Source organism: Siphonobacter sp. SORGH_AS_1065 (assembly GCF_030818595.1).
Lineage (GTDB): Bacteria > Bacteroidota > Bacteroidia > Cytophagales > Spirosomataceae > Siphonobacter.
Map to the genome: position 1 here is coordinate 1 of NZ_JAUTAM010000009.1, position 82,879 is coordinate 82,879.

The 82,879-nt window shown below is 36.3% G+C and carries 73 protein-coding genes and 3 pseudogenes; 35 read left to right on the forward strand and 41 right to left on the reverse strand.

Annotated elements, in window-relative coordinates:
• The 3 genes from QE390_RS24040 to QE390_RS24050 form a co-directional block, all read left to right on the forward strand.
• A partial coding sequence (locus tag QE390_RS24040) for a helicase-related protein (RefSeq protein WP_307144250.1) occupies window positions 1-1,162 on the forward strand: 1,162 nt, incomplete at its 5' end.
• Window positions 1,163-1,349: 187 nt separating this feature from the next.
• The gene (locus tag QE390_RS24045) at window positions 1,350-1,796 is read left to right on the forward strand and encodes a hypothetical protein (protein ID WP_307144251.1); all 447 of its coding nucleotides are present in this window, start codon (window positions 1,350-1,352) and stop codon (window positions 1,794-1,796) included.
• A 24-nt stretch (window positions 1,797-1,820) separates the two neighbouring features.
• Window positions 1,821-3,260 carry a M43 family zinc metalloprotease gene (locus tag QE390_RS24050; protein WP_307144252.1) on the forward strand — a complete coding sequence of 480 codons (1,440 nt, stop codon included), beginning with the start codon at window positions 1,821-1,823 and terminating at the stop codon, window positions 3,258-3,260.
• A gap of 196 nt (window positions 3,261-3,456) precedes the next feature.
• On the opposite strand, the gene QE390_RS24055 is transcribed toward QE390_RS24050, so the two are convergent.
• The gene (locus QE390_RS24055; protein WP_307144253.1) at window positions 3,457-5,499 is read right to left on the reverse strand and encodes a DUF3945 domain-containing protein; all 2,043 of its coding nucleotides are present in this window, start codon (window positions 5,497-5,499) and stop codon (window positions 3,457-3,459) included.
• Window positions 5,500-5,644: 145 nt separating this feature from the next.
• Here QE390_RS24055 and topB point away from each other — a divergent pair, with 145 nt between their 5' ends.
• The 3 genes from topB to QE390_RS24070 all read left to right on the forward strand — a co-directional run bounded on the left by topB (window position 5,645) and on the right by QE390_RS24070 (window position 10,791).
• Window positions 5,645-7,717 carry a type IA DNA topoisomerase gene (gene topB / locus QE390_RS24060; protein ID WP_307144254.1) on the forward strand — a complete coding sequence of 691 codons (2,073 nt, stop codon included), beginning with the start codon at window positions 5,645-5,647 and terminating at the stop codon, window positions 7,715-7,717.
• A gap of 1,151 nt (window positions 7,718-8,868) precedes the next feature.
• The gene (locus tag QE390_RS24065) at window positions 8,869-10,218 is read left to right on the forward strand and encodes a hypothetical protein (protein WP_307144255.1); all 1,350 of its coding nucleotides are present in this window, start codon (window positions 8,869-8,871) and stop codon (window positions 10,216-10,218) included.
• A 6-nt stretch (window positions 10,219-10,224) separates the two neighbouring features.
• Window positions 10,225-10,791, forward strand: a complete 567-nt coding sequence (locus QE390_RS24070) for a hypothetical protein (RefSeq protein ID WP_307144256.1) — start codon at window positions 10,225-10,227, stop codon at window positions 10,789-10,791.
• A gap of 143 nt (window positions 10,792-10,934) precedes the next feature.
• Here the strand turns inward: QE390_RS24070 and QE390_RS24075 are convergent, their stop codons facing one another.
• Window positions 10,935-11,177, reverse strand: coding sequence for a hypothetical protein (locus tag QE390_RS24075; protein ID WP_307144257.1), 243 nt, complete (start codon window positions 11,175-11,177; stop codon window positions 10,935-10,937).
• An 83-nt stretch (window positions 11,178-11,260) separates the two neighbouring features.
• On the opposite strand from QE390_RS24075, the gene QE390_RS24080 reads away from it, so the two are divergent.
• The gene (locus tag QE390_RS24080) at window positions 11,261-11,509 is read left to right on the forward strand and encodes a hypothetical protein (RefSeq protein WP_307144258.1); all 249 of its coding nucleotides are present in this window, start codon (window positions 11,261-11,263) and stop codon (window positions 11,507-11,509) included.
• 22 nt (window positions 11,510-11,531) lie between these two features.
• Here QE390_RS24080 and QE390_RS24085 read toward each other — a convergent pair whose 3' ends face one another.
• The 6 genes and pseudogenes from QE390_RS24085 to QE390_RS24110 all read right to left on the reverse strand — a co-directional run bounded on the left by QE390_RS24085 (window position 11,532) and on the right by QE390_RS24110 (window position 15,759).
• Window positions 11,532-11,672: a hypothetical protein gene (locus QE390_RS24085; RefSeq protein ID WP_307144259.1), complete on the reverse strand. Its 141-nt coding sequence runs from the start codon at window positions 11,670-11,672 to the stop codon at window positions 11,532-11,534.
• Between the two features lie 109 nt (window positions 11,673-11,781).
• A complete protein-coding gene (locus tag QE390_RS24090) occupies window positions 11,782-11,922 on the reverse strand; it encodes a transposase (protein ID WP_373424576.1) in 141 nt (46 codons plus the stop codon).
• Between the two features lie 191 nt (window positions 11,923-12,113).
• Window positions 12,114-12,254: pseudogene (locus QE390_RS24095) on the reverse strand (IS5/IS1182 family transposase); the annotation flags it as partial.
• 231 nt (window positions 12,255-12,485) lie between these two features.
• The gene (locus tag QE390_RS24100; RefSeq protein WP_307144261.1) at window positions 12,486-13,214 is read right to left on the reverse strand and encodes a LytTR family DNA-binding domain-containing protein; all 729 of its coding nucleotides are present in this window, start codon (window positions 13,212-13,214) and stop codon (window positions 12,486-12,488) included.
• A gap of 17 nt (window positions 13,215-13,231) precedes the next feature.
• The gene (locus QE390_RS24105) at window positions 13,232-14,671 is read right to left on the reverse strand and encodes a sensor histidine kinase (RefSeq protein WP_307144262.1); all 1,440 of its coding nucleotides are present in this window, start codon (window positions 14,669-14,671) and stop codon (window positions 13,232-13,234) included.
• An 11-nt stretch (window positions 14,672-14,682) separates the two neighbouring features.
• On the reverse strand, window positions 14,683-15,759 hold the full coding sequence (locus QE390_RS24110; protein WP_307144263.1) for a hypothetical protein: 1,077 nt from the start codon (window positions 15,757-15,759) through the stop codon (window positions 14,683-14,685).
• A 265-nt stretch (window positions 15,760-16,024) separates the two neighbouring features.
• Here QE390_RS24110 and QE390_RS24115 point away from each other — a divergent pair, with 265 nt between their 5' ends.
• Window positions 16,025-16,318: a hypothetical protein gene (locus QE390_RS24115; protein ID WP_307144264.1), complete on the forward strand. Its 294-nt coding sequence runs from the start codon at window positions 16,025-16,027 to the stop codon at window positions 16,316-16,318.
• Between the two features lie 41 nt (window positions 16,319-16,359).
• Here QE390_RS24115 and QE390_RS24120 read toward each other — a convergent pair whose 3' ends face one another.
• From QE390_RS24120 to QE390_RS24130, 3 genes are read right to left on the reverse strand one after another with little or no spacing between them, the layout of a single operon-like run.
• Window positions 16,360-18,717 (reverse strand): toprim domain-containing protein, encoded by a 2,358-nt coding sequence (locus tag QE390_RS24120; protein WP_307144265.1) that lies wholly within the window; start codon window positions 18,715-18,717, stop codon window positions 16,360-16,362.
• A 29-nt stretch (window positions 18,718-18,746) separates the two neighbouring features.
• Window positions 18,747-19,043, reverse strand: a complete 297-nt coding sequence (locus QE390_RS24125) for a hypothetical protein (protein ID WP_307144266.1) — start codon at window positions 19,041-19,043, stop codon at window positions 18,747-18,749.
• 7 nt (window positions 19,044-19,050) lie between these two features.
• Complete coding sequence (locus tag QE390_RS24130; RefSeq protein WP_307144267.1) at window positions 19,051-20,214, reverse strand: hypothetical protein; 1,164 nt, start codon at window positions 20,212-20,214, stop codon at window positions 19,051-19,053.
• 75 nt (window positions 20,215-20,289) lie between these two features.
• Between QE390_RS24130 and QE390_RS24135 the strand changes: the two genes are divergently transcribed.
• Complete coding sequence (locus QE390_RS24135; protein ID WP_307144268.1) at window positions 20,290-20,904, forward strand: M23 family metallopeptidase; 615 nt, start codon at window positions 20,290-20,292, stop codon at window positions 20,902-20,904.
• A gap of 18 nt (window positions 20,905-20,922) precedes the next feature.
• Here the strand turns inward: QE390_RS24135 and QE390_RS24140 are convergent, their stop codons facing one another.
• From QE390_RS24140 to QE390_RS24155, 4 genes are all read right to left on the reverse strand, one after another.
• Window positions 20,923-21,249, reverse strand: a complete 327-nt coding sequence (locus QE390_RS24140) for a hypothetical protein (protein ID WP_307144269.1) — start codon at window positions 21,247-21,249, stop codon at window positions 20,923-20,925.
• 174 nt (window positions 21,250-21,423) lie between these two features.
• Window positions 21,424-23,520, reverse strand: a complete 2,097-nt coding sequence (locus tag QE390_RS24145) for a type IV secretory system conjugative DNA transfer family protein (protein ID WP_307144270.1) — start codon at window positions 23,518-23,520, stop codon at window positions 21,424-21,426.
• 2 nt (window positions 23,521-23,522) lie between these two features.
• A complete protein-coding gene (locus tag QE390_RS24150) occupies window positions 23,523-23,831 on the reverse strand; it encodes a hypothetical protein (protein ID WP_307144271.1) in 309 nt (102 codons plus the stop codon).
• Window positions 23,824-24,597: a ParA family protein gene (locus QE390_RS24155; RefSeq protein WP_307144272.1), complete on the reverse strand. Its 774-nt coding sequence runs from the start codon at window positions 24,595-24,597 to the stop codon at window positions 23,824-23,826. Before QE390_RS24155 ends, QE390_RS24150 begins: the two co-directional genes overlap by 8 nt.
• Window positions 24,598-24,807: 210 nt before the next feature.
• On the opposite strand from QE390_RS24155, the gene QE390_RS24160 reads away from it, so the two are divergent.
• Window positions 24,808-25,494 carry a hypothetical protein gene (locus tag QE390_RS24160; protein ID WP_307144273.1) on the forward strand — a complete coding sequence of 229 codons (687 nt, stop codon included), beginning with the start codon at window positions 24,808-24,810 and terminating at the stop codon, window positions 25,492-25,494.
• Between the two features lie 35 nt (window positions 25,495-25,529).
• On the opposite strand, the gene QE390_RS24165 is transcribed toward QE390_RS24160, so the two are convergent.
• Window positions 25,530-27,872 carry a relaxase/mobilization nuclease domain-containing protein gene (locus tag QE390_RS24165; RefSeq protein ID WP_307144274.1) on the reverse strand — a complete coding sequence of 781 codons (2,343 nt, stop codon included), beginning with the start codon at window positions 27,870-27,872 and terminating at the stop codon, window positions 25,530-25,532.
• A complete protein-coding gene (locus QE390_RS24170) occupies window positions 27,869-28,528 on the reverse strand; it encodes a hypothetical protein (RefSeq protein ID WP_307144275.1) in 660 nt (219 codons plus the stop codon). The genes QE390_RS24165 and QE390_RS24170 overlap by 4 nt, the downstream gene beginning before the upstream one ends.
• A gap of 689 nt (window positions 28,529-29,217) precedes the next feature.
• Here QE390_RS24170 and QE390_RS24175 point away from each other — a divergent pair.
• The 15 genes from QE390_RS24175 to QE390_RS24245 all read left to right on the forward strand — a co-directional run bounded on the left by QE390_RS24175 (window position 29,218) and on the right by QE390_RS24245 (window position 42,726).
• Entirely contained in the window at window positions 29,218-29,991 is a 774-nt protein-coding gene (locus QE390_RS24175; RefSeq protein ID WP_307144276.1) for a ParA family protein, read from the forward strand.
• A 149-nt stretch (window positions 29,992-30,140) separates the two neighbouring features.
• Window positions 30,141-30,794 carry a hypothetical protein gene (locus QE390_RS24180; protein ID WP_307144277.1) on the forward strand — a complete coding sequence of 218 codons (654 nt, stop codon included), beginning with the start codon at window positions 30,141-30,143 and terminating at the stop codon, window positions 30,792-30,794.
• Between the two features lie 50 nt (window positions 30,795-30,844).
• The gene (locus tag QE390_RS24185; protein WP_307144278.1) at window positions 30,845-31,180 is read left to right on the forward strand and encodes a DUF4134 family protein; all 336 of its coding nucleotides are present in this window, start codon (window positions 30,845-30,847) and stop codon (window positions 31,178-31,180) included.
• A gap of 3 nt (window positions 31,181-31,183) precedes the next feature.
• A complete protein-coding gene (locus QE390_RS24190; protein ID WP_307144279.1) occupies window positions 31,184-31,741 on the forward strand; it encodes a hypothetical protein in 558 nt (185 codons plus the stop codon).
• A 1-nt stretch (window position 31,742) separates the two neighbouring features.
• Complete coding sequence (locus QE390_RS24195; protein ID WP_307144281.1) at window positions 31,743-32,264, forward strand: hypothetical protein; 522 nt, start codon at window positions 31,743-31,745, stop codon at window positions 32,262-32,264.
• Between the two features lie 208 nt (window positions 32,265-32,472).
• Window positions 32,473-32,778: a DUF4133 domain-containing protein gene (locus QE390_RS24200; protein WP_307144282.1), complete on the forward strand. Its 306-nt coding sequence runs from the start codon at window positions 32,473-32,475 to the stop codon at window positions 32,776-32,778.
• A 29-nt stretch (window positions 32,779-32,807) separates the two neighbouring features.
• On the forward strand, window positions 32,808-35,318 hold the full coding sequence (locus QE390_RS24205; protein WP_307144283.1) for a TraG family conjugative transposon ATPase: 2,511 nt from the start codon (window positions 32,808-32,810) through the stop codon (window positions 35,316-35,318).
• A 25-nt stretch (window positions 35,319-35,343) separates the two neighbouring features.
• The gene (locus tag QE390_RS24210) at window positions 35,344-35,865 is read left to right on the forward strand and encodes a hypothetical protein (protein WP_307144284.1); all 522 of its coding nucleotides are present in this window, start codon (window positions 35,344-35,346) and stop codon (window positions 35,863-35,865) included.
• Window positions 35,846-36,913, forward strand: a complete 1,068-nt coding sequence (locus tag QE390_RS24215) for a hypothetical protein (protein WP_307144285.1) — start codon at window positions 35,846-35,848, stop codon at window positions 36,911-36,913. The genes QE390_RS24210 and QE390_RS24215 overlap by 20 nt, the downstream gene beginning before the upstream one ends.
• A gap of 6 nt (window positions 36,914-36,919) precedes the next feature.
• On the forward strand, window positions 36,920-37,534 hold the full coding sequence (gene traK, locus QE390_RS24220) for a conjugative transposon protein TraK (RefSeq protein ID WP_307144286.1): 615 nt from the start codon (window positions 36,920-36,922) through the stop codon (window positions 37,532-37,534).
• 12 nt (window positions 37,535-37,546) lie between these two features.
• Window positions 37,547-38,578, forward strand: a complete 1,032-nt coding sequence (locus tag QE390_RS24225; RefSeq protein ID WP_307144287.1) for a hypothetical protein — start codon at window positions 37,547-37,549, stop codon at window positions 38,576-38,578.
• 220 nt (window positions 38,579-38,798) lie between these two features.
• Complete coding sequence (gene traM / locus QE390_RS24230; RefSeq protein WP_307144288.1) at window positions 38,799-40,232, forward strand: conjugative transposon protein TraM; 1,434 nt, start codon at window positions 38,799-38,801, stop codon at window positions 40,230-40,232.
• Window positions 40,233-40,253: 21 nt separating this feature from the next.
• Window positions 40,254-41,321, forward strand: coding sequence for a conjugative transposon protein TraN (traN, locus tag QE390_RS24235; RefSeq protein ID WP_307144289.1), 1,068 nt, complete (start codon window positions 40,254-40,256; stop codon window positions 41,319-41,321).
• Complete coding sequence (locus QE390_RS24240) at window positions 41,318-41,908, forward strand: conjugal transfer protein TraO (RefSeq protein WP_307144290.1); 591 nt, start codon at window positions 41,318-41,320, stop codon at window positions 41,906-41,908. The genes traN and QE390_RS24240 overlap by 4 nt, the downstream gene beginning before the upstream one ends.
• Window positions 41,905-42,726 carry a hypothetical protein gene (locus tag QE390_RS24245; protein WP_307144291.1) on the forward strand — a complete coding sequence of 274 codons (822 nt, stop codon included), beginning with the start codon at window positions 41,905-41,907 and terminating at the stop codon, window positions 42,724-42,726. The genes QE390_RS24240 and QE390_RS24245 overlap by 4 nt, the downstream gene beginning before the upstream one ends.
• Window positions 42,727-42,827: 101 nt before the next feature.
• Here QE390_RS24245 and QE390_RS24250 read toward each other — a convergent pair whose 3' ends face one another.
• Together QE390_RS24250 and QE390_RS24255 are read right to left on the reverse strand one after the other, a co-directional pair.
• The gene (locus QE390_RS24250; RefSeq protein WP_307144292.1) at window positions 42,828-43,646 is read right to left on the reverse strand and encodes a zeta toxin family protein; all 819 of its coding nucleotides are present in this window, start codon (window positions 43,644-43,646) and stop codon (window positions 42,828-42,830) included.
• 71 nt (window positions 43,647-43,717) lie between these two features.
• Window positions 43,718-44,020, reverse strand: a complete 303-nt coding sequence (locus QE390_RS24255; protein ID WP_307144293.1) for a hypothetical protein — start codon at window positions 44,018-44,020, stop codon at window positions 43,718-43,720.
• Window positions 44,021-45,075: 1,055 nt separating this feature from the next.
• Between QE390_RS24255 and QE390_RS24260 the strand changes: the two genes are divergently transcribed.
• On the forward strand, window positions 45,076-46,071 hold the full coding sequence (locus QE390_RS24260; protein ID WP_307144294.1) for a replication initiation protein: 996 nt from the start codon (window positions 45,076-45,078) through the stop codon (window positions 46,069-46,071).
• Window positions 46,072-46,127: 56 nt separating this feature from the next.
• Here QE390_RS24260 and QE390_RS24265 read toward each other — a convergent pair whose 3' ends face one another.
• Window positions 46,128-46,343 carry a hypothetical protein gene (locus QE390_RS24265; protein ID WP_307144295.1) on the reverse strand — a complete coding sequence of 72 codons (216 nt, stop codon included), beginning with the start codon at window positions 46,341-46,343 and terminating at the stop codon, window positions 46,128-46,130.
• A 775-nt stretch (window positions 46,344-47,118) separates the two neighbouring features.
• On the opposite strand from QE390_RS24265, the gene QE390_RS24270 reads away from it, so the two are divergent.
• Entirely contained in the window at window positions 47,119-47,520 is a 402-nt protein-coding gene (locus QE390_RS24270) for a hypothetical protein (protein ID WP_307144296.1), read from the forward strand.
• A 105-nt stretch (window positions 47,521-47,625) separates the two neighbouring features.
• Here the strand turns inward: QE390_RS24270 and QE390_RS24275 are convergent, their stop codons facing one another.
• Together QE390_RS24275 and QE390_RS24280 are read right to left on the reverse strand one after the other, a co-directional pair.
• A complete protein-coding gene (locus QE390_RS24275; RefSeq protein WP_307144297.1) occupies window positions 47,626-48,012 on the reverse strand; it encodes a type II toxin-antitoxin system HigA family antitoxin in 387 nt (128 codons plus the stop codon).
• A gap of 12 nt (window positions 48,013-48,024) precedes the next feature.
• A complete protein-coding gene (locus tag QE390_RS24280; RefSeq protein WP_307144298.1) occupies window positions 48,025-48,318 on the reverse strand; it encodes a type II toxin-antitoxin system HigB family toxin in 294 nt (97 codons plus the stop codon).
• Window positions 48,319-48,772: 454 nt separating this feature from the next.
• Here QE390_RS24280 and QE390_RS24285 point away from each other — a divergent pair, with 454 nt between their 5' ends.
• Window positions 48,773-48,991 carry a hypothetical protein gene (locus tag QE390_RS24285; protein ID WP_307144299.1) on the forward strand — a complete coding sequence of 73 codons (219 nt, stop codon included), beginning with the start codon at window positions 48,773-48,775 and terminating at the stop codon, window positions 48,989-48,991.
• On the opposite strand, the gene QE390_RS24290 is transcribed toward QE390_RS24285, so the two are convergent.
• Entirely contained in the window at window positions 48,988-49,491 is a 504-nt protein-coding gene (locus QE390_RS24290; RefSeq protein ID WP_307144300.1) for a TlpA disulfide reductase family protein, read from the reverse strand. The two genes, QE390_RS24285 and QE390_RS24290, sit on opposite strands and share 4 nt — an antisense overlap.
• Window positions 49,492-49,640: 149 nt before the next feature.
• Window positions 49,641-50,734, reverse strand: a pseudogene (locus QE390_RS24295) (IS3 family transposase).
• 138 nt (window positions 50,735-50,872) lie between these two features.
• Between QE390_RS24295 and QE390_RS24805 the strand changes: the two are divergent.
• The 4 genes and pseudogenes from QE390_RS24805 to QE390_RS24310 all read left to right on the forward strand — a co-directional run bounded on the left by QE390_RS24805 (window position 50,873) and on the right by QE390_RS24310 (window position 53,991).
• Entirely contained in the window at window positions 50,873-51,136 is a 264-nt protein-coding gene (locus tag QE390_RS24805) for an IS1-like element transposase (protein ID WP_373424577.1), read from the forward strand.
• Window positions 51,135-51,590, forward strand: a pseudogene (locus tag QE390_RS24300) (IS1 family transposase); the annotation flags it as partial. The gene QE390_RS24805 and the pseudogene QE390_RS24300, both read left to right, overlap by 2 nt.
• Window positions 51,591-51,708: 118 nt before the next feature.
• Window positions 51,709-53,085, forward strand: coding sequence for a S41 family peptidase (locus QE390_RS24305; protein WP_307144301.1), 1,377 nt, complete (start codon window positions 51,709-51,711; stop codon window positions 53,083-53,085).
• A 144-nt stretch (window positions 53,086-53,229) separates the two neighbouring features.
• The gene (locus tag QE390_RS24310; protein WP_307144302.1) at window positions 53,230-53,991 is read left to right on the forward strand and encodes a response regulator transcription factor; all 762 of its coding nucleotides are present in this window, start codon (window positions 53,230-53,232) and stop codon (window positions 53,989-53,991) included.
• Window positions 53,992-54,846: 855 nt separating this feature from the next.
• Here QE390_RS24310 and QE390_RS24315 read toward each other — a convergent pair.
• The 10 genes from QE390_RS24315 to QE390_RS24810 all read right to left on the reverse strand — a co-directional run bounded on the left by QE390_RS24315 (window position 54,847) and on the right by QE390_RS24810 (window position 68,649).
• Window positions 54,847-55,626, reverse strand: a complete 780-nt coding sequence (locus QE390_RS24315) for a hypothetical protein (protein WP_307144303.1) — start codon at window positions 55,624-55,626, stop codon at window positions 54,847-54,849.
• 23 nt (window positions 55,627-55,649) lie between these two features.
• Window positions 55,650-56,540 (reverse strand): beta-1,6-N-acetylglucosaminyltransferase, encoded by an 891-nt coding sequence (locus QE390_RS24320; RefSeq protein ID WP_307144304.1) that lies wholly within the window; start codon window positions 56,538-56,540, stop codon window positions 55,650-55,652.
• Between the two features lie 8 nt (window positions 56,541-56,548).
• Window positions 56,549-57,634: a hypothetical protein gene (locus QE390_RS24325; RefSeq protein WP_307144305.1), complete on the reverse strand. Its 1,086-nt coding sequence runs from the start codon at window positions 57,632-57,634 to the stop codon at window positions 56,549-56,551.
• Window positions 57,622-59,340 (reverse strand): galactosyltransferase-related protein, encoded by a 1,719-nt coding sequence (locus tag QE390_RS24330; protein WP_307144306.1) that lies wholly within the window; start codon window positions 59,338-59,340, stop codon window positions 57,622-57,624. The genes QE390_RS24325 and QE390_RS24330 overlap by 13 nt, the downstream gene beginning before the upstream one ends.
• 1,569 nt (window positions 59,341-60,909) lie before the next feature.
• Window positions 60,910-63,123, reverse strand: a complete 2,214-nt coding sequence (locus tag QE390_RS24335) for a peptidase domain-containing ABC transporter (RefSeq protein ID WP_307144307.1) — start codon at window positions 63,121-63,123, stop codon at window positions 60,910-60,912.
• A 12-nt stretch (window positions 63,124-63,135) separates the two neighbouring features.
• Window positions 63,136-64,494: a radical SAM/SPASM domain-containing protein gene (locus QE390_RS24340; RefSeq protein ID WP_307144308.1), complete on the reverse strand. Its 1,359-nt coding sequence runs from the start codon at window positions 64,492-64,494 to the stop codon at window positions 63,136-63,138.
• 90 nt (window positions 64,495-64,584) lie between these two features.
• The gene (locus QE390_RS24345; protein WP_307144309.1) at window positions 64,585-64,755 is read right to left on the reverse strand and encodes a hypothetical protein; all 171 of its coding nucleotides are present in this window, start codon (window positions 64,753-64,755) and stop codon (window positions 64,585-64,587) included.
• A 133-nt stretch (window positions 64,756-64,888) separates the two neighbouring features.
• The gene (locus tag QE390_RS24350) at window positions 64,889-67,291 is read right to left on the reverse strand and encodes an outer membrane beta-barrel protein (protein WP_307144310.1); all 2,403 of its coding nucleotides are present in this window, start codon (window positions 67,289-67,291) and stop codon (window positions 64,889-64,891) included.
• Window positions 67,292-67,913: 622 nt separating this feature from the next.
• On the reverse strand, window positions 67,914-68,333 hold the full coding sequence (locus tag QE390_RS24355) for an IS1 family transposase (RefSeq protein ID WP_307144311.1): 420 nt from the start codon (window positions 68,331-68,333) through the stop codon (window positions 67,914-67,916).
• Between the two features lie 43 nt (window positions 68,334-68,376).
• Window positions 68,377-68,649, reverse strand: a complete 273-nt coding sequence (locus QE390_RS24810; RefSeq protein ID WP_373424578.1) for an IS1-like element transposase — start codon at window positions 68,647-68,649, stop codon at window positions 68,377-68,379.
• Window positions 68,650-70,299: 1,650 nt separating this feature from the next.
• Between QE390_RS24810 and QE390_RS24365 the strand changes: the two genes are divergently transcribed.
• On the forward strand, window positions 70,300-70,425 hold the full coding sequence (locus QE390_RS24365; RefSeq protein WP_307144312.1) for a hypothetical protein: 126 nt from the start codon (window positions 70,300-70,302) through the stop codon (window positions 70,423-70,425).
• A gap of 319 nt (window positions 70,426-70,744) precedes the next feature.
• Here the strand turns inward: QE390_RS24365 and QE390_RS24370 are convergent, their stop codons facing one another.
• The 7 genes from QE390_RS24370 to QE390_RS24390 form a co-directional block, all read right to left on the reverse strand.
• Complete coding sequence (locus QE390_RS24370; protein WP_307144319.1) at window positions 70,745-71,356, reverse strand: IS630 family transposase; 612 nt, start codon at window positions 71,354-71,356, stop codon at window positions 70,745-70,747.
• Window positions 71,286-71,501 (reverse strand): winged helix-turn-helix domain-containing protein, encoded by a 216-nt coding sequence (locus QE390_RS24375; RefSeq protein WP_307144313.1) that lies wholly within the window; start codon window positions 71,499-71,501, stop codon window positions 71,286-71,288. Before QE390_RS24375 ends, QE390_RS24370 begins: the two co-directional genes overlap by 71 nt.
• A 290-nt stretch (window positions 71,502-71,791) precedes the next feature.
• Window positions 71,792-72,100 (reverse strand): transposase, encoded by a 309-nt coding sequence (locus QE390_RS24815; RefSeq protein ID WP_373424579.1) that lies wholly within the window; start codon window positions 72,098-72,100, stop codon window positions 71,792-71,794.
• A gap of 675 nt (window positions 72,101-72,775) precedes the next feature.
• Window positions 72,776-73,393 (reverse strand): hypothetical protein, encoded by a 618-nt coding sequence (locus QE390_RS24380; protein ID WP_307144314.1) that lies wholly within the window; start codon window positions 73,391-73,393, stop codon window positions 72,776-72,778.
• 927 nt (window positions 73,394-74,320) lie between these two features.
• Window positions 74,321-75,091 carry a ThiF family adenylyltransferase gene (locus tag QE390_RS24385; RefSeq protein WP_307144315.1) on the reverse strand — a complete coding sequence of 257 codons (771 nt, stop codon included), beginning with the start codon at window positions 75,089-75,091 and terminating at the stop codon, window positions 74,321-74,323.
• Between the two features lie 2,276 nt (window positions 75,092-77,367).
• A complete protein-coding gene (locus QE390_RS24820; protein ID WP_373424580.1) occupies window positions 77,368-77,625 on the reverse strand; it encodes an IS1-like element transposase in 258 nt (85 codons plus the stop codon).
• 480 nt (window positions 77,626-78,105) lie between these two features.
• Entirely contained in the window at window positions 78,106-78,243 is a 138-nt protein-coding gene (locus QE390_RS24390; protein WP_307144316.1) for a hypothetical protein, read from the reverse strand.
• Between the two features lie 582 nt (window positions 78,244-78,825).
• Between QE390_RS24390 and QE390_RS24395 the strand changes: the two genes are divergently transcribed.
• Complete coding sequence (locus QE390_RS24395) at window positions 78,826-79,035, forward strand: hypothetical protein (RefSeq protein ID WP_307144317.1); 210 nt, start codon at window positions 78,826-78,828, stop codon at window positions 79,033-79,035.
• Window positions 79,036-79,046: 11 nt separating this feature from the next.
• On the forward strand, window positions 79,047-82,879 hold a 3,833-nt coding region (locus QE390_RS24400), incomplete at its 3' end, for an N-6 DNA methylase (protein ID WP_307144318.1).

An 82,879-nucleotide genomic window follows, 5' to 3' on the forward strand; every position in this document is an offset into this window, starting at 1 on the left:
CCATGAAGGCACAAACACAGTAAAACGGGGACAGTTAATTTCAGATACTAATGAGGGAAAGATACGAGTGCTCATGGGTTCTACTGAAAAGCTGGGTACCGGAGTAAATGCTCAAAAGCATATGGTAGCAATGCATCACCTGGACGTACCATGGAAGCCTTCCGATTTTGAGCAGCGTGTAGGCCGGGGATCACGTAGTGGAAATGAAGTGGCCAGGGATCATTTTGGTAACGAAGTTAAAAACTTTGTCTACGCCGTTGAAAATAGTCTCGATAACTTCATGTTTAACCTGCTGCAGAATAAAGCCTTATTCATATCGCAGATCAAAAATAGCAACATTGGGGTTCGGCAAATTGATGAAGGAGGATTGGACGAACAGAATGGCATGAACTTCTCGGAGTATGTAGCCTTGCTTTCAGGAAATAAGGATCTGCTTGAAAAGGCCAAAATTGAAAAGCAGATTACTTCTCTGGAGAGTGAGAGAAATACCTTTGCTTTAGACGCTTCTAAGCAAACTGAGAAATTTGGGCGGCTTGAATCGGATCTCCCTAAAAGCAAAGCTACCTTACTAGCTCTTCAGGAAGATTTAAAGCTGGCCCAACCCTATTTGGAATCCGCTGGTGCTGCCAAACAATCTATACTTCAACAATCACCTGAGGAGTTAGGCCGGATCATGCTGCATGTCCATCAACAGAAGTATCCTGAAGGGAAAAAAGTGGTCACCCTTAAAGGTGGTTTTGTGTTACAGGTAACCACGGAGAGGGACTTAGATTTAGAATATAATAAGTGGACCATAAAGTCACCAAACGGAATCTCCTACACTCATAATCATGGCAATCTTCAAGCCATCAAAGCTGAAACAGCGGGTCTATACCCCGAGAAGGCTTTGAGTAAACTCCCCGATTTAGTTGCAAAACAAGCTAACCGAGTCGCTACTCTGGAGAAAGATATTCAGGAACTCAGAACTCAGATCAGTAAACCCTGGCCCAAGCAGGAAAAGCTGGATCATTTAAGGCTGGAGCTGAAGCAAATTGAGGCAACTCTAACTAAATCGTTGGCAACCTCCGGCGACGGGGTTACAGTTCAAGAAAAGGCTGTTAAACAGGAGAACTCAAGTGCTTTAGAATCTGAAAAGCCAAAAGTAAATCGTTTAAAATTATAGTATTAACTAATACACATAAAGACTCCTGATTTCTTAAGTAATTACCTTATTCCTTATCTGTATATATGTTATGCTATTTATTATATGATGATGCATTTTATTATAAATATAGGTATATATTTTTGAATTATTCCAACTACACGTACTGTTTCGGTGTCTAATTAATAGATCATTAACAGAACCTCTTATGAAACGTAATACTGCTTTCCTGACCCTTATAGGGCTATTTTTCCTATTGTGCACATCTTCTAGTTGCCACAAAGAGGATAAAGAATTAACAAACTTCACTACACTTGAATTAGGCTACGGCCAAACAAAAACACTATCCTTATCTGGGCAATCTCTCAGTGTCAAATTTATTGACTTGAAAGAAGAAAGGTGTGCGGATTGTACTATATGTTACAAACCTAATGGCATCTATGCTGACGTAATACTGGAGGTTAATAATACACCTCAAACCTTACGTGTGAGGACTTGTACACTTACTGAGGAAATATCTTGGGAGCAGGTTCAGAAGGATCGCAATGTAAGTAGTATAAATTCAACTATTCTGGCAGGAGTTGTTAAATTAACACCTAGTGATACATCACTGGTAAAAGGTAGCTATTCTACAAAAATTATCTTTAACTATTAAATTCTAACCTCTAAATCTACTTTTATGAAAGTATTTTATCTTTTTACTGCTCTTGCAGTTGCTAGCTTGGCATGGTCAGCAAATGGTCAAACATGTGGAACAAACCCAAATGTTCCTAACAATGATTTTGGAGCATCAAGTAGTTATGCTGATCCTACGAATGATTGTGAAATTAGAGTAAACGTGTTTATTCACCTTGTCGGGCGATCTGATGGTTCAAATCGTCCTAGTAGCTCTCACGCCTATAATATTGCCTATAAACTTGGAACATCATTTAGTCCTTGGAAAATAACCATTGACTATCTAGGGTATGATGAAATAAATAGTGATACATATGGTTTACCTAACAGTTTGACATTATTTAATTACACTAACCTTTTTAGTGTAAATGCTCATTCAAACGCAATAGACATTTATGTAGTCCCACAAGGAACTACCACATTCGGAGCTGCTGCGGCAGCTATACCAAGCAAAGCTTTAGTTGTACCCTTAGATTTAGCTGTTAATGCTAGCGGCTTTCCAACAGAAGTAACATCTCATGAATTAGGTCATTGTTTTAATCTATTTCATACCTTTCATGGAACTGCTGAAGGAGGGTCAACGCCAGAACTAGCTAATGGCTCAAATAATACAACTGCTGGAGATTTTATTCCTGATACTCCAGCTGATCCAGTTAATACAATTGGAGCATGTGTAAATAACTGTTCGTATTCTCCTAATTGGTTACAGTGTAATACTACGGATGCAAACGGTCACTCTTATGCTGCTGATCTAACTAATATCATGTCTTACGGTCCAATTAACTGCTTATCCCATTACACACCTCATCAAGCTCACAGAATGAGAACGGCACTAAGAAATGCTTCAGTGCTAGCAGGTGTAAGAACCCTAGCCTCAAGTGCGTTCGATAACAATGCGATTACGGTTGACAATGTTCGTGTTACTTCTACTCCTGTCTTTGTTAGTCCCGGCAGTCACTCCGTTCGCTTAAACACTTTTGGTAACTTACAAAGTATATCATGGAGTGCAAACCCTTCCTGGATACCCATTTATACATTGGGTGCTCAATGCGATTTCACCATTAGTAGCGGTCAGAGTCTAACGTTAAATGTTACTGCAACAACAAGTTGTGGGGGGCCGCAATCACGTTCAATTTCATTTTCAGTGCCTTACTCTTACAAAGTATACCCTAACACTGCAACCAATGTTCTGAATGTAGAGTTTGAAAAGGTTGAATATGAAGAAGGTTTACCTGATGAAGTGGCCCTCATTAGTGAACGTTCGCAGAAAATTGTGAGATCAGTAAAAGTTAGAGAGGCATTTAGAAATAAGAATCTCGAAAATCAGAGCAAAGTAGTGTTTGATGTGAAAAATTTAGCTAGAGGGCGATATTACCTAAAAGTCAATAGTGATCACCTTAGGAACAGTGAATCATCTACCACTCGAATTTTATTAGTTGAGTAACTTTAAATTACGTAATGGATAGGAGATTGTTAAACGAAGGGTTGCCGGATTCATTACCTGCCAACCAAAGTACTGATTTCCAAATACTTAACAAAATTTGCAAAAAATTAAGCCCTGCATAAGCAGGGCTTAAAAAGAGCTGTTTTATCCACAAAGCAGCAGTGTTTATATGAATAGTGCTCTTTTATTTACTAGACTAGTGACGTATTCGTGGACGCACACTCTCTTTAAGTTCTTCCCCTACTTTGATAGGGGCTGGTAATTTATTTTCTTTATTCAGTTCTTGGTTCTGTTTTGTTTCAGTCTTCGTTTGGGAATTATGAATTTGTTCAGAAATTGTATTTTTCCGAGTTTCCCCTATGATTCCTCCATCCTTCCCCACTGTAACGACTAATTCTTGTCCTTTAACAGTTACAGGACTTGGTAACTGATGAGTGTTATATAATATATTTAGTTGGTCTGGAGTTAGAGCCTTATAAATATCTCTTGCTGTAATTTTATCATCTTCTTTCGTATTAGACAAATTCATATGGTTTTTTAATAAACTTACTTCTGTTACCCCATTTTTGCTGGCAGCAGATAGTTTTAGCCACAAGCTGTCTAAATTTACAATTTCCCCCTTTGAGAGCGATTCTTTTTGTTCAACTGTCAATAGTGTTCCATTAATTTTTGCTGGAATTTTAAAATCCTCTATATTTCTGCTAATAATCTGATTATCAGAAAACATAGACACAATATGCTCCTTGCCATTTATAGGAATTAAACCAGGCAGCTCGCGGAATTTTGTAAGAGTTGAATGTTGCTCTTCTGTGAGTTGCTGTTGTACCTCATTTATTGCAACCGAACTTTGAGTGTTAATCTGATTATCTAATGGAGGTATTACTTGGCTTTGTGGTTTCTGGTTTACTTCTTCAGTTTCCTTATTTGAAATAATGGGGCTGTTTGGCTTTATCAACTCCTCGCTTGATATTTTTTGACGATAATTAATCATCCCACTTACTTCTGCAATTCCTGTAGGCTGGCTAGCCGAAAGTTTTACATTTATAACCTTATGACTATCTGAATTTTGGAGTTCTACTACCTTACCCTTTGCTAGTGTATCTTTTTGTTCAGGTGTAAGAGGTATCCCTTCAATCTTCGTTGGAATTTTAAATTCATCTAAAGGCTTTGTTACTAGCTTATTATTAGAAGAAACGGATACGACATGAGTTTTGCCATTTGCCTGGATAAGACCATTCATTTCCTTATGAGTCGATAGTGCTTTGTATTCCTCAGGCGTAAAGGTCTGGCCATAAATACTTTGCGGTAACTTATTCTCTTGTAGGCTCCTTGGTTTACCATTCTCTTGGCTTATTACTAAATCCTTGAGTCCTTTTTGAAGGCCATCTAGAATTCCACCTAAAATTGGATCAACTTGCTTGATTTCATGGCCAGATATGGGTATCAATTTGTCTAATCCATTTATAATACTTTGAGAACCTTTCTGATTATTCTCTTTTGTCTGAATGGAGCTAGTATCAAGCTTTACATTCTGACCTGTGAAAGATTCAAGTATATTATTCTTTGCCTGTTCTAAAAAGTTCAACTTCTTAGTCTGATCCATTTTCTCAGGAAAAGTGATCTCTGGATAAATCTGAGGGGATTCTTTACTAAGAAGCAGTTTAATTGCCCGAGTGATGTCAGGTTCTATGAGTGATTCTATCTGTTGCTTCTGTTGGCTTGTAATCTGGAAAATTTGGTCATACCGTGGCACTTCTCCTTTGTCATTAGCTTGAGTCAACTCAGCAATATTCTTCCGAATATGAATTTCTTGACCGCTTATTCCCAAATAATGCAGATCATCCGTACTGGATGGATAGTTATCCTTTACTACTGCATATGCCTTTTGGGCGTCTCTTTCATCTGTATAAACTTGAATGTTCCGTTGACCTGGCTCTTTTCCTTTCTCTGTAAGTATGTATAAGGGCCTTTGGTCAATAGTATCATCTCCTTTACCCTGAATAAAAAGCTTATCGAAATTTAACGATTGCTGAGCTGCTTTACCGGTAGCAAAGCTTGCCTTATCTAAGGGAGTAATATTGATAAAATCCAGTTTTAAAAAATCTTCTCTAGTTAGACCGTAGAACTTAGCTTGTTGATTTTTGGCACTTTCTCTTAACTCATTTTCCAATTCCTTATTTATTGGAACAAGTTGCTCAGCCTGTTTCTGAGCTAATGATTGAGTTTCATTGAGTGGCATATGGATTCGCGATTAGTTAGTAACTGAGCAAGTCAAAAAATAACAATAAATATCTATTTGTAACTATTATTTTGTAATAATAAATAATTACAAGTGATTTATATCAGATATTTATACAAATAATATACACAAATAGATATTTTATATGAAAGTAATACTTGCCGAAAAGCCCTCTGTAGCGAAAGAGATTGCGAACTTTCTAAACGCCAACGTTAGAAAAGATGGGTGGTTTGAAGGGGATACTTATGTAGTGACATGGGCATTTGGTCACTTAGCTGGAATTGCACCTCCGGAGGAACACGGATTCTCAAAGTCTTGGTCTCTTGGTGAATTGCCAATAATTCCTACGTCCTTTAAAGTTATACCTATAGGTGATGATTCTGCTTTAAAACAGTTTCATACTATAAAAAGCTTACTTGAAAGAGCTTCAGAAATTGTTTGTGCAACTGATGCTGGCCAAGAAGGAGAGTTAATTTTTCGTTTTATTCTGCATTGCACAAACGCAAAAGCTCCCGTAAAACGGTTATGGGTATCGAGTCTAACGAAAGAAGGAATCGCAAAAGCATTTAACAATCTCCGGCCCTCTGGTGAATATGACAATCTATTTTTGGCAGCAAAGGCCAGAAGTGAAGCAGATTGGCTAGTAGGGATGAATTTGACCAGGGGTTTAACTTTATCGAAGGCAAAAGACGGGAAGATTCTGACTGTTGGAAGAGTACAAACCCCTACCCTATCCATGATCTGTTCACGTTATCTTGAGCATGTCAACTTCAAAAAGACCAACTACTTCGTGCCGATGCTTGAACTTCAGCACTCAGGAAAAACCTTTTGGGCTAAGCATCAACAACAGTTCACTTCAGTAGAAGCCTCAGATCATGTAGTCAACGTAATTAATCAGATTACTACCATTATCTGTAATGAGGCTAGTACAAAGAGAGAAGTGGAAAATCCACCAACTCTTTTTGATTTGACTGCTTTGCAAATCATGGCTAACAACCGGCTCGGTTTAACAGCAGATCAAACCCTTATTGCAGCCCAAAAGCTATATGAAGCCAAGTTAATTACTTACCCCAGAACTGATAGTTGTTATCTAAGTACGGACATGGAGGCGGACGTGAGACGTATACTTTTAACCTTAGTTCATCAATATCCGCAAGCAGGAGCCATATGCTCACAACGAGTAAGTCAGCGTGTATTTAATGATGAAAAAATTACCGACCACCATGCGATCATTCCAACTTCCACAAGATCTGCTATTACGCTTACCGGATCAGACAAACAGATTTTCGAATTAATTATTGAGCGATTTCTACAAGCCTTATCATTTGAGTGTCTTAGAGATAAAACGTCTCTATCTTTTTTAAGTAATGGCCATCTATTCACTTCATCGGGATCAGTAATAGTTCAGCCTGGTTGGCGATCCATAGAATCGGTCAGGTCAAAGGCAGAGCTGGACGAAAGCAAAGAAGATGGCGATTCAAAAGATTTACCACCGGTAAATAAAGGTGATACTTGTCTAATCGTTCAAGCAGTAACAAAAAAAGGAACTACTATTCCTCCTGACCTTTTAAAGGATTCAACACTTCTTAGGCAAATGGAAACGGCTGGAAAATTAGTGATAGGCGATACACTGACTACAGAACAAAAGAAGTTTGGGCTGGGTACTCCGGCTACAAGAGCAAATATTCTAAATCTGCTGATCAGTCGCCAATTTGTGGTTCGTGAGGGTAAAAAACTAATTCCAACTCCTTTAGGTCTATCTGTGTATAATCTAGTAAAGGATTTTCCAATAAGCAATCCCGAGGAAACCGGAAAGTGGGAATACTTACTATCACAAATACAGGATGGACAGATAAGCTATCAAACATTCATGTCAGGTATTGCATCTTTCACTCGTGAAGCTTTTACTGCCATAACTAGTCAGCAACAACAACTGAAAAGTACAAGTACTCAGCTAAAGAGCATCACCTGCCCTATTTGTCAAAAAGGTCAAATTCTTTTAAAGAAAAGTTTTTGGGGTTGTAGTGAGTACTCTAAAGGGTGCAAATTTTCAATCTCGGCTGAGATTGCCAGCAAGAAGCTTACTGAGGCACAAATTAAAAAGCTCTGCGAAAAGGGGAAGACTGATGTCATTAAGGGTTTCTACTCTTCTAAGACAAATACTACCTTCGATGCAGCTTTAGAGATAAAGGGTGATAAAGTATACTTTTCATTCTAACGCCATTATATTGTCAAATATCAACTTAATTAATTTCACTTGACAATATGAAATCAATTTATGAACCTGTTTAGTTTTTTTATTTTTAGAAATCTTACGAAAGAAAATGATAAAGAAGGCCATAAAATGTAAGGTCTTCCAGTTGCGAACCGAAAACTCAAAGTGTACCCATATCTAGCCAAGCATTCGACCTTTCAATGGCCACCCGATCCGCATATAAGGCATCATCGAGCACATGTTGACCCGGCTCATAAGCTACGAATAAACCATTATGTGTGTTAGGCCGCACATTCAAGACGATTTGCTGAACTTCGCAGGCGGCTCGCAACTCATCGGCATCAAAGCCCACATCAGCCTTTAGAAAAAACCCCGCTCCGGCCTTTAGGTTTCAGATAGATGCCAGACTCTTTCTCGATCAGGAAATCCGAGCTGCCCACTAGAAAGGATGAAATTTCGCCGATCATACCCCATTATCTGGCGACAGAACAGAACAAGAGGCTTTTATGGCATGATGGCCGACCTTTAAGGACGGCCATCATGCCAGAGTTTGTTCATAGTCCACTTCAATTACTCTCCCGTACAGAAACCTCCCTACAAATGCTTTGCAAGCCATTCCCACTGCTCATTGGTTAACCACCCAGCATATTCACCTTTGTTCACTTTACTAACAAAGAGGCTGTCATTTTTATCGATTTGCTTACTTAATCGATCGTTCAATTGTACAGCAGTCTCTGTTGTCCAAACCAACTAGGTGGAGTCCATAATGTGAGAATACTCTCCGGTTTCTTTTATTGCAGCCCAAAGGCCTTCATAATTTTGACCTGCCTTGTTCAGATCATAGGAAACAGAACAAACAGCCATTAAAATAAAATTTGGTACAAACCATTCGGTACAAAATTTTATTCTACCCATACCCTCGTACAGTTTTCTGTCATTTTGTCTTGCTCCTTACAGTTGCATTTTTCTACTGACCATTAGCCTATACGTTAAGAATTATTATAATTTTTCTTATCCGCTAGGTTACATTTTATCGTCTTGATTGATATATGGATGATTTCGGTGAAATAGCCGGGTCGATAGGTGATCTCGCTGAAAATCAGCATCTTTAAGTAAACACTAGTTCTGGTACTTTTTTAAACCAACCAAAACTTATGAAATTCTCTACCTGCCTGACAATCCTGTCATGTTTCCTGCTCCTCCCTTTTTTGTCCAACGCCCAATCCAACCAAAGTTTAATTATAGCCCCACAATCGGAAATCACCTACCGCGTATCCGTTCGATCCGATCAGCAACTACGTTTATCTGCACGGGTAAGTGCTGTAACAAAAAGACGGGGCCTGTCTGACGTTCGCGTGTCGGCAGGCTTACCCATTATTCTGCCGACTGCCACACCCTCCGGTGGAGAGACAAAGAAAACTCATTCAGGTGTATCCGTTTGGGTACCTGCTCTCCAACTCAGCAAATACAAGGGGCATGGCTACCTGAAGATTTCGGGGTTCGCACCATCTGGTGCAAGGATACAAAGTAAGTCGGCAATGGCCAGACTGAACTCGAAAGGCGGTGAATTGCGGATCGATATGCTCCATCCGAACGCCGGCGACGTAGAAATCACCGTTGGCAATACTGGGAAAACACCCATGAAAGTGGACGACCTTCAAATGAATGCGACGAGCAGCTCGAAAATCATAAAGCGCTCCGGTAACGAAACAGCCAATTTTACCATGCCCGCGGGCCAGCCTGACGGCGATTGTTCAACCTGGTGGTCGGCCTGTGAATGCTGGACAGCCTGTGACCCGTATAATACAGGCGGTACTTTTGGTATTCCGGTAATCGTTGTTGGTTCCGGAGGTAGTGGTAGTGGATCTGGGAGTGGCAGCGGAACTGGTGGGGGAGGAACCGGTACGGGAGGCAGTAGTGGCGGCGGTGGCGGCGGTGGAGATGGTAGTGACGGAGGCACAGGTGCCGCGATTGAAGATGTTCCAGAAAAACAGTTGCGATCCTTCATCGCCCGAAAATTTAATTGCTCAACCTCAGTACCGTTGTATGTAAACGTCGGTGATAGTCCCAATCTGACGAAATTAGGTGTGACCGTTAATCCAGACGGAGATTACCAAAATACCATAACCGGAACGAATACATTAGCAATAGCAAACCCAATGGGAACATCAACAGGAGCCCTTATTGGCATGACTATAAATGTCTCCCCCATTGTTTCGGCAAATGCATCTGATTGTGAGAAATTTGTCATCTATGGACACGAAATGATCCATATCATGCACTATACTGAACACTGGGCCGAAGCAAAAGCGAATAGTAACCTGTTTGATAAGTGTACAGAGTATGCAGCTTACAAGTGGACACTTGACGCCATCGCAGCAGCTCCTTGTACGTCCGCCCTTCTCACGCAAATAAAGAATACGGCGAATTCGGTTCTTGCTGATGCAAACCAGACACAGAACTGCAACTGGAACTATAACTATTCCTGTATTCCTAAACGGTAGTCTAGCATGAAGCCTCGATTTGTGAAATTCTTATTTGCTCCCCTTGTACTGATTTCAACGCTTGCTGCAGGGCAGTACCCCTTATCTGCACAATACATGTGGAATACGGGACTTGTTAGGGAGAAAGGATCTGAAGGCGAGATTTATAGATATTTCGTGATGGAAATACATTCAGATGCGACGTTTGAACTCCGCGTGTGTATGGTTCCTAAAGGCAGTACGCGAGTTGCGTACGACCCTCTCGCAGCAGGGTCTGTTTTAGCAAAAGGGGATACCTTGCTATTGACGGACACGTTGGGAATCAAGCCTGGTGCTTATTTTAATGTATTAAGCCAGAAGAAAATGGCCTTCGTCCAAGGCAAGGAATCTGGCAGGATAATCACCTCTGACCCCCTGCTAGCGGGTAATCATTTCTACCAAACCATGTATTTCTATCCCGAAGGACAAAAATGGAAGTACGGAGGCAGAGATCCGGAAGGCAGAAAGCACAATTGGTGGGCAATCTACGCACGGGATGGAACGCCAATTCATTGGACTCAGTATGATCATGGGGTTATTTTGAAGGAAAAATAGATTCTAAGAAATGATAGACAAGGGAGATGCCAGCATGCCGACAACTCCCCTGTCCCGCCAAACGGATTGGGACGCGGTCGGTTGAAGGCGGCTTCTCTTAGCAGACTCGCTGCTTGCTCATCCAGTCGATGATCCTCACTGGTTCATTCCACACGCCAGTTGGCCTGCATTTCAATCGCCGTTTTCCGCTGCCATTCCCAGATCGGGTTCGTCGGTTTGGCCGGCTGAAATCCTGGCGGGTTGTAAAGTTTGGGCTTCTCAAACGTTCTTGGCGTCCGGTCAAGCTGTTTGTCGATATACTCGATCTTTGTCCGGGCCTCGCTGACGATGTATTCGTAGCCTTCCGGAAACGGATATTCTTCCTTTTCCTCCCTGTCTTTTTTCATGTTCGTAGGGATTTAATTTTCTTGAAATATCCTCCGGTTTTGATAGAATAAGTCTGCATGTCATATAAGGATGGGAGGCGACGATGGACTTTGACGAACACCTGCTGGTCAACGTATTCAACGGCGACAGGGACCGGTTCGAAGCAGCGAAAGCACTCGTTATCGCCAAAAGCCGGAAAGACACCGTCACCTGGCAAACGCTCATTACCGATGCTCCTTATCAGAACCAGACACTCAACCTGGAATCCATCGAAGCTTACACCGGACTTGCGTACCGGCTCGAAAACGTGAGCTTCTCCCCTTTCCTCTCGTTCTTAGTCTGGAAGAAGTAGGCCAGTGCCCATACGATTTGGTCTACCTGGCCCGTATGACACTGAAATGATCCAGTAACGCTTTTCGCTGACCTGTCGGAACGGGAATCCGGTGCTGAACATACTCGACTTCGGGAGCGGAGTAAGCACTTACGAGATAAGATTTGAGAGTGCTTTTTTCCACTTGTACGGGATTTGCACAACGACTTTAGGAATCTGTCCCATTTAGAGGGCAATTCGCCAAACGTCCCTAGTTTGATATTTATTATCCTTTTACTAGGGTGAGTTGACAATTAAGCCAATAAAATAAAAGCTGAAGCTAGATAAATGAAAGCAGCAAAACAGACGGCTGTTTTCTCATACCGAGTCGATACCCGTCGATACTGTTTTAATCGGTTAAAGTAACGCTCCACTTTATGGCGATCTTTGTACAAATTCTTGTCAACAGGCCGCAGGACTAACCTATTCTTTTTAGCGGGAATTCATTGGGTTAACCAATCCAATAAGGTATTGGAATCATACCCTCAATCAGCTATGACCGCACCGGTTTTATACTCAGCTAATAAGTTTTTCACTTGCTTGATGTCAGCCTGTTGGCCTACGCTTAGAATAATATTCATGGGATTACCCAGAGCATCCACAACCGCATAACGGCATTGATAAAGAGTCGGTTATCGGTAGCTGACCGCCCCACATCTCCGATTTTGCCCGGTAGTAAAGCAGCGATTCGTTCCCATTGTTGATCTGTAATATCGTAGCGACGCATCAAGCAATTGTACTCATTATCGAGGGGGCTACCTAATTGTCAACACACCCTAATTTTCTTTATATGCATCCTTGATGTATAAAGCCATTAAGCGAAAATCCTTATGGTTACATATATCAAGGGAGACTAATTACATCGCTCCCTATCAAAAATTAGTCTTCGTTAAGCCTATTGAAAGTAAGAGCAGTAAAACAAAGGGCCGTGTAAAGCCCTTTGTTTTACTGCTCTTACTTATTTTTTACTATTCAAGATACGCTGATCAATCAAATCCGTAAACGACTTACGATAAGATTCTCCTAAAGGAATGCTAGCAAAGTTACTCTGACGTCGAATGATTATAAGATCTTTTTCTATAGTATGGACCTTATTCAAAGCAATTACGTACTGTTTGTGAACTCGTGAGAATTGATCTGGGGGCAGCTTGCTTTCTACCTCGCTAATGGAGAGAATGGTATTAATTCGATCATTTTCAGTGTAGATTGATATATTATTTCTTTCACTTTGAATATAACATATATCCTCATATCTAAGGCTTTGCAGCTTACCATCGGCTTTAATGAAGATGTAATCTGAATCGAAACCTTTGCCCTCGTTCTTGAGTGAGTGCTGAACCCTTTGGACCCCTTGCAAAAAGCGGTCAAATGAGAAAGGCTTATGTAAAAAGTCAGCTACATTTAATTCATACCCATTCAACGCGTATTTGGCATAGGCAGTCGTGACAATGAACTTCAAATGTTCGCCACTCATGATTTTGATAAAATCAATTCCATCAATCTCGTAATTCGGCATCTCTATATCAATAAAGACCAAATCAACTGGCGTTTCCTTTAAGTACTTAATAGCTTCAGTAGGATTTGTAAATGAGCCCCTTAGAATCAAGTAAGGTACTTTCATTATAAATTTTTGCAGGTGCTCAACTGCAAAGTCTTCATCATCAATAACTATACAGGAAATATTCATACTGCTTCGGCCCTTCTCTAGGATGTCATCTGGTTGGGTACTTTCAGATAACAAGTAAATGATAGTTCGTCCATGTCCACTTTGAAACTATGGTTTGACGGGTATGTTAATGATAGTCTTTGCCTGATATTCTCAAGACCTACATGCGTTGAATCCACAGAAGGCCTAGTACTCCGCTTATTACGCATGTTAAACTCAAAACTTTCCTCCGAACACTCCATCTTGATAGAAAGAGGAAACATTGGATCATTAGTAATTCCATGCTTAAACGCATTTTCCACCAAACTTATTAAAATAAATGGTATTATTTGAGTATTTTGTACATTTCCATTTAAGTATAAATCCACAAATAGCTCTTTGTGCCTCAGTTTATGTAACTCTATATATTTCTCAATGTATTTAACTTCCTCCAGAAGGGGTACAAATTCAGAGTTCTCTTTGAGGCTATATCTCATGATATCTGAAACCTTAAGGATTGCTTCCGCTAATTCTTCAGAATAGCTACAGCTCTTTGCATAAAGGAAGTGTAGTGTATTATATAGAAAATGAGGATTTAATTGGGATCTGAGAAAATTGACTTCAGACTTAAGTTGAGACTGCTTCAATAGCATTTTTTGCTCTTCCTCAAGATTTTTCTCTCGCTCTCGATCTAATTCAGTTTGATTAAACGCTTCGATGGCTGCCTGAATATCACTTGTAGCCTCTGGAATCATTTTAATTATGTCATGAGAAATTCCCGTAAAGAAATATGCGGTAAAGAATGCTATCAGTATAAAGACGACCCACATATTAAAATACCGAAAAACGGTAGGGGGGTTTAAGCCTTCGTTGCGAAGAATCTGTTGCCGTTTTAAGGCTTCAGGATTTTTAATTTCAAGGGCATGCTCGTAACGTATTGCTTCTTCTCTGGTCAGATAGTGATACCTGTAATCGAAGCCGATACGATTAGAAACATAAAACAGAACAACCATCACCACCAAAAACCATATAAAAGCCGGTTTTCTACCTAATAAAATCGCTACCAAAACAATTAAACTGTGACCAAAAGCAAAGTCACCCATTATAGAATCATAGGACGGGTTACCTACACCAAGCATTAATAGACTGGACATGAATAATAAGACCAGCATACTAGCATACCTTAAAGCAATGTCCAATTTGCTATCCGCCTTTGTAATAATTCCTAAAACGACCTCTTTTCCGCGGATGATACTATAACTATATAAGGCTGAAATAAAGTTGATTAGCCCCACAATGACATACACAACCCCTAAAAGTGTAGCAGGTACAAAATAACCATTACTTAGTTTCTCACTAGTTACATAGAATAAGCAGAGAATTATGTAGCAACAATTAAGTGACAATAGTAATTTACGCTGGGTCTTATCGAAAGGTTGTAGTAATTGACTACGCAGTTTCTCCAAAGGGCTTGTAATAAGGCTCGATGTTTTTTCCATTGTGTATGAAATCAAGTAAAATCAAAGGAAGAAATGTAAACGGGCACTTGGCTAAGCTGCTGTAATTGTTCTTCGGTTAACAGATTACCTTTAATCATAACATGCGTAGTTACCCCCCCCTGAAAGCCGCTGAGTAAGCCCATCTTTCCTTTAAACAGCTCCTGAATTGGATTTTTTTCATCTGCTTGTACTAGAGCTGTATACAATTTGAAATGGGCCAATAGGCTTTCTAATAATAGTGGTACCAGATCCTCTCTGCCTTTTTTATAGAAAATGCCTTCTAATGCTAGAAATGAATAAGTTGGTTGAAAGAGCCTTCTCAACCCAGGCACTTTAGGAAACAGATTCATCATTAGCTTCCCTACAAAGCCAGGCATCTGTTTAAATTTCCATGTTACTGGGTTTGCCTGTACACCTGCCATGTATTCTTCTCCCTCTTTCAATACGAAATAGTTATCCTGATAGCCAATTTTTCCAAACGTTTGTAGACCATAATGGGAATAGAAGCTTTCGACTTCATTCATGAGTTTTGGCTCTTCTAAAGGATATGCCTGTACAAACCTTCGATCCTTGGAAGGGAACATTCGTCTAAATACACAAGTTTTCAGTTGTGCTATAGACTTAAAATCCAGCTTTTTAGATAGGGCTATTGACCGAGTGTTCTTTCCCTCGATGTAGGAGTACAGTAGATACGGGAATTTGCAGCTATCCTTTACAAATGCTACGGCTACGTTTTTGAGGAGCTGTCCATAACCATTCCCTTGACTGCTTTCGGCAACTGCTAAATATCTACCATAAAATCCTTCTATTTCCCATGGGCACTGAATGGTTCGTTGGTCCAAACAGTAAATCCCCTGTAATGTGCCGTCTACGTATAGATGGAAAAATAAAGGATTGTACAAAAGTCCAATTTTCCTTTCCTGGCCAGTTTGCTGATATCGGATTCCCTTTGTTCCGTATAGAGTACTTTGCAATAGATCAATAGCCGGTGGATCTGCTATCGGTTTTACAATGATCTTTAGTTGTTGAACTGGGTCACTGAGCAATACCTTTTCCTTAGTTAAGATGTCTTTGTTTTGTGGGGACATGAATCAGGTTATCGTTATTACTTCTATATAAGATTCCTTTTCTAGTTTAATCAGAGTTAATGGGCTAGATACAATAAATATATTTTAAAAAGCGAGAGGCAAAAAACAAGGCTTGGGCAGAGAGGCATCCATTCAGCATCTATGAAGTGATTCGTCCTCTATTGTGGCTATAATGTCCTTTGAAAAGGGGGGTTAAGCATAGGCTAATTTTATTTATTTTTTTTTCTTACCACTTTAGCATCATAAATCAATCCACTGCATTCCTATGGTATCATCATTATGCACCCATTCAAATGCCTTAGAAGAAGTAAGTTCATTTGAATCCCTGCTGCCTAAAAAAAGCAATCTTCAAATCAATTCGGAGGTTGAAAATGAAGCCCTACGTTACTTGCTGGAAATAGCACCTGTATTGATCTCCACACTACGTGAAGTTGCATCAAATCCTGATTTTGATAGGACTCGCGTCAAAAGTGTTGTTAATAGTATAAATCTACAAACTCAAATACTCCTCTTAAATTCTGACTTTGGAGAAGCTAGCTTAAGTGTTCTTGTTGCATAACGAGTAATCAAAAAAGGAGAGACGTGCTTGTCTCTCCTTTTTTACAACCGAGGTTTCGGTCGTTTTACTGGTTTATCTATATCCTGAATAGAAGGTGGGTCAGCCACTTCTACGCTTGAACTCTGCTTGTCTGAAATGGTACGATCAGTAGTCTTCCCCCCCGCTTGGTTAATACTTTTTGCGTAACTGAAAGTTGATAATTCAAGTAATGTCTGCACATCAGCCTTAGTGACATTCAAAGTATTTCTTTTTTGAACGTGTGGAATCTCACCAAGTTCGTAGGAAATACTCGATTTTTTCTGCTGTATTTCTTTAAGATCTTCGTTGAAATCCTTATTTAAGGGTCGAACGATCTTAAAGATTTCTGCCTGAGCATTTTGAGAAGAAATAGACACTAATTCTTTTTGTACTAGTAACAGATTCTTTTCCTCCTTTGGAAATACGATAGCAATTTGACTGCTGATCCCAGGATCAGATTTTAGGACTTCAACGGATGCTGACTTGCTTAAACCTTCAGGCACATAACTATTGATCCGCGAAGCTATACGGTCTGCTACTCCGATCAATTCAGCGATAGGCCGATCCGCCTCTAACGTCAGTACAAATTCTTTGGGTTTTGTGATTGCTTCTGCATCATTTATTTCCCGCTCTCTCACAATAGATCGAATACGCAGCTCCTGAGGGATAGCTGGATGTTGGATTCCTCCCAGTAATAAAATATTAAATTTCATTCCCTCTTTCTCATTATCCATCCCAAGCAAAACCTGATTTGGTTGTACTTCTTTGATAATTCGATTCAGATACTCAATCTGTTTATGAGAAGGTTGTCCTCCCGTAGAGATGTACATCCGATTCTCGTCAGTAGCTGGTGGACTGATTTGATGAAATGATATAGCATCGATAGGGTTTTCAGTTACTACGATTCGTTGAACTTGTAAAGGGTGAAGAGCCTTAGTTAATTCATCCAATTGATTACCTGCAACCGTAACTTTATTGTAGGGAACTTCTCTGCCGACCTTAGCTGGATCATTGAAATAAAAGGTGAATTTTTCAACGTCGTTATCCTGATTCTTGAGCAAAACCCCCTTCGTACCTTTAGGCAGAGTTATGTCCACAGGTTCCCCACTATTATTTTTAAGCTGAAATTTCAAGTCACTTTTGGTACGTAATACTGGATTCGAAATCCACAATCCATCACGTCTTTCTCCTGCCGGGAAGCCCTTGAAATTTGCATTTCTAAGGATGAGCGTAGTAATACCATACTCATTCCGCATGGGGAATGCGGTGTTATGAACTTCAACACTTTGCTTTGTCGAGAGATTAAACCCTTTCGAATCAACGATTTGCTTATAAAACTCAGGACTATAGATCGTTGGCAATGCTAATGCCCGTTGCTTTACCAGGTATGCCGGGTTATTAAGAACAGTTCTCACCTGGTAGTTTTCCTGAAGTTCTTTTAGTCGAATCTGAGCGAATTCCTGATCAGTTAAATGACTAGTAGCATGAGACGTAGACTTTTTGTAGTGGTCAGAGACCGCTACGGGAACGGCCTTCTTATAATTTTCAATACCACCCAAATACTGGATTAAATACTGGTTGACTGCTGCATAGTTGTTTTTGTATACCCATGTCAAGAAGTCAATGGGTCCACCGCGACGAGAATTGGTTTGATCCAGAAAGAAAGGAAGTCGGCCTCCATCATTGTTTGGATACATAACTACCTTGGTATCTCCATTCGTAAAAGTTTGACTCCGAGAAGATCCTATTAACCCTTTAGCGGGGATATGTTTAAATCCTGAATCTGTTAGAAGCCGGTATGGATCAAGTTGTGGGGCTACTTCATTCCAATTGATGGCTACTGGCTTTCTGACCTGATTAGTTTGATGGCGGTCTTGAAGTAGTTGTGGGTATTTACCCTCCAGGAGTTGAATATCAGCCCCCTTTTTAGGTGTCTGTAACAGTGTACGATACAGATCATTTTCATTGAGGACAGGAACGGCTATTAAACCAGCACCTAATATTTTTTTATTCTTATAGATGTGATTGAAAAAATCAGGGTGTAAACCAGGAGCTGAGTTATAGATTTCTACCTGTTTAGAATGAGGTCCCACTGTCAGTAACGGCTTTTCAGTCCGGGTATAGAACTTATTTTGTTCTAAAGGCAGGATCTTATTAACAAGCTTAAAAGCGTCCTGTAGCTTTTGATAGTTTCCCTCCGTGGGATTTACCCAAAGCTTAATAGTATTGAAGTACCTACTATCCACGTATTTCCGTAAAGCGAAATCCGAAAATGCTATGTATTCTACCCCCCCTAAATTGAGTGTAGAAAGTACTTTCTTCTGCGTATCAGAAGTAAGGTCCGTCATAAGGGAAAAGTTATGTCTAGTACCAATATTCATGTGTTCAAACAGTTAATGAGGTGAAAGACTTACTTTTCCTTTGACATTGGTCCCACCCATTCTGCATTGAACTCTTCACTATCAGGCAGCAGCTTGGTATGAGTCTTATTTCCTTTTAGAATAATGTCTTCGTTAAGAACGAAGCTGTCCCATTCTCCATTTTTGACCTCTAGACTCTCTAAACCACATTCTAGGTTATGAATTCGTAGCACTAGGTCTTCTCTGTCTTCTCTTGTATAGCTTTCCCACTCCTCTGGGTTTTCTAAGGCGACCTGAGGAATAGGAGTGTTATCTTCTGTCAATACAATCATAAGTGGCTTGCCCATAATCTCATTAAATATTATTTAGGTCAATGTGTGCTATTTCTTTTAGTCGCTCTAGAACGATCTGAAGTGACGGTTTGTGCAGACGATCAACCGGAATAAAGTGTAAATGTAATCCATCATAGAAGCCCAACTGTAGCGGAAACAGAGAATCAATAATTTGGTATAAAATTGATTGTTGTCCTTCAGTCAGCCCGATGTGTTTGGATGTATTCGCAATTATCTCCTCTAAAAATGAAGGGTAACGTTCTATGGCATCAGCTACTTTCAAAAGTATGGCCATATCTACATCCAGCCTTTCTTCTTCGCACTGTTCAAGAACAGCTTTAAGTCCTGAAACAGTATTCTCATCTGAAATTCTTCGGTCAATGATACGCTTGAGCATTAAGCCTGGCTTCTGCTCATGTATATTAGTTTCCTCCCTTACATTGAGTCGAATATCTGGAATAGCAGGTAATACCCCTGATAGCATTTTAACTTTAATTTGGTCGATACCGACAACTTCAGATTTGAAAACTACCTTTAAGCTTGTATGATCATCTACATCAATCTGCGAATATACAGGTAGAAGATTCTTGAGTCGATTAATTTGAGCTGGCTCAAGCTTCTTTAAATTCAATATTTGATGTAGGTTTATAATTTCGATATCCCTCTCATAACGTTCTACGCTGCTGGCATCATCCAACTCCTGATTGATCTCATTTACTTCTTCATTTACGAAGTAATTTTCGTAATCATCTTGATTTTCAAAGGTTTGTTTTTCCTTTTCTTCAAAATGAACTACGTTAAGATCATTTAAGTACAGCATATGTAAATCATCTCTTCTTTTCCAAGCAGCTTTTGTTTCTTCAGTGCTGAGATTCTGAAGATAGTCTCGAAAAGACCGATTAAAATCCTCCTGAGGTGATAACTGATCAAAGAATTGTTTATGCTTCTCGTATAAACTTTCTAAAAGAGTGGAAACATGCTGTTCTTGCTCATTTTGAATAAGCTGATTTTTCCTTAGCAATTTATGATGATTGTAAAGCTCTTCCCTAGCATTCCAGAGTTTGTCATTATCTGTTTGAGGTATAGTTTTTCCATAATCTATTAGAGCTTGAAAGGATTCTAGCTCAGCAGGTAAAGAAGAGAAGAAAACTGAGTGTTGTAGATACAATTCCGATATACGATCCATAACTAAAATACAAAATTATTATCAATAGATATTTTAATATTAAAAATGCTTATTTTTACTTTATAAATCTAATTTATGAGCAAAAAATATCTACACATAGTCTTTTTATTGAGTTTTTCTCAGGTAATTGCCTCTTCTCCAGTAAGAACGGTATCTGATTCTTCTAAGCAGCAACCATCACTATTGTGGGCACGCACCACAATTATGAAAAGCTGGGAAAGATTTAATGAAAAAGAAATGCTTCAGTATTATATCAAATGTCCAGATCCGGTATTGAAGAGTTACTTTCCAGCAATATTACCACTGGTTCTAGAGGAAGGAGATATGAACCTGTCTTCGAGCTTTGGCTTTAGAGTTCACCCCATAGACGGTCATATTCGTAAACATTTAGGAGTTGACCTTACGGCTTCCAAAGGTCAGCCCGTGTATGCAACGCTAAGAGGCATAGTTCAGACTGGATACCAATCCGGCTATGGTTTATATGTAAAAATTTCTAATCAATTTTATTCAATTATTCTTGCTCACCTCTCTTCGATCATAGTTAAAACAGGGGATGTTGCATTACCTTATACCTGTATTGGCCAGGTGGGTTCCTCTGGAAAATCAACTGGTAATCACCTACATTACGAGGTACGATTTAAAGGTCAACCAACTGATCCTGGCCAATATATGTTTTTAAATTACCAATAGGCAACGCACTATCTATCTTCAATCTTCTCCCTCATTCAGATTAGAAATCTCGTCAAGCACTGTATCACTAATCGTTTGTTTATCAAACACTTCGTTTATATCGAACCCATTTTGACGCAAGAATACAAGTAATCGCCATAAACGTAGCTGAGTAATTTTTCCTTCAAAAATGCGTTGTGTTGCATTCTGTGGCAAGCCCATATACTTCGCTATATGAGAAATCTTTGGTTTAGTCGTACCTTTCAGGAAAGGTTGAATTCGCTCCATTAATTGTTTCTCCCAATACTCCAGGGCTGCCTTTAGGCTCTCTTCGTCTTCCTGCTGGGTAGTTAAAAGTTTTTTCATGTTTCCCTATCAATTCCACCATTGCTTTGTGTAAAAATAAAGGAATTAAAGCCATAGATGGAAATAAACTCAATTATCTATAGCTTACCTCCCTGTAAAGTGAGACTTAGGTAAGAAATGAAAAAGGAGTTACAAGTTTCTCTTGCAACTCCTTTAAGTAGGTCATGTATTATATCACTTTAATACTGGTTTCTGACGAAGAGGCTCATTTTCAAGCAAATACTTTATATCTGACTGTATTTTTAAAAAATTCTTCTTGAGCACTAAGTCTATAATCTTCTTTTCACTAAGTCCTTCCCGCTCTTGATCTGTTAGCATTTCTGAAAAATCGTAAATGGTAGGAATTTGTACCTTTTCGCCTGGCACAACGTCTCTTACAACTTCTGCGTGAAACATATTCTGAGATAAATCAAACTCATTTTCTTCTGCCACAACACCTACAAAATGGCCTTGTTTTAATTTACCGATTTTATCAGGAGGAACTACATCTTGCAACTGGGTACTAAACTGGATACTGGTATCGTGTTTAGAATGGGTATGCGTTTCCTTGAGCTGGTTAGTTTTACCCATTAAAGACGTCATATGCTTAGCCGATTCACCCGTTACATTACCTGCTATAACATTAGCACAGAGATGCTTAATCACTTCTGCCTGTTCTTTACCATAGTCGCGATTCAATTGAGTAAAATCCTGAATCCCCAATACGATAGCTACTTTATTACTTCTAGCCACGGCCATTAAGTTATCTAATCCTCTAAAGAACATTGTAGGCAATTCATCAACAGCCAATATGCATGGGTTTTTATCAGGTTGATTCAGAATGGTTGCAATCTTGTTCATATAAAGACTCAAGGCTGCACCATAAATATTTTTCCGCTGATCGTTATTACCGAGGCAAATAATTTTAGGGTTTTCCGGCGAGTTAATGTCGAGTGTGAAATCGCTTTCGCTCATAACCCAGTACAGAGTTTGAGACGTGAGCCTAGACAAAGCTAACCGAGCGGAAGCAACCTGACCTTCCAACTGTTCTACTGCCCCTTTCTTATGAGCGGAAAGAAACATCTGTACATAGTTGAAAATCTCTGGATACTCATTTAAACGAGAGAAAAGCTCATCATAATCCAGGTTAATGAATTCTATAAGGTGAGGAAGTGAACAGATATGAGCTAACGGGCTTTCTTCTGGCTTGGAGCCCTGGCTACCATCCAATTTCCACTTCTCCAGTTCTTCTTCATACTGCTCACGGTATTTGACCGAAACTTGCCGCAAATACCAAATACAGGAGGTAACTAATGCTATGGGAGAAGCCACGAAAAACTCACCTTCCTTTTTAATCCAGTCTTTCACCAGATTAGTCAACATATTATAAGAAGCCTCGGAAGCGTCCAGAATATCAGGTAGATAAATGGGATCTAATGGATTACAACGATGGCTTTTGGTTACATCATCAAAATTGATCACGCAAAACTCTGGAACTTTGGCGATATCTTTCTGATGACGTAATAGTGACCATAAGGAAAATGAAGTCAATACCGGAAACTTAAAGTCATATACAACTGCTGAGAACCCCTGCCCTATAGATTGATCAATGGCTGGCTCAATGAAAGAAAAAGTCTTTCCTGAACCTGGCTTCCCCATCACCAATACACCCCGAAATGGATTCAGAACGTTAATATACCCAGCAACACGCTTTTTTTCATACCTAAAAAAGCTTCTATAATTGTAAGAATACTGGTTACCGATCTTGCGAGTTTCCTGCGGAAATGTTTCATTTTCATCATTAAACAAATCTTCCTGAAGATCATTGGCCATCAACCTTTTGTATAGGGTCACTCCCTTGATGAAGAGTACCTGACCTAAACTATGACAGACTAAATACAAAAGAAAGAATATCTCATTAGTCTCGATCAGTAGACGATACATATAGCATGCACCGGTAGCCAAGATCACTAACAGAACCCCAACTACTAAATGACCGATGACAGAGTCTTTACTAATACCAGGTCTTTTAACACCTTTAATCCCTAAACTGAACATTATCAGTAGCCCTGATACGATCCCCAGTACAATAAAAGGATTAAAAGCCCAGCTCATTCGATATAGAAAGAAGTCATAAGTACTTTCTGCTACCGATTGGCCAAGCTTGGACAGCTTGGGATGAATGAAGTTCATCCCAATTAAAGCGTAATGAAGAAGACTAATTGCAACCGCAGATAGTAAAAACCAATAGTGTTGCGTTAAGGATGAATCCTTTTCTTTGGAGGTAAGCATGCCTATTTCTTTCGTTTGGGCCCGCGTTTTTGCTTTTGATCGGGGGGCCGTTTAGCTGGATTTTTTTCAATAATTTCATGATTTACAAGTCCCATTAAATATTGTCCAAGAGTAAGACGCTCCCAATACAAAATATCTTTGAGGCGTTCATACTGTGATTCTGGTAGGTCGAACCGTACACTAATGGTTTTCTCTATCCTATTTGCAATTTCCTCATTAGTGGATAATTGGGATTCGGAAGTAGAAAGAAGTGTTTTAGTTGGAGCTATATCTTTTAAAAGAGGTATCTCTATTTTCTTAGGTTTAGCCATTGCCTATTTTTAATTTTTCCAAAACCTCACTGGCTAATGCTTTATAATCAGCAGCACCATTTGCCTTTTCTTCGAAAACGAAGATGTCTTTACCCATTAGCTGGGCTGCGGATAGAGCTGAATTATCTCTAATATATGTAGAAAGTACCATTTCTCCCAATTGTTCATGAGTCTTATCAATAATTTGTTTACTCAAGTTACGGTTGCTTTTAGGGTTGAAACGAGTAGCTAAAACCCAGCCATTTTTTAAAAAGCTATTAACTTCTTTGATTTCGTCAGCGAATTGAACAAATTTTGCTAATCCTTCATAAGCATAGGCTTCTGCTTCTAAAGGAATTAAATATCGATCTGATGCACACAAAGCTAATCGTGTTAAATCACCAATAGCAGGCGGGCAATCGATGATTACATAGTCATAAAAATCCGATATTTTTTTAAGTTTAATACGAAAAGTAAAAGGAAAATTACCCAATTGTTTAATAGCTCCTTCCTTATTTACTAAAAAACCGCTAGCTGGTAATAAATCCACATTTTCAGATACTTCTTTTTTTACGATTTTATCAAAATCATCTCCTAAAATGAAATCTCCACAATCTAGTACAACACCTGATTTGATTCCTGCTCCACTTGTCAAATTAGCTTGAGGATCTAAATCGCATATTAATACTCTCTTTTTGAAGTAACGGCCTAGAGCGGCTGCTAGATTTTGAGCTGTAGTTGTTTTACCAACGCCGCCTTTATTATTGGCTACTGCAATTGTAATCATTGTCTTGGGTGTTTTTTCAGATGGTAAAGTAAATGTAAAAAAATATAATTAAATATAATTTTTTTATAAAATACACAATCAATTGATTATCAATAATTTAATAATATAAATAGGTCAACTAAGTTCATTAGGTTAAGTGGGTCAACTAGGTCAATAAAATTATTTCCCTTATTTTGCCAACAAAAATTCGGTAACTCAAAATACTGTACTATGAAACTCACTACTCAGGAGATCTTGGATCGACTACCCAAGGAAATTTTAGATTCTTTAGAGCAAGTCAGAAAGAAATACTCAACCAAAAATACTCTGACTGAATTGGCTCACTTTATAGCTACCGATTTCGAGTCTAGAGATATGTATTTTGGTGAAGATTTTATCAATGATATTAAAATCAAACAGGCCTTACACCTTTTAACTACTAGTCACCCAGAATACATCTCTTACGATGAATTTAAAAAGACTGGCAAAATTAGAAGCAGCGAGGAAGATGTTGAAGGTAAACTTGGTCCTTTAAATTTTGATTTATTAGTTCCACCTAAGAAGGAATCACTTAATAAAGTAAGTAGTGACTCAGAAGTATCAATAAATCGGCAAAAAATACCAACAGAATCACAACAAACGCAGATTGATCAACCAGAAAGTAACTCTGATAAATCTTCAAAAAAAGCATCTAACAAATCAAGCAAAACAGATAATAAAACACTCAATAGTACTAGTAAATTAAGGAATACACCATTAGAAGATAGTGTAGTTGTTAGAATCCATGTACCTTTAGAAGACTATTCTTTATTAACGTTACTAGCTAGAAAAGAAGGGCTTACAGTTCCTGCTTACTTCCTCAATTTATACCAGAATGATTCGAAATTTCAAAAGGTTAAACACTTACTAAATCAATAGTACAAAAGGGTGAGGCTTTTTTCTCACCCTTTATATTACACTCCCCTACTCCGCCGTGGTCTAGTTTGCCGTAAAGCTTTTGCAATTTTTGCCATATCAGATTCTTCTTCACCATAAACCCTCTTGGGATGGATATCAGGTTCAAAATCGGAAGTGAGATTACGCAGTCGATCATGAATTGTCACTTCACTGAGGTCTTCAGCAATTGGTATCAGGGTCTGATCAACTCTTCCGAATCTATTTAAGAGAGATTGGGCAGAATATTCGTTCCCTAAATAACTCCCAGGAACTTGAACAAAGGCATGCTCGTCTTTAGGATTTTGAATCAAAAAGGAAATCCCCAGAATATTCCCGTTCGAATCAATCCCAACTGGAGGGATGACAACTTTGATACCATGACGGTTCAATTCCTCACTGAAATGAGTCAATACTGCAAACTTATCTATGTAAGAATCCGTTTTGCCCATAGGTGGCATTTTGGCAACTACTGAGTCGATGGTCAGCCTTAATGAAGAGACTTGCTGAAAATCCTCCATTTTCAGTATCCTAGTCGTTGGAGAGACAGTATCAGTAATAGTGTGTTTCCCCTGAGTTTCTTTGGCAATCTGTTTAATAAACGTGGGGAGATCCCTTGCTGTAAATTTTCCTAGGGGCATAGCAGTAATAAGTTTATTAAGCAAGTCACTATGCTCGTTGACCTTAGAGTAACCCTTTAGAGTTTGAAATTTAAGTACAGGTCTAACGCCTTCCTCTCTAATGGCATTTTTGTATAACTGCCAAATAGAAGAGAACTTATCCCCGGCGGCTCCCTCTGATTCACTTGTCTGTATTTTTTGTTTAGGTGATATGCAATCCCTCAATATGAACTCTATAGCTTCTCGATTTGATACACCTAAATCAACACCATTAGTTAAGAGGGTCTGGTGAAATAGTGTCCAAGATGATAAAAAGCTCATCGAGGTTTGTTTGTGATTTTCATTAACTAACCTAAGCCCATCTCTGACTACTTGATGTGAATCTTTAGGTATTAGTTTCCATAAGTTCGACTCATTTATAATTCTCGATGCTTTCTCGTAGGCTTCCTGTTTTGGCTGATTAAATCTTCCAGCCATAATGGTAGATTCTACCTGAGATAACGTTAAAGCCTTAGCTGTTAATGCATTCTTATTTACTAATACTAACTTATCATTAAATGAAAAATCATGTAAATGAATAGGGCGTGCAGAATTTAACACTGCTTGTGATAAAATAGAATCGAATTGAGTCGTAATAAAATTAGTTTTAATTTGATCTTTTATACCATTTAAAGAATATTCCCTAGAAACATCACTTCCTTTAATAATTACGGGTTCCTTTCCATCTAGTAAGTAGAAACTAATACCTCTCTCCATTCTTACACCTATCCGATTTTTCTCCATCTCTCTTACAAAATCTTTAATACTTGTACAGAAAGGTATCGTAGAATCAATAATTGGTTTGATCTTCCTTATTACATTAATTTCAATTGTTGATTTAATACTTTCGTAAGAGTAATTTTTACTTAGATCCGATTCATTTACTGCAATATGGCCTTGGTGGCTATTACGAAAGACTAATCCCACCTTTGAATACAGATTATACCCATTTGCGTTCATTAGCTCTTTCAGTTCGTTTAATGAAGTTACCTTTCCAATTCCTTCTTTTAAAATATATTCAATTTCAGCTATACGTCTTTGTTTTTCATTAAAATTTTTCGGAAAAATATCAGGTATGTGAATCTTCCAACTTTTCTCAAGGGCTTCCGAAAATTCAACTAATGGCCCTTTACTGTCAAGTACCATTTGAACCTCTTGATGTAATTGCTTTACTTGTTCATAATCTTCCAGAGGTTTCAGTCCATACTTTTTCTCCATCTGTCTGCAAAAATCTTCATTCTTGCGATAGTTCATTTTATCAGTCGCAGTGTTTTTTCCCGTGGAAAGGTCAATTCGGTTGGCAATGATATGGACATGAGAATGAGCTGTATCGTTATGGCGAATTGCTAAGAGTTGGTTATCGGCAAACCCATATTTCTCGGCAAAATCTTTCACGATTGCTCGCATGAGATTGTTATCTATTTTGTCGTCTGGATGAAAGCTCAGGGTTTGATGCCATAAAAACTTATTTGTTTTGGTATTCATTTTCGCAACCTTATTGAACTCATTAGCTAGTGCGTTGGGATTAACAATACCACTCTTCAAATCTCTCATCTGAGCAGTGGAAAACCCTTGGTGATAGATTAATTCCCCACGAAGTACATGTTCTTTTTTTTTGTACTTTTCCAAGCCATCTAGTTTCTCTTGCATGCAGTAAGCTATCAACCCCGCTGCCCCCTTACCCAGACCTGTTTTACCAATCATAGTTCTGGTTCTATCTTATTATAATTACCGATCACCTGAGTCTCAGAAATCATTTCTTGAAAGATTCTTTTTAACTCATCGAGCTCAGCAGACTCTTTTTTTCCAAGTTTACCCTCTTGTATGGCAACTTGGGATAATCCAATTATTAAGCTTTCACCTGTCCTAACCAAAGCTTCAAGATTTTGTATATTATCTGCCTTTCGCAATCCTTGAGTAACATATATCTCGGTTTGCTCTATAGTTCTGACAAGACCAATTTCTGCGTCAAATAAATAACTTTTCTCCTCTGAAGTAATTTCTTTTTCTTTCCAGGCCATGACTTGAAGCAGTCCTGTTGATCTCCTTAGATCACGTAAAACTTCTAAAACCTCCTGAGGAAATAGCTTCGGAACAGGAACCCTGATGGGCTGTTTCAGCAACAGAGTGCGAAAAATATCAGCTGTAGATAATCCTGATTTTTCTTTTAATTTCTCTAGTAACCTAATCTCCTTTCGATTGAATCTTATATCAGTAACCCGATAAGACCGTATTTCATCTGGCGGAAGAAGCTTTCGCCCTCCCTTCGCTCGGTTTGCTGAGCCCATGGATTTAGGCTTCTTCTTTCTTCTCTTATCCGATTTTAGTTCTTCTTCATTTTTACTTCCTTTTTGCGGCATAGCATCTATCAATGGGGGTTGTTAAAAATCATCAATTCATTTACGAATTATTACTCTTGAGCTGCTAGCGAATGTAACTCTCACTAAACAAGCCTGTAAGTGAGGAAAAGTGGTTTTTGTCCGGACAAAAACATGGCTTGCTACCAAACTCTACCCAAAATGAATAATGTCTTTTTTAGTTTAATTTGGCCATTTTTCATTTGTGTAAATGGATCATCATACATTCTGCTTTCATTCTTCAGCCTTTCCCTTGAATCGTATTTTGTTCAAACTGAATAAGATTTACTCCTACCCCAATTAACCTATTTGTCTTATCTAACCTGTTTATATCAATTAACCTATTTGACCCACTTGACCTATTTGATCAGTTTGTATAAATTAACCTATTTAATTTAATTAACCTTTAAAATACAGTTACCCCACTTACATACCCTATTCTAAGTATTTACTTTAGTTAACCCAGTTAGTCTAGTCAACCTACTTAACCCATATAATCTAGTCAACCCACTTGACCTACTTATCCAAATGAACCCATTTAACCTAACTAGTATATTAGGTTCAGTTAACCTACTTAGCCCACATGACCTATATTTTGAGATTAAATATATTTAATTATAATTTTATATATTTATTTTGTAGCTATCTAAGATTATTTACATTTCAAACATATTTCACATTCACCTTTCTTTATGAAAACAATAGCTGTCTATACTACAAAGGGAGGGGTAGGAAAATCAACCCTAACACTTACCCTCGCCTCCGAGCTCTCTTATACTCATAACCTATCAACCAGAGTTCTTGATTACGATCCTTCCCAGCTTAGTTGCTTGAAAATTAGGAGTAAAGAGGTAGAATGGATTAATCAACCAGATTTTGGAAAATTCAAAGAAAATAGATTGCCAAACTATATACTCAATAAGCTGAAATTAGGACCTCACTACCCTATAACTAAGATTCCCGCAAAACGCCTACCCCAATGGGTACAGGCATTTAAGGTAAAGGCGGAAGAGAATCATGAGGATATGTACCTTCTAATTGATGGCTCTTCTGGGTTTGGAGAAGGCAACGCCGAACCACTCCTAGATTTCTTCTCTGAACTTGATTATCTTTTTATTCCTATTGAATTGTCTCCAATAGTACTAGAGGGTACAATGACCTTTTTAAAATGGCTTTTTGAAAATCCAGACCAACTACCTAAGCTTAAACATATCTACCTGTTTTGGAACCGTTTCAGAGTTGAAAAATCTGCCAACTATCAAAGTGCTCAACCCAAAGTATTGAGCTATAGGGATAAATTCTTTCCTGATTTCCCTATACCAGTATCCTTCATGAATTGTAATATCAAGAGCACAGTGACTGTGGACATAGGGAAAACTGTAACATCATTAGGAAGTCTACTCCAATATGACCAAGCAGGCCTGGCAGATTGGACAAGAGAGATATATAAAATAATCCATACGTAGATATTTTGTTATAGATATTTCAAAGGTACATAAAAATAAGAGGCTTTAAAATAAAAAATATCTATATATAGTGTTTTTATTTTTGATATTATCATTTTTTGCTACATCTTTAGGGGCATAAACAGCGTTTTACTCTAGGTGTAGCTAAAATGAAACTAACTGATTTCCTATTCTATGTCGGGGGGCCGGTGGTACTGAGCCATTGGTCCTATGTCTTTTACTTTTCTAAAAAAACGGGTAGAAGATCAGCTCCGACTCCCACAATGGCTAAAAAGTCAGTTGACCAGTCAACATCTTCCTCATTATTAGCTGCCAACTCCCAGAAGAGAAATGCACAGGTTTCAGTCGTACCAGAAGCCAGTACTTTTAAGGACACCCCTATTGAAGACCAAGAGCCACCGCATGGTTTACCCCTAGTACCAGATCCGCCGATTACTGATTCCTACTCAGTTAACTCGGAAGAAGATCAGACGAGACTAGTTGCCGCTGTGTTAGCCCAAACACCCCAAAGCCCATATCAAAAAGTAATAGAAGATACATCTATACCATCACCTAAAGAATTGCTAGTAGAATTTAACGAGGACATTCCTATAGAAATAAGTCAACTAGCGGGTAAAGACTTAATTGAAATAATAACTAAAATAAAAGCGAACATAGCTAATCCAATAGAAAAGGAATTACTACTAACCTTAGCCACGACTCCTTCACAAGATCATGAAATAATATTTGAAAAAATATTTTCAAATATTATTGATGATGAACAATCATCTTTTTTAAAAGACTTAATGAATGATGCATTTTAACAAAAAACATCTAATCTAAAATCAATTTTACAATTTAAAATACAATGCTTATGTTAAAGTTATCCCAAAAACAAATAATCGTTCTCTTCGTAGTATTTATTGCTTCAAATTTTGCGATTCATGCTTACAGTCAATCAGCTGAATTGTCAACCTTAACAACTCAGCTTAATCAAACTAACACTGGCATACGTGCCATGTATACTACTATTCGTAACCTAATCTTTGTTATATGCGGAGTGGTAGCTTTGGTAGTACTACCTTCAAAATACCAAAAAATGAATTCAGGTGATCCTGACGCAGGCAAGTCTATGCTTAACTGGGGTGGCGGTATCCTCTTTGTAGCTGCTGCTGCATATTTAATTCAAGTAATTTTCTTTACAAATTAGTGAATGAGTAAAAAAATAATATTAAAAGGGAGATTATTAATCATTCTCTCCCTTTTAACAGCACAAGCTAACGCCCAAATAACAAGTTATTTATTAAAAAAAACAGGTTTTACAAATGGAGGATTCGATACCATTTTGAACTTTGTTTTTTTAATGGTTGGAGTTCTGAGTATGTTTTACATAGTGCCAACTTTTAGAAAATACTTGCAAGGCGACTCGGAAGCAGGAAGAAGGGCAATCAACTTTGGTTTAAGTATATTACTTTGTTTAACCCTTATGATGATTGTCAAATTACTTTACCAAGATAGCCAAACAATTATTTCTGTACATATTGGTAAAACATTGTCTACTTCTAGCGGCATGATTTCAGATCAAAAAGACGCTATTTCTAAGCTTGTTTTTGTGATCATTGGTATAATAGCATTCATGGTTCTTCCGAATAAATACAAAAGTTTGCAGGAAGGTGACTTTGACGCAGGAAAACAATTGATTACATGGGGATTATCATTATTTGCTGTGGCCGTTTTAAACTTCTTTATTAGTCACTATTACTTCAATTAATATGAGCCTTAACATATTAGCCTTATCTCTTATTTCTGATTTTACAAAAAATTATGTTCTAAAAGAAAAAAGAGGACTAATCTTACTAATTACTTTTTGCTGCTTAGCAGTTGCAGGTTTTGCAATTATTCGATTAGTCAAAGAATATCAATCCGGGAGTCCAACTTTCACTGATAAGCTTTATAAATGGGGATTAGGGATCGTGTTTCTGTTTGTGGCACCTAATATTTTCTCAATGATGGTATTGCGGGCTCCAGTTACCTCAGTCATACTCTCTGATGGACAACAAAGCTACTCCTCCTTTACAGAACAGGACTCAGCAACTATCAGTAATCCAGATATGTCTAGGTGGATAGATGCAAAACACGTCGAGACTTGGGGCTATGGCGGAGAGTCAGCTACTAAAGCGATGCCGTTATCTCCAGAACTAAAAGATACGCAAACTCAAAAGTTTTACACTCCCGAGGAAATAGATAACCGATACGGTCAAGAGTTTGGCGAGTTGCCTCCTGTTAACTTCTAATCATGCAAGAGCTCTTTTATATACAAAACGACCTACTGTTTGGCTTTCAGGTTGTCTGCTTTCTAGCAATGCTTATTGCGATTGCTAGAATTAGTATCAGACTATTCAGAGGTGAAGAAGTTGATGCTTACCTAATTAACCTACTGGTGGGTTGTGGAGCAGTACTCGGATTTTCATATATGATCGGATACTTCAAACCTTAGAATACATGAATGAATATGAAGTAATCAAAGGGACAGAAAATGAAATTGAGTTTCAAGGCCTTAAGGGTATCTACGTATGGGGTACGTTAATTGGGGTTGCGGGTGTAGTATTTCTAGGGATCATTTTGTTTATGATCCTTCCCCAAGCTCATCTAGTCTTATTTATCACTGTTGGGGGGATTGCTGCTATTTTCTATTTCGCTTTCAAATTCAATTCAACGTATGGTCGGTGGGGTTACCAAAGAAAAAAAATAAAGGATGGGCTTCCTAGCCATGTAATTGTGAGACGTCCGAAGAGCCTTAGACGATAAGAACATACCCTGAAAAGCGAGCATTATCTATGAAAGTAAAGAAAATTGAAGACGTAATGCCCATACTTGCCCTGGAGAATGGCATGTATGTGAGTAAGAATGCCGACTTGACTTGTGCCTATGAACTAATCCTTCCAGAGGTTTACACTCAGGCAGAAAGTGATTATGATGCCATGCATGATGTTTTCATTCGGGCACTTTCTCAGCTTCCAGTCAATACCATTGTTCATAAACAAGATTGGTACATTGAAGAACGTTATGAACCTGATTATCAACAGTACCGTGGTTCAAGCTTGATGATTTCTGTCTCAAATGAACGTCATTTTGCGGAGCGACCTTTCATTAAGCATAAATGTTTGCTATTCATTACTCGACCAATGGACAGGCTCCAGAAGCGGTTGTCTTCAGCTACTTCTTTAATATCCCCTCGTATGATTCCACGCGAATATACCCATGGTGATATTGATGTTAAACATAGGGAAGTTTGTACTCAGTTTGTTCAGGCTTTAGCAGACTCTAAATTATTTCAAGTTCGAAAGTTGACGGATGAAGAGATGGACTATTCTACTAGTACCACCTCAATTCTTCAAAATTATCTTTCTCTTTCATTGGATGATATTTCTATTACTGATTTAGAGATACAGGATTTTAAAGTAGGGGGTAAGTACTGCTCCGTAACTACTGTTTCTGAATTAGAAGAGTTTCCTAATCGGTTGATTTCTAATGCTACTATTGACAAGTATACCGTAGGAGATTATTCAATTCCCAGTAGTTTGGGCTATCGGGTAGGACTGGGGCTGCCTTTTAACCATATCTATAATCAAATTTTTTACATAGAAGATACCCCGGCCTTCATTAAGCAACTTGAAAAAGAATCTAACCGGATGAAGTCCTTTGCTAAGTATTCTGATCAGAATACTTACAATATGGACATCAAGAAATATTTCATTCAAAAACAGGTTGAGTTAGGCCAACCTGTCGTGCGAGTACACTGCAATGTTCTTACCTGGCATCCTGATCGGGAAAAAATGATGGAGCAGCGTGGTCAGGTAAATGCCGCCTTTAGTCGATCTGGATTCACTGCCCGTTCTGCGATACAGGATGCCCCTTCTATTTACTGGTCTTGTATACCTGGTGCGGCTGGTGAGATTGGTTATGATAATCTAGCAGCCCTTTTTGTGGAAGAAAGTGCTTGTTTGCTGGCCCTTGAAAGAAATTATAATGATTTGATGTATTCTAATCAGGGAGTAAGGTTAGCAGATAGAGATGGAAAACCCTTGATGGTTGACATTTTCATGGAACCCATGAATCGACAGATTATCAGTAACCGTAACGCTATGATTGTTGGACCCTCGGGAAGCGGTAAATCCTTTTTTGCTAACCAGTTGCTTCATTACCATATTGAGCAGGGTTGCCATGTAATGATTGTAGATACGGGTAATTCGTATCGACGTTTATGCTCTCAACACTCTGGGGTATACATCACCTATGATAAATCAAGCCCCCTGTCATTCAACCCCTTTTATTTCGATGGTGAGTTTGATCTAGACGATGATACGATTACCAGTATCATTGATTTGATTCTAACGCTTTGGAAAGCTCAAGACTCTGACGTTAAAAATGCTTCGACAGTAGCCGTCGAAAAAATGGTTCATGGGTATTACAAATATTTGGCAAAGCAGGTAGACCCTGAGTATCCATGCTTTGACAGCTTCTTCAAATATGTCACTGAGGGTGAGTTCCAAAAAGCATATAAGTTTAAAAAGGAAGATTTTGATCTAGAAAACTTCAAGTTTATTATGGATCGATTCGTTTCAGGCAGTCATTTTGGTCACCTAATGAATGCTGATCGAAACTCGATGACTAATCAGTTATTCCGTGAAAAGTTTGTCGTTTTTGAGCTAGATAATATCAAAGATAACGTCACCCTTTTTACCACTACCTCTATGATTATCATGAATTTATATGTACGTAAGCTCCTGAAACTCAAAAAATATGAAGAAGAAAAAGGGCTCAAAGACATATTTAAAATGCTTGTTATTGAGGAAGCTTGGAAAGCTTTAGCTGATCCTCGTTTTGCAACATTCCTAAAATGGGTGGCAAAAACTGCTCGTAAACACTATGGAGGTCTGATCTCTGTTACCCAAGAGCCTCAGGATCTTCAATCAGAACTAGTAAAGGATGCCATCATCAATAATGCGGCTGTAAAAATCCTTTTGGACTTCCGTCGCTACAAAAATCAGTCAGAAGTCATTCAATCACTCTTAGGTCTATCAGATGAAGAAATCGCTGGTTTACTTTCTGTAAACATGGCTAATGATTCAAAGGCTGGTAAATACAAAGAGGTTTTTATCAGCTGGCAAGGCTTATGGAAGGTATATAGAAATGAAGTATCACCTGAAGCCTATGCAAGTTATACCACTGAAAAACCAGATGTATCGGCTATTGAACAATTAGTCACTGAAAGGGGAAGTCTTGAACAAGCCATTTCAGCCTTTGCCAGGGGTGAACGGCCACGTAAGCAAATACTACAATCGTAACACTATAATGTAAACTAAGGGACCTATGGAAAAATTACTATATCTATTGTTGGGCCTTTGCATTATCTCATGTCATAAAAAGCAGCAAGGAACTGATCAAGCACACAGCAACTTGAACAGTTCGTTACCTAAATCTGCTCAAGTAGAAATGCCTGAAGCAACTAAAACTTTGCCAGAAGGGGCTCTAAAGTTTATCGGTTCCTTCCAAGCTTATGAAATGATTGGCCGTTCTGGAAAACTTAAGAAACTGAATATAGATTCTGGTGATGCTATAACTAATACCTTCAAGCCATCTAGTACTAAGGAAGGTTTCTATTTAAGTTACTATCGAGATCCGAGTATCAATCAAGAGCCATCAACAGTATTGTACTTCTACGATGCAGAGCATGACTGCATGAGTACTCGTCGCAATGATGACCAATCTTCCTGGATGGAAGTACGGTTTGAAAATGGTACTCTGATTCAGGAGGATAAGTCATTCCTACCTCAGAAAAATAGAACTGTCATTCACTATAAAAAATTTGATCATGCTTCTACAAGTCGTTAGCATGTACGATGCGATCAATTCAATGCTCGCACCAGCCTATGAAACCTCGAAAGGGTTTATGCAGATTGGGGCATTTACAACGGTCGCTCGGGCTGTAGGGATGATAGGTGCAACTGTATACATATTCAGCCGGATTATCGGCCCAATTGCTAGGGGAGAAGAAATCGATTACTTCCCACTGTTTCGGCCTTTCGTTCTTCTTGTTGCAATTACAGGATCCAACCAAATCTGTAACTCACTGAACACGATTTTCGCAGACATAGAACGTGGATCTTCCATAAATGGGACTATGGTAACCGAACGAGCAAAACTCAATGAGCTCATGGAAACCAGGGATGATCGTTATGCAGCCTACATGAAAGCTGAGCGTGACCGACGACTTGAGGAATACGCAAAAGAAAGTTCTGATAATGTGCTTGTTGAGTGGGGTCAATCCGCTTGGCGAACCATTCGTGATGGAGTATCCGATTCGCTGGATGGTGTACAAGAAATGTTAGTTAAGGGGACTGTTTACTTTTTTGACGGTTTAGGAATGTTAGGTTATTTCTGCATTATCCTATTTTCTCTGTTTACCACCACAATGCTTGGTTTTATTGCTCCATTGGCATTTGCCTTTGCAATTTTCGATGTGTACTCCAATAATGCCGCTGAATGGTTTGCTAAGTATATACATGCAAAGTTGATGGTCTTGCTTTGTAAAGCATATACCATATTCTGCTATCGTTTAATGATGCCTTTTGTAATAAGTTCTTTGGAGTGGGAAACAGGGCAAACATTCTTGTACTTGGTAGTGGTACTAGTTAGCCTTATTGGATATACCATGCTTCCTAGCTGGTCATCTATGGCTCTTGCCGTTGGTGGTATGACTTCAATGAGCAGTTCTGCAACAAGTAAAGCCGGGGGATTAGCTGGAGCCGTAACGCGGAGTGGTGCAGGAGGTGCTGCGGGTGGTATTCGCTTCCTTGGAGGGGCAGGAGCCGCAGTTGCGTCAGGAGCAAAAAGTACAGGGAGGTTCTTAGGAAGAATTGGAAAAAGTACAGCTAAATAAAAAATAATGGCACTCGAATCTTTAAAAAACCTAGAAACTACTTTTCAACGCAATCGCTCGATTGCTCTAATCGTCGTGCTGGCCTCTGTCGGCTTAGCGATGTTCTCTATCTGGAATGCCCAAACAACACAAACTGCATCGCAGCAAAGAATTTACATTTTAAACAATGGTGCTGCTGTAGAAGCCTTAGCTTCTACAGTTCAGGACAATCGAGAGGCAGAAGCTAAATTTCATCTCAATCGCTACCACGAATTAATATTCAACATTTCTCCTGATCAAAAGTCGATTGAAGCAAATGCCCAGAAGGCTTTTTTCTTAGGAGATGAATCGGTTAAGATCCCCTTCGATCTTTGGCAAGAGAGTAATTACTACACAAACATTATTAATGGGAACATGATTCAGAAGTTTCAGCAAGATAGTATAGCTCTCAATATGCGGGTTTTTCCTTATAAAGCTATGGTATATGGAAAGATCACGGTAACACGGCCATCTGGTGAAACCATTAAATCACTCGTTTCCAGTTGTGACTTGGTTGACATCAACCGATCGGTGAATAATCCTAATGGTTTTTTGATGAAGAATTATACAGTACTGAAAAACGAGCTTATTTCCACTCGATAAATCCAACCACCTATGAAAAAACTTTTAATAGTACTCGGTACCGTTACGAGCTTATTGGTTGCTAGTACATTTTCCTCCAATGCTCAGTTTATCGTCAATGATCCGCTCAACCAAATAGTCAACACTGTTAGCCAAACAGTCCATTTTGCTTCCAAGCTGATCAACAGCCAGGAATTTAAACACTTTCTGGCGATTGCAGATAAACTTAAAAGGCTAAAGTCAGGTCTTCAAGATTTTCAACGTATACAAGAAACCGTTAGATCAACTCAACGATCTCTTGAATATTATCAGAAATTCATGTGGATTGCTGGAAAAGATAAACATTTCACAGCGACAGACCTAGCAACTATTCATCGCAATGCGGGTGTCATGACTAAGGCCCATGCTAGTCTAATTGATGATATTTCTAAAATGGTCAAGCAAAACGTTTTAGAGATGAATGACGCAGAACGTTCCCAATTGATCATGAAAATCTATCAGGAATCTATGAATCGTGAAGCGGCCATCCGTAGCTTCATGGATGGCTTAGAGCGATTATCTCTTCAACGTGCCAGCACAACGAAAGATAAAATAGCCACTATGAAAATGTACAGAATCAAAAATGATATCCAAGTCGCTTCTAATTCAAGTATAGAATGGCAAAACGGCTATACAGCTAAGTATGAGGAAGTTGATTATGACGAGAACTCTACAAACTCGTTAGCACAAAACTCTTCAAATTCTGCCACTCAAGCAGGTCAACAAGCATTTAGCAATTCAGTCCAAGGCAGACAAATGGCCGCTCAAAATATACTTTCAGATCCACGTCCTACACGTCCAGAAGCACCTAGCCCGTTAGCTCTTGATTTTTGGAATAATCCTAAGCGATTGGAAGAATATAATAATCAATTAAGATACTATGATGAGCTTGTTGCTGCCTGGAATAGTAAGCATTCAAAGGATATAGCATCCTTGGGGTCTGATATGGTAAATTTTATTTTAAATAAACCTAACGGCATATCCGACGCAGATTGGCAAACGATTGTAATGGGGAGAATTAAGTAGAATGAAAAATGACCCACAAAAAATACAGTCTTTTCCACGGCGAAAAGGATGGTTAAAAAGGCTATATAGAAAGCTCGAGTTGACATTCGGCAAAGGCCTGAAAAATTGGGAAAAGCGAGTAGGCATAAGGAAAAGAAGCCGTATCCTACTCTCCATTCTATGTTTACCGATAGCTTATGCCATCTATCTTCTGGTAACTGCAATTTTAATCTTTTTGTAGATGAAAAGTAATTCCGATAAGAATCGGTTTATCAAGGAAGCACTTGATAAACCTTGGGTATCTGTTGTCTTAGTAGTGGTATTATCTGTCATTGGCATAGGAAGCGGCCTTTTAGAAAACGACTTAAATGGCAGTTCTTCCTCTGATCAGGTAGTCACGAAATCTACCAAAGAAACCCTTTCAACTGCTCTCCCAAGCCCATCGGCAAAGTCCTTTTCTCAAAGAAAATACGAAGGCAGTGGGATGTCTATCTCTAATGGATCAGGTTTAACGAATCTAGATTCATTATCTCAGAACTCAGTAAATACTTTATCTACAACTGTTACTCCGCAGACTGAATCAAGCTCTTATGATAAGGCTCGGAAAATGCAGGCAGCTTCGTCAAATGCTGCCTATACTGATGCTGAACTAGAGAAATTAAACCGTCAGGTAAATGGCAGAATGCCAGGCGATCCATACAGATATGCATCTAAAGGAAGTATAGTGCGAGCAAGTCAAGAGCAGGCAGGACGTCAAATGATGGCTAACCATCAGAATATCCGAAGCATTGGCAAACCTGCTGCACTTTCTCCAGAGGAATTAGCCAGGCGACAAGAAATGGCTAATGACTTTAAAAGAGCTCAGGCGATGGAAGATCAGGCGGAACGTCTTTTAAGTGATGTTCACAGCGGAAAATATAATCGCCAGGCAGCTCCTGCGGATTACAATCCATACCCAACAACTCAGGCGAATTCTAATCCTCAAATAAGAGATAAAGTACAAACGGAAACTAACATTCCTATAACTACAGTTCAGCAACAGAAGTACGCAGATGGACTCTACACCGCCGCTACTCAAGAAAAATCTACTAATGGTTTCTTCGGCTTTAAAGGCCAGAAGAAAGTTCCCACTACCATTCAGGCTAATCCAATGCCTAATACCATTACGGCTGTTGTACACGGAGATGCAGACGCAATTACTATTACAAATGGTACCACCGTTCGACTTCGCTTATTAGAAGACGTAATGGTTGGAGGCTATATATTACCTAAAAATTCAATTATCTCCGGTGTTTGTCAAGTCTCAGGTGAGCGGGTAAATATTACAGTGAATGCTGTCCGAATTGATAATACTATTCTTCCTATCATTCTCCGAGCATACGATGTAGACGGGATAGCTGGGCTCTACGTACCAAACCTGGCTATGAAGAATCAAATTGCTGAAGTTGGCTCGCAGGCAGTGAATGGGGGCGGCTTTCAGATGCCTTACATGATACCCAATGGAGGAAACGTCGGACAGATGATGGTAGGACAAGCCGCAGCTCAAGGCATCAGTTCAGTTATGAATGGTGCACGAGCCCTTGCTTCTAATCGTATCTCACGAGTGAAAGTAACGATTCGTCCTAACTATCGTGTGTTCTTACGGGCACAACAACAAAATAACTCCTCCAACTGATTTATAAAAAGACTCGTTTTTATGAAAACATTCTATTGGCTGGCTTTGATTAGTATTATTACTGCGACTCCAGTTTTATCTCAAAAACTAATTGCTACAGGTGGTATTAAAAGCGTAAAGAAAACGCCAGTTAAAGCCACAAACAGTGGAGTTACAAAAATTGTCCCCATTAAAAAAGCAAGCACTCTACCTGATACAATTATTCCAGAGGCATCAACTGTAGATGTAACATTGGCTCCTCCAACTAATCCCTTTATTTTCCCAATTGCTAAAAAATCAGTTCGGGGGGTGTATCCGATCCAGGCTTCCTATACAAAAACAGTCCATATTATTTTTCCACGTAAGGTCAGCTATATAGACCTTGGGTCAAGTGGTTTGATCGCTGATAAGGCGGATGAATCTGAAAACATTCTACGTATCAAGGCTAATGAAAAAGGCTTTACGGAAACCACATTGGCTGTTATTACTGACGAAGGGCGTTTCTATAGTTTCCTAGTTAATTATAATGAGCACCCAGACATTTTAAGCCTAGCAATGACAGGTCAAGTAGAACTTGATGAAGAAATGATTAAAAAATATGGCATTCAGGGTGCTGGTGCTGCTAGACCAGTGGATTTAGCTACCCTTGGAGGCCTAGAAATTTCTTCTGAGGATCTCGAAGCAATGGCGACTAAAGTCCTGAAAAAGAAGGGGTTTATTCGTGACGTAGGTACGAATAAACTAAAAATGGAATTTAAACTGGATGGTATCTATGTGAAACAAAAAATCATGTTCATCACCATCGAAATTGAAAATAACTCTGAAATAGACTACGATGTTGATTTCTTCAAATTCTTCCTTAAAGATCGGGATGTAACTAAACGAATGGCTTCCCAAGAAATTGAAGTGGTTCCACAAACTCGATTTCCAATGCCAAAGCAATCCGTATCGATTCCACACCGTACCAGCACGAAAGTTTGTTTCCCTTTCCAGTTAATCACATTTGGAGAAGATAAGCTACTTGAATGCCAGATGTATGAGAGTAAGGGGGGACGACACCTCCGATTTGAATTTGGCAACCAGACAATTTTACGAGCAAAAGGTTTATGAAATACTGGTTCTTAGCAACACTGGTAATGTTGGGAGTGACCAGCCAGGCACAAATTCACAATCGGCAGCAACGGTTTGTAGAAATAGGTGGAGGGTTTGTAGACGGTTTAAGTATTCAGAAGACTAATAATCAAGGCTACTCCTTTCAATTTCACTTAGGAAAATTCGGTAAGAAAGAAGGGATCTGGCAATTTGGGGCTACTGGGCAACGAATGTATTATCCCATCAACGTGGATGCAATCTCTATACTATCAACAGTTGACAATTATCTACTTGAGGGGAGCTTCCTGCCTGTCTTATTTAAAACGAATGATCGTACCTTTTATCTACATGCTCTTTTAGGAGCCTTTGTTGGCTATGAAAGAGTACAAGACGCAGGAAAAAGAGTTGGTGACGTAACCGTTGTGTCCAAAAGTGCCTTCGTTTTTGGCAGTATTCCGGGCTTGCAAGCGGAATTAAACTTGAGTCGCAGGATAGCCATTACTGGCAAAGTTCAAGGGTATTACATGACCGAAATGTCAACTGTTCAGAATTTCCACGTAAGAGCTGGGATAGGTCTCCGCTATAATTATTTCAAAAGCCGATGAGAAAGCTATCTATTTTAATTACAGGAATGTTGATGACCTTATTTGCCTGTACTGGAAATATAGAAGTACGTCCAGAGAATTCACAAGCAGGTTCAAATGACTCAATTACAACAGACCTCAATGTACAGGTAAGAGGACCTCTAGAGTATTCAGTAATAGACAAGGTAACATTCCAGCTTTACATGAGTCCTTTGGGCCAATCAGTTAAGAATCAACAGTTTAATCTAGTTATTAATGCAAAATTGGATGGGAACATTAAGGTTGGTTCAAAATGGTACCGACTTGGTGATTATATCCCCATAAGTTTAGATTCTTTAAATCAAGATAAGGAGTTGAAGGTGATTTTTTCTCCTTTAAAGCAGCCTGCTGCTGGTGACTATGATTTTACTTTCAATGTAAAGGATAAAAAATCAGAGGGAAAGGAAAGAAGTGTTTCTAAAACCATCAGCTTCTACAATTTGCCAGACTTCAACTTCAAGGTAAGAAAATCCGGCGGGGGATCTGATACATTAGCTACTGGTGACACACTAAGGTTGGAATTGTATTTAAACCAACTTACAAAAAACATAGAGACTGGTTATCAGTTAGTTATCAGCTTAGATGATCTGGATGGAGTTATTCTATTCAACAACACACTGTATCGAAGTGGTGATATTGTTCAAGTTTTTTATAAAGGGCTTGGACCTCAGACTTGGCCTATGGGCATATATGTCAGGGATGGCACATTAAACCGAAAGACATCTTACAATCTACAATTTTCGATTCAAGATGAGCAGCTCCAGAAAAAATCCTTTGCCTTCAACGTTCTAGCCAAATAATACGACGGCAGGTTCTGTATCAAAATTTTACAAAGTCCCTATATAGTTAATTTAAAAAACATCCTTAATTGAGGATGTTTTTTTTGTTCATGATCGTATAATTAAACCCGATTTCTTGAAGCGATTGTGAATACGGCTTGTCTACTAAAATCATCTATATCCGCTTGAGAAGCTCCTCTGTTTAGCATTCGATCTGTAATAACGTTAGAAATATTGACCAAGTAACTTTGTTCCTGTGGTGTGAATGGTTGATTTCTAACTTTCTCAAGGGCAGTTATTGAATTTAATACATCTTGACCTTCGTACACCTGTTTTAGCCTTCGATCAACAATTTCTCGACTAAATATTCTTATGTTATCAACTAGGCTAGAGTCGCTGGCCAGTTGTTTCAAGTTTTCTAAAATTTGACCGTACTGTTTATTATGAGCATGTATATCTACAAATCGTGCTTGACCTGGTGTATTGATCATCCCCTGCTCAAACCGAGCATAAATGCCTAGTCGAGAAACGCGTTCGTTTACACCCAATGCTGCTATTTCTGTAATATAACCTTTACTTTTAAATAAGGCCATTGTCGTACCAATGGCTATATGATCTCCTGCCAATGTGCCATCTATAATAACGTTATATCCATTACTTGCAGCGGCTTCCATGATTAGTCGGCTTATTTTGGCCGTATCTGGCTGGACTAAAACACTTGCTCTTTTAGGATCTGCATGGAGAGCTTCTGAATATTTCGGATGGCTGATTCTAATACTATCTGAATTAATAACCACGGTATTACCCTTCTGTTCCTGATAGATGTTGTTAGCTAATAGGGTTTTACCGCTACCTGATTGCCCAGCTAGAAAAGTTACCTTTGGATTTAGTAAATCTTTTTCTACACCAGGTAAGAATATCATCGCATACTGTTCAGACATGAATGTTTTTAACTGATCAGGACTAAGTAGATAGGGCTTTTGGTCGTCTTTGATAGGTGGGACATTCATAATTAGTTGAAGAGAGCATTGAAAGGTGGAAGAGACGAAGAATCTATTGCTGCTGCTTTCTCCAGTGTCAAGAAAATGTTTTGTAGCTTTTCCTTAAGCTCTTGAGCTCCCTGAACCCCAAGAGTAAGGTAGTCAGTAGACACTCTTAGATGAGCAATTTTTTGAAGGGTATCTAGTTTTTGCTCTTGGTTTACAGTTGAAGCTGAATAAATGGCAATTAATCGATTATATAATTCATTAATTGCTTCAGATTCTTCAAAAAGCCCCATTAATAGAGGATCTGTGGAATTATAACATTCATTCATAGATATTTTGTTTATTTTAAATGCTAAATTAGTTATCAATTGGTACTATTTAAAATAAAATATACATTTGTAGATATTTTTTATAAAAAAGATCATGTCGCATAATTTCTCAGTCATAATGGAAAGGTAAGTCAAGAATCAGTTTATTATTTTAATATAAAATACTGTAAATCAATGTAATATGAAAAAAAATCATGTTGCATAAGCGGAGCTATGTGAAAAAGATCATATTGCATAAGGTCGTATTGTTTGGCATTTCAACCAAATTATAAAATATAAATGCTTTATAATCAATTAATTACATAATGTCATATAATCTAAAATTGTGTTTTTTGGGGTCAAAAAAGATCATCATGCATAAGGTGCAGCGGTAAATTTAGGAACCATTAATTAGTAAGTTGTTCATTATCAAAAGTTTAAAGAGACATGTTTAAGTTTTAGTCTATAGAGTTTGGACTAAAAAAGATCATATTGCATAAGGTGTGGGATGAAATGTACGTCTAGTATTGTTAATAACTAATTTTTTAGTTTGACTTATTTTTTTAAGACTTGTCTAGATTACGCTCTATTTTTTGATTTAAGCTCATTTTGTTAGGTAGTTGACTCCGTCTGTATACCTCAAGTAAAAAAGTCTCTCATAAGGAATTTATGAAAGTCTGTGGATAGAGAACATAAGCTGAAGTTGAGTCACTTTCAAAATTTTAGCGTGCGGCGTAGCCGACGCAGGCCGACGAAGTGCGTTGGACAATCAATTGATAATAATTGTTTCAATAATCAATTGATTGATTGCTATAACTAAATATATAATGTAGACTACTGTAAATGAGATGATTAACTAATGATAAAAGATCATATTGCATAAGGTAAAAGATCATATTGCATAAGGTAAAAGATCATATTGCATAAGGTAGACACATTTAAAAAGATCATATTGCATAAGGTAAAAGATCATATTGCATAAGGTAAGCATATAAAAAAATCTTCAAAAAAAATCATGATCTTTTACGATGATATTATTATACCGTCCTATATTTGAGTATCTAAACGCTTTATCTATGGATCACGAAAAGAAGAGTCTGGTTCGTATCAGTAATACACTAAACTTAACTCGACAGGAGTTTCTTGCTGCTGAAAAACATATTGTCTTAGTCACTTTGCTACATCTTAAGGAGAAGCAGGGTCAGGGATTGGAAATAGATATTAATGACAACAGATCTTTAGAGGTTAGTTTTCCAGCTTCCGCTTTAAAAGAAACGAATCGAAATAGGATAAAAGCTGCATTAGACCGTATCACAAGTAGAAAGATCTATTTTGATGAGTCAAGCCCCGGCCGTGACTATTTTGGAAATATGGTTCCATTTATTCTTGCTGAATATACGGCACAGAATGGAGTCGCGGCCAAAGTTAATGTCCATTTAAATCCAAGAGCGAAGAAGTTATTTCTGGAACTTTCGCATGGATATTCAACCTTGGATCTCCAGGCTGTTCTTAATATGAAAAGTAGTTATTCAATTCGTATGTACGAATTGTTAATGGCTAAAGCTTATAAGGAGCCTTGGACTGTTGAAGTTGATGAACTTAAAAACCTACTTAACATAGAGCCAGGTAGTTATAAAATTTTTACACTGTTTGAAACCCGGATTTTACAATTTGCCCAAAAGGAGCTTGCAGAGTATTGTCATATCTTTCTTGAATGGAGTATTGCTGCTAAAAACCGTAAGAAGATTACGGCCATAACCTTGACGATCAAAAATACAGCAGATGTTGAAAAAGCTGAGCTCGTTGAGCAGACACAATCAGCAATAAACCATGTGCTTTCTTTACCAGAGGAAGCTGCTGCTGCTAAGGTTCGTGCCGTTGCCGCGAGTACCTATAATCTTACAAGTGACCAGGTTAATTGGATTTTAGCGACAAATGATAGAGTGGAAAACTTTATCCGAGTAGATCTAATTATTCATAGTATGGTTGCGAAAAACAAGGCACCTAAGGATTTAACAAAATACATGGCTAAAAGCTTAGGGCTCCATAAGGTTAAGTTTAGTAAGTATTAGAAATTTTACAAGTCTTTCGACAAGAGCGTATTCAAAAACAAGTTTTAATAACGTAATTATATCGTTATTAAAACTTGTTTCCGAATTATCAATATAGCTGCATTTATACAATCAACAGCTACAAACTTCTTGGTTGGATTAGCAACTACAAAATCTTTATTAGCTATTAGATACTCTCCTTCGCCTAAATTGCTGAAAAAGGTAAATGTGATCGCACTTCCCGAAAAATCTCCGTGATTTCCACCATTTCCAGTAGTAGTAGCTGTAATCACACTAATGGTTCTATTCGTTCCAGGTTCAGGCGTAGTTACTTATGAGGAATTCCTCTTTATGTATGTTCTATTGCCTAAACTCCATGTGCTCTCAGGCTCTATTTCTTTTTTTGAGCTTCTACATGAAAGAGTAAGTAAAGCAACTGATAGTCTCGGTTCCAACCACGAAGACAAGTTCGACAAATTTTAGTATGCTGCAAAATCTGGTTTTCGCTGATTAAACCGATTCGGTACGCCTCAATTAGTCGCCAGCGGAAGGCAACATGTTTAGGACTTTTCTCACGATCTAGAATAGAGTTGACGGTCATGTTTTTAAAGATTCACTGTCAAGCTCTTTTAGGGGTATACATTCTGTTGCATAATCAATCGTTATGTTAAGTACTACAGAATGGAAGACAAAAACAAATGCTGTCTGACAGCTGTAAGCAAAAGGTGAGTTCAGTAAACAGCCTTACAAGTTGAATGCAGAGTGAGGCTGTTATTTCAACTAAATTTATTTGCGGCTGTCCCGACTAATCCGTAAGAATTTCTTGCCAACAAGATTAAATAGTGGGACATCAACTGCAAACGTAAATCCTACTAGGAACGATTCCGGGCTATAAATATCGATTAGTTCCTTCACGTAAGCACCCACTGAATCTTTGATAATCTTACGTAACGGAGGTACTCGTTGAGCGCCAAAACCAATTGAGAATGGACTATTGTTTATGCTCCAAATGTATCAGAACTTGCCAAGAAATTTGAGATTGAGAAGATGGTAACCAGTAAAATGACTATGCTGGGCTATTCTCAATTTATTGAGGCAGAACAAGAGTATCAAAAGGTTAAGAAAAGTAGGAACCATATTTTTTGGTACCAGCTTTATAAGGGGCCTTCCAGCATTAAGAAATTAGCAGAGCACTTAGGTGAATCCGCCGTCTATGAAATGTACCATGGGGGGCATTCGGCCAGTATTCATGGAACCAGAGTAATGCACGGCCTTTATAATAAGCCTGCTGAAGGAATGACTGAATTTGTTCAGATTAGATATGGCCGAGATACTCGAGAAGTTACCAAAGAGGCTTTAACTTTCTCATTTTCAATATATAACCTTTATCTACAGAATCGAATACCCGAGAAAAGAAAAGAATTTATAGATCTATATTTGTTGCTAAGAGATGATTATCTTAGTATATAACGTGAATACAGGAATGCTTCAGTTCAATTCAGCATGATCCAAGCATAGAAGTTACTTTAAAGCATGGATAAACGATCAGAAGCCATGCTTTAAAGTAACGGCACCTTACCTACCTTTTAAGGCGTAAGGCTTGATAAGAGATTCTACAGGTAAGCGTAATAGCTCACTGAATTTACGAATCATCGTCAGCGAAAGAGCTTGCTTATAGTGCAGTACTTTACTGACGGTTGAATCGTCTCCGTACGCACGAGCCAGATCCGCTGGTTTGTAGCCAAAATCTTCCATCCGGATTTTAATCAGCTCAACGGGATCAGAATCAGGTAGGTAGTCTTCTACCAGCTTTTGCTCATAATCACTGATCAAACGCACCAGAAGCCGTTTCTCTTTATGCTCGATGCTTCCCGGCTCGGCATACTTAATCTCCTGATAACGAGTCATCGCAGCCTCGTAATCAGTTTCACTTTCAATAAGAAACCATTGTTGGTTAGTCATCTTTTTCTTTCGTTAGATGGTTAGAGCATCTATACGATCATATTCTGCATGTGTGCCGACAAATCGAATTTCGACTTCCTGATCGACGAAATTAATTTCAGCCACGAGTCTATAACTATTTCCTTTAATCGTAAAGCGTGCCCGTTTGGCGTTTATAATTTTTGCTTTGGGAAAATCTTGTAGTATATCCAGGGTTTTAGTCCATTGAGCCTGGTTAACAATTCTATTCCATTCTTTTAAGCTTTTAGCAGCATCATTGTGTTTGGCCCCAAACTCTACCAATTTCTTGGCTCCGATAATGTCCATCTGATAAACAGATTTAAGTTATTCTTCATGTTTCATCGCAGTTTAACGTTTGACTGCCAGTTCGAAAAAGGTGACCCCTTAACGGTCGTAATGAATAGTAAGCGATAGTTTTAGGCAAATATACCAATATCCGGGTAATTTACCCGGATATTGGTATATTTTTTTCTATCACTAAAGATACGTCTGATAATCAGTCCATGTCCCAATAATAGTGCTCTTGCTAAGTTGCTCTTTCACCGACTATAATATTGATACTAAAAGCAGTAATCCATCTACCTAATTCCTTCTTTAGAATCCGGAAATTTGTAAGGACGTTACGATTCTTCATTCTTAAGCATTGCATCGCTAACGATGGGTAGATCTGCTTGAAAGCAGGAATAGCCAAGAAATTCAATGTTCTATTCCTTACTCACTAAAGCAGTATTCATTAGTGGTGACCCAAATCCATTTTCAAATGAAAGCTATGAAACTTCTGGCAACTGCCCTTGTATCCTCCCTAAAAATGAATTCTTCCGCACAAACGAATCAAAAGACCGCAATTCAAAACCCATTCGGATTAGTGTATCAAGGGGCCATTACCGAAAATGTCAAAGGACAGGGCAATATTCATCCGGTTCGCTATCAACTAATTCAAGTTGCGAGATTAGTGTGGGTTAGGCGTAAGCCCATCTAAGCTGAAGGCAAAAACGAATAAAAATAATAAGTTTTGCGTAAGTCCTTTTCCAGCTCTTTACTAGCTAGCAGGTGATGACCCGTTACTTCATACAAACCAATCGTTTCCTGCCACTGCTTTTCTGGTGTTGAGTTATGCTCAATGGCAATGTATACAAAGTCAACAGGCCGGCCTTTGAAATGGTCTTTTAATGCTTCCGTATAGGTAAATACCTGCCGGCAGGGGCCGCACCAACTGCCCCATAAATCAATATACAGAACTTTTCCTCGATACCTACGAAGCAATGAATCTAGCGTTGTGATTTGCTCCGCATTTGTAGCAAAATGAATGTCAGGCCATCCTGCTTTTGTTTTAACCCTGCTAGTGAGATAAGGCTTCATGGCTTTTTCTACTGGAAGTCGGTAGAAACTAGTGGGATAGCGTTTCATGAAGTCCTGATAGGCCTCATATTGGTATTCAAGATCTCCCTGAGAGATACCTTTGATCAAAAAGGAAGCCATGGCCCGTTCTAAAGCCAGACCTTTTAGGCTATGATTGAATACCCTGTATTCCTAATACCGTTCTCCTTTTTGACGAATCTCCTGATTAACCTCCTTAAAAGGCTTTTGAAAGATAGATTCTGCTAGGTAAATTGTCAGTACCCCGTTTCTCAGACAGATATTTGTTGGTTAATTTCCTTTTTCACCAGCGATTCTTTCCATTCAAATGGCGTCAAATTGCCGAGCCCTTCGTGTGGTCGTCGCTGATTATATTCTTCAATCCATTCCGCTGTTCATTGCCTGACCTGATCTAGATCGAAGAACCAATAGGCGTCTAATACTGCTTCTCGGTAGAGCCTGTTAAATCGTTCGATATAGCCGTTTTGAGTTGGCTTACCAGGCTGTATATACCTAGTTTCAATCCCTTTCTCCTCACACCAGATCGTAAATCTTTCGAGGTGAATTCCGGTCCGTTATCCGATCGGATGGTTTTTGGAAAACCTCCGCTTTCCCCGACCCGATTTAGGGTTCGGATGATTCGCTTTGAAGAAAGTGACGTATCGACTTCTATGCTCAGAGCTTCCCGCGAGCAATCGTCGATAATATTGAACGTGCGAAACTTACGATTGCCAATCAGACTATCGCTCATGAAATCGACGCTCCAAACTTCGTTTACCTGCTCAGGCTGAATTAAAGGTTGCCTGACCCGATCAGGTAATGGCCGTTTTCCCTTTCGCCGCTTATTCAGCTTCAAAGCTTGATACATGCGGTGAACTCGCTTATGATTCCACGGCTTACCAGATCTGTGCAGGTAGGCAAAAAGCTTCCTGAAAACCATATCAGGGATGTTTGAAGGCCAAGTCTTGAAGCGGAATCATCTTTCTTACTGCTGTAATAGTATTGCGAACGAACAAGGTTAACGATTTTACAGGCTCTGCTCACAGCGATGTCGTGCTCTCCAACAATCACCTCTGTCGATTCCCTTTTGCGGCAGAGCCCAGCCCTTTTTTGCGAAGATCTCCTTCAAAATTTGGTTGTCCAGGCTTAGATCGGCAAACATCTTCTTCAACCGGGAATTCTCCTGCTCCAAATCTTGGAGACGTTTTACATCGGAAGCTTCCATTCCAGCATACCGGCTCTTCCAATTCTAAAAAGTGGCCTCAGAAATGCCATGTTGCCGGCAAATCTCCTTAGTCGGCATGCCAGCTTCCTGCTGTTTAAGGATCGAAACAATCTGCGTCTCCGTGAATCTCGTCTTTTTCATCAGTTTAAAATTAAGGTTTATTCTCTAATTTCAAACTGTCTGTCGTTTCGGGACACTTACAAAATGAACATAGGTAAACTCATACCTCTAGAAATATTTGGTGGTGGCTTAACTGCGTTGAATTAGGTATCTTCGTGAATGGTCTTAGAAGCTGTCGTCTGCAAGCACTGTGGACAAACCAAACACGTCAAACGCTATGGTACTACCCGCGCTGGTACTCAACGCTACCGATGCTATGATTGCGGTCGAACCTTTGTGCAAACCTATACCCACAAGGCCCGTGACCCATTAGTCAAAGAACAAATCACTCAGATGGTACTCAACGGGGCAGGGGTACGGGATACCGCTCGCGTCTTAGGCGTTAACCGGAACACAGTTAGCACTCAGTTTAAAAAAAAGTAATGAAGTGATTCATGTCAACCCCTTATACGTCGATAGAGGATTGAAAATGAGCCTCAAAGTCGATGAGATGTGGGCATACGTGGGTAGTAAAAAACAACCCCGCTGGCTGTGGTGGGTGGAGGATGCCGTAACGGGCGAGATCATTGCCTTTGTTTTTGGACGACGGACTCATCAAACTTTCCGTCAGCTACTGCGTCTATTAGAGCAGGCTAAAATCGAAGTGATCAGGTGGATAACGGACTCTTGGTGGACCTACTTTGATTGTTTAGATCAACGATTACGTTTCGTCCGTAAAGCGGCCTTACAAACGCTGGAACGTAAGCATCTTACGCTTCGAACACGCCTAAAGCGACTGACCCGCCGAACCATTTGCTTCTCTAAGTCAGTGGCGGTCCATGATACGACAATCGGCCTGTTTATTAATCAGTTTTTCTTCGCCGATAAACGCAATTAAGCCACTACCAAATATTTTAATACGGATAATTTCGATAAATAAAATAGACGTATGCAACCTCAGCATTCGAAATTGCATCAATAATATAATTAAATTAAATAATCAAACTAACATAACCATGAATAAATATTTGATTATACTAATTATATTAGGCTTTTCTAAAATCGCTACTGCTCAAAAAGTGGAAAAGCTCACGCCTCATGAGATTTATGAAGATATAGATAGCTTAGTAAGCTATTTAGAGAAAATTCACCCAGATCCGTATGGCAAATACTCAAAGCTAGAATTTTATAATGATTTAAATCAATTAAAAAATAAGATTAAAATAGATTATACTATTAGAGATTTTTACATAAAAATAGCCCCATTGCTGACAAAACTAATGGACGGTCACATAGATTTAAAAATAAAAAATTATTACAATAAAAATAACTCATTGGTATTTCCATATGTTTTCAAACTAAGCACAAAAAAACCATACATAATATATTTAAAAAATCAATCAAAATTTAACAATCCCTTACATGATAATACTGAGATATTAAGTATAAATGAAATACCATCTAAAAAAATAGTTCAAGATATTATTAACATAATAACAGGAGAAAACAAAGAATTTAGAGCTGAATTTGGAGCAAAAGATTTGCATATGTATCTTGATTTATTATACGGATTTAAATATAAATACAAATTTAGTTACGTGTGGAATGGAAAAAAATATTCAACTCAATTATTAAGTGTAGATAAAAATGAGATAGGAATTTTACAAAAAAAACCTAGCTTAGAAAAACAATTCAAAAACTATACGTTAAGTTTACAATCAGACAATATTGGTATCATTGATATAAAAAGTTTTGAATGGAATAATGCAAAATCGTTTATAGACTCTACATTTAAAATAATTAAAGAAAAAAATATTCAAAATGTCATAATAAACTTGATAGATAATACTGGAGGTGATTCTGATGTAGGAGATGAATTCTTAAAATATATATTAGATATTCCCTTTAAACAATATGATAAAGTGATTTCAAAAAATAGTTACTATGTTAAACAAAGACTTATTAATCAATTAAGTGGCAAAGTACCTACAGAAGAACAAATAAATTTCCTAAAAAAAAGAAATGGATCTATTGATACATTTCTTTTAGATAAAATAGATCCTATCATTGAAAATGACTATCATTATAAAGGAAAAATTTTCGTATTAGTAAATAAACAAACTTATTCATCAGCAGCAGATTTTGCTCAGTGTATAAAATATTATAATAGAGGAATAATTGTAGGTGAAGAAACTGGAGGGTTAATAAAAAGTTATGGTGATATTGTAACAGTTAAACTACCTAATAGCAAGTTGGATTTGACTGTGTCAAGTAAATTATATTATAATGTAGGAGCTAAAGATGACAGCTGGGAGGGAGTAATTCCGAATATAATATCGACAAAAAATAATGCTCTAAATAAAGTTTTACAGATAATAAAAAAAAGTAAATAACAATACTATTGGAAGGTATTCTAATATATAGCATTGATATTGATTTAATATATAATTAATATCCAATGCTATGTGAATAATAAATTCGTAATAAGTATTTGAAAAATATTAAATATTTGGCCAAAACACTAATTACTTACTAAAATGAGTTTTTCCGTTAAAGATTTTTTCAAGCCTATTGATAATCATGACGATTCATCACTATATAACTATGAAATGGTAGAGCCATACATAAAACTTGCTGAAACATTTTCTAAGCTAATAAATAACAGTATATACTTAATTGATTACAAGAAAAAAGGGTTTCTGTATGTGTCAGATAATAGTCTATTTTTATGTGGCAAAACAGCCAAACAAGTTGAACAACTAGGCTATAGTTTTTACATAAATAATGTGCCATATGATGATTTAAATTTGTTATTAAAAATAAATGAAATAGGATTTAACTTCTTTAAAAAAATACAAATAGAAGAAAGATTAAATTATTCAATATCATATGATTTCCGTCTTAAACAAACTAATACTAATACGATTTTAATAAATCACAAGTTAGCACCTATTACATTAGATAAGAATGGAAACATATGGATTGCAATATGCATCGTAACCCCTTCTTCAAATCGGACATCCGGAAACATCGTCATAAAAAATTCAACAGATGATAAAAGATATGAATATGATATGAACACAAATGAGTGGCGAGAAATTAGTTCAGTAAAATTAACTAGCCAAGAAAAGCAAATTTTGTTACTAGCAATACAAGGATACACTATTGATGGAATCGCAGATCTTAGTTACATAACTATCGATACTGTTAAATTCCACAGAAAAAATATACTTAAAAAACTAAAAGTATGCAATATCTCTGAAGCAATATATAACGCAATTAATTTAGGTCTGATATAAACTAATAATAAAACTCATAATATATAATCATAGTTTTAAAACCCATTCGTCGAAGCAATTTTAATCGAAAACGACAAAAAGTTACAGACATACATTTCAGCCTCTATTGCTCTAGATGTAGCGAATTTATCCTTGGTTCTATAAATTTACCCATTTGTAAAAATGCATGCATTTCAAGAAATAAATAAATCAAAAGTGCCTTTCTTCTAGCCCCTTTTGGTTATCGTGCCTCACATAAACAACACTACTTTGGGTGGGACGCCAATCTGATACAAACTCCAAGTATTACTTACTCACCAAAGAATCCTGTTTCGGTTAAAATTAATTCAGCTCACATACACGATGTACATTTTCTAGATCAATTTAAACATATACAACTTGCTAATTATCTGATTGTTGCAGATAAGGAATACCTTTCTTCAACCTAACAAGAGCTACTATTGCAAAAGAAACAAATTAGGGTCATCACACCTATGAAAGCCAATATGAAAACAAGAATGAGGTATTGGAATGCTGGCTTTCGCCGGATTCGTAAACGCACTAATACTTTTTTTCTCAGATATATGATCACTTTTCAATATAAAAAATATCGCCAGGCATCGCATGCAAAATCTCTGGATGGACTTTGTGCCGAATTTTGTTCAAAATTAGTAGTGTTGTTGTTACACAATTCATTAATCTCTAAAAATAAATCCACTAATCATTTCAAACATGCTTTAGCTTGCTAAACCCACAACGGATTCAGTCTAATATTTTTAATAAGTATGAGTACTTCCACTAATAAGGCACTCAAAAAATTTATATTAAAAAATTAAATGTATTGTAAATACATAAATGCGTAAAAGTATTAATAAATTACAATTTTATAGGATGATAAAGTTTATTCTTTAAACTACCTATTTTGCGAGAAATAGGTCTATATTTCATTGTACCTTGAGATAAGGAGCCGTAATGATTACTTTCACTTGTATAAAATCTATTTTGAAATCCTTCACTTACGAAATGGCCACTACCACCGAAATCGAGTATTTTATAATTACCTAAGTATAACATTGTAGGTAACAATACCTCATAATGCCCTTTCCATCCAATTTTATGAATATTATAAATATAGCTTAAAGCATTATTAGAAATTCTATAGATAGGATTGAAAGATCTCAACCTAATTTCAAGAGGTATTTCAAAGCTATCATGTTCCAAGGTTTCCCACCAATACCAGTAGGGCTCTTGTATATAGCTTCGAATATGTGAACTTAAAAAGTCAAAATGTGTAAAATTATTAAATGTATTAAATAATAAGCTCCAATTACCAGAAAAACGCACATCATCTTCAATGAGCCAATAAGACTCATAATCAGGGTAATCTAAAAAAAATTTAAGTAAAGCTAAATGAGTATTACCAGGAACAAATTTTTCACCCAAAGGTTGAATATTTAAGTCATCCCAAACACACGTTCCAAATATGTAAATATTTCTTTTATAATCAGATGAATAAATATATTTGCTAATATCAGTATTACTAAGGATAAATATATCTATAGATGATCTGAGATGTTTATTTATTTCATCATAAAGTTTAAAAGAAATATCATTGAGATCTCTAGTCAATATTAAGATAATTTGATTTTTAGCCATATAATTGATTTATTTAAATTTTATTATGTGATATAAGATGGATTAATATAATTGATAATATTAAATATTATTGAAGCATTATAATACATGTCAAACTTTCTAGCAAATAAATTTTCTGAACTAATAACTCTCATGTAATCAGAATTGTCAAATATACGAGGATAGTGAGGTCCGCTAGTCCAATCGATAAGTCTATAATTATTACTGATACCACTATCTATAGGTAATAAATTTAAAATTATAGTATGAAAAAAAGTTTCATCTGGTATAAAAGTATAACGAAAAAAATGTAAAATATTAGGAAATTTCTCAATAAATGTAAATATGTTCTTTGCACAATCAGGTGTAATAATCCACCATTGCGAACCACCATATATTTTTTTAAAACAACTAGGGAAAGTACGGCAAAAATTATAACTACGCTGTTTATAAACAAATTCTGCTGAAGTTTCGTAGTTAATATAGTCATTGAACCAATAATATTTAACTCTATCCAATCCTCCTAATTCACCCCAACATTTATTTGGCAATTCAAAATATTCTAGATAATATTCATAGTTATTTTTTTCTAAATATTTATGAATATATTTATTATTTTTTATTGGGAGATCCATTCCGCTTAATAATACTATATGACTAAAATATTGCTTACTTTTTGAAATAATTGCCAAAGCTTCTAGGGTTACCTCAACCATTGAAAAGCCACCCCAGCTAATTTTGGTTGAAGAGTTAATAATACAAAATTTATTAGAAGTGACATTAGATTTAAAAGAGTTAATTAATTTATAATTATGAGATTTATAATCTATACATATATAACAGAAATCATCAGTATCTAAAGTTAATAGATCAACGAGTATAGCTAACTGGTTAAAGTTAGTATGAGCTATTATTAAGTAAGCTATTCTAGTCATTTCTTAGACTAATTATAAAATAAATATGCTTCCTCCCAAGGTAAATAATCATGATTTATATTTTCTAACAGTATGAGGCCTATCCCTGAAAGACCGCCGAGACCAATGTTACAAAATATATTAATATCTTTATTACTGGCAATTACATTTTGGTTAACTAAATCTACCAATAAATTATGAAAGTATAATTTACTAGCATATGTACTATAATCATAATGTTCGAGAATACTTATAAATTTGCAACACAAAATTTTATTTTTAATTGAAAAAGGATAATCAAAAATGTTAGAGGTACAAAATTGATTTATTAGTATATTTAATTTTTCAGTAACTTTATCAAAGTTATTGAAAGTGTTATTAATATATTCTTTAAAATATATTAATAACACTTTAATTTTTAAAATATTTATTAACAATTTAATATCTGTTATCAAGGCTATATTTTCTAAATTTTTAAAGCATAAATTAAACAGATCAAATTTTAGCTGATCTTCTTTGTATGTATATATTTTTGAAAACCTAAGTTTATATATAAAAAACAAAGCTTTAGTTGCAAAATCATAGCTTGTATTGATATTATAAAAATTGGCAGTACTATTTTTATAATCTATTTCTTCTAAAACATAAGCTAATGATTCAATAATATTAAACTTCAATGCATCATTTTTACAACTTATCAATCTTTCATGTAAATAAGCTCCTTTATAAATCAAACTATTTAAGTCTGAACTAAAACTAGTTTGTATTTTACTGCAAATATGGTGTTCAATATTATTCAGCATATGATCTAAATCAAGATCGATAAGGTTATTGTTAACTAAATGACAAAGAAGCCACCCATTTATTAATACGGTATCATAATCATTACTTGACTTAGCTTTCAAAAGTTGTTTAAATACATCTAGCCCTAGATCAATAGCTTTAGGAAACAAAGTGTCATTATTATTGTATTTCAAATAATACATTTCAAGCAATAAAACTCCTAAACTACCATGGGAAAAATTATTGCATAAGGATAACGGGGCATGTGAAATTCTACTAAGTAAAATTTCTAATTGATTTGTACAATCTTTGATGTGAGTTATTTCTTCCATTTTTCTATTTCATTTTGTAATTCATTTGGAGATAAAGCAATGACATCTAGTTGTACTCTCATTAATTTACAATACTCGATTAATGAAGAGTACTCAGAATTATTGTTAACTTCGTGATAGAGATGATATAGGTGTCCTGAATTAATCCAAGCGGCCTTATGCCCTAGAATTTCCATTCTTCTTACTCGTTCAATGTCCTCTGGACCCCATTTTATAAAAGCTTCATTCTCTTTACCACAATCGATGTATGTTTGCCTATCAAGAACAACTGCTCCCCCACATGATTTTTCTCTAACTGTATAAGTCTGTTTAGTATACAATAACTGTATATCTAACTTTTTTCTAAAAAAATCGAGTTGATATTTATCATGGACCATTTTAAAACATCCATCATATGGAATAACTATTTTATTCTTGCCTTCTCGGATTAATTCAATAGCTTGAAATAATTGTTCAGGAGAGATTATTACATCAGCATCTTGAAGGATTATGATATCTGTAGTAGCGATATCAATCATCATATTATTATATTTAGTTCTATGAAAATCTTCAGAATTATCTTCTATGAAAATATATTCAGTACATTGAGGTAATTTTAATATATCTATATGCTGAAACGTGTCAGCTTCAATGATTATAATATTTGTATTAAAATATTTATTTATGAAAGATATAATTGTATATAAGTTATTGAGCCTATCATTTGAATCAATTCTAATAGGTATTAGAAAAGTAACATCTTTAACTTTATATTTTAAGTCATCTAAATATTCTTTAATAATTTGTACATATTTTATAGAACACTTATCATTTCTCACATAATCTAATGATACAGTGAAGGGCGTAGAATAAACAAAATCACCTTTATAAAAATACTGCCATGAATCTAACGTATCTAAACCCGCATTGTGTAAAATTTTTACGTCATTCCATCTTGTTAAATCGTCATTAGGCCAACAAAAATCCAATTCATCGGATATTAATATATCAATATCATTTTTTAAAGCAAGCCACAAAATCGCCCACATATCTGCACACCATTCTAACACATTATTATAATACTGTTCACTTAGCATATTTTCTTTTACAAAAATATGTATATAACGTTTCTTGTTATATTGTAAATGATTGTATAAGATTTCACTATAAAGCTCAACTTCATTCCAAAATTCATAATTAAGTTTTTTAAAAAGATATTGAGCTCCACCACTTGAACTATTATTTTTTAAAATAAGATCAAGTGGAATATTAAGACATTCTAGCATTTCGTCCAGTACAATCTTACCTGCTTTTAAAATTGACTCCGGAGAAGTGTATTTTAAGGTATTAGAAACATACCATTTATCATCCCTTAAAAGCTCGTCAAAATTTGGAAGTTCTCTAAATACAATATCAGCATCATGGTAAAAAATTGATTCTGATTCTAATTCGGGAAACTTATCAAAATGTTTTTTTATAATATGGGGTCTTATACCAGGAATATAATTCCTTTGAATTCTGTTATCAGGATAAAAGAAAATAGATGCACGCGCAAATATTGGATCAAAATTATCCTGATATATAGGATTTATACCCTCGGTAGGATCATATCCTATTAGAACATGTATGTTTTGACTAGAAATTCCTAATTTATTTATATTAAATAAAAATACTTGAATCTGCCACTTCATGTATAAAGAATCAGGCTGTGCACTTAGAAAAATCATGATATTAAAGTTTTACAGATTGAATTAATTTATTTATTAAACTTTCATAATATAGAGTTAAACCTAAATCACCAATCTCGTCAATTTTCGAACATTTGTGACAATATATAAACATATGATTATCTATATAACGAATTGAATCTACTGGTATAATTACATACTTATCATAAATATTATTGCTGTATACCTTTACGTAATTCATACATTTATAGTTATTAACAATCTTAATTGATTTAGTATTAATTTTAAGAAAATAAGTAGAATCATATGATTCCATTTGATATTTAACTATTATATTTTTTGGTAATTCAATAAAGTATAAAAATGTTATTAGGAAAGATATTAAAGCTATTATAACTAAATAAATAGTAAAAATATTTTTTTTTGAAAACTTCCCTATAACATTATATTCAATAATATTTTTCATATGATTTGTAAACTAAAATTGATTTTATATAAGTAATAGAACTTTCAATAAAAAAACTTAATTATAATAGACTTACTGCGAGTTTATTTTCAATTAATTAGATAAAGATTCCATAAATCAGCAGATGCTCCAAAATCGTAATTAATGTAGGACTCAGATTCAAACAATTTCTATCTAATAACACGCGATATCGCTTGACTTTACTGATCACATGCTCAATAATTACTCACTGCTTAGCCTGAATTTTATTGTATTTTTTAATCATTATTCAACAAAGTCAACGCTACTTTTTTACCATATTTTTTTTTGTGCAGAATATGTAATTCCGCACAAAATAGTCGTTTAATAACCCATGAAAACCACTGTCAACGCTTAGACGAATGCCTTCAAATCAATCAAATGCGGGCGCAAATTCTTGATGTATCATGATACTTTCTTGGATAGTACCTACTAATGAAGAGTATTTTGCAAGACTTATTGCTCATCATCAACTCTTTGTTGGTATGTCTTTTTTACATGAATAATAATCGGTTTGTACTTGAGTATGCGTAGGTCAATGAGTATGCTCTCTACCCTTAAAATAATTTCCATTTATCTCAAAACACACGATTTAAATACATTCACATTAGTAAAATTCCAGTAAGGCTAAATTCCTTGTCGGCCAAGCGTATATTCTAGTAGCTTGAGAAGTTGTTCATATGTTATATCACATAGTTCCGCTGATCATTAGATCCCCTCCCTATGAATCAGTAATGCTAAACTATCGCAACTCAGATTATTTTTAGTTGAAATAGCACAAAACAGAGCATCTTCATAAGTTTTAACAACAAACACCCTCATTTCTTTGCACTATGTCTTGCATCCGATACCCACTTTAAAAAACTCGTATATCTCTTTAAAATGCTTCGTCAATAATAAAAATTGTACCTCATTTAATCCAGTCGATACCTACCATTGTAGCTCATTTCTTATTTGCCGATAATCCACATGATATTTTTTATTTAAATATACTCTATAAGAGTATTTAATATATAATATGGCTATAAATATCTCATAATCAAACAACAACAAATCTATTATATATAATTACGCTTTTAAAAAATAACATATATTAATTAGTATTACTAAGTATATATGTAAATCTAGCTATCCAATTCTAGTTGATTTTTAACTAAATTATAATAATGACCTTTCAAATTAACTAGAGTAACATGATTTCCTTTTTCAACTATTTGACCTTCTTTCATAACTATAATTTGATGAGCAGATTTAACTGTACTTAACCTGTGAGCAATAACAACTACAGTCCGATTTATAAAAAAATCATTAAGTTTTTTCATTATATCAGATTCATTATTTGCATCTAAATTACTTGTAGCTTCGTCAAAAAAAATATAGCTAGGATTCCGATATATTGCTCTTGCAATTAAGATACGTTGTTTTTGCCCTCCACTAAGACCAGATCCGTTTGAACCTATTTTAGTATCATATTTAAGGGGCTTCTCTTTTACGAATGAGTCAACATTTGAAATTGAAACTGCTTCTTCCAATTTATCTAAATCAACAGTATCATTACCAAGAATAATATTTTGCAGTATAGAATCATTAAATATATAACCTTCTTGCATAATTACACCACAAAGTTTACGCCATAAATCAATATCCAACTCACTTAATGGAATACTACCAATACTAATATTTCCAGATGTAGGTTTATAGTATCCTAAAAGTAATTTAAGTAACGTTGATTTACCACTACCGCTTTCCCCAACTATAGCAGTAACAGTACCTCTATTAATTTTCACATTAATATTTTTAAGAATCATTTTAGATTTTGGACCCTCATATTGAAATGAAACATTATCTATACTTATATTACCATAATATTCATGTCCGCTAATCCCAGAATGTATTAATTTTTCTTGATTTTCATTTTTAATAGAATGTATTTCATTCATTCGCCGAATACTTAAAGTAGCATCTTGAGCAAGTTTAATAAATGATATGAGTTGCTCAATAGGGCCTGAAGTTTGACCAACTATATATGAGATACTTAGTAACATTCCTAACGTAATGTCATTATTTATAACAGATTTAGCAGCAATATATGTAATTATAATGTTCTTTATATGATTTAATAATACATATCCTATTCTCTGATAGTTTTCTATATTCATTCCTTTTAAACCAAGATAAAAAATATTAGCTTGTAGTATCTGCCAAGACTTTATCTTTATTAATTCAGCACCATATAATTTAATTTCTTGCATTCCAAATATTATCTCGTTTAATAAGTCTTTATTGTCTTTATTTAATTTAAATTGCTTATAATTTATATTTTTTCTCTCACCCTGAAAAAGAAATACCCAAAAAATGGACATTGAAGTCAAAATCCAAAAATATAGTGAAATTTGCTTGCTGTAAAGTATTAATATTATAGATAATATAATGATATTAATTACAGAAAAAAATGTTATTATTGAGCTACTAGTTAAAAACTCTTCTACCTTTTTATGATCGTTTATCCTTTGTGTAATGTCACCTGCAGTTTTACTATCAAAATATCTTATTGGTAAACATAAAAGTTTATTAAGAAAGTCTGATATTATCCCTAAACTAATTCTAGTATTAACATGTATAAGTATCCAATTTTGTATAAATTGAATTATTAATGAACTAATATATAAAAATACTTGTGAGTACAAAATTAAATTAACTATGTCAATATTTTTAGAATTCACTCCATAGTCTACTAATATTTGTGTCATAAATGGCGTAAGTAAAGAAAATATACTTGAGATTGCCATTAATAAAATTAGTTGTATTAATAAAGAACTATTATGCTTTAAGTATTTAAAAATATAATTTAGATCTATAGTTTCTCCTTTAGTATGTAAATAATTACTAAATTGATCATTAGGTTCTAGCAATAATGCGATTCCTAAACTATCATCTCCTGGGCACCAGTTATTTTTAAAATCTTTTTCTTTTATTTCAATTATACCATAAGCAGGGTCTGCAATTTTATAATATAATACATCACCTCTTAAATTTTTTTTTACCTTATATAGAACTACATAGTGATTACTATTCCAATGTAAAATACACGGTAACGGACAATCACTAACAAGATTTTGCTCAGTTAATTTTACCCTAAATGTGCTCATCCCAATATTCTCTGCTGCATAACTTAGATTTAATAAGCTGCATCCTTCACGACCTACAAATATTATATTTCTTAAAAAAGGTAATTCATATCTTTTGCCATAGTAAGATGAAATCATATTTAGGCATGCGGCTCCGCAGTCCATAGCATCAAATTGACGACAAAAAACTAATTTTTTTTTAAAAAACATACTCTTATTAAGCTAGTTTATTAAGTCTTTACTATGCATAAATTCAAGAAGCATCCTATCCTTCATATTATATTTAAATGAAGGACAAGCATTCGTATCAGTGGCCCAATGGATAGGACAGCTTCCTCCACATACAGGTAATAAATTACATTTTTTGCATGGGCTTTTGCTGGTATCATTTATGATATCATTATTCCAGTTTTTTAATGGAGTTTTTTTAATATCTTCATCAAAATTATTATCTAAATGTCCTATTTCAAAGTCTGTTTTGGCGAATATTGGGGTATATGGTACTTCCCAACATGTTGATACATTACCATATGCATCGTAAACCTCAGAATGATTCTTTACAGCACTACATACTACTTTAGATCGATTTGGCAAAATATCGGTGTCAAAACCTAATTTAATTAACTTAATTAACCAATCTATTTCTAATACTGAAAAATCATTTTTTTCAACTCCATTTATATTTTCAATATCATTATCTCCCCAATTATGTATTGGTATCAAATAAAAACTAATTTTATCTTGCAACTTCTCTTTATCTAATAAATTTATAAATTCATCAAGTCCATCTACATTATTTTTATCAACATTACTTCTAATTAACATATTAATATTTCTATCTTTATAATCAAAATCATTTACAATTGACAGTAAATTATTAAATATAATTGTGAATGTAGGACCTTTTTCTTTTTTTGTATATCTATTAAGATCATGATATTTATCAATTCCATCAATAGTAATCTGAAATGTACTAATTTTACATTCTTCATTAAGCCTTTTAAATATATCATTTTTTAGACTTAAACCATTGGTAACCATACTAGCTCTATAGTTTATATCTAAATTATCACATATAACAATTAATTCTCTACTTATATTATATATGTGATTTAAAGCCATCAATGGTTCTGCACCATACCAAGTTAAGGATAAGTTTTTGCATGAAGATTCAAATATTTTCCTCTTTATTCTTTGAATTAATTTGATTTGAATTTCATCACTCATATATTGTTTTGTGTGCTGTTGACCACAATAATGGCATCCTAGCTGGCATGATGCTCCTGGTTGTATAACTATACTTAATGTATCGCTATTTGATATAGCTTCTTTGTTTTGATTCAACACAAATTCAAGTTCATTTTGGTTTTCAGGCACTATAGCTTCAGCTTGCAAAAGGCTTATGAAAGTTTCTTTAGGAAGTAATTCTAAACTATTGTTTATAAAACTTTTATATGAATCATCATTTAGGAATAATAATGTTCCTGTCCTTGTAGCAAACAATAGTCTACCATAATTTTCGTTATTCAAACTTATTGAATCAGTTGTCTCTATGTAAAAAGACTTTTTGTATTTTATCATAATAATAGATATATAATTGTTATACATTAATTTCAACTAAAGAACTATAGATAGAGGCTGTCTAAATACTTAACAGCCCCTATCAAGCAATTAATTTTTGATTTTCGAACAGCCTAATTTGACTGTACAATCTTCATCAAAAGCATTACTTCCTGCGCCACCTTTAATAAGTTCTGATGATTTCTCGTCAAGTGATTTGATATCATTTCTCTCTTCACTCATAACCTTATTAAAAAGGTCTTGTAAATTCCTATTTTTCATAATATTAAGAATAGTTAGATGGTTCACTTTATTCATTGGGAACCATTCAATGCTACATAATTAATGCTATGTAGAGCATATTGAAGCCTTTAATGATAATGGCCACTTTCACTTCAGACTTACAATTTTTTTATTAATTTATTCTACTTTTTTCTGATTGATTACTAGTTGTGTTTTTTAGCCGTATTGATTTACTACTGCCAAATTTGTATGAGAAAGTAATCCTAGCTGATCTAGTCCCTGCATACCCACCATAATCTTGCCTTATATTGTTTACAGTACTTGTAAAATATACCTTATTGCTTTTTATTATGTCCGTAAAACTTAAACCTATAACTATTTTTTTATTATAAATAAGAGATTTAATACCCGCATCTATACTATAGTAGCTTTTTACTTTATCAATACCATCTACTTGAGGTAACTGATACCAAAAATCAATATTACACAATAGTGTTTTTGATTTATTTATAGAATAATTATTACTAGATGAAATATAAGCACTCCAGCCGGATATGGTATTGAATAAATCCTTATTACTAGAAAGTGTTTTATTATGAAATAAGATAAACTGAGAATTAATTTCAATTTTATTAAATAACATTTTATTAACGGATTCAGCAACTCCAAAACTTACAGAACTAAAGATATTTTTTTGCAAGATACCTACCACATTGGTTCTAGTGTCTGGTATACCAATTTGGTCAAATCCATTATTTACATAACTTATAAAAAATTGTGATTGTAACCAGTCGTTTAATGAGTGCTGTATTTCAATATTGTTACTAAATGAAGGTTGTAAGAGTGGATTACCCTCCGAATATAAAAAGGGATTAATATATAATCTAAAAGGATTCAATCTTGAATATTGTGGTCTATTTATTCTTTTACTATATGATATACTCAAAAATTGATCTTTAAAATTTTTAAAAACAAAATATACAGTTGGGAAAATTTTAAAATATTTATTGGTAGATTTTTGATTCAACGTACTCGAAAAGCCTTCAGTTTGAGTGTTTTCTGCTCTTATTCCTATTTTAATATCGAAATACTTAAACTCTTTTTTTGCATCCATAAATACTGCTTGAGTAAATTCTTTATATTTGAACTCATAAGAACGAGTTGAGTCAAATTTATAAATTCCATCATTAATTGTTTGATATATTGAAGAACTATTATTATTTATATTTGAAATTTTTGCACCCATAGAAACATCTATGTCTTTGAATTTTGATATAAATTCTGTCTGAATGGAATAAATATCTATATTTTGTGGGGTAATTTGATGAGATTCAGGGTATAAATTATTAATTAATTGTCCTTTAATTATGCTATTACTTATAAATATTTGCTCTTGCTTATTATTAAATGAAAAATAATCAAAATCTGTTATAAATTTACTTTTTAACGAATCTATTTTAAATTCATTATGTATATTCAATGATTGACTAAAACTTTTATTAGGAGTAGAAGATACAGTATTAATTATTGAATCTAAAATATTTTTATAACTAATAATTTCCGTATTAGAGTTTGATATTTTTCTATTATTTGAGTTAGAAAAAGTGTATTGTAAGCCTAACAATATTTTTTTATTCATTGCATAGTCCAACCCTAAACTACCTCCTATATTTTGATCTTTAATGGACGTATTCGTTTTATCTTGCCAAAAATTATTTACATAATATATGTTCTTCTCCTTAATTAGTAAATTTCTGTTATCGCTTACATTAATATTTATATTTGCTACGATCTTATTATTCGAGTATGATGAATTAATCCCAGCATTTTTAGAATTATAGTAACGAAATATACTTCCCATCCTTATGTTATTATAAAAACCTTTCAATCTGTTTTTTTTTGTAACAATATTTAAAATACCAGAATTTCCTTCTGCATCATATTTTGATGGTGGATTAGTTATAACTTCAATTTTTTGTAATTCATCGGCTGGTATGGATTTTAGATAGTTTACTAAATCTTCCCCTGATAATCTTACGATTCTATCATTTATAAAAATTCTTACTGAAGACTTGCCTATTAATGATATTGAATTATTTGATGTTACTTTTACTCCTGGTGTCTTAGATAAAGCATCTAATGCGTCTCCCCCAATTAGAGATATATTATTTCCTACATTAAATATTAATCTATCTACTTTCCTTTCTATAGTTCTTTTTGAAGCAGTAATATTGACTTCATTTAAATTAGTGCTAATCAAAATTTCTTCCATTTTTACGTACACAGTAGTATCCCCATTAATATTTATATTATTTATTTTTTTTGTTAAATTTTCACAACTTATAATTAGATCGTATATCCCATTAGTTACATTTATAATAAAACTACCTGTAGTATCTGTAATTGCTTTAGATACAATTTGATTAGTTTTATATAAATAAACGTTACAATGTTCTATCTTATTTTTATCATATATTATTTTCCCATTTAATAGACTTTGTGCTTGGCTTACATTAACATTAAGTATTAGCACAATAAATAACATGTATTCTTTAGTCGAATATTTTTTTTTCATTTGTTCAAGTTAGGTTATTTGTATTGCGATAATAGTATAGATTATTATTCTTAGTTAATATTTTCATTAATATTTTATTAAATCTACATAAATCAATATAATAACATAAGTTATGTCTTAATCATTTATAAATTATCATTGATTAAATGTCAATATTTATAATGATTATCCTACAGAAATTTTTATTTTTTTTATAAAAACTACACTTTTGTGACTTACAACTACACAAAAGTGTAGTTGTGTGCTTTTACTATAACATAACTTATTGTGTTATAGTAGCAGAGTCTGAGTAAATAAAAATTACATTAGCTTGAAATTCAGTAAATTAGACTAACGACAGACTAATTCACCAATCAAGCTAATGCACGATATCAAACGTAATTTTGACAAAGTTTTTAAACGATCAAATCGCTAGAATTACCCATTTTTGATCTAAAAGATAATCTCACTAAGCCAGGTCCTGCTCCTAAATTTTTAGACATAGAAATTATTACCTTGAGCTTAATCTCTGGTTGGATAGTAAAAACTGGCTTTTCACTAAAATTCGTTCAGATTATCAGGCTGCTTTTCCAAATATTTTGAGAGATCTCGCTATAACCCTAGAAAACGAATGGGTAATGGCTCAAAAGCGTTGATAGGAAAAAAAGAAGTGGTTAATAAAAAGACCGGTGATTGTATCATGTACTAAAACCGATTTGGAAAAGCAGATAGTTTTGCGAGCTAAACGTTTAAAACGCATTCGCAATGTGAGATGCTTACGCTCTAGTGACTGCATTAAGGCTTTATTTTCAATCCTGAGTCGTTGATCCAGACAGTCATAGTAGGCCGGGGCGGCCATCCGCCACCAAGCATCGGTAATCCACTTTCTAACCCTGATTTTGGCTTGATTTAATAAAGCTTGCAGTTCACGAAAGGTTTGATGAGTGCGTCGCCCAAAAACGAAAGCAACGATTTGGCCACTAGTATGATCTTCTGCCCACCATAGCCACCTGGGCCGCTTTTTACTGCCTACGAAGCTCCAGCTTTCATCCACTTTAATCATAATAGTCCGATTGTAAAAAGCGGGATTGACAAAAATGACTTGGTCACTTTTCTTTTAAATTGCTACTGACAGTATTACGACTGATTTTCAGAACGCGGGCGGTGTCACGCACCCCGCTACCGTTAAGCACCAGTTCGCTAATGCGGGCTTTTCTGCTGGATCGTGAGCTTGATAAGTATAGCTTTCCACGAACGTACGGCCACAGTCGTAGCAGCGGTAGCGTTGAGTATCCCCTCGGGTGGTCCCATAACGTTTGACATGTGCACTTTGGCCGCCGTGCCGACAGATAATTGCTTTTAAAACCATCCGCAAAGATGGTTAATCAACACATCTGTGCCATTACCAACGAATGTTGTTTAATGCCATTGATTTAGTCAGAAAAACCTAGGTCAACGGTTTCTATAGTTTGAAGATTATTTTATCATTGATTCACTGCCTTTACCAGTATGTAAAATTACCAGGGAAAAACGAAATCGAGTTTATAAAGAAACACTTGAAACATTGCCAGAAAAAGGATACGGTGCTCTTCATAAGTACTATTTTTATGGCTATAAGTTGCGGGATTTGTTCGGTTAGCGGGGTTTTTCACTCTCCCCAAAGCTAACGTACATGATAGTACGTTTTTAGTTTAAATAACCCATAAGCTGTCTAAATGTGTATTAATTGGTAACAAATACTATCTGTCTTCTTTTCTTCCCTAAAGTTGGCTTTATCAGCGAGGGCTTAAATTACCATGGAAACACCCCAAATATTCAATCAGAAAGGTTCTCGAAAATAGCCTTGGCTTTTTAGAAAAGCTCGCAAACGTATTGAAACTTTATATGCTCAGTTAGCCGATTAGTTTATGTTACAAAGAGCGTATGGCAAGTCTTTTTTAGGGCTTAAATGCGTCTACTCATAAAATTACGACCTTACCTTTGATTCAATATTATCCATAGTAAGCGTATTGGCATCGGGCAGATCACAAGCTACGAAATCAACACCTGAATCTCCCAGCATCATCACAAAAGCCACATTCCGGCTTAGCCGGTCAAGCTTGACCGACTTATTTGGTACGTAGCCTTCGCCTTTACGCTTCGAGACTATTTCTTTGCTACTTCATATTGGAGTCCAATACGCTGCCGTTGTATCATGGTTACCATGCCTTAATACCAAAGGAAGTAATAGCGGATCGAACTAAGAAAGCTCTGGCCGAGAAAAGAAACAGGGCTAAGTGCTGGAAACTCCGGCAAAGCTGATGTAGCAGGCTAAACGCAAAGGGACGTTCCGAGTGAGTCGATCCTATTTTGCAATGAGCTAAGGTTGCCCCATGAATTTTACAATAAGCGAGGCTTCCTAAAGTTGGGGCCTGTCATTCTTCTTTCCCGACTCGATGTCGATGAAGCTAGTCAGAACCTCATCTTTGGATCAAGTGAAATTTTCGACGGCCTGTTTTGGTGCTTCGAGACCGAGACCGGACCTGCTTCTAGGTAGAGACTCGGAAGTAAGCGACAAAGCTTCGCTATATATTTTAAATTAATTTAATAAATAAGTGTTTCAAAGATGATTTTTTATAAAAAATATAAAAATTACAAAGCATGATGGTTCCTTTGTAAAATGTTATAAATCGTAGATTTATCATGCTCTCCCCGTGGAACAGGTAACTTTTATTCATTTTCCTCTTTTGTCACTTTGTCATGTTACAGGCCTACGTTACCTATTTCCAGGTTTCCAACCAACGTCAAGGTCGGTCAGGTTTATGACCCTAGGCTCAACAAGCGGCTTTGGATACATTCTTAAAAATAGGGGAGAAGAGATTCGGCAGTTTACCGATATTGAGTTGAGCCGCAAGAATGACGTTTCCCAGCTTCAGGCCACCATTGATTGTTGCAAATTACAGGAAGCCACCTAGCTAATTGCAAGACTCCGAAACATCGTCTTTGTCTATACTCTTCAAGATTCCAGAGTAAACTTCATGTGCTGTGATATGCCGCGAGCTAACACGCTAACCATTGGTATCCTGGCTACGATGGTTCAGCATGAGCGGGAGCTAATTGCCGATCGAATTAAGAAAGCCCTAATGGAGAATAAGAAAACGGATCAATCTAAATGAAAGAGGACGTGGTATAGTTATTATAATACTCATATAAATCAAAACAATCAGAAAGCAAGAGCTTTTGTTAAGAATTTTAAAACTTCAGTTAGATCTGAGCAGAGAGTGATAATAGATAAAGACGGCTTTGTTGCATAGCTCATGAAACATGCATTTTCAGACTCCAATAGCCTTCTCCATAGGTCGACATAGACAACGCAAGTACCTTTTATGGGATAATTTCACGGTTACGAGTGCAACTATAGGTAGGTTTTACTCGGTTTATATTACTACCAAAGTACCTATGTAGCAAAGCCCTTATAAATTATTGGCCTGTGCATTAGTTCTTAATAAAGGCTATTTCTTTTTTGGCGAAAAAAGCCTTCACTAAGTTAGGCTGCTCTTTTTCAAGCCATTTGATTTGCTCAAGAATCGCTACAGTGAGGTCTTTTAAACAGCCAAACACTTGACTCTTCAAACTACCTTTTAGATGGCCCCAGACCAACTCCGTGGGATTTAGTTCCGGACTATAAGTCGGTAAACGTTCTAGATGAACTCGATTAGCACGTGCCTGCAAAAAAGTTTTAACCTCTTGACTGGGATGGATCGCTGCTCCATCCCAGATGACCAGCAAATTCCGTTTACGATAACGGCCACAAAGTTTACTCAGGAACCAGGCAATGTCCGCACCAGTAAAAGGTTCATCTTGGCCCGCTACATAAATCCGACCATTAGGGGCAATGACGGCAATTAAACTTAAATGGGTTCGGCCCGCTTGCTCAAGTAGCACGGGAGTTTGCCCTTTGGGTCCCCAGCTATGAGCCAGCAAGGGCAATAAATAACAAGCACATTCATCAATGTAGATAATTACTCGCTGCTGCTCACTGGCTTTTTTTGAGCTCGGGTAAGCGTTGCTCTCGCCACTCTTGGACAGCGTTGCGATCTTGTTGATGAGCTTTGCGTTGCGGTTTCTGGATGCTCCAACCTGCTTTCTTGAGTAAACGCCCCACTTGGGAAGGATCGTAACTCACGCCAAAGCGTTTTTTTATAACTTCATTAACCCTAGGGCGTGTCCAGACATATCCCCTTAAAGCCATGATGTTCAGGGCCCTTGGTGAGTTGGCCAACTAGCTCAGTAAGCTGCTCAGAGCTTAATCGGGCAGGGGCTCCCGTACGTTTGCCTTCCTACAAGGCATCTGCTCCCTGTTGGCGATACTTTTTCAGGGTCTGGCTTACCCAACCTTGGGTTAAACCGAATGCCTGAGCAGATTGCCATCTGCTTCCATCCTATCTCGTTGAGTTCTACACAGCGTCGGCGAAGAGATTCATAGTTCCTTTGTTTGTAGCTTGACATCGTAACTCCAAGTTACAATTATTATAGACTTTTTCACCAATCAATAATAAAAAAGTGATCACACAACTGTGAGAAAAAAGTCTCGAATTTTTTTCGAATACGCTGACATGTATTCGACCATAAGCTGCATTCCTTTTTCATATTTACACGAACAGGCGTGATTAGTGCAATATTATGGGTAGTTAATAATTCTTGACGATGTTTTAAAGATAGATATGCTTTGTCTGCAATAATCTGGCAATTAGATAATTGCATTGATTTTAATTGTTCTAGGAAATGTACATCATGCCCATGAGCAGAATTGATTTCCACGGCAGTAGTAACCCCAGTATCGGTTAATATAACCTACAACTTATACCCGCAGCGGCGGCGGCCAAAATAAGAGCACTTATGAGAGGCATGATATCTGTGCGAAGGCGGTATGTCATTATTTTTATTAGCTGTTTTGTTTCTGTAAACCCTCACCTGATGACATAAGGGTAAAGGCATAGAATCGAGTATGAAAATGGAATTATTCAGGCTAATTTGTTTGGCAATAGATTGAGCTACCCGTGAGATGTAGGTTTGTAATTTTCTGCATCTTCGATTATAAGTACTACGATGAAAAAGAGTAGAAAACCAATTTGGATAATCACTTTTTAGCACAGAGAATAGAGTGTTTTTCGAAGTAATTTGTAAGATCTCTGCTGTGATTGACAAGGTAACGATCTCAAAATCAGAAGTTTTGGTTGGTTTACCATAAACTAGAAGATTGTCTCCTTTTCTTAGCTTCCATTTTAGTGAACTTCTGCAGATTTGAAAAATCTTGTCGTAATTAGTTTTTAGGTTGTACTTTCTTAAGAAAACGTCAGATACTTCTCTTAAGTTACTGTTTATCAGCAGTATGTACAACCTATTTTTCGTTATATAATATATGCACAACGGGTTTATAATACTAATTTACATAAGAGATTTAGGAGAAATAGAGATTGTCATAAAATAGAATAGTTGGTTTAATTACTTTTGATACTGAGTAATTTAACTAATAAAAGAGCGATAAAATTCACTAGCAAAATTATAATCACAACTTCTGTATAAAAAATCTTTAAGACAAATTTGTGTAGATAATATGGGAAAAGTTTCAGAACCTAAATAAAAAGTGCTTTCGGCTAATATTTGTGTCGATAGGCCCATTAAATTAAGTGTTTTTAAAAATTTACTATCACATTCTGCTACCATAATACTACCTTCAGCACAACATATAGGATAGATAGCAATTGAAATAAGCTTTTTCAACAATCTGATTGAATCTTTCATTGAAATAGCAAACCTACTAATATGCCAAATTTGTTGACTCTCTATAGTTTTCAATTGCAAAGGATCAATATTAAAAATTTTCTGTAAAGGCAAAATACATTTATTATCCCATTTAGTCACTTTAACAGAACCGATTATCTGAGCATCTTTTATTGCTACACAAATAAAAGATGCATCAAAAAGTACTTTATCTTCCAAGTAAATCGAATGTACTATCTCTGTATAATTATTTATTGACAAATTCGATGAATAGTGTTGTGGTAAATTCTGATGTACGATAAATTTAGCTAAATCAATTAGATTTGATTGCTTTAAAAATTTAAACTCAATATTACTCATAGTATAAATTTTTGATAATTAAATCGGTAGTATACTAAAGGCGTAAGTCAAAAAAGAATCGGTTAATAAATAAGCCAACAATTGTATCATGCATAATTTGAGACCGTGCGACGGACCGTTAGAGAAGCAATGGTTTTACGGGCTAATCTTTTGATTCTAGATCCAAGCGTAAGATGATTTCGTTCAATGGATTGCATGAGTTATTGATCTTGAATTCGTTTATATTGATCCAGACAATCTAGGTAATTCCACAGTAGCGACGGTAGCCAAGCATCGGTGATGCATTGATCTATGCTTATTTAGGTTTGCTCTAGTAAGGCTAGTAATCTTCTGAAGGAGCATTTGTATGGCGATCAAATACAAACGCAACAATTTTACCAGTAATGGTATCTTCTACCCACGGCTGGCCTACCGTCAAAACCAACGTGAATTTTTCTTTTTTCAACATAACTCAATTCCATGGTGGTCACCACTAGTAAGCCTTGATAATGAGTATTTTATGACAGTTAGCTTTGTGGTTTGGATTTACGGAAACTAAGTCATTACTTTTTTTCAAATACTTAAGAACCGTGGAATTACTAATTTTTAACACACGTTCGGACCGATTTCTCTAATTCCGTTTCCGTTGAGAGCTCTTCCGACGATTTGTATCATAATAGATGGCTCATATCTTTGATTGACATACTGGTGAACAAAGATTTATACCGTGCGACGGTCGCCGCACCCATAGCAGCGAAGTCTAGGTTTCCCCAATGGCGTTGTTCCATGATGCTTTACTAATTCTGGTGAACCGCTGCCAGGGTGGCCACAATGTTTACATCTAACTGCTTCATATACCATTTATAAATTTAATAATTTACGCATTTACAGCACACCCATTAAATCTATAATAAACGATTTTTATAAAAAATTGACGAATTGTAAATATTATTTATGAGAAGTGACAAAATAGAATTCTGGAAAATATTTAACTTCTAAATTATTAGCAATTTTATACATCACATCAGTACAAACTCCTGCCGCAAGCCATGAGCCAATAGCGAGTTGGGGAGGCGATTGTTTTTTATCAAGATATTCATATTGATATAAGATATCTTGAAGCCATTGTTTTGATTTATAGTCAATGTTATCAATTAAAAAAGCAGCAACTTTTTTCTCGAAATCTATATGACTTGGTGATATATGCGAAAGGCCAAGACCGCTAGGATGAATTACAAAAACTAGAGTTGCCCAGCCAATATTATAAGGATGAATAATAGGTATAAAATTTTTCTGGCAAAATTCGTCAAACAAAAAGGGTATATCAGATTGGAAATCTAAAGCATTTATAGCTAAATCATGGCCTGAAACAAGTTGGGAAAGATTCTTAGAATTAAGAAAAGTATTTTCAACTTTTATATCAGCTCTAGAATTAATTGATAATAATCTATGATATAAAGACGATGATTTAAACTGGTTAATGTCATCTAAGGTATAATTTTGTCTATTAAGATTAGTCAAATCTACTCGATCACCATCTATTAATGTTTGGTTTAAAAAACCCAATCTAAGAGCACACTCAGATATGTTGCTTCCAATACCACAACCTGCAAAGCAGACTTTATAATTACTAATAGATAGCTGCTTATCTTGTGGAATATATAAAGCATTTCTATTGAAAAGTGTATTTATCATATATTCATTATAAATTGATTTCAAACAATATTCCTATTTTTAAATTTATAATATAAATAAGTTGTACCATGAAATATGAATCAAAAAAGTATTCAATATTTATATATATTAATTAATAATATACAAGTAAACATATGAAAATATAATATATATAAACAAACATTTTAATTAATTTATAAATAAATTGAAATACCCGTTGTGCGGATTGATTTCATCAAGGCCAATTGACGATCAACAAGTTACTAAGGGGCAGCCCCTCAAGAAGAGCTTGAAATATCTTATAGGCCCTAGCTGTCCGATTTTCGCTTTATATATATATATTAGATAGTTATCTGATTATCAATTATTTAATTGTATAACCGAATCACTATTTAATCCGCACAACGGGTAAGTGAAATATGTTTACTTAAGTAAAATATATTTGATGAGTATCAATTATTGTTGTATTTCAAGTAATCTAAAAAGTCTCCAAATTTATATAAATTTAGTATCAACTTCAATTAAGACCGTGCCATAGTCACAAACCTTTTATGAAGAACTTAGAATAAAAAATGATAATAATTTTCCAAAAAATATTCTTTAATCAAAAACATAGCCAGGGGGCTTTGTTACACGGGTACTTTAGTAGTAGTATAAACCGGGTAAAACCCATCTATAATTGCACTCGTAACTGTGAAATCATCCCATAAAAGGTACTTGCATTGTCTATGTCGACCTAAGGAGAAGGCTATTGGAGTCTGAAAATGCATGTTTCAAAACTATGCAACAGAGCTATAGCCATCTGCTGAAGCAACCTCTAACTTTTACTATTTTTGAGTAATCCTATTAGGTAGTAAATAAATCTTTAAATTAATTATTTTTAGCATTATAGATAAAACTATTTATGTTACTGTAACAGTAACCGGCACATACTAACAAATAATTTAAATAGACTTTGAAGTTATACTATAAGAGTTAACTTTCTTCTATCTTTGTATAAATTCAATATCATACAAAATACTTCAATAGGTATCATTTAAATCTCAAATAATGATCATAAATCATGATATACATTCCCATATTCATAGAAACGACAATAGGCCCATATTATGAATATCATTAGATGATGTAGTTATCTTATAACAAAGATATAGAAAACATAAACAATGTGTATAGCTACAGGGGGAAAATATATTTACAATTATCAATGTAAATATTGATGTAACGTATAAAATACCAAATAATAAAAATGAAGCTGTTTAAACTTTAGTTAAAATCCTCAAAACCGTGTGAGTTTTGAAGTGGTAACTTTACATAAATATAGTAATGGGGATCATAGACAAATCTATAATTGAAAAGTGTATTTTACCACATCTAATCATTGGAACACGAGGTTATGAGACGACAGGTCCACTTATGGAGATCGTAGAATGCATTTCTATCGCTTTAAAACGGGTGGCTAATGGCGTGAGTTACCTACAAAACAGTTCTTTACGGACAAAGTGTTGAACTGGAATTCGGTCTTTTATTACCACTAATAAGTGGACGGGGTCGCCCGTGCGGTAAAGCCGATTGTTGGAAGACCATTTGGATTAATCTGTTAAGCAAAATCTGAAACATTTATACCTATCGAGTGTTGAGTTTGATGGTAGTCATGCCTCCGCCAAAAACGGGGGTGATGTAGTAGGCTATAAGGGGCGAAAAGCCTGTAAGACTGCAATGCACTATTTATGTCAGACAATTAGGGCGTTATGTTGGCCATATCAACTCCTTAAGAATGGAAACATTATGATCTATTCCAAATTCAGTAGCTATTTGATGAAATTTGCAGCCAGTTGAAAGAAGCTGTTATTAACTTAAGAAGGTGGTAGTGGCTTAACTGAGTTTATGGTCGAAGAAAAACTGGTTGATGAATAGGCGAATAATCGCGTCGTGGACCTCAATCGACCGTACGACGGACCGTTTGAAAACAAATCGTTCACCGGGCCAGTCACTTGATACGTGTTCGCAAAGTGAGGTGTTTGCGTTCCAAACTTTGTAACAAAGCTTTGCATTGCAGGCGAATGGATTGATCCAGGCAGTCAAAGTAGGCCGGGGCAGTCATCCGTCACCAGGCATCAGTGATCCCGCGACTCACGCTGATGCAGGACGCTTCAAGTAGGGCCATCAAAGCCCGAAACGTTTGGTGAGTCCGTCGGCCAATCGGAACGCCGAACCGACACGAAAGCAACGACATCGCCCGTTTTCGCTTCTTCAACCCACGGCAGCGGCCGACCGTCACAGCCAGCGCTGTCGCTGTTTGCTGCCTACAAATGACCATTTCATGGTGGCCACGACTCGTCGACTTTTAAGCTCAGAATCAGCTCTTTGCCTATGTACTTAGAGTTAACGGATAAGACCTGACTACTTTTTTTAAAATGACTACTAACCGTATTTCGATTGATGCCCAATACTCGGGCGGTATCACACACCCCACTTCCATTGAGTCCAAGTTGGGTAATTTGAGCCTTGACCAACGGATCACGTGCTTTGTGGGTGTAGGTTTTAACGAATGTACGACCGTGCGACGGTCGCCACAGTCAAAGCAACGGTATCGTTGCGTACCGCTCCGGATAGTACCATAGCGTTTGACCTGTTGAGTTTGACCACAATGTTTGCAAACAACTGCTTATAAGACCATTTACAAAAATATACTTTTCAACGCAGTTCAGCCATGACCGAGGTTAAATAAGAAATAAACCCAAAATCTGGGTTTATAATAACAATTAATGCTAACATATCGTGACATCTAAACTAAGCAAATGTAACAAACCTGTAGCAGTCGTTCCTGCTCTGTTACCTTAGCTAATACCTGTCAACTATTCCAAGCTATTTTGCTTCAATTCACTAGATTTAAAGGATATATTACTGACAAAACTTTGAAAACCATAAATAGGCATTGGAATACTTCTTCTTCTATTGTGGAGTATTTTGAGAATGTAATTTGATATTTTTAATATCTGCCAAACTGCACCAGTGGCCTACGATAACGGCTGAACTAGCCATTTCTGCTGCTTCCACTAATTTTCCCTTTTCAGTAACCGCTGAGCCTGCGTAGTGGTAAACGTGCTGTTCGGAAACTCATTAGTCTGAATAGCTGGCCATAACCAACTACCTAACGCCATGACTCCGTGACGATTCTCATTTTTCTCTGGCATTTATTTCATGTTTCATAGAACGATCAAAATATTAGCTATCTTCTTTGCATCAGGTTCCTTTGTGCCACTATCCATCTGCTTCGTTTCTAATAGAGGGCCTGTTTCGTTCGAATATTTATCAACTTTCATTCTTGATCTGCAACGGCTATGAATAGCGTTAACGTGATAGCTATCCGATTAGGAATATCTCAGATTTTTGAGGCGATCGAAAAGGCTTCGCTAGATCAAGCCTGTTTGATGTTATGAATCAGCCAATCTTTCATTAGGACCAAATTGGTTCAGATATTTTCTGATCAAATGCAATTTTAGAGAACATTTTCTTTATATAAAGAACTGATTTACAATCAATTAAACTTAAAGATGTAAGGTTTAAAATATACCTTTAGTTAATTATATAGATCTATTTACTTAATTTGCTTCAGTATACGAACCTATCTATTTATTAATCAGATCATATAAAGCACCTCTATCTTTTATCGCTAGCTTATCTATCGCTTTCTCGTGAGTTAAAAGTATTGATTCAAGTTACAGAGAATCAGTTCATCATTACTTTCAAACAGCATTTTTATTTTAACAATAAGTATGGAACCTGGATACTTTAAAGCAAAGCTGATTGCTTTTATTGAACAAACTTCACTTGAAAATTCATTAACCAGTGAAGAAAGAAAAGCTTTTATTGAATGTACCAGTGAATTAATGGCCGCTAAATATGAAGAATTCAGATTGGATGGCATGAGTATAGACGAATCGATCAATACCGCTATAGCTGAAGTATTAGAATCCTTAAATTAAATCCATTAAAGATGTCTTTTCATTCTACTCAACAGTTTAAAGACAACCTAGATGCCATTGAGCTTGCCTTAAAATTATCAAGTAAGTCTGCGAAAGCCTCTGATGATGAGTGGTGGGTACTAGCCAAATATGCAGGCTTTGGTGGATTAAAAGAAATACTTAGGAATCCGCACGATGATCGGGACTGGAATGCGACCAACCAGCGGCAGCGGCCCTATGTAATGCGATTACATCAACTCCTTGACCAATATGTACCTAATCGCAAATCTGACTATCTCAGCTCCCTAAAAGCCAGTACACTTACTAGCTATTACACCCCTGAGCACATCGTTCATGCGATGGGCAGTTCTCTTAAGTCCCAAGGAATCAACGTTAGTACGGTCCTTGATCCGAGTGCTGGAAATGGACAATTCATTAAAAGTCTTCGTGAAGTGTGGCCCATCAAACAGGGTATTATGTTTGAGAAAGACTTAATAGCTGGTTTGATTCTTAATGCTAAATCGTCTGATCAAGTTTATACGAAGGGCTTTGAAGAAATTTCCCATACCTACCATAATTACTTTGACCTTGTTACCAGTAATATCCCGTTTGGCAATATTTCGGTTTTTGATCCAGCTTATAAGAATGGCTTACCTGCCGAGCGGGAATCAACCAAATTTATACACAATTATTTCATGCTCAAAGGCTTAGATTGCACGAGAGCGGGTGGGCTTTTAGCCTACATTACTACTGAAAACTTTCTTAATACGTCAACTAATGAGAAGTTTAGACAGCATCTCATGGAGCGAGCTGATTTAGTGTCAGCGATTCGACTCCCACATGGGCTATTTGGTAGTGCTGGTACTCAGGTTGGTACTGATCTGATTATCTTACAAAAAAAAGAGAGCCCTAGTCTTCACTTTTCACCGCTCCAAGAGAGCTTTATAAAATCCACCCAGGACCAAGGCATACCCATTAGCTCGCTTTTTCTAGGCGGAGATCATGTCATTGCTTCTGCTATCCAAGTATCAACTAACCAATATGGGCAACCTGGTTTCCGAAATATTTATACAGGAACATTAGATCATCTGTACACAGATTTATGTAAAATACTTGATCGAGACTTAACACGACTTAGTGTTTCACGGTATGAAGAGTTTAGATTACAGTATGAAGAGTTTAGATTACAGCCTCAAGTTTCTAGCGGCCAGCTCGATCTCTTCAGTGCCTTTGTCGATAAGAAAACAGAACCCATTCCCTACACAGGTAAAGCCTTTGCCTTCTTACAAGATGGGATGATTGTTAGAGAAAAAAACATACTGGGCCACTTAAATGAGGGCATAGTCATTCCTCTATCGGTCAGCAAAAACCAGGATCGTAAACTCGATGAGTTTATGATCTTAAGGAATACCTATCTACATCTCAATAATGTTGAAAGAAGCACGCAGCAAGAAGATCCAGTCCTAAGAAATTTCCTTAACGTAGCCTACCATACATTTACGAATCGCTTCGGGCCACTCAATAGTAAGAACAATGTAGACACCTTACTGCTTGATGCATCTGGTAGGGAAATTCTTTCGCTTGAAAAAGTAGAAAACAAACAGTTTGTCAAGGCTGACATTTTTTTTGAGTCTACTCAGATTGCCAAAGCTAAAGTTGATTTTTTCACATCCGAACAAGCTTTGCTTGCGTCTTTGAATGCCTATGGTAAAATCGATCTCCACTACATGGCAGATTTGGCACTCAAAAGTCCAGCCGATGTACGCAACGATCTAAAGGAGCTCATCTATTATTCTCCAGCAGAAAAAGAGTATCAGACGAAAGACCAATTTGGTTCAGGCCACATTCTGGATAAGATAGAGCTCATTAAAAAAGAACCAGGCTATCAAGAAAAGGGTGAGCTGCAACACTCTTTGAAGTTTCTAGAGCAGGTATTACCTGCAAAAATACCCTTTGACAGTATCGGGATCAGTTTAGGTGAGCGTTGGATGGACCCAAAAGTCTATTCAAATTTCGCTAGTAAGCTCTTTAGTGATTTTATTGATGTCAAGTATTCCCCCTCTTTAGATGCATATGAAGCAAAAATAAAGTACGGGGGCAAGCCTAATCATACGATGGATACGCTGTACTCTGTCAAAACGGAGAACCGAAAATATACTGCGTTGGACTTACTGGAACATGCCCTTCTTGATACGCTCCCTAATCCTACGAAGACAGTATCTAATCCTGCGGGAGAGCCCGTCAAAGTACGGGATACGGAAAGTATTCGGTTAATAGCTACCAAAGTTCAGCTTATCCGCGATGAATTTGACAAATACCTACAAAATCTAACTCCCCAAGAAAAACAAGGCATTGAAAATCAATACAATAAACTTTTCAATTCTACAGTTCGGGGGAAGTTTGACGGCTCACATCTGGAGTTCAAGGATATGAATAGGGCTGGCCTGGGTATAAAGGATTTGTATACTTCTCAAAAGGATGCCGTCTGGATGATACTTCAGCAGCGGGGGGGAATTATCGACCATGAAGTAGGTACAGGGAAGAGCATGACCATGATTGCGGCCAGTTACGAACTTAAGCGTCTAGGCATCGCCAATAAACCTATGATCACGGGACTAAAAGCGAATATTGGTCAAATTGTTGATTCCTATCGTACCGCTTATCCTGAAGCTAAAATTCTTGCTCCGAGTGAAAGCGATTTTTCTAAACAAAATCGTGAAGCCTTCTTCAGCAAAATCGCTAATAACAACTGGGACTGTATCATTATGACTCATGATCAGTTCATGAAAATCCCACAGAGCAAAGAAGTTGAAAGAAAGATTATTAATAAAGAGCTAGAAAATATAGACAATGATCTGGAAACGCTACGTCAGAGCGGCGAAAGCATTCGTTCATCTCTATATAAAGGCGTAGAGACCAGAAAGAAAAACCTTTCCACGAAGTTAGAAGAGCTAACTCAGGAGATTGACGGCCGACGAGATAAAGTCGTCGATTTCAAAAAAATGGGAATAGACTTTCTCATCGTAGATGAGTCGCATAAATTCAAGAACCTCTTATTCACCACTCGGCACGACCGAGTAGCGGGACTGGGGGACCCTAAAGGTTCTGAGCGAGCTCTTAACATGCTCATTGCTACGCGGACGCTTCAACAAGCTAGAGGTGGGGATAGTGGGGTGGTGTTTGCTTCAGGAACGACCATTTCTAACTCCTTGACAGAGTTGTACCTTCTTTTTAAATACTTGCGGCCAGAAGAATTAAAAAAGCAGAATATTGAAAATTTTGACTCCTGGTTGGCAGTATTCGCAAAAAAAACTACTGACTACGAATATAGTGTTACGAATCAGCTTATTGAAAAGTCCAGATTCCGTCACTTTACTAAAGTGCCTGAGCTGGCCAGTTTTTATAACCAGGTTACCGATTATAAAACGGCTGCTATGGTTGGTGTCAAGCGGCCAGAAGCAGTTACTGAACTCATCGTTTTAAAACCGACCCCAGATCAGTCTGAATTTACAGCCCGTCTAATTGAGTTTGCCAAAACCGGGGATGGCACCCTTCTAGGTAGAGCTCCTCTTTCAGAAAAGGAAGGGAATGCCAAAATGCTGATTGCTACTAATTATTCGAAAAAGGCAGCTCTAGATATGCGATTAGTGGATCCCAGCCTGGAAGATCATCCTGGAAGTAAGGTATCAGCAGCAGCTTCAAAAATTTTCGAATACTACGAAAAGTCTAATCCGTACAAAGGCACACAGATGGTCTTTTGTGATATGGGCACCCCTGGTGCGGGTAAAGAATTTGATGTCTACCATGCGTTAAAAAACAAGCTGGTAGAAACCTATCACATTCCTGCTGACCAAATTCGATTCAT

Excerpts from the sequence above, each read along its gene's own strand:
- QE390_RS24195 (WP_307144281.1), top strand. The coding sequence starts at position 31,743 with ATGAGCCTTAACATATTAGCCTTATCTCTTATTTCTGATTTTACAAAA.
- QE390_RS24245 (WP_307144291.1), top strand. The coding sequence starts at position 41,905 with ATGAGAAAGCTATCTATTTTAATTACAGGAATGTTGATGACCTTATTT.
- QE390_RS24125 (WP_307144266.1), bottom strand. The coding sequence starts at position 19,043 with ATGGGCAAGCCACTTATGATTGTATTGACAGAAGATAACACTCCTATT.
- QE390_RS24165 (WP_307144274.1), bottom strand. The coding sequence starts at position 27,872 with ATGATTGGTAAAACAGGTCTGGGTAAGGGGGCAGCGGGGTTGATAGCT.
- QE390_RS24150 (WP_307144271.1), bottom strand. The coding sequence starts at position 23,831 with ATGGCTAAACCTAAGAAAATAGAGATACCTCTTTTAAAAGATATAGCT.
- QE390_RS24355 (WP_307144311.1), bottom strand. The coding sequence starts at position 68,333 with ATGATTAAAGTGGATGAAAGCTGGAGCTTCGTAGGCAGTAAAAAGCGG.
- QE390_RS24315 (WP_307144303.1), bottom strand. The coding sequence starts at position 55,626 with ATGGCTAAAAATCAAATTATCTTAATATTGACTAGAGATCTCAATGAT.
- QE390_RS24320 (WP_307144304.1), bottom strand. The coding sequence starts at position 56,540 with ATGACTAGAATAGCTTACTTAATAATAGCTCATACTAACTTTAACCAG.
- QE390_RS24055 (WP_307144253.1), bottom strand. The coding sequence starts at position 5,499 with ATGCCACTCAATGAAACTCAATCATTAGCTCAGAAACAGGCTGAGCAA.
- QE390_RS24050 (WP_307144252.1), top strand. The coding sequence starts at position 1,821 with ATGAAAGTATTTTATCTTTTTACTGCTCTTGCAGTTGCTAGCTTGGCA.
- QE390_RS24365 (WP_307144312.1), top strand. The coding sequence starts at position 70,300 with ATGCCGCGAGCTAACACGCTAACCATTGGTATCCTGGCTACGATGGTT.
- QE390_RS24310 (WP_307144302.1), top strand. The coding sequence starts at position 53,230 with ATGAGTTTTTCCGTTAAAGATTTTTTCAAGCCTATTGATAATCATGAC.
- QE390_RS24275 (WP_307144297.1), bottom strand. The coding sequence starts at position 48,012 with ATGACTAACCAACAATGGTTTCTTATTGAAAGTGAAACTGATTACGAG.
- QE390_RS24305 (WP_307144301.1), top strand. The coding sequence starts at position 51,709 with ATGAATAAATATTTGATTATACTAATTATATTAGGCTTTTCTAAAATC.
- QE390_RS24345 (WP_307144309.1), bottom strand. The coding sequence starts at position 64,755 with ATGAAAAATAGGAATTTACAAGACCTTTTTAATAAGGTTATGAGTGAA.
- QE390_RS24045 (WP_307144251.1), top strand. The coding sequence starts at position 1,350 with ATGAAACGTAATACTGCTTTCCTGACCCTTATAGGGCTATTTTTCCTA.
- QE390_RS24080 (WP_307144258.1), top strand. The coding sequence starts at position 11,261 with ATGGACTTTGACGAACACCTGCTGGTCAACGTATTCAACGGCGACAGG.
- QE390_RS24200 (WP_307144282.1), top strand. The coding sequence starts at position 32,473 with ATGAATGAATATGAAGTAATCAAAGGGACAGAAAATGAAATTGAGTTT.
- QE390_RS24280 (WP_307144298.1), bottom strand. The coding sequence starts at position 48,318 with ATGGACATTATCGGAGCCAAGAAATTGGTAGAGTTTGGGGCCAAACAC.
- QE390_RS24075 (WP_307144257.1), bottom strand. The coding sequence starts at position 11,177 with ATGAAAAAAGACAGGGAGGAAAAGGAAGAATATCCGTTTCCGGAAGGC.
- traK (WP_307144286.1), top strand. The coding sequence starts at position 36,920 with ATGGCACTCGAATCTTTAAAAAACCTAGAAACTACTTTTCAACGCAAT.
- QE390_RS24390 (WP_307144316.1), bottom strand. The coding sequence starts at position 78,243 with ATGCCAGAGAAAAATGAGAATCGTCACGGAGTCATGGCGTTAGGTAGT.
- QE390_RS24260 (WP_307144294.1), top strand. The coding sequence starts at position 45,076 with ATGGATCACGAAAAGAAGAGTCTGGTTCGTATCAGTAATACACTAAAC.
- QE390_RS24160 (WP_307144273.1), top strand. The coding sequence starts at position 24,808 with ATGAAACTCACTACTCAGGAGATCTTGGATCGACTACCCAAGGAAATT.
- QE390_RS24185 (WP_307144278.1), top strand. The coding sequence starts at position 30,845 with ATGTTAAAGTTATCCCAAAAACAAATAATCGTTCTCTTCGTAGTATTT.
- QE390_RS24210 (WP_307144284.1), top strand. The coding sequence starts at position 35,344 with ATGGAAAAATTACTATATCTATTGTTGGGCCTTTGCATTATCTCATGT.
- QE390_RS24240 (WP_307144290.1), top strand. The coding sequence starts at position 41,318 with ATGAAATACTGGTTCTTAGCAACACTGGTAATGTTGGGAGTGACCAGC.
- QE390_RS24065 (WP_307144255.1), top strand. The coding sequence starts at position 8,869 with ATGAAATTCTCTACCTGCCTGACAATCCTGTCATGTTTCCTGCTCCTC.
- QE390_RS24285 (WP_307144299.1), top strand. The coding sequence starts at position 48,773 with ATGAAAGCTATGAAACTTCTGGCAACTGCCCTTGTATCCTCCCTAAAA.
- QE390_RS24100 (WP_307144261.1), bottom strand. The coding sequence starts at position 13,214 with ATGAATATTTCCTGTATAGTTATTGATGATGAAGACTTTGCAGTTGAG.
- QE390_RS24180 (WP_307144277.1), top strand. The coding sequence starts at position 30,141 with ATGAAACTAACTGATTTCCTATTCTATGTCGGGGGGCCGGTGGTACTG.
- QE390_RS24250 (WP_307144292.1), bottom strand. The coding sequence starts at position 43,646 with ATGTCTGAACAGTATGCGATGATATTCTTACCTGGTGTAGAAAAAGAT.
- QE390_RS24140 (WP_307144269.1), bottom strand. The coding sequence starts at position 21,249 with ATGAAAAAACTTTTAACTACCCAGCAGGAAGACGAAGAGAGCCTAAAG.
- QE390_RS24070 (WP_307144256.1), top strand. The coding sequence starts at position 10,225 with ATGAAGCCTCGATTTGTGAAATTCTTATTTGCTCCCCTTGTACTGATT.
- QE390_RS24335 (WP_307144307.1), bottom strand. The coding sequence starts at position 63,123 with ATGTTTTTTAAAAAAAAATTAGTTTTTTGTCGTCAATTTGATGCTATG.
- QE390_RS24110 (WP_307144263.1), bottom strand. The coding sequence starts at position 15,759 with ATGTCCCCACAAAACAAAGACATCTTAACTAAGGAAAAGGTATTGCTC.
- QE390_RS24145 (WP_307144270.1), bottom strand. The coding sequence starts at position 23,520 with ATGCTTACCTCCAAAGAAAAGGATTCATCCTTAACGCAACACTATTGG.
- QE390_RS24255 (WP_307144293.1), bottom strand. The coding sequence starts at position 44,020 with ATGAATGAATGTTATAATTCCACAGATCCTCTATTAATGGGGCTTTTT.
- topB (WP_307144254.1), top strand. The coding sequence starts at position 5,645 with ATGAAAGTAATACTTGCCGAAAAGCCCTCTGTAGCGAAAGAGATTGCG.
- traN (WP_307144289.1), top strand. The coding sequence starts at position 40,254 with ATGAAAACATTCTATTGGCTGGCTTTGATTAGTATTATTACTGCGACT.
- QE390_RS24105 (WP_307144262.1), bottom strand. The coding sequence starts at position 14,671 with ATGGAAAAAACATCGAGCCTTATTACAAGCCCTTTGGAGAAACTGCGT.
- QE390_RS24135 (WP_307144268.1), top strand. The coding sequence starts at position 20,290 with ATGAGCAAAAAATATCTACACATAGTCTTTTTATTGAGTTTTTCTCAG.
- QE390_RS24190 (WP_307144279.1), top strand. The coding sequence starts at position 31,184 with ATGAGTAAAAAAATAATATTAAAAGGGAGATTATTAATCATTCTCTCC.
- QE390_RS24340 (WP_307144308.1), bottom strand. The coding sequence starts at position 64,494 with ATGATAAAATACAAAAAGTCTTTTTACATAGAGACAACTGATTCAATA.
- QE390_RS24330 (WP_307144306.1), bottom strand. The coding sequence starts at position 59,340 with ATGATTTTTCTAAGTGCACAGCCTGATTCTTTATACATGAAGTGGCAG.
- QE390_RS24205 (WP_307144283.1), top strand. The coding sequence starts at position 32,808 with ATGAAAGTAAAGAAAATTGAAGACGTAATGCCCATACTTGCCCTGGAG.
- QE390_RS24290 (WP_307144300.1), bottom strand. The coding sequence starts at position 49,491 with ATGGCTTCCTTTTTGATCAAAGGTATCTCTCAGGGAGATCTTGAATAC.
- traM (WP_307144288.1), top strand. The coding sequence starts at position 38,799 with ATGAAAAGTAATTCCGATAAGAATCGGTTTATCAAGGAAGCACTTGAT.
- QE390_RS24115 (WP_307144264.1), top strand. The coding sequence starts at position 16,025 with ATGGTATCATCATTATGCACCCATTCAAATGCCTTAGAAGAAGTAAGT.
- QE390_RS24155 (WP_307144272.1), bottom strand. The coding sequence starts at position 24,597 with ATGATTACAATTGCAGTAGCCAATAATAAAGGCGGCGTTGGTAAAACA.
- QE390_RS24170 (WP_307144275.1), bottom strand. The coding sequence starts at position 28,528 with ATGCCGCAAAAAGGAAGTAAAAATGAAGAAGAACTAAAATCGGATAAG.
- QE390_RS24350 (WP_307144310.1), bottom strand. The coding sequence starts at position 67,291 with ATGAAAAAAAAATATTCGACTAAAGAATACATGTTATTTATTGTGCTA.
- QE390_RS24225 (WP_307144287.1), top strand. The coding sequence starts at position 37,547 with ATGAAAAAACTTTTAATAGTACTCGGTACCGTTACGAGCTTATTGGTT.
- QE390_RS24395 (WP_307144317.1), top strand. The coding sequence starts at position 78,826 with ATGGAACCTGGATACTTTAAAGCAAAGCTGATTGCTTTTATTGAACAA.
- QE390_RS24270 (WP_307144296.1), top strand. The coding sequence starts at position 47,119 with ATGCTGGGCTATTCTCAATTTATTGAGGCAGAACAAGAGTATCAAAAG.
- QE390_RS24130 (WP_307144267.1), bottom strand. The coding sequence starts at position 20,214 with ATGGATCGTATATCGGAATTGTATCTACAACACTCAGTTTTCTTCTCT.
- QE390_RS24175 (WP_307144276.1), top strand. The coding sequence starts at position 29,218 with ATGAAAACAATAGCTGTCTATACTACAAAGGGAGGGGTAGGAAAATCA.
- QE390_RS24325 (WP_307144305.1), bottom strand. The coding sequence starts at position 57,634 with ATGGAAGAAATAACTCACATCAAAGATTGTACAAATCAATTAGAAATT.
- QE390_RS24380 (WP_307144314.1), bottom strand. The coding sequence starts at position 73,393 with ATGAGTAATATTGAGTTTAAATTTTTAAAGCAATCAAATCTAATTGAT.
- QE390_RS24805 (WP_373424577.1), top strand. The coding sequence starts at position 50,873 with ATGGTCTTAGAAGCTGTCGTCTGCAAGCACTGTGGACAAACCAAACAC.
- QE390_RS24215 (WP_307144285.1), top strand. The coding sequence starts at position 35,846 with ATGCTTCTACAAGTCGTTAGCATGTACGATGCGATCAATTCAATGCTC.
- QE390_RS24375 (WP_307144313.1), bottom strand. The coding sequence starts at position 71,501 with ATGGCTTTAAGGGGATATGTCTGGACACGCCCTAGGGTTAATGAAGTT.
- QE390_RS24120 (WP_307144265.1), bottom strand. The coding sequence starts at position 18,717 with ATGAATATTGGTACTAGACATAACTTTTCCCTTATGACGGACCTTACT.